The organism is Nostoc sp. EspVER01 (assembly GCF_034530635.1).
In the GTDB taxonomy this organism is placed as follows: Bacteria; Cyanobacteriota; Cyanobacteriia; order Cyanobacteriales; family Nostocaceae; genus Nostoc.
In genome coordinates this window covers 57672-173014 of the sequence record NZ_JAVRCS010000006.1, presented here as the reverse complement: position 1 = coordinate 173014, position 115343 = coordinate 57672, and the positions used below count along the sequence as shown (strand labels likewise).

Genomic DNA, 115343 nt, shown 5'->3' with positions numbered 1-115343 from the left:
TTAAAGAAGCTTTTAAGTCCCTTGGTGTACCTTTAGTAACGACTTCACCTTGCTGCATAATCGCTACTCGGTTACATAAGCTATCCGCTTCTTCTAAAAAGTGGGTTGTTAAAAATATAGTTGTGCCGTAATCAGCACAGAGTTGTAGTACAAGCTGCCATACTTGAGTTCGAGCGATGGGATCTAGTCCGACAGTCGGCTCATCAAGAAACAAAATTTGGGGTTGATGTAGAACTGATATGCCAATTTCCAGCTTGCGGATCATCCCACCAGAGTAATTTCGTACCAAGCGTTTCGCCGCATCTTGCAAACCCATGTATTCTAGAATTTCATAGATACGGCGATCGCGTCCTTTGGCAGGTATTCCATACAGCTTGGCGAAGATTAAGAGATTTTCGTAACCCGTGAGACTACCATCAGCAGAGAGCGCTTGGGGTACATAGCCGATAGCCCGTCTCACAGGATTAGATTGACGAGCCACATCATAGCCAGCTAAGGTTGCTTTCCCTGCACTGATAGGCAGCAAGGTTGTCAACATTTTAATAACTGTACTTTTCCCTGCTCCATTGGGGCCAAGCAGTCCAAATACTTCGCCCTGTTCCACAGATATGCTCAGGTTATTAACTGCGGTTAACTTGCCAAAACGGCGTGTGAGTCCCTGAGTTTCCAAAATCAACGGTTTTGGTTCGGTAGGAGGTTGCGATCGATTTATTTTGCCCGTCAGTATTGTCACAAGTTTGATGCACTTATATTAATTAGTAAATCTAACTATTAGCTTCTCAATAGATTTACTAGAAGTCAATAGACTTCTGGCATAAAGTTGAATCAGAGTAAAAATAAATTCAGTAGAGTGGCGGCGAGATTCTTGATGGGCAAAGCATCACTGACAAATTAACCGCAAACACTTGCTAGGGATGGTTAATAGGTAAAAATTTTCAGAATGCCTATTCCTGCTCAGTTAGAAAGTCTATGCCGCATTTAATTTTCATCAACAAACTGCAAAACCCTCTTGTATAAAGGTTCCGCCACCCAAAATCCTGCTTGGTTAATCAGAGCATCTAACAAAGGTTTCACAGCAGAAATTAGCCTTTGGCTTTTAGCTTCAACCAAGATCCCTAAAATTCCTGTGTAACCAAGATTTAGCCTAGCTGCAATCATGCGACCACGACGTTCATCAATCAAAACTTGATCTGCTTTCATTTCTAATGCTAAAGCGATCGCTTCAGCTTCACCAATATCCAGTTCATTGCTGAGTGCTTCAACCAATGTTCGATCTTGAACTGGACGAGTTTGAATCCAGATAAAAGTTTGGACTTCAATTGCACCTGCAACTGGAAAGTTGGGATCAGTTAGTTCTCGGTAGACAGCTTCAGGAATTAGAACTGTTCCGTAAAGCTGTTGTAGTAAATGAAGATGGTTAATGGCGGCGAGGTTGTTAATGGGTGAAGTATCACTGACAATGATCACAGTCTACCCATCGCCCGCAAGTTTTCTATATCTTGGTCAAAATCCTCGACACCATAATGCACTGAAATTTGACGACTTGCAAGTAGATGCTGAAATGCTATACGATTCATACCTGCAAACCGACTGGCTTGAGCTAAGGTTAACTTTTCTTTTTGAAAGAGCATCACTGCAATTTCCTGCTTCATTTCGCCTTCAGTCATTCGAGTTGCGGTTAATATTTCATTAGGAATGACGACGCTCATAATTATAATCCTCTCTATCACTACTATTCTAAGCAGCTTGGGCATTGCCAAGTGATAATCAGGTAAATAAACCGAACCGTATCCTTTTTATAAATATTGTTCATGTCATAATGTAACGCTTTGTTCTGGTTTGGGAACCCTAAGAATAATACTTGAGTACTGAATACGGTCTATATGGCAATAAAGGATGTTCTTGCAGATTTCGAGGGAGATGATTTCGTCACTCCCAGAATTATTCGTGCTGTTCGTAGTTTTAATGGTCAAGGTACTTCACTTTATTACTATAGTGTAGCTGAAGCTGAAGCAGACAGCGCATTTTTGCAGTTATCTCAAGTTACTTCTTCTGAAAGGGCAAGTCAGTGGTATGCAGGATTACTACAAGTCATTGAGTCTTTATCGCAAATGCCAAGCCGATGTTCTCTAGCTAGAGAAAATGATTATTTTAGCCAAGAAATTCGCCAGATACTTTAAGGTCGAGGGCGCAACTCATACCGAATAATTTTCACAATTTTGGTAGGACAACAAATATCGACAGTGCGTGTTCTTCATATCCGTCACGCTGCACAGCAGACCCTTGGTGAAGCACCGGATGACTCTGAGACGACCTAAAGACTAGCAACCGCACGGGGCTACGCTGGAGCATATTAAACATATACCAGCAAAGCGATCGCATCTGGTAATTTTGAGAGCGATCGCATTAAAAATTATTGAAAAACTGAGCGCGATGAATACGAATTATATAACATCTCTGGTTATCTTCAACATTTTATTTCCACCAGGCTGTAGTTCGTATTCAACCTTTTCAATATCTATTTTGTAACCCTTTGAAGTGTAATATTTGACAATTTCATCTAAATGTTGTGAATGTTTCCACATTAAAGTTATGAGGGGGAATATTCTGACTTCTTTAGCAATACGCAACATCTCACCTACAGAATCTAGGTGAAAATCGTAATCGAGATGGTCTGAATATAAAAACAGTAAATGTGAACAAAGCGCTATGTCAAATTCTTGATTATTAAATGCCAGTTTTGGCAATTCACCGATTGTGTATCTGTTGCTTTTTTTGCCAGCTTCATAATCAGACATAAATTCTTGAATAACTTTCACCCTATTATGTCGCAAATCATCCGGGGATTTATGATAGCTCCATACCCAATCATTCGTTTTAGCCTTGACTTGATTAATAATATCATCTACTACTTCATTAAATCTTTGCAATATTTCATCACTGGAGAATTGGTACAGTGGATCAACAGAAACTACACTTTTACGCTGACGTGTCATTTCTGCATTGAAGCTTGCTGGCCCATCCCCAATCCCAATGATTCTTTTATTTAAATCAGCATTTGTTAAATTGAATATTTTTATATATTCATCCATTGACCTCCCAAAAGGAACTACTTTATCTAGAACCATTGCCATAGAATTTTCCTCGCAAAGGACTGATTAAACAAGATAATAGTAAACTCAAAATGTTTTATTCACTGCAAGACGGCAATCATTCAGAAGCACGTCAAGTTCTTTTACAACTGCTAAGGAATTTCTACCTCTAAACACAGCAGCGATCGCAGCTTCATAAGGATTTCTACCTGTTTTTTTGACAGCATTAATTGCAGCTTGATTTGATAATCCTCGCACACTAACTAGCCATGCCACTAACACATGTCCAGTACGCCCAATTCCACCAGAACAGTGTACAACAACTTTCTCATTTTGTTTATCAGCTTCTATTAAGAAAGGAAGTATTTTCTGTGTGAGGGTTTCTAAATCAGATAAATGGAAATCTGCAATTGGTGTCCAACACACTAGTTGATTCCCAAATTCCTGTTTGTATATGTTTAGAAGATTAGAGTAAGAAGCTAGCTGTTGTTCATCAAGAAGACAGCAAACACGCTTGATATTTTGGCGCTTCATGAACTCTATCCAATCCTGAACATTCTTGTCGGTGTATCCAGGTCGCGCAGCACCAAAAACTATTTGCTCCTTCTCCCAAGCTGGGGCAAATTTGTACATATTTAACTGTCTAGAGTCGAGGTTGATAAATCTCACCGATGGCAGAAAATAGCGATGGCTGCGCCAACGCTTTCAGCGAACGCAGTTTAAAAATATCTCTACAGCAGATGCCAGCTACAGTAACTATATCAAAGACCTAATACAATACCTACGTATACCCCATTATCTTGCTTTAGAGTGATACTGCACTGCATCCAACCTACCTGGAAAAGAATAAGGTAGGTTGAATGGTAAGAATAAAGTTTTTCAATAAATTTTATATTTTTGTGAATTGTCTTGCTGGTTATACTACCTCTAATGCTTATTCTTAGGACTTTTGCAGCTTACTTTGCTAGCTCCAGTAGTTACCTTGACTAATCAATGAGGTTAAGAGAAACTAACTAAATACTGATGCGTGTGCTTATAATACTAATAAGCTTTGTAAAGATTCTGAGATATATATGTTGAAACATGGAACATTAGTTAACAAATGGCGAGTTTGTATCTAAAAATGTTCCTAGGGCTATATTTGTAGCCTTCTGCTAAGGCAGTACAATTTAAGCGTACTTATCCTGGTTGACCAAAAGAATGGAGACATTAGAGTTCATAATCTATCCAGACGGTCGGGTACAAGAGAAAGTCACTGGCATTGTGGGTAATTCTTGCGCTGAAGTTACAGCAGCAATAGAGGCACAGCTGGGGCAAGTACTTAATCATGAGCCAACCTCAGAATATTTCGCCGCCAAGGTGCAGCAATCTAATGTGGCGAATACACACACCACTTACAGCGATTGGTAAGTTTTCACAGTAGTTTAGTGTTATTAATTCACAACCACCATGTCACACTTTAGCCAAATTAAGACTCAAATCCGTAACCTTGATTCTTTGAAAGATGCTTTGACTGAATTGGGCGTAGACTGGAAACCAGGCCCACGCGAAGTCCGTGGCTATCGCGGTCAAACCCATCCTGCAGAAGTTAGTATTGAGCAGGAAAATGGCTATGACATCGGTTTTAGATGGAATGGCAAAGAATATGAATTGGTGGCTGACTTGCAATATTGGCAGCAAGATTTGTCTGTAGATGGATTTTTGCGCCAAGTAACACAGCGCTATGCTTATCAAACAGTTGTGAAAGAAACTGCTCGTGTTGGTTTTCAAGTTTCTGAACAACAAAAAAATGAAGATGGTTCAATTCGCTTGGTAGTACAGCGCTGGAGTGCGTAATGGCTGATTTTCTGCCGTCGCCGGAAGAACAAGAAGATAACCGTTCCGGTTTGGAACCAGAACTAGGGGGTTTTTTACGAGATGCCTCAGAACGTTCTGGTTTAGAACCGGAATTGGGTGGTATATTGCGCCAAAATGGTGTTTATGTTGACGAAATCACCTGTATTGGTTGCAAGCATTGCGCTCATGTTGCGCGTAACACCTTTTATATTGAACCAGATTACGGGCGATCGCGCGTGGTTCGGCAAGATGGGGACGCAGAGGAAATTATCCAAGAAGCAATTGACACTTGTCCAGTTGATTGCATTCATTGGGTTGATTACACTGAACTGAGAAAGTTAGAAGACGAGCGCAAATATCAGGTAATTCCTATAGTGGGTTATCCTGTAGAACATGCAGTTGCTGCTAGCGAACGTCGGCGTAAAAAGCAAAAGTTAAAAACCAAAAAATCCCGTTATTAAGATAAAAACGTTAAATCAATATAATAAAGGACTGGTATATCCAGTCCTTTTGTTTTTAGTATGTAGTTAATTTCCGCTGCACGGATAATTTTGAATCCCCTGTAAGGGCTAACTTCCTTCATTTGAAATTTAGAGGATCGTGTTGTGAAAGTAATTTTTCTACTTTTGCCTCATCTAACCTAGCAGTTAATCTTCTGGTTTCGTGCAAGTCTCTAGTAGTTTTTGCCAAAGTAAAAGTTGAGCCAACAGAGAAAGCCATACCCATACCCATAAAGCCTTTTACCCAGCCATTTACAGGTAAATTGACAATACCGAAGCTGGTCATAGAAATAGAAATCACAAAAGCTGCCCAAGTTTGAATAACCCAAGCTGCACTATCTTTTTGGGTACCAATTGTTTGCATATTTTCTACCTTTGATATGAGTTATTAATACCAATTCTTAATTCGTAATTAAGAAGCGTAAGATTTAATCTGGGTTTCCAGACTTGTATCTATAGTTTAGTTTTGGAGAATTGGTGTTAACAGTAATTATATTTCTTAGTAGGTTTACTGGTAATTAATAGTAAGACCAGTTTCGTAACTGGACTTCAACAGATAAGCTCAAGAGCAATTGTAATAAGTAGAAACTGGCACAAGATTTGTACCAGTTTTACAAGTGGCATTAAAAGGATGAGTTTAGTTATTCATCTGGAAAAGTCTGTACCTTGCCATCAGGACTGAGAACAACTCGAATTCTGACATTTTGTCCATTTTTATTAGCGGAAACAAAAGGTTTGCCAACTTCAGGCATCCCAGCGTTATCAACGAATTCTCTTGCTGCCCTATTAAGGGGGAAAATTCGTTCAATTGTGCCGTCAACACCAACTATCAAACTATACTCTAATGTTTGTCCCAGTCCAGTAGGTGGTTGCCAACGCTTTGTTAGGTATTGTCTAGCTTCTGCTACTTGAGGTGTGTCAAATAATGTGCCAGTAGCTACTTCTCTGGATGTGGGGTTTTTACCTGTGTCCCCTAATTGATCGATGAATGGATTATTAGCAGCAGTTCTAGAGGAGGGAATTTGTGAAGTAGGTTTCTCTCCAGCAGAAGATTGCTGTAAGGAACTGATTCTTTCGTCTAGCTGTTGTGAAGTTAGTGAGGAGGGTTGGGTTGGGGTATTGACACGATTCTTATTGGGTATGGTGTCAAGAGATGGAGGTAAGACTGGTGAAATATTAGTTGGTAAGCTATTGGCGTTAGAAGATAGTCTGGGTGGCAAATTCCGCAGTTGAGGGATAGCACCAGCACCAGCTTGGGGACTTGACCCGGTTGGATTCTGTCCCAGATTTGGTAGTATGGCAATTTCCTGTCCTGGGATTTTGCTGGATGGTGCGTTCGTTCGATTACTAGGAAGGGTTGCAGTCGTCCCTTGAGGTATTGTCAATGCATTTGGTAGTGGTGGAGAGAAACTAGAAGTAGGAGCTGTTAAAGGTGCTTGAGGTAAAGTGGATGTGGAAAGTGGAGGGGTGGAACCTAGCAAATTATTTGATGGAGGGGTTAGCCCAGGTTCAGGCGTGGGAAAGTTTAGTGAGGATGAAGGTTCTAGAGCAGTCTTTACTGCTTCTGAATTTGATGTTTTGGCTGTCTGCTGTTGCTTTTCTCTAATATTGTTGGCATATTGCCAAGTAACTGGTAAAAAACCTATACCTAATACTAATACTGCGGCAATAGGCGCCCAAGCAGGGAACCTCAGAGTCGAACCTGTGCTGTTGAGAGTTGGGAGTGCCATGACATCAGTTGAATATTCATCTAAAGCACTTGCCAAATCGAATAGTTGTAGCAAACTGAGTTGAATTACAGGGCCAGATGAATAGTTGGCAAGAGAACCAAGAAAGAGGTTGTGAGTTAAATAGCTGCTTGGTTCTAAGTGGATATTTGCCCCTGGAATCTGGGTGCTAAAGGCATTTAATGTTTTTGTTGAAGACTTTAATTCTGGCTCATCGAGTGCTGTACTTGACTCTTGGGTACTGGAGAAACTGACCCAAAAGCTTTCTGGAGACTGTTGGAGAAATTGCTGTACATAGTTGGTGACAGCATCACATAAAGCTTCCAGTTGCTCCCGATCGCCCCGAATTGGAACTCTTTGTTCTTCTGGTAGTCGGGGATCGTCAAAACGTAGCTCAAAGCTCAGATGTTTAAGGACAGTTTTTCCCATCCAACGGGACAGAGGTGAGCTTTGCGCGAATACTTCTAGCGTGCAAGTCGGTGGTGTGTAGCAACGAATAACTGAATTTGATAGAGGCATGACAGGAACTACAAAGAAGACTATATTGGGATTTTGCAAAAATTGAGCCAGTTGCTTGCAAAGAAAAGTTGGAACGATGGATTCTTCCACTTAGCAATTTGTCAGGTTCCTTCTGTTATGCAAACTGGCGTGCAAGGAGGAAGCATTGCTGATAGTGCATTGCCCAAGAGCTAATGACCATCAAAAAGGAATCCTTACCTAGCAAACTTTCATGAGCAAATTTTGGTTGAAGAATTTCAAATCTAAAATTTAAAATTTTGTTGAACGGTCTATAAGTGCTAGCCAGAGACGGCGATGCCCACCAGGAGCGCTGTAAAAAAGTAAATCTACAAGCAGTTTTAGGGCCAGGTTAGTTAGTAAATCCGTTGAGATTTTCTCGTCCTCTTCCATTCGCTCTTGGTAGGTGTTGCAAAAAGCATCAATATAGTCTCCAAGTAAAGCAGCCTGGTGAGGTTCCCGGTTATTTTCTGCCATTTGTTCTAACAGACCGACAGCACGGCGAATCAATTCCTGGTGCTGTTTGGCTAGATAGCAGATGATCAAAACAAGCGATCGCGCTTCTTCGACATCTAGCTTTTTTCGCCCTCCTTGACCTTTGCGTAGAGGATTTGATTGGCGCAATCGCCATAAAGCTACGCGGTCTGGCACTCTTGACTCTAAATTCAGATCGGTTGCCGCCGAAAGCATTGCCTCTGAACCAATCCCAGTTAAGGTTTCTAGCGCCAACAGCACCAAGTCTAATTGGGTTTTGATATTGTCCCATTGAACTGTATTTGGCGCTGGAAGCTTGATTAAATCCTCCCACTGGGAATTTGGAGTGGCTGAGTTGGCGGCCGAGTGCATAACTTTTAGCATAGGTGATCAAGCTGATAGGGGATGTTGCTGTTACCCATTTTGAAACCAGACTCTTAAGAATTAAGCTTGGTTTCCCATAGCTATGAGCCAGAGGCTTCAGCTAGCTTTTTTATCTGGTAAACAGTAGGTATCTTTGTCCTACTCTAGATGAAAATTTATTTTCAACAAAGTAAAAAATTATCAATTCTAATTAAGGTTGACCCGATTTTCGCTGCTAGCTCCGTACAAGAGTATAAATAAACTATTGTTAAAAATGCTAACCGCTAATGATCGCTAAGTAATTATGTAGAATACCTCCTAATTTGTTCACAGTTTTAAATTTTGAAATTTCTTGATATTTATTACTTGGTTTTAATGTATACATAATTACCATTCAAATCTTTTGCCTGTTTGCTAAAGGCACTTTTTGCTTCTGGACATTATCTCAACATAGTTTCACTTGTGTGCAGCCTGTTATTTCAGTATAGTTTGGGCAACATCAGGACGATTGACGCCTTCATGAATAAAACTGATGACAAACTTAAAAATTTGATAAAGTCAGCGTTTGAAGATGTTGGGTGATTGATTTATTCCAACTTAGTTGGTAGTACAACTCTAACCGCAAACCACGTACATATCAAAACTCATCTATAAAGTTGATGGGCAGAGGTAATAGTTTAGATATTTACCAAAACTCATGCTTCAGTATGGGTTAGAAATAATTTACTGAGTAGGAATAGCAACGCAATAATATAACAACGATTAAAAAGCATTTTTTTGCCTTTTCACTGATAGCTTGTGCTGTCGGTGTGACTCTGCCAACTCAGGCATTTGCAGTTAAACTATACGGTGCTGGTAGTTTGCGCGATAGCCTCATGGAAGTAACTGAATCTTTTAATGATAAATACGGGATTCCAGTAGAAACGCGATTTGGCCCGTCTGGTTTAACACGATAATTTCTAGAACAAGAATTCTCCGAAACCGGAAAATCCGCAGATGTTTTTGCCAGTGCAGATATTGATAACCCTCAGACATTGCTTGAAGAAGGATCCTGATGGTGAAAAATTAGCTAAATATATCTTGTCACCAAAAGGGCAAGAAATTTTGGCTAAGTATGGATTTAGCGAACCTTCTACTTCTGTTCCTGAACACCAAGCTGCTGGTGGAATTTTGCTGGCAGTAGGTGTAGTTTTTATCCTGAATAAAAAACAAGTATTGGTCAAAAAATAAATAGATAACAGGTGATAGGGAATAAGTAAATACTTTAATAAAGAGACTTGCAAATAGTAAATCTTGGTTGGTCTTTTCTCTCAAGATTCTCAGGATTACCATTTGCAAGTGAACTTTATTTTATATGAACAACGGTAACACCACTGCCGCCATCTGCTTGTTCTGCTGGTTGGTAGTTGTTCACTCTGGAATGCTGTTGCAAAAAGGCGTGAACTCCTTGTCGTAGCTTACCAGTGCCATAGCCATGAATAATCCAGACTGGCCCTGTAGCTTCCGAGATGGCTTTATCTAAAATGTATTCGGCATCAGCCACCCGTTTACCACGCAAATCGATGGTATTTTGAGAAGTCCGAATTTCTGGGACATTTTGCGGTGGCGGGGTTACTGCTGCTGGGGCTGGTTTGGGTTTAACGACTGGTTCAGCTTTTTGACCATCTAAAGATTCTATATCTTCTAACTTCACAGCCATTTTCATTAGGCCAAAGCGAACGCTTAACTGGCCATCTTCATCAGGGGCGGTGATCACATCTGCTATCTGTCCCAATTTTGGAATGCGGACGCGATCGCCTACTTTGGGCATAAACCCAACTTTTGGTTTGGCTGGTGTTGCTGGCTGATATTGTTGGCCAATTTGATTCAAAGCATTGGTGGCTTGCTGCGCTTCTTGGGCTGTGGGCGTACCTTTCTGCAAACGGCGGATTACTTGGGCAATTTCACCTTTTGCCTGAGCGATCGCTTGCTGCACTGCTACTTCCTGTGAAGCCCGCAAACTGCTTTCCCTTTCCTCCAGACTTGCGGCTTTTGCGGATACTTCTTTATATAAACGTTCCGCTTGCTGCAACAAAACTTGGGCTTCGGCTGCTTTGGTTTCTTGGCGGCGGCGTTGCGCTTCTAAGCCAGCAATCACCTGGTTAACTTCATCTGTGGCTTCTCCAACTTGGGTTTTTGCCTGTTGCACCACTTCTGGTTTTAATCCCAAGCGCAGGGCAATTGTCAGGGCATTAGAACGTCCGGGGATGCCCCACAGCAGACGATAAGTAGGCGACAAAGTACTTTCGTCAAATTCTACAGAGGCATTTTCAAAGCGATCGTCTTCGTATTTCAGGGCTTTTAGTTCGCCGAAGTGAGTGGTCGCGATCGTTAGCTGGGAATGGTTGGCGAGATATTGCAACAAGGCGATCGCTAAAGCACTACCTTCCACTGGATCGGTTCCTGCGCCGACTTCATCAAGTAAAACGAGTGCTGAGTTAGAAGCAGGAAGTTTCTCCTCTGCTTCTCTGCTCCCCTGCTCCCCTGCTCCCTTGCTCCCCTGCTCCCCTGCTTCCCCATTCCCCAATGCTTCCAAAATCCGACTAATGCGGCGGATGTGTCCAGAGAATGTGGATAAACTCTGCTGTAAGGATTGTTCATCGCCTATATCTGCCAACACCTTATCAAACCAAGGTATTTCTACTGGTTCGCGGGCGGGGACAAATAAACCCACTTTGGCCATTAATGCTGCTAACCCCAAAGTTTTTAAGGTTACAGTTTTACCGCCAGTATTTGGCCCGGTAATGGTTACAACCCTAATTAGCGGGTTAATCAGCAAATCTACAGGAACTACTGGTTGCCCTTGTTCATGCTGTTGTTGCCACACTAACAAAGGATGTCGTAAGTTCCGTAAGGTAATGATTTCCTTGTCTTCACGCCGGATAAATCGCGGGGGATTCGCTCCTAGCCAGAAACTATATCTCGATCTAGCGGTTGCCAAATCCAAAGTGGTGGCGATCGCTAACAATCTCTCTAAATCTGGCTTAACTGCGGCTACTTGTTCCGTCAAAACACGGCGAATCGTTTCTTCTTCGGCTTGCTCTCTTCTGATGATCTGCCGCAGTTGGTTGCCTAGAGGTACTACTGAATTCGGTTCCACATACAGGGTGGCACCGCTGGTAGAGGTATCGTGGACTATACCAGGAATAGCATCTTTTTGGGGTGCTTTTACGGGGATAACAAAGCGATCACTCCGTTGCGTAATCAGCTGTTCTTGAACTGCGCCAGATTTTGCCTGTAAGATATTTTGCAGCTTTTGAGTAATTTGGCTACGTAATCGCCGTAAGTCTGTGCGAATTTCTCCCAGTTTTTGACTCGCGCGGTCAGTTACCTGGGCCCGTTCATCAATACAGCGGTGAATTTCCTGTTCTAGTTCGGGATAAGTCCGCAAATCGGCAACCAAATCAGTCAATATCGGCAAATCTTCTTGATTGTCGATGACACGGCGCAAATTTCTGGCACCAGAGAGGGTAGTAGCGATCGCTAACAGTTCTTCCCCTGCCAAAACTCCACTGCGTTCTGCTCGTTCTAAGGAATCGCCAATATCTTGAATTCCCTCAAATGACAGTCCCGTGGTCAGGCGACTTTCCAGTTGGTAGATTTCTTTGGTTTGCTCTAACAACAGTTCGCTTTGGGTCTGAGAATCAGGTATTTTCAGATGACGCGCAGCTGTCGCCCCCAGCTTAGTTGCGGCAAAGGTAGCAAGGTGCTGGCAAAGGCGATGCCATTCTAATAATTCTAAGGTTTCAGATTGGATCAAGGTTTCAACATCTAATCTGAAATTATGGTAACAATTCTAGCTCCTAGATGGATAAATCTTAAAGGAGAAAATTTTGCTTTAATTCAATCAGCCAGCTAGTCCGTGGCAATAGCCAAGTAATAACTGGCACATTAAACTATCTTTTTTGAGAAAATACCCCAACCAACTGCCATAAAAAAAAACACAGAAACGAATTAGGCAGCAACTATTTCTTGGGCTAGAACGTAAGGTTGAACGATGAGAGTATTAAATCTTTTACTGCGATCGCCATTCCATTCACCCACCTGTACCGTTGTGGGTTTGGTAATCAATTGTTTATCAATCCACTGTTCCACTGATGGAATGTTATCACTGGCGATCGCTACTCCAACATCCACCAAATCTAGCTCAAGTGCCACCAAAATTACTGCATCTCGTTGTACATGAGGAATTAACCATTCCCACTCTGCCTCATCCAAAATTTCTGTTAATTCCGCTCTTAAATCCGACATTACTTCCCAACTATTGATTGATAGATATCTATTTTTACATTATTCACTACTTCCTAGTTCCTGACAAATGACCACTAACAAATGACTAAACCTCTGACTTCATCTCATCAATTTCAAATAAAGATACAATTACTCCAGCAATGGGAATAGATATAAAAACTCCTAGTAAACCTGCTACTTTAGCGCCTACTAGCAAAGCAAAAAACACCACTACAGGATTAAGATTCAGCGCACCTTGCATAATTCGGGGCGCAATCAAGTTGTCTTGTATCTGCTGGAGGATAATACAAGCTATCAATACTTTCAATGCTAACCAAACACCTTGAGACAACACAAATAGAGTAATTGTGCTTACTCCTAATGTTGCTCCTATGCCAGGAATGATATCAAGAACTCCAACTATTATTGACAATATTAAAGCAAAAGGTACTTGTAATATTAAGAAAACGACGAAAGTCGTACTTGTGAGAAATGCACTTAATAATAACTGACCTCTAAAAAATCCTAAAAATGACTTTCTGATTATAATTGTAAATCTATTGCGGCGATGTTTAGGTACAATTTTTAAAATAAAGTTCCACAGCTTGTCTCCATCTAATAACATGAAGAAAGCCACAACTGCAATTAATACAAAAGTCACAAAGTTAGTCATAAACCCTTGTAGAATAGCTAAACTAGTCACAAGACTTGAGACAGCTTGGTTCCGCAGTTGTTCTTCAATAAAACTTAAATCTATCTGTAAATTCCGGCTTCGCAAAATTCCTTCTATTCGCTCTAACAAAGGTACTAAAGAATTCAAAAATGCAGTGATACTATCAATTAATTGTTGTCCTTGAGATAAAACCGTTAAGCCCACGGTAATTATCAGACCGCCTATAATCACAATACTGAGCAAGAAAACAAGACTAACAGCTACACCGTGGGGTAAAAAACGCCGCAGCCCTTGTACGGGATAGCTGAGTAAAAAGGCCAAAATTGCAGCGAATGTGAAAATAACAATGACTGCTTCAAAATAAGCTAAAAGCTGTACAATTGCCCAGCCAGAAGCAACTAAAAGCAAAAATCTAACTAATGCTAGATTATTTAATCGCTCCCAAAAATTCTTGGCTTCAAAGCCGCTCATAATAATTCATAATTCGTAATTTTTAATGACGCTCACGGACTCGCTACCGCTGCGCTAACGTAATTCGTCGTAATTAAGCCGCAAAAACGCTAGTTGTTTAGTGTGATAAAGTTAGCTGCCCTGTAAGATTGAGAGTTATTTGTTGGAAGTCCTTTACTTTATTGCTAGAGGAATAGAGCTTAAGATTAAAGTAATCTAATAGCGATCGCTACCTCCCTAAAGCATATATCTGTTGTATCTCTAGATTCATCGTCCTAAATCATGCATTTCGTTAATTACTGTGGCACACTTTTGTGTCAACGCTTCCAACTCTTCTTTATTACTGGAACTGGGAGCATCAATCAAGTTACCAATTCTGACAGTGATGGGAACTGCACGGGGTAGGGACGAGCCTTTTTGTAAAATCTTCTCAGTACCCCAGACACTTACTGGTAATATTGGGGCTTTTGCTTTCGCCGCTAGCAGCAGTGCGCCTCTTTTGGGGTCTGTAATTCGACCATCTGGGGTGCGAGTACCTTGCAAGAAAACACCAACAGCCCAACCTTTATTGAGATATTCTAGGGCGGAACGGATGGCATTGCGATCGGCATTTCCGCGACTGACTGGGTAAGCGCCATACAATTTAATCGCTTGCGCCAAAACGGGGATATTAAATAACTCTTCCTTAGCCATATACGCCACTGGACGACGTACACAATTAGAGACAATCGGCGGGTCAAAGTAACTAGCGTGATTACTCACTACTAATAACGGCCCTGATTTGGGGACATTTTCCGCACCATGAATCTGGCCCCGAAAGTAAGCGTGAAGCATGGGGCTGACGACTGACCATTTAAAGGCGTGGTAAAGTGCCAGACTGATCAACGGTTCGCGGTTTTTGTCCACAGAAGATAATGCAAATCAAACTGAATTTAGCATACGCGATCGCAACGCCCAAATCAAACGCAAAAAGCTGTGGAGATAAATTGCTTCACCCATCAGGGAATACTAAATCTGGAAGTATTAAAGATTTAGCAATATGCTTAACACTATTGTCAGTATTCCTGGATATCGCATCAGTGAAAAACTCTACAACGGTTCTCGAACCGTGGTTTATCGCGGTTATCGAGAAACTGACTCATTACCTGTAGTGATTAAATTGCTCAAAAATCCTTATCCGAGTTTCAGCGAACTCTTATCGTTTCGTAATCAGTACACCATAGCCAAAAATATCAACTCATCTCTAATCATTCAAACCTACAACTTGGAACCGTATCAAAATGGCTATGCGTTGGTGATGGAAGATTTTGGCGGGATTTCTCTTAAAGATTATTTTACCTCTCACCAGACGCGACATATCACTTTTCTACAAGAGTTTTTACAGATAGCGATCGCACTGTGCAATACCTTAGATATACTCTACCGCGCACGGATTATTCATAAAGATATCAAACCCGCCAATATTTTAATTAACCCTGAAACCAAACAAGTTAAATTAATTGACTTTAGTATTGCATCTCTGCTACCACGAGAAACCCAAACGCTGATCAGTCCAAATGTATTAGAAGGGACACTCAGTTATTTATCACCAGAACAAACAGGCAGAATGAATCGCGGGATTGACTATCGAACTGATTTTTATGCTCTAGGTGTAACTTTTTACGAATTACTAACTGGAAGATTACCATTTAAATCAAACGATCCAATGGAGTTGCTACATTGTCATATTGCAAAAGATCCAGAGAAAATCAAAAGTGAAGAAATTCCACAAGTGATTTCAGATATTGTCATAAAATTGATGATGAAAAATGCTGAAGATCGCTATCAGAGTGCATTAGGATTAAAATTTGATTTAGAAAAATGTTTACATCAGCTAAAATCAACTGGCAGAATTGACAACTTTACAATTGCCCAAAGTGATGTGTGCGATCGCTTTATTATTCCCGATAAACTCTATGGACGAGAAGCCGAAATAGCCGCCCTCCTTGAAGCCTTTGAAAGAGCTAGCAAAGGTGCAACTGAAATGATTCTGGTAGCTGGTACTTCAGGTATTGGTAAAACTGCCGTTGTTAACGAAATTCATAAACCGATTGTGCGCCAACGCGGTTATTTTATCAAAGGTAAATATGACCAATTTCAACGAAATGTTCCCTTTATCGCTTTTGTACAAGCATTCCGAAATTTAATGGGTCAATTATTAACAGAAAGCACTTCTCAAATTCAGCAATGGAAAATTAAAATTTTAGAAGCTGTAGGTGAAAATGGACAAGTAATTATTGAAGTTATTCCCGAATTAGAAAAAATTATTGGTAAACAAACACCAGCCATAGAATTATCAGGAAGCGCATCACAAAATAGATTTAATTTATTATTTCAAAAATTTTCTCAAGTTTTCACTAGCGTTGAACATCCATTAGTAATATTTTTAGATGATTTGCAGTGGGCTGATTTGGCATCACTGAAATTAATGCAGTTATTAATGGCTGATACCAAGTATCTTTTATTAATTGGTGCTTATCGAGATCATGAAGTCAATCCAGTGCATCCGTTGATGTTGACTGTTAATGAGATGCAAAAAACAGCAGCAACTATTAACACAATTACTTTAGCATTATTAAGTCAAGGAGATGTGAATCAATTAATTGCTGCAACGCTTAAATGTTCAGATAATTTAGCGTTACCAATTTCACAAATAGTCTATCAAAAAAGTTCTGGAAATCCATTTTTTTGTACTCAATTTCTTAAATCATTATATCAGGATGGGCTAATTACATTTAACTTGACAGAGGGCTACTGGCAATGTGATATTAGCCAAATTAATCAACAAGCAGTCACAAATGATGTAGTTGAATTCATGGTATTGCAATTGAGAAAGCTATCACAAGCCACTCAAGATGTTTTGAAACTAGCTGCTTGTATTGGAAATCAGTTTGATTTGAAAACATTGGCAGTTGTTTTAGAACAATCGCAAGCAGAAACGGCAACTAATTTGTGGAATGCATTGCATGAGGGTTTAATTTTACCTACTAGCGAGGTCTATAAATTTTATCTTAGTGAGGGAAGTCAAGCTATTGCTGACGAAAATTCGGAAATTGTTACCTATAAATTTTTACACGATCGCGTCCAAGAAGCTGCATACTCTCTTATCCCTGAAGAACAGAAAAAAGCTACCCATTTACAAATAGGTAAGCTATTACTTCAAAACACATCTGAAATCCAAAAAGAAGAAAAACTTTTTGAAATTGTTAATCAGCTAAATATTGCATTCATACTGATTATTGATCCAATTGAACGAGAACAACTCCTCAAATTGAATTTAAAAGCAGGTAGAAAAGCACAATTGGCAACTGCTTATACATTAGCAGTTGAATATTTAACAATAGGTTTAGAACTTTTACCTGATGAGAGTTGGTACAGCCAGTATGAACTAACACTATTACTATATCAATCCATTACAGAAGTACTTTGTCTGAGTGGTGACTTTGAACGCATGGAAAGCTATGCAACTGTAGTTATACAACAAGCAAAAACTCTCCTCGAACAAATTCCTATCTACAATGTCAAAATTCAAGCTTACATGGCACAGGCACAGCACAAGAATGCTTTGCAAACTGCACTAACTGTTCTTCAATCAATAGGGGTGGAACTGCCTCAACAAGTCAATCAAACTGATATTGAGTCTGAACTGGAACAAACAAAATGTCTTGTGGCAGATAAACCAGCGATGGATTTACTAGAACTGCCAAAAATGACGGATGTGAATATTCTGGCAGCAATGCAAATTTTGTCAAGTATTATGTCAGCAGCTTACCAAGCAAATCCCCCATTGTTTCGAGTAATTATCTTTAAACAAGTTCAACTATCAATCCTCTATGGTAATGCTCCAGAATCTACCTATGCTTATGCTAGCTATGGACTTATACTCTGCGGTGTTCTCGGAGAAATTGATACAGGATATCAATTTGGGGAAATGGCATTACTGTTACTTGAACGTTTAAATGCTTTCAAAGTTAAATCAAAAACTCTATTTGCAGTAAATTGTTTTATTCGACATTGGAAATCGCCTGTTAAAGAAACTTTAAATCCTCTTTTGCAAGCCTATACAAGTGGTTTAGAAACTGGAGATATTGAATATGCTGTAATGTCTGCCTATGTTTTTGGCAGATATGCCTATTTGAGTGGTCATGGTTTAGAGGAATTATCCCAAGCTATGGGAAACTATGGCACAATTATGCACCAGTTTAAGCAAACTACCTATTTTAATTTTAATAGTATCTATTATCAATCAGTTTTGAATTTGTTGGGAATGTCAGATAATCCTTGTTTTTTAGTTGGCGAGATTTATGATGAAGTCGCAATGTTGCCTCTGCATCAAGCTGCCAATCAAACTAGTATTATTTGTCAGCTTCATTTTTGTAAACTGCTTTTATGTTATCTCTTTGGTAAGTATCAAGAAGCACTAAAAAATGCTGATATTGTCGAGAAATATTTAATCAGCGTGACTGGATTAGTGCTAATCCCAATATTTTATTTTTATGAATCTTTGACTAATTTAGCTTTATATAAAGACTGCTCAATAACTGAGCAAAAATTAATTATTGAGCGAGTAGCAGAAGCTCATAAAAAACTCAAAAAATGGGCAGAGGGTGCGCCGCAGAATTATGCTCACAAATGCAACTTGCTAGAAGCTGAAAGCTTTCGGATATTAGGACAAAAAATTGAAGCAATAGAATTGTACGATCGCGCCATATCTCTTGCCAAAGAAAACGGCTACATTCAAGAAGAAGCACTTAGCAACGAACTAGCAGCCAAATTCTACCTCGACTGGGGTAAAGAAAAAATCGCCCAAGTCTATATACAAGAAGCATACTACTGCTACGCCCGTTGGGGAGCAAAAGCCAAAGTTAATCACCTAGAAAAAACTTATCCCCAATTACTGCAACCCATCTTGCAACACCAACGAATCAATCTCAATCCCTTAGAAACCATTGCTTTTCGTAGTACCGCCTCATCTTCTAGTACTGGCAGCACTAGTATTGCTGATGTTCTGGATTTTACCTCTGTTTTCAAAGCTGCTCAAGCTATTTCCAGTTCTCTAAAATCAGATCAACTCATTGCCAGCCTCACTCGCATTATCCTAGAAAACTCTGGCGCGAAAAAAGCTGTACTCATTCTTCCCCAAGAGGACGACACTTGGGAAGTTAGAGCAATTACCTTTATTGAGCATGAGGAAATACAAACTATCCTCAATCCACAACCGCTAGATAATTGTCAAGATATTCCTGTAAAAATTATCAATTATGTCAAAAATACTCAACAAACAATTGTTATAGACAATTGTAAAACAGATATTCCTGGGATAATTGGGAAATATATGTTGGAACATCAACCCCAGAGTGTGTTGTGTGTCCCGATTATTAATCAAGGATATTTGCTAGGTATTCTATATTTAGAAAATAGCTTGACTCAAGGAGTTTTTACTAACGATCGCCTCAGCGTCATTAACCTTCTTTCATCTCAAGCTGCAATATCTCTAGAGAATGCTCGACTTTACCAACAAGCAGGAATTGCATTACAAGACTTACAACAAGCACAATTACAAGTTGTTCAAAGCGAAAAAATGTCTGCATTAGGTAATTTGGTTGCTGGGGTAGCCCATGAAATGAATAATCCTTTGGGCTTTATTGCTGCCAGTCTCCAACAAGCTAAACCCACTATTGCAGATATTGTTGAACACTTAAAACTTTATCAAGGAAGTGTACCCAATCCCAGCGATAAAATCAAAGACCATGCCGAAGATATTGACTTGGATTATAGTTTATCAGACTTACCCAAGATAATTGATTCTATGACAATGGCGTGCGATCGCCTCCGCAACATCAGCACCAGTCTTCGCACTTTCTCTCGTGGTGATAAAGATTACAAAGTGCCTTTTAATATTCACGAAGGTATCGACAGCACGATTTTAATTCTCAAACATCGTCTGAAAGCTAATGAAGAACGTCCAGAAATTGATGTGATCACTGATTACGGTAATTTGCCCCAGGTTAAATGTTTTCCTGGGCAATTAAATCAGGTATTTATGAATATTCTGGCAAATGCCATTGATGCGCTAGATGAATCAAATAGCGGACAGACTTTTGAGGAGATTAAGAAAAATCCCAACCGAATTACAATTAAAACCTTAGTAGAAAATAAAGGGGTGAAAATTGCGATCGCAGATAATGGTCAGGGAATAGATGAAAAAGTGCAAGAAAAGATATTTGACCACTTATTTACTACAAAAGGCGTGGGTAAAGGTACGGGGTTAGGATTAGCGATCGCTCGTCAAATCGTTGTAGAAAAACATGGCGGAGTAATTAAGGTAGATTCTACACCAGGCAAAGGTACTGAATTTGTGATCCAGCTACCGATGTAGCAGATACATCCATCTGCATATCCATACCGATAGAAGCTAAAAAAATTAAACAGGTAAATCAGTAGCACTCTGGATATTTTGTAAAATCAAATCAGGGCTATTACGTTTAATCAAGCCAGTTAACACTTTACCAGGACCAATTTCTATTACTCGCTCGATACCGTTAGCTGGTAATTGCAGACAAATTTCTCGCCATCTTACAGAACCAGTCATTTGTTTGTTCAGGCGTTGCTTTAAAATCTCAGCATCAATGGACGGAATTGGTTCGACATTAGACACTACTGGTACAATCGCGGGTTGAAATTCCACAGATTCTAAAATGTCTTGAAATTCCGCAGCTGCTGGTGCTATTAAATGTGAATGAAATGCTCCAGAAACTTTTAGGGGAACTGCACGCTTTGCTTTAACTTGAGTCATCACCGCTTGTACAGCCTCAGTCGTGCCTGAAATTACCACCTGAGCCGAACTATTATCATTTGCTATTACCACATCAGGCGTTTGGGAAATGACTTTTTCTAACTGTTCGCGGTCAAAGTTCATCAAAGCTGCCATCATCCCACCGATGGCACTATCCATGAGTTCTGCACGACGCTTCACCAGATATAAACCAGCCGACCACTCAAAGACACCCGCTACATAAAGAGCAGTATATTCTCCCAAACTGTGACCAGCAACTAAATCGGGCTGATGTCCTCGTTCTCGAAGCAGGTCGGCAAGAATGCTTTCAACTACATAAAGACTTGGCTGAGTATACAGCGTCTGTGATAACTTCTCTTCTTGAGTTTGACAAATTTCAGTTACAGACCAACCCAAAATATCCTCAGCTTTGGCAAGCTTGTCTTTAGCGGACGGTATATCTAGTAAATCCATTCCCATTCCCAGCGTTTGGGAACCTTGTCCGGGAAACACCCATGCAGTTTTTGTCATTTGTCAATAGTCAGAAAAGTGAAAAGTTAGGAGTGAAAAGTTAGGAGTGAGGGGTTAGGAGTGAGGAGTTAGGAGTGAGGAGTTAAAACTCATAACTCTTAACTCATAATTCTTAACTCATAACTCTTAACTCCTAATTATTCACCTTCCCCATTGAAAGATTGCCGCGCCCCAAGTAAGACCGGCACCAAAGCCGGATGTCGCAACGATGTCATTGGGTTTAATTTTACCTTGTCGTACCGCTTCATCTAAAGCTAAGGGGATGGAAGCAGCTGAGGTATTGCCGTACTGGGCGAGATTACTGATAACTTTATGTTCTGGGATATTCAGGCGTTGGGCAACAGCATCGATAATCCGCTGATTGGCTTGATGCAATATCAGCCAATCTATTTTATCGACGCTGATGTTAGCTTGAAACAACGCTTTATCAATTATTTCTGGCACTTTTTGCACAGCAAAGCGGTAAACTTCTTTGCCGTTCATCGTAATTGGTTGGTAAGTGCCTTTGGTGATATTTACATCAGTCACCAGTTCTTGGGAGGTTCCTGCATAAGCAAGGTTGAGGTAATGGTTTTGAGTACCATCACTTTTAAGTGCAAATCCTAATAAGCGATCGCTTTTGGCAGCTTGTAACACCACTGCTCCAGCACCGTCACCAAACAATACACAAGTCCGGCGATCTTCCCAATCTACCCAGCGAGAGAGTATATCTGCCCCAATCAATAGTACATTTCTATAGACACCAGTTCTAATGTATTGGGCTGCTGTAACCAAACCAAACACAAAGCCAGAGCAGGCAGCGGTCAAGTCAAAAGCTACTGCGTTGGTGGCTCCCAATTTAGCCTGTACTTGACAAGCACTACCAAATAAATCATCAGGGGTGGAAGTCGCTAGCAGAATCAGGTCTAGGTCTTCTGGTTTAATTCCCGCAGCTGCGATCGCCTGAGTACTGGCGGCAGTAGCGAGTAAACTCAAGGACTCAGAAGGCAATGCTAATCGTCGTTGACGAATTCCCGTTCTTGTGGCAATCCACTCATCTGATGTTTCAACTAGTTCACTCAATGTATCGTTGTGTAGGGAAGTTGCTGGTACTGCCGAGCCGCTTCCGGTGATTGCTACGCCTAAGTTTTGCACTCTTAATCTCCCAAGCTATCAGCTTTTTGTCTTTTGTCCTTTGTCCTTTGTCCTTTGTCCTTTGTCAGTTGTCCTTTATCACTTGTCAGTTGTCCTTTACAAATGACGAATGACCAATACTTCGACTACGCTCAGTACAAGTGACCAATAACCAATGACGAATGACCAATGACCAATGACTAACCGCTCTCGCGCTCTAGGATATATTGGGACTGAATTCGTTGTATCACCTGGTTGTCAACAGCTTCTTTTGCCATGCGAATTGCATTAAAAATTGAAGGTGCTTGGGAGCTACCGTGACCAATAAAACAGACTCCTGCCACGCCTAGCAGTAAAGCACCACCATGTTCTGCGTGATCCATTCGCTGCTTAATCCGCTTCAGGTTTGGTTTTAAGAGTGCGGAACCTATTTGACCGTGCAATCCTTGGGGTAATTCTTCCCGCAAAATTTGCAGAATCACTTCTCCAACGGCTTCGGCAAATTTTAACAATACATTACCTACAAAGCCATCGCAGACAATCACATCAAAGCGACCAGAAAGCACATCACGCCCTTCAGCATTGCCAATAAAATTAATTTGGGAATTTTCGCGTAGCAGTTGATGGGCGCGGACTGCTGCATCATTGCCTTTCGAGTCTTCTTCACCGATATTCAGCAAACCCACCTTCGGTTCAGCTGTACCCAAGACATACTTACTGTAAGCCGATCCCATAACGCCAAACTGCTCTAAAAACTTGGGACGGCAATCTACATTTGCGCCGACATCAAGTACTAGCACTGGCTTACCAGCAATAATCGTGGGGAAAACTGTCCCGATCGCTGGGCGATCGATTCCTGGTAATCGTCCTAAGCGGAGCAAAGCTGATGCCATAGCTGCCCCAGAGTGGCCGGCAGAAAATACGGCATCTGCCTTTTCCTGCTTGACTAAATCCATCGCCACATTGATAGAAGCCTTGCGTTTGCGTCTAACTGCATTTAAAGGCTCCTCATCCATAGCGATCGCCTCCTCCGCAGTTACGATCTCCACCTGCCCTAAACTTGTTTTTGATGGCAAGGCAGCTTCTATTTGTTGGGGATCGCCAACCAATAATATATCTACACCCAATTCTTCTCTTGCCCGCAATGCGCCAGCAACGATTTCACCGGGTGCATGATCCCCTCCCATTGCGTCAATTGCGATCCGTACGCGAGTCGATCCCATTGCTCACAGCTTCTAGAAACCTTACAAATTTTACCAGATGGCAATGCCCGAAAAAGCTTAACTTTCTGACAGCCAAATTAATTCTGTTACTATTGCAACAATTTTTGCTGGCAAGCTCAAGATAGCACGAATTATTCTGGAGTAGGGAGTAGGGCATTGGGCAGAAGTGCAAAGAGGGGAAACTGACTGCAACTTCTTTCTTGCTCCTCTGCTCCCCTGCTCCTCTGCTCCCTTACTCTTTATTCCCCACTTCCCAACACCCAATCAACTAGCGTCCGAACGCCGTAGCCAGTTGCCCCTGCGCTGTTGTAGCCATTTTCTTTATCTGTCCATACTGGGCCGGCAATATCTATGTGCGCCCAAGGGGTTTGTTTGACGAATTGCTTGAGGAAAAGGGCAGCGGTGATTGCACCACCTGGACGCGGCCCTGTATTTTTCATGTCCGCTATACCAGACTTTAACCCTTCAAAATATTTTTCTTCCATTGGCATCCGCCAAATCTTTTCCCCTGAAGTTTCCGCAGCTTTTTCGATTTGGGAGGCGACAGCTTCATCGGGAGTATACAAACCAGCAATATCTTCACCTAATGCAATGACGTTGGCACCAGTTAGGGTGGCTAAATCAACGATCGCATCTAATCCCAATTTGTCGGTATACACCAAGGCATCTGCTAAGGTCAAACGTCCTTCAGCGTCGGTGTTGTTCACTTCGATTGTTTTGCCGTTTGATGCTGTGAGAATGTCTCCTGGACGCATGGCACGACCGCTAATCATGTTTTCGGTTACAGCGGAGATGAAGTGAACTTCCGAATCTGGCTTAATTTGAGCAATTGCTTTGGCTGCGCCCAAGGTAGCAGCTGCACCGCCCATGTCAATTTTCATGGTTTCGATGCCACTACCAGCACCTTTAATATTTAGTCCGCCGGAGTCGAAGGTTAAACCTTTACCAATAATTGCTAATTTCTTTTTGGGTGTACCTTCTGGCTTGTAAGTTAGGTGAATGAATTTCGGTGGCAAATCGGAAGCTTGGGCTACTCCCAAAAATGCACCCATGCCTAACTTTTCACAGTCTTCTCGTTCTAGAATTTCTAGTTGCAAACCATAATCCTTGGCGATCGCTTGAGCAGTTTCAGCTAAAGTAATTGGTGTTACCGCGTTGGCTGGTGCTGCCACTAATTGCCGTGCCAAATTTACCCCGGAAACAATTTGATTGGCGCGGGTAATGGCGGCTTCTTGTCCATCAAAACCCAGTAAATCTATACTTTCTATTTGTGAACCTTTATCTTCTGGTTCGGATTTAAAGCGAATATCTTGGTAAAGTGCTAATTCCACACCTTCTGCGATCGCTTGGGCACTGGCTGCTGGATCGTTGTTCCACAATGGAAAACTAAAACCCAAAATTTTGCTTTTCTGCTTTTTTCCTACCCTAGCTACAGCTGCCGCCGCGCGACGCAGAGTATCTAGTTTTAGTGCATCTGGTTTACCTAAACCTACCAAAATCAATTTCCGCACTGGGCTACCAGCATTTACACGGGTGAAAATAGTGCTATTGGCTTTACCTTTAAATTCTTCTTCAGTAATAAGTTCTTTTAAGACTCCAGAAAACTTTTGATCTAAAGTAGCTAGTTCTCCGGTTAACTCTACTGCATCTTCAAATAATCCAATTGCCAAACTATCGCCTGCCCACTCTAGTAAAGGCTTATCACTAGGTTGAATTGTCATTTTGGGATTTTGTGTAAATATTCCTTCTTGTACCAGTATTGCTCAAAATTCTTGTTTCATGGTGAGGGGAGCGGGTATTGGGCATGGGGAAGCAGTGGTTAGTAGCTATAATTTAGCCAATTGGTATAAATAGCACTCATTAACGAGTCTTGGATACTCGTTAATGAAGTTATGATCTCCATTTTTTTACCTGACTTTTCGCGTTATGTGGAAAAGTCCACCAAAAACCTAACCCCCTAACCCCCTTCCTGGCGCGGGAAGTGGGAAAATTCAAAGTCTCTCTCCTTTTAGGAGAGAGATTTAGAGAGAGGTTTTCCAGATGCCGTGAAAAGTCAGATTTTTTTACGTCCTGCTTCTTGCCCCATGCCTATCCCACAATTTTGTTTGTATCAATGTCAAATTTGCTGGCGATCGCTTGTATGATTTTTCGCTCAACTGCTGTAATCTGATTATCAAGCTGGGCAATTTTGTAACATTGAGCCAATAAGGGTATAGCAAAATCCCGATTCAGTTGATTGAGCAATAAATCTAAAGGCTTGGGCGATTTGATATTTTGGGCAATGGCATCCAACGAAGTGGGACTGAGGTTTAAAGCTTTTAATTCTGGTAAAATTTCTTGCCAAGTCTTTTCTGGATGACTAGCTAGGATCATGTGAACTAAGATTTGATCCATCAGGGCTTGTTGAGCGATCGCACTTTCTAGATATTTTTCACTTTCGGCTTTTAATGTTGCCAACGTCTGTGGTGATGCTAGGGAAGTAGATTCATCCAGCTTGGTTTCGTAAAATCTACAAGCAGCATACCCCAATGAATAGATCATTGTTGCATTTGAACTAGCTCCAATAACTGCACCCGCCAAGGGCACATTTCGCAGCAAGCCTAACCCGGCAGCTTTCAACAAACGCCCTCCACCCAAAGCCAACCCAAAAATTGCTAAAATTTCACCTTTACGAGCAGGATCTTTTAAATCTAGCCCGTAGACAGATGCAATTTGATAAAGCATTTCTGACTGCAATTTTGTTGTGGCTGTTAAATCAATTGCCAACAATGCCACTGCTATTCCTGGCAAAAAACTAGTGGCTAGTCCAACTGTGGCTGCTTGAGTTGCTTTTTCCACCATGATTCGATGAGCAAGCTGGCTGGGTGATTCATTTGGATACTGTTTCTTAAGCTTGTTTACCGCTGCTTCTGCTTGTTCTAAATCAACAAGGTTAGTATCGTTAATGAGCCAATTGAGATTTAAGACTCCAGATAGTTTTCTAATCAGCCAATTTTCGCTAAGGCGATTCACAACCTGACCGCTGGTTTGAGTTGTTTGCTCAATAAACTTGTGTGTTTCTTTCGCCGTCACTTCTCCCACCCCTATTGCTGTGTCTAAAACTGCTTGGCCAGTCTCAGCCACAGTTTTAATCAAAGACTCTACTATAGACGGTTCATTTTCTATTGATGATTGAGCCTGAATTCCTGCTTCTGGAATTTCTCTGGGTGAATTAACTAATTTATTCACCTCTATTTCTTGGGGTTTGTCTGCCATTGCTTGACACCATCTTGTAAAGCCTCTCTCTTTTGGTTTTAGCGAAGTTTGAGTGGCTTTGACATCTCTCCATAAGTACAATTCGTTAGAGCCAATAGGAATTATTATGAGCTTTAACTATAGACATAAGATGGATGACAGAGATTTTGATTTAAGCACTGATAACCTAATTCAAGAACACTTTACCTTCTAAAATAATGAGGAGGTCTGGAATAAGAACGCCACTTTTATTTGCAATCTTGTTTTATCAATTACCAGCAATTAAATCTTATTATGTAAGTAATTCTGTATATTCATCTAATCCTACCTCAGCTATTAGCTTTACTTTCTAAAAAGTCGTTATCCTTAAGAATTTCATAGAGATTAGTATCTTGCTCTAGTAAGCAAGCGTGTCCACAATTGGGCAACACTACAATCTTGTTATTTGGTAAGATGTTAGCTATCCGGTTGACTTCACTTACAGAAGGCAAAAGGCGATCGCTAGCACCAGCAATCAACAAAACTGGTTGAGTTAAACGCCTTAACTTTTCCTCATCAATATCAAACTCTCGCAGTAAAGACAACCGCCAAAGAACGGTTTCTGCCGGGACAGAACGCATAGTTTTCAGCAAATCGTGGCGATCACTCCGAGAAATGCGTGACAAAGATGCTAAAAATGGCAACAAGCCTAGTGCGCCAATATCATACAATCCTGTTGGCACTAAGTAAGTTAGCTGGGATGCCCAACTTAACCAAGGGCGAAGTTGAAAGGACGAAGCTGGATTAATTAGGATAATTCGCTTAAATAAATGGGGTGCTTGGATTGCCACTTTCATTGCCAAGCAACCACCAAAGGACTCACCACACAAGTAAACTGGTCTCTGAGAACTTTTTTCTAATTCGGCGTCGATCAAGTCCAATACACTCTTAGTTAGGGTATCCCAAGTATTAAGGTCTTTCCGGGGAAGCGCCAACGAGCGCACATCAAAGCCAGTTTCTAATCCTGCGGTTTGCGATCGCAATAGTTGACCAGTTCCATCCATTCCCGGCAAATATACCAATAGCGGATACTCTGGCTGTACTCGTTTAGGAGTCAGAAAACAAGGGTTTAGCTCAACTTCTGTGATAGTCATTAGTCATTAGTCATTGGTCACTTGTACTGAGCGTAGTCGAAGTATTAGTCAATGGTATAAAACTTTTGGACTGCGAATTGTTGCTTGTATTAACTTCGGTACTTTTGAGCAAAAACAAAAAAGTATCAGAACAAGCTAGTCAAAGTTTTGCAGACAATCCAAAATTGTTCGACTGAGCGGCTTGCCTTGACTTGTGCCGAGCGAAGCCGAGGTAGCGAAGTCGAAAGGAGCCGAAGTCCAAAATCGAATAACTTTAATAGCAACCTTGAAGCAGTAAATTGCTAATTTCACCCTGACAGTGTTCTGTCAGTTCAGCCACAACAGTTCTGGCTTGTTTGCCGTGATATTTTTTATGATGTTGGGGCGTAATCCAATAAGGACGACCGATTAACACGGCAACTCGACGATAAATTACCAAGGGATGCCAACCATTTTGATTAAATAAAGGTTCTGAAGGGTCGAATACACTCAAAAGTCTTAATGGGAAGCCATTGGTGTTTACTTCTTCTAAGGAGGCGATCGCGATCGGCAAAATAGCTAAATCCTGCACATTCGCTCGTAATGCCAAATGGGCAAATCCCCGCTGAAACTCACCCACCTGGCTTGGCTGAGTAAATTTCACCATTGGTGCAGTTCCTTCTGGAAATACTCCCACCATCTGCTTGGACTGCAATAGCACCTGTGACTGCGAAAAAAAGCTTTGCTGACGGTTTTGAGTATCTTCCAAGGGGAAACACCCCAATTGACCGGTGACAATCTCTCGCATGACTGGAACTTGTCCCATGTAGTGATGGCAAGCAAAGCGAATCGGACTCGATAACGCCGCCATTAAAATCAGTGCATCCATAAAGCTGCGGTGATTGCTGACTACCAAGACGCTCGCATCCTGGGGAATGCGGTCTTCGTAATAGCGGAACATTTGCGTTGAGAATGCCGCCACTAAAGCGCGAGAAATCTCTAGGGGGCTATTTCCACTCATACCTAATCAATATATTTTCCGGTAAATATGGCAATTTGTCTTAATTTAATTTTTACATTTCTTTACTAATGCCATGACCGTCTTAAGATAGAAATATCTAATCTACAAAAGCAACTAGATTTTCTGTAATCTTGATTATGTATTCTCGATCACAATAATATCTAATACAAACTATTCAAAAAAATTATGATTAGTGAATTTCCATTTTTTAGGTAAAAATGAGTTTAATTGATGCATATTACAAAACAATTCTGGACTTGATAAATTTGCTAGTATGAAGATGTTATTGGAAAAAATGGTAATAATATTGTATAATTGCCTGGTTTTGCCGATAAAAGCTAAGATATAAAACGTTTTAATAAGTTAATTTTTATTTTGTATGAATCTAGTGAATAAAAAAGAATTGACATTTGCGCTGACCACACCCCTATATTATGTAAACGATGTCCCTCATATAGGTAGTGCTTATACGACGATCGCAGCCGATGTAGTGGCGCGGTTTCAGAGATTACTGGGATATCAAGTATTACTAATTACAGGTACAGATGAACATGGGCAAAAAATTCAGCGATCGGCAGAAAGTTTAGGGAAAGCGCCACAAGAATTTTGTGATGAAATTGTCCCTAGTTTCGTAAGTTTATGGCAATTATTAGACATCCAATACGATCGCTTTAGTCGGACTACTGCGCCTCGTCATCAAGCGATCGTGAAAGAATTCTTTGAGCGAGTCTGGGAATCTGGTGATATTTACCAAGGACAACAACAAGGCTGGTACTGCGTATCTTGCGAAGAATTCAAAGAAGAACGGGATCTGCTAGAAGGACACCGTTGCCCAATTCATACTAACAAAGAAGTGGAGTGGCGAGACGAACAAAACTATTTTTTCCGCTTATCCAAATATCAAACTAAGCTGACAGAATTTTATCAATCTAAACCGGATTTTATTCAACCAGAAAGTCGGCGCAACGAAGTCCTCAGCTTTGTCAATCAAGGACTGCAAGACTTTTCCATTTCACGAGTGAATTTAGATTGGGGTTTTCCCGTACCAGTTGATCCCAAACACACTCTCTATGTTTGGTTTGATGCGCTGCTAGGTTATGTCACAGCATTACTAGAACCAGATGCAGAACCGACTTTAGCAAATGCGTTAGAAACATGGTGGCCAATCAACTTGCACCTAATTGGTAAAGATATTCTGCGCTTTCATGCAGTTTACTGGCCAGCAATGCTGTTGTCAGCAGGCTTACCCTTGCCAGAGAAAGTCTTTGGGCATGGCTTTTTGACTAAAGACGGGCAGAAGATGGGCAAAAGTCTGGGTAACACCCTTGATCCTGTGGCATTAGTTAAGAGCTATGGTAGTGATGCCGTTCGTTATTACTTCCTTAAGGAAATCGAATTTGGCAAAGATGGAGATTTTAATGAAGTTAGGTTCATTAATGTTCTGAATGCAGATTTGGCAAATGATTTAGGTAATTTGCTCAATCGCACTTTGAGCATGGTGAAAAAGTACTGTGCTGAGAATAATGTCCCATCAATAGGCAATGAAGGGATTCCTGACGAAAATCCTTTGAAAGCAATTGGTTTACGTTTAGGGGAACAGGTAAAACAAGCATACCAAGAGCTAGCTTTCAGTCAAGCCTGCGTGGTCATACTTTCATTGGCGCAAGCCAGTAATAAGTTTATTGATGAACAGGCTCCTTGGTCATTATATAAACAGGGACAGCAGGAGTCGGTGGAAAAGGTTCTCTACGCAGTTCTAGAATCGGTTAGACTAGCAGCTTATCTGCTATCCCCAATTATTCCGAACATCAGCAGCGATATTTATCAGCAGTTGGGCTTTGGAATAAACTTTAATGATCGAATAGAAAGTTCAGTTAATGCTCCTTTTGCCACCCATGCTACATGGGGACTACTATCGAGCAAGCAACAGTTGGGTAAACACCAACCTGTTTTTCAGCGATTAGAACCCCCGAAAAACGATTAGTCCTTATCAAACTCTGATTTTGTTCAATTTTTTATTTTCTCACAAAATTTATCGTGGCTCAATTTAAATTAGCCGCAGAACATTATCATAAGCCGCTGTGACTAGCATCTAAAAGTTGGTAATTTGTATCAAAAATAACAGGGATAAAAACTGAGGTATCACAATGATGTTGAATAATTTGGAAAACGATTCAATATTTACGCCAGAACAAGTTTTGGAGAATCGAGGTAGGGTTGCCATATTTATTGATGGCTCAAATTTATTTTACGCTGCACTGCAACTAGGTATTGAAATAGATTACACGAAGCTATTATGTCGATTAACAGGAGGTTCTAGATTACTGCGTTCTTTTTTCTACACTGGCGTAGATCGGACAAACGAGAAGCAACAAGGGTTTCTGCTGTGGATGCGTCGCAATGGCTATCGAGTCATTGCTAAAGATTTAGTCCAGCTACCAGATGGCTCTAAAAAAGCTAACCTGGATGTAGAAATAGCAGTAGACATGATGGCGTTAGTAGATTCTTATGATACCGCAGTTTTAGTCAGCGGTGATGGGGATTTAGCTTATGCGGTTAATTCAGTCAGCTATCGTGGCGTGCGGGTAGAAGTTGTGAGCTTGCGTTCCATGACTAGCGACAGCTTAATCAATGTAAGCGATCGCTACATTGATTTAGAAGCCATCAAAGAAGATATTCAAAAAACTCCTCGCCAAAGCTATCCATACCGGCCATTATCTGGGATCGGTTTTTTGGAAGACCCCAGAAGTAGTGATGGACACCTAGAAATCCAAGAATAATGACGTATCAATTTCATAAAAGAGGGAGATGGGGAAAGAGAAAAATTCAAATTTTCTCCTCCACTCCCTCCTTTCTTATTTTACCTTTGACCTTTTTCTTGGTATTTGGTTTAGTTGGCTGCGGGGGCAAATCCCCTCCAGCTTCCCAACAAAATACTGCGGATTCATCTAACAAAGATAGCAATTTGACTTTCTTTGATGTCACCTTAGAACAAGCAGATGAAGTGGGAAGACCAATTTGGAAAGTCAGGGCTAAAACCGCAAAATACACCAAAGAAAAACAAATTGGTCAGGCTGAAAGCCCTTATGGTGAACTATATCAAGATGGCAAAATTGTTTACCAAATCAAGGCAGATGTAGCAGACATTGAACAAGATGGGAAGCAGTTGTTTCTAAAAGGTAAGATATTTGCCACAGATCCTAGTAATGGGATTGTGTTGCAAGGTAATGAATTAGAATGGCGTCCTAAAGAAGATTTGTTGATTGTTCGTAATAAGATTAACGGCACTCATAAAAAACTACAAGCAGTAGCGCAGGAAGTGCGAGTAAAAACCCGCGAACAGCGGATGGAATTTTCTGGAGGAGTGGTAGCAAATTCTATCGATCCCCAGATGCAAGTGAGAACTGAACATTTAATCTGGAATATTAAAGAAGAAAAACTGATTGGCGATCGCCCTCTAGAAATTGACCGCTACAAAGATAATAAAATTAGCGATCGCGGTAAGGGAAATTCTGCCGAAGTCAACTTAAAAACAAAAATTGCCACTGTCCAAAAGAATGCTCAACTAGAATTACTAGACCCACCAATGCAAATAGCTAGTAACTCTATGACCTGGAACATGAATACAGAAACTGTCACTACAAACTCACCTACGCGAATGTTCCATCGTGCCGAAAATGTCACAGTGACAGCCAATCAAGGTGAAATGAAAATACCACAAAAAACCGTTTATTTAAAAGGTAACGTCAATGCTATTGGTCAGCGTCGCCAGTCTCTAAGATCCAATACACTAACTTGGTATTTAGATAATAAGTTAGTTGAAGCTCAGGGAAATGTTGTTTACCGACAAATTGACCCACCATTAAATTTTGTGGGTGAAACAGCAGTTGGTAATCTGCAAACAGAAAATATTGTTGTCAAAGGTGGTAGTTCTAGCGGTAGGGTAGTAACGGAGATTATTCCTCAAGAAAAAGCCAATCGTCAGCAGTAAAGTTAGGGTGAATGGGTTCCACCTTCACCCATAAATTTTGGGTTGGTCGAGTACTAGACTAGGATCTTAGTAATACAAGCCTTTTCATAGCCCATGAATGGATCAAACCGATTAAGTAAGGAATCCTTGCCAACATCCCAGCAAGTCGAACATTCCCACTATCACGATACAGACCACGAGCAAACAGATCGGACTCATGGAACTGGAGAGTCGGCTCATCCTCACGTCCATAGCGAAGAGTCTTTACGGCGAATTGTCAATCGATTATCGCGTATAGAGGGACATGTTCGTGGTATCAAAGCAATGGTGCAGCAAAGTACCCCTTGTCCTGATGTTCTACTGCAAATTGCCGCAGTGCGGGGCGCATTGGATCGAGTCGCGCGAATTGTTTTGGATGAACATTTAACTGAGTGTATTGGTAGAGCTGCACAAGAGGGTAATATTGACGTTGAAATAAAACAGTTAAAAGCTGCTTTAGATCGATTTTTACCTTAAAAATTAGAAAAATAATCTAAAATGCGTCCGCAAAATTAGTGATGCACTAGCAGCGATGCATCAAAATTCAATAGTGCATCCTGACATTAACTCCAGGGGCATCATATTGGCAACTGGTAGAAAACCTATTTTTATAGACTTTCCTTTGTTCGCTTTTTCTAAGAGGCAACTATGGAAAAACTTATTCCATCACATAAGTAGGTAGACATAATTAAATATAAAATAAACTCCTAGTTTGTAGTGAGCGATTTATCGCTCAGAGCAAGGATTATCAGGACTAAAGTCCTTACTACAAACTTGAAATTTATTTATGACTAGATACTTAATATGCTGTGCAATGGTGATTTTTACCTAGACTATGATCCTAAAAAACTATCAATTTCATTATTCTTTAATTGGCACTCTAAATAAACCACTAATTCTTTTTTTGCATGGCTTCATGGGTAACATTAATGAATTTGATGAAGCCTTAAAATTACTGTTTAACGAATTTTCCTATTTAACACTTGACCTTCCCGGACATGGCAAAACCCAAGTTTTGGGTGAGGACAAATACTATACAATGGCAAACACTGCTCATGCTTTAATCAACTTACTAGATGAGTTAAAAATTGCCAAGTGCTTTTTAGTTGGTTATTCAATGGGTGGAAGATTGGCTTTATACCTAGCGCTGCATTTTCCAGAACGCTTTCATAAAGTTGTTCTAGAGTCAGCTTCCCCAGGTTTGCCAACAGAAGCAGAACGATTAGAACGGATTAAAATTGATACACAAATAGGCAGAAAATTAACAAGAAGTCTTGAAAAAAGCGATTTTGCCACTTTTATATCAAATTGGTATAATCAACCGATTTTTGGTTATATAAAAAATCATCCAGAATACGATCGCATGGTTGAAAGTCGGTTGCAGAACAATCCACAGGAATTAGATAAATCACTGCGCTTTATGGGTACTGGATGTCAACCTTCTTTATGGGAAAAGCTAAAATTAAATACAATTCCCATGCTTTTGCTAGTGGGTGAATACGATCAAAAATTTATATCTATTAATACAGAAATGGCTAAAATATGTGAATTTGCTCAGATAAAAATAATTAGCAATGCTGCACACAATATCCACTTTGAAAATACTTTGGCATTTGTGGAAAATATCAAAAGTTTTTATCCACAGCAAGTTAAAAATTAGGATAAACTTACTACTTTTTTACTGCCTTGCTAGAAGGAGTTGGGGATGGTGGCATCGGGGCTGTCGGTTGTTTAGCTGCGGTTAATTCTTCTTGCAACATTTTCTGATAAATCTTAGGTAAAGAGCTACTAACAGAATTAGTTTCTATACCATACCCCAGACTTGTCCAAGTGGGAGAGAGTCGCCGCAAAACATCATTTATCTTTCCCTGACGCAACAGTTGAGAAATATCAACTCCCCAAACTTTAGAATCATTTAACCAACGGTAAACTACTACATCTTGATATTCTGCTTCAAAACTATAACCAGTCCAAAACATCATCTGCATTGGATTTGGATGATAACGAGGGGCTAAACGATACCAAGTAATGTTGATGATTTGATATCTGCCAGCAGCGGTAGAACAATTTCCTGTATTGGGGCCTGTGACAATTGTGACGCATATCTCAGGATGTCGGCTAAGGTCGTTAACTTGCTGTCCACCGTATAACAGCGAATAAGGACGATTTCCACTAGCCTCACTTGCCGAGATAGTTCGCATTAAAGCGCGGATATAAGGGTCGCCCTCTTTCATCACCAAAGGCGGCTGTTTATTTTCAAAGATGGGATCGGAAGGCGATCGCAAGTCTCCAATATACCATTGCAACAAATACACAAAGCCGAGAAGCGCGGCTATTGGGCCAATAAGTTTTTCAACACCTTTGAATTCAAAGCCTTTCAGAGTCTAACTCCTTCAAATTCACTCTTTTTGCTAACAAAAATCATCGACGAACTGATTCTAGTAAAGTTCATACCTGATTATTAGTTATTATTTCTGATTTGCCCATTTTTTTAGGAATTAGCAAAAAAGAGTATAAATACAGGAGTTTGCAAGTAACTGAGGTAAAAAATGCAGGACTCACGCATCAGATATAAAGAGTTTCTACCTCCTGCCTCAAAACCCGTAGCTTTCTACTTTATGCAAAAGAAAACTACTGTAAGTATAGCAAGCGAGATACTCCCAAAAATCCCAACTCAATATAGTCTCAATCACTTTTAGTAGCATCTGTTGTCAGTAACGATTGCTTCCTTGCTCAAATTGAGCGATAAGTCGATACAACCTTATTGCAAAGGTTTCGATTTAATTTGACACCAATGGACATCTGTGATCCCCTAAAAAAGGTCTGTATTACGACCGATTGAGAACTGCAATCAGGCAGATTGGGTAATTAATCAGTCTCTTCCTCTAGTCCCGCGTAAACTTCGTATCTTAAAATACCAGGAATTTCCTGAAGACACTGTAGATAACAAATGTTACTGTGGCATAGTTGAAAACCAAGAGGCAGATAGCCTTTAGCAATATTGAGTCTGCTTTGTGTTTTTACACAATAGTCATAGTCATGGGCACAATATTCAAGTAGCTTGAAATATGAAAATCACTCGTATTCTCCACCAGTTTGAAAAACTATGGTTAACCGTTTTACTTCCGTGAGTACTGCTCTCACACTTAAGGTAGTTGGAATAATCTGCATTTTGTCCTTTTTTGTTGACTTTTTGATTCTGTTGTTACCTTTTCAACCCACCGATCGGGTATGGCAAATCAATTTGGGAACAGCGCTTGTCGATCGAGGAATTGTTCCTCTAGTCGGTTTGGGGCTTCTGTTTGCTGCCTATTGGATTGAGAATGCCGATCCAGCAAGCGATCGCCCCCAAGGTATTGATTTAAGATTTCCCGCTGCGATTATCTCCAGTCTTTTAGGGTTGATGTTCTTGCTGATTTTTCCCCTGCACCTAAATAACGTCAATCAAGCCAAGACTCAAACACTCAACCGAATCACCCAAGAAGCAGATCAGGCAGAAACTCAACTGAACACTCGGTTATCGCAATTGCAAGCACAACTAAATACTGAGCAAGGAAAAGCGCAACTAGACCAGCTGCGAAACCAAACCAAAGCTCAGTTTAGTGAAATCCTCAAAGATGACCAAAGATATAAGCAAGCAATTGAAAGCCCTCAAATTCCCGCAAATATAAAAGAGTTACTGAAGAAGGCTAAAACAAATCCCCAATTACTTGACAAAGCTATCGAACAACAAACAGATGTTCAAACGCTGCAAACTCAACAACTGAGCCAAGTTCGCCAGCGCCGAGACGAAGCGCTGCAACAAGCTAAAGATACTGCTTGGAAGTCTGGACTGCGGATTGGTATTAGCAGTTTGCTATTGTCCATTGGTTACATTATCATCGGCTGGACAAGCTTAAGAGGTAGGGGTGCTGTACAAGGTGGTAAACCTAGAACTGCCGCACGCTAATCCACTATTGGCATGGCAGTAAGAAGTATCCAAAAATTATTCACGGCTGATACTGCCATGCGTCTAATAGCTAATAACAATAACAAAGCAATTATCACTGAGTAAAATCGCTATAAAACTTGAGTAATGTTCTCAATTTACATACTGACATATAACGAAGAACTAGATATTGCTGCTTGTATCGAATCGGCAATGTTATCAGATGACATCATTGTTGTGGATTCATGCAGTAGCGATCGCACTGTGGAAATCGCCAGTCGCTATCCCATTCGCGTTGTCCAACACGCTTTTGAAAGCCACGGACGCCAACGCACCTGGATGTTAGAGTCTATCCCACCGAAGCATCAATGGGTTTACATTCTCGAAGCTGACGAGCGTATGACACCAGAACTATTTGCGGAATGCGAAAAGGCAAGTCAGAATCCAGACTACATCGGTTACTACGTGGCTGAACGCGTCATGTTCATGAATCGTTGGATTCGCTACAGCACACAGTATCCCCGTTACCAAATGCGACTCTTCCGCCACGGTAAAGTGTGGTTTACAGACTACGGACATACTGAGCGAGAAGTTTGTGAGGGTGCAACTAGCTTTTTAAAAGAAACATACCCACACTACACTTGTAGCAAAGGTTTGAGCCGCTGGATTGACAAACACAACCGTTATTCTACGGATGAAGCTCAAGAAACCTTGTATCAGCTAGAACAGGGGAAGGTGAACTGGCAAGATTTATTCTTTGGCAAATCGGAAGTCGAAAGACGGCGTGCCCTGAAGGATTTATCTTTACGTTTGCCTGCCAGACCGTTGCTACGGTTTATATATATGTATTTTATCTTAGGCGGATGTTTAGATGGACGCGCCGGAGTCGCTTGGTGTACATTGCAGGCATTCTACGAATACCTGATTTTGCTCAAAGTCTGGGAAATGAAATATCTACCAAAAGCTAATTTAGATACAACAGCAATGTTGGTACAAGAGAGTACGCAACAATTGCAGGGCGCAGATTCTGAAACTACACAGGTTGATGCGGCGTGAAGAGGGCTGGAGATTAGAAGGATTTCTTGTATCGCGATCGCAAAATCATAGAGCGCACAAATGTGCTACACAGATCCCTGACTTCGTAAAAGTTGTCGGGGATATTGTTTTTCATAATTCAAGACTAGATAAAACAGACTTCCAACGTAAGAACTTGCAACAATCATTTACAAGTCTTATAAAGAAAAGTAACATCCTCTAAGAATAATCAGTCGCCATGGGATTGGTTAATGTCTATGTGTATGCTTATAGGAAAATAGCTGATTTCCAGCAGCAGGCAACTTGCTAGCGTTATAGACAGTTACTTGCGGCAGAATCTGCCAAAGTTAAAGCCTTCGGAATTTGACGAATCTGCTGGTATGGATACGGATAACAAAAGTTCCTCTAGCTTAAAACAGGAGAATCGGGGCTTGGTAATCGATCGCCTAAAACAGGACTTAAAAAACGACCTGATTGCTGGTTTGTTGGTAATAATTCCCCTAGCAACCACTATCTGGCTGACAATTACCATTGCAAGTTGGGTAATCAACTTTCTCACCCAAATTCCCAAACAATTGAATCCCTTCGATGGGTTAAACCCATTCTTAGTAAATATACTTAATTTGTTGGTAGGCTTGGCTGTACCACTACTAAGTATATTGCTAATGGGCTTGATGGCTCGAAATATAGCTGGGCGGTGGTTATTAGATTTTGGCGAGCGATTATTACAGGCAATTCCTTTAGCAGGGCAGGTATACAAAACTCTCAAACAACTTTTAGAAACCATCCTGAAAGATTCTAATGGCAAGTTTCGCCGGGTAATTTTGGTGGAGTATCCTCGCCGAGGAATTTGGGCGATCGCTTTTGTTACTGGTGCAATCAGCAGTGATATCCAAGCCCAGATGTCTCGCCCCGTGCTAAGTGTCTTTATCCCCACCACTCCAAATCCGACTACCGGATGGTACGCAGTCGTTCCTGAAGACGAGGTGGTGAACCTTTCTATGTCGATTGAAGACGCCTTTAAAATAGTTGTATCAGGTGGCATTGTCGCTCCCAATACGCCTTTGGTTTTCTCCAAAGATTCCACATTGGAAGTGAAACACGAAGAGATCGAGCAGCAGATTATTCCTGTTGAAGAAATGTGAAGAAGGCAGAAGGCAGGAGGCAGGATGTTCAATAAAGAATAGCGGCTCACACTCCATCTAATTCCAAGCCACTAACTCGGAGATTTTGGCGATCTTGACTTAAACCCCAAGAAAAGTTCTGGTTGCGGCAAGAGATATAGGAGTGTATTTCTCCTGTCTTCTCCCAAGGGGAGACGCTAAAAGCGATCTGCCCTCTGCCTCTCTGAAATCAATCTGGCATAGTCACAAGCAAATGCGTAATGTTGTTGTTTAACTGTGCCAAAATTGATAGGCTTGTAAGTTTGTCTTGCCTAGTTAATTCAGTTCTCGCACAATCACCCCTCAGTTTTATGCAACCTCGTAAACCCCAGCAAATTGCTCGTGAATTGGCGCTTTTAAGCCTTAGCCAATTGCCAGTCAACCCAAAGAAATTAGATAAATTGGAAGACGACCAATTAGTATCCAAGTTGGTACTAGGTGCAGTACGCACTCTGACCTCAGAAGTACAAGATACCCTCGATAATGCCGCAGGTGAGCTGCAACGCAGTAACGATCGCCTCTTAAGTAGCCAAACTCGGGCCTCCGACCTCAATACTGCCAGAACAATGCTTCAAGAAGCGATCGCCTGCACCCAGACAGCAATCAATCAGTTGGGTACAGCAGTTGATTTCCCAGTCTTGATTCAGTTAGCCAATCAAGACAAGGGAGTTCGGAATTACGCTAAAGAGCTTGTGATTACCGTCAACGAAAATCGACACATTATAGATGAACTCATTTCTGCTGCCTTAGTAGATTGGCAAGTAACTCGTCTTGCCCAAATTGACCGTGATATCTTGCAAATCGCCGTGGCAGAAATGAAGTTCTTAGGAGTACCAGACAGTATTGCCATCAATGAAGCCGTGGAGCTAGCCAAACGCTACAGTGGAGACGATGGTCATCGGTTTATTAACGGTGTTTTACGCCGAGTCACTGAGCAGAAAAAAACTGCGTAGTACTGCTGCGGAATTAATAATTTTTATACTGCCGTGGAGAAAAGTCTGTAGCCGCTTCTGCGGCTTCCTCCAAGCGGAACTTCACTCAAAGTGAGACGCTGCGCGATCGCAAAAAACTTTCTGTTGTCACGATTCTGCTCAAACTGGCGTTGAAAGGTGAGGATAACTCGGAAGTTTTCACCCTAAGAAAAAGTGCAAAGTTAAATTAAACTCATAATTCATAACTCATAACTCATATAAACAATACTGCTGCAATGGTTTTTAATTGGTTCCGTCGTCAACATAACGATTCCTCTAACACTCCCTCTGATAAAAAACAGGAAGAAACACCTCCTGTACAAGAACCCCAACCAGAGCCAGCCGACACCTCAACACCAACTGCTGAAACTGCACCAGACACAACGGCAGACTTATTGGCATTTGCTAAAGCTGCCTACAAAAATATTCAGCAAAAACAGCAAGTTGAGGTAGTAGAAACCCCACCGGATTCAGCAGATAGCTTAGTATCATCAATACAACCTGAAACCGCAGAAACGGTAATTGCAGAAATCGCTGAACCAGAAGCAACTGAGGAACCTGCTAGTACAACCGTAGAAACGGCACAGCCAGAAGTTATCCAAGTTGCTAGTGAGGAAGAAATTACAGAAGATTCCTCAGTGGCAGCAATTGTTGAACAGCCAGATGTTTCCAGCCCAGAACTCACGGCAAGTGAAGTTGAACTAACACCCACTGAACCACTAGCTACGCCAGAGGCAACACAGCCAACAGCACCAGCTAACTTATCCTTTTTAGAACGGGCGGCGGCAGAACGGCAAGCCAAGCTGGAGCAACTCATAGCTACTGCTATTGAAGTTCCAGAACCGGAGGTAGTACAGCCAGTAGCGACAACCTCAGCAGAAACAGGAGAGGAAATTCCCGGACTGCTATTTGATGATGGGTTTGTCTGGTCAGCGAAAGTTCTAGCAGCTCAAGGTAGAAGTGCAGAAGACGTTTCTATTGAAGAAATTACCTGGCTGAAAAAGCTCCGGCAAGGATTAGACAAAACTCGCCGTAGTATTCTCAATCAACTGAAGGCGATTGTTGGTCAAGGGCCGCTTAACCAAGCTGCTGTGACGGAAATTGAGGCATTGCTTTTACAAGCTGATGTTGGTGTAGAGGCGACAGACTTTATTATCAATGCCCTACAGACAAAACTGCGAGAAGAAGTTACCGCACCTGAAGAAGCGATCGCTTTCCTGAAAAAAATCCTCCGGGATATGCTGGATGCACCGAGCAAAACATCTCACAAAACTACCTTTACTCCAGAAAAAGAAACCTTAAATATTTGGTTAATTACTGGGGTAAATGGTGCCGGTAAAACCACCACCATCGGCAAAATTGCCCACTTGGGACAAAAATCTGGCTATAAATGCTTGATTGGCGCAGCAGACACCTTCCGTGCCGCCGCCGTGGAACAGGTGAAGGTTTGGGGTAGTAGAAGTGGCGTGGATGTAATTGCCAATCCGGGAAAAAATACAGATCCGGCAGCAGTTGTATTTGATGCGATCGCAGCTGCCCAAGCACGTCAAACTGAATTACTTTTGGTAGATACAGCTGGGCGACTGCAAAACAAGAAAAATTTAATGGACGAACTCGGTAAAATCCGGCGAATTATCGACAAAAAAGCCCCAGATGCCAAAGTAGAATCACTATTGGTTCTAGATGCCACTTTAGGCCAAAATGGACTACGACAAGCCGAAGTTTTTTCCCAAGCTGCCCAACTCAGTGGTGTTGTCTTAACCAAGCTAGATGGCACCGCCAAAGGCGGCGTTGCCCTTGCCGTTGTACAGCAGCTAGGTTTACCAATTCGCTTTATTGGTGCTGGCGAAGGAATTGAAGACCTACGCCCCTTTTCAAGCTATGAGTTTGTCGAAGCTCTCTTGAGTGGTTAGTTGAAAAATTTCGAGTTAAAAATTTCTCTCAACAGACTTAGGACTTACGCAATACTGTATTATTCTTCTCTGGGAGACACTGCGCTTTGGCGTCAGCCTCTGACAGAGAAGGAGGTTCGATAAATTAAGCTTTTTAGCTATTTTTGTGTAAGTCCTAAAACTAATAAATTTAGGCATGACTGATCTGGTATTATCACTTGAACTAACTAGAAACAGCTCAAGTCCTAAAATTATGAATTTGTCACAATAAATAGGTGACTTTTGCTAAAATTTCTAGCTAATGCCCTTTTTGAAGTCTTAAATGGGCTTTTTAAATGTAGCAGCACGGTATTTAGTTGCTACATACAAAATCCCCTAGACTTTCATATTGCAGCAATTGAAAAGGGAATCGAGACACTCACCCCCACAAATACAACTCTATTGTGGGATAGACAGCAGTCCCAATGGTGAGCAGTGCGTTGGGAAACCAGCGCGGGTGATTTCAGCGCTGCGGGAGGTTTAATTCCTCCATAGGTGTTTGGTGTTGACTATGGCGACTTACTCGTGCAACGTCTATCGAGAGGTTGGAATTCTGATGGTTAAATAAAAACACTCTTTCTGACTTTTGACTTAAAGTTCTTAGAAGATATTTCTTCTATTTTTAGTGTCATCTTTTTTATTCATATCTTACACTTGCCAAATGACTCACCCCTAAAATAAATTACAGGCGAATGGTTTAACTCTGTTACCTCTGACTAAGAAGATAGAGTTACTTCACTTTTATCCAGTTTTGATGGGTTTAAATTTTGCGTATTCAGCAATTCAAAATTCGCAAAACGAGAAATTAAAAATGTAAAAGCTCAATCTTGGCGATTATCCCAGCGATTATGGTATACAAATTAAGTATTTGAAAACTTATTTACATATTCTCAGGTTTGGAAAGGAGTGTAATTCTGTTTTTGAGCAAATCAAGCTCGATTTGAGCGCTTATAGAGGTTTTTACTTAAAAGACTTCTAGTCTCCTAGTTGCTTATGCCTAAACAGTTCCTCAGAGAGCGTTATAAATTATTCTTTGAATAAAGTATTTTTATGACTTTAGAGATATGCTTTGGTAATTAAGTTATGAAAAAATGAAAAGATTTCTGAGCTATCAGCAAAACTAGTAATTTTTACGGGTAAAATTTGGACTAAAAATACATGATTTGAAATTACTAATATTCCATCATAAATACAATAAGCAAATAAAATCCTGATAAAATTTGCCTATTACGTCTTTATACTCTTGCTAAAATGGCAAGTCTTGTCTAAATATGGTTTAGCAATGCCAAAGCCAAAAGATTTATAAGTAATCTAAAATCTGCCAATATAAAGTGCAATAATACCTGTGCCTGTGTCTCAACTGCCCTCTCAACCCACTGATAATAATAGTAGTGCCGCGACGGATGTCACACCAGTCGTGGCACTCAAAGAACTTGTGGCAAGGTTGCACCGGGAACAGAACAAAATTCAAGATTTGCTAAGTTCTTTAGGATTTGCCCTGAGAAGTTTCAATAATTTGAATCAGTTTTTGGAACTGATTCCGCTGATGGCAACAAGAGTGACAGATGCAGACGGTAGCGCCCTGTTTCTCTACAAACCTAATGGTCAAGTCAGGTTAGAACAGTTACATTGGCAAGATAGTGGCCAGCGCAAGAATATCCGCAAAGCGCTAGAAATAGCCAGTAGTCAAATCACGCTGTTGCCTAATACTGCCCCCCTAGCGAATGCCACAGGGATTTTGGATGACCAGATGCATCGCTATTTAGGACCAGATGTGCAAATCTTTGGTACGGCGATTCTGGTAAAGCATACAGAACGGGGATGGCTCTATGTCTTGAGCCGCGATCCAGAATATAGTTGGACAGAAACCAGGCAAAAGTTAGTTAGGTTAGTGGCAGACCAAACAGCAGTAGCGATCGAAAACGATGAACTAGCTGTAGAACTAAGAAAAAAAGAACGTCTAGACCAAGAACTAGAAATTGGCGCAGAAATCCAACGGCGACTTCTACCACGTCAATGCCCCACAATTCCCGGTGCAGTCCTGGCGGCACGCTGTAAACCTGCCAATCGCGTCGGCGGAGACTACTACGACTTTATTGCTACCAATCACAATAAGATTCAGCCCAAGATTAAAGGTGGCACGGAAACTAGTCGCTGGGGTTTGGTTATTGGAGATGTCATGGGCAAAGGTGTCCCCGCTGGGCTGATTATGACGATGATGCGGGGAATGCTACGGGGAGAAGTGCTACATGGTAATTCCCCAGCCGGAATTCTACAAAACTTAAATAGAGTGATGTATGCGGATTTGGAAAATTCCCATCGCTTTGTAACGCTATTTTACTCAGAATATAACCCTCACAGCCGAATTCTGTCTTATAGCAATGCAGCACACAATCCTCCCTTGTGGTGGCACGCAGCGACAAAAACTGTCACCCGTTTAGATACTTTGGGAATGTTAATCGGTTTGGATGCTAACAGCCAATATGAAGATGCCCAGGCACAGTTAGAGCCTGGGGATACAATTATCTACTATACAGATGGCTTGACTGATGCCGCTGCTGCTGGTGGCGATCGCTTCGATGAAGACAATTTTGTTACTGGCTTCAATACGGCTTGTAAATACTGCAATGGGCCAGAGGAGATTGTGGATTACCTCTTTGACCAAGTTCAGCAATTCATCGGTGCTGATAAACAAAACACTGATGATATGACACTAGTTGTTCTGCAAATCTTATAATCATTGGGCATTTATGCTCGGTCAAGTCATGAGTCAATGCTTGAGTTTATGGTGACAGAGGATTCACCACAGTGATTCCACTAAATTTAATTTTTTATTTATTTTTCTTTTAATTACCGTAGCGATCTCTCAAACGGTTGTACATCAACCTTTTTTGGGAACTTATTTGTATCTAACCTTTAGGATAATACATAAAAAATGATCGTTAGAATACTTTTCTGTTCAATTAAAAACTATATATTTTGCACATCTAGCACAGTAGGAAACGCCAAGGGGGAGAGCAGGTAAAAGGTAAAATGTACAAGGTAAAAAGTAAAAGGTAAATTTACTTCTTCATTTTTGCTTTCTTTCTATCCTTGTGACGCAAGCATTTGGTCTGCTCCCTTTTGGCGTTTTAATTTTTCTTTCTCCGCCGTAGCAAGTTCACAACAGCTACGACGGAGTTTTGCTTTCTTTGTTTCTTCGTCCTAGATTTGCTTTTTTAAACTTCCTTGATATTTAAGCTGAAAATCTTCAATTAATGATTTGTCAAAATATTTCTGAAAATATTTTAGATGAAGAATTTAGATTGCTATTCTTGCGCCCCAGCTTTTTGCAGACTCCGCACCACGTTCTTATAACCATTAAATTCTGCAATCATTAAAGCAGTATAACCGCCACGGTTTTTCAAATTCACATCTGCCCCAGCTTGGAGTAATAACTGCACAATTTCGCCATAACCTGCTGAAGCAGCCCATATTAATGATGTGGCCCTCGCTGAGTCTTGAAAATTCACATCTGCCCCCTTTGCTAGCAGCAAATGTACGATCTCTTTGTGTTTACGTTCAGTTGCCTTAATTAAAGCAGTTTTGCCATCATCCCCTGGAATGTTGACATCAGCACCATAGTCTAACAACACTTGCACTGTTTGGGTGTGTCCTTGCGATGCAGCCAAAGTCAAAGGAACTTCACCAAGATTTTTCCCATTTATATCTCCGCCAGAACGTAGTAGTGCCTCGACAATTTGGCTATGTCCCTGCAATGCTGCTACAAGCAGTGGTGTATCGCCTAGACGGTTCCTTATTTGGACATCTGCACCCCTGTTAAGCAATATTTGTGCGACATCAATGTAGCCTTCCACAACGGCGAGGTGTAAGGCAGTTTCACCATCTCGATCTTGAAGATTTATCTGGGCACCTCGATCTAGTAAAGCTGCTGCGATCGCACTGTGTCCAACCGCTGCTGCTGCCGATAGGGCAGTTCCACCATCAGCGTTTTTCACATTCACATCAGCCCCTGCTGCTAGCAGTGCTTCCACAATCTCCAGATGTCCCAAGTCTGCCGCGAACATTAAAAGAGTCTCACCCTCTTGATCGTGGATATTGACATCCGCACCAGTTTGGAGAATAGCTTGTAAAACTTCTATTTTTCCCTGCTTAATAGCAAGTTTCAACGCCGTATCATCATCTTTATCAGCAATATTAACTTGGGCATCAGCAGCCAATAAAACTCGCACTACATCAATGTGACCTTTGAGTACTGCTGCCATTAAAGCTGTACTGCCATCTTCATTAGTGGCATTGACATCCGCACCTTTAGATAGTAAAAGTTGCACAATGTCAAGCTGTTTGGCACTAGCTGCCAACATCAAAGCCGTCAAACCATAAATTTTTCTGGGCAAGTTGATATTTGCCCCAGCATCCAGCAGCGATCGCACAATTTCGGTGTAGCCTAAATTAGCAGCAAACATTAAGGCCGTGGTACCTTGGTGATCGCACGCATCCACCCTTGCACCAGCAGCTAGTAGCGCACATAGCCCATTGATATCACCGCTTTTAGCAGCTTTGAGCAGCAAAGTATCGTTGTTTTCAGTCATGAATGAGATCCCACACAGGGTGTTTTGTTCGTCTACCCTCAAAATTTAGTCTGAGATTGTTTATCCACTTTGGCAAGAGGGCGAAGCAAAATAGTCGGGGGAGATGGGGGAGTCTCTTTTAATTTGTGCAACTTTAAGCACAGAAAATAGAGTTATGCTAATTTTTATGAAGATTTAATTATTAGGCGAGAACACGATGAGTCTGGAACTTTCTACGTCGGTGAAATATTGGCTGAACTTCTTCCATCCGGTGCTCATGTGGGCGCTATTAGTACTCTCAATTTATGCTGCCTATTTAGGACTGCAATTGCAGCGTACCAGAAATGCTCAGGGGGAAGAAAAAAAAGAATTGATTAAAGGTAGATATAACGTCAGACACTACCAAATCGGGTCTATACTCCTAGCTTTGATGGTGGCAGGTACGATCGGTGGGATGGCCGTCACTTATATCAATAATGGTAAGTTATTTGTGCAGCCTCACCTGTTAGCAGGATTGGGTATGACAAGTCTAATAGCATTTTCTGCTGCTTTATCCCCTTATATGCAGAAAGGGGCAAATTGGGCGCGTGCAACCCACATTTTAATAAATTTCACGCTTTTGGGACTTTTTGCTTGGCAGGCTGTTACTGGGGTGCAAATTGTCCAAAGAATTCTCACTAAAGCATAGTCTGTAAGTTATTGTCAGTTAACAGGCTGATAACTGTTAACTGACTATTGACTCAACGCTTTTGCTTAAAATTAGCAGGAAATGGTATTTCTAAAGATTTATGAAAATCTTCCTGAACTTTGCGAGTTAAGCGGCGGGAGACTTGGCGGACAATTTGATTAAGTAAGCGATCGCCTGTAGATTGAATTATAGACTTGGGTAATCGCTGAATAAATCGGGGAAAGTGAAGATAAACTATCAAATCCAATTCCCATTCAACTTTTGTAACTTCGCCAATAGTACTGCAAGCATCGTTACCAATTAACTGTAGAGATGCCCGATAATCTACGTCATAACCGGGCGGCTGGTAGTCAGGAATGGGGATTGTACGGATGCGGTAAATACCCTCCTCTGGAGGCAACAATTCCAAACCTATTTTTGGTTCTACTTCATAACCGAAAGAACCAAAACGACCAATTGTTAAAGCATAGCCATTTTCCCCAAGTGATTGTACCTTCATGGGTTCAGCACAGCGCGAAAACCATGAGGAGTGAGAATTGAGATACTCAGCAACCTTCTCTACTGGGGCACCCATTTCCATACAATCTTGATAACGACCGTAAAATTTTGTGAGCGTCGCTACATTTGGTTCTGTTAATGTGTCCTCGGCTTCTTGGCTGGACGCTACAGGTAAAACTGCTTCTGTTATTTCCCAGGATTTATATTCGCCTTTTCTTGAAAGCATAAATGCATTACTGTATATTTTGGCGTTGGTCTATATTAATGATTCCCCATATACCTGGGTCATTTCGCATTCAGATCCCATTTTGACCGAAACCTCATTAATCTGCGAGCGACTCCATAGAATTACTAAAATAAAGAACTAAACAGGCACACAATAGTTTCCCAGGATAGCATTTATTATGAAAGCATTTGTAGCAGGGGCAACAGGTGAAACAGGTCGCCGAATTGTACAAGAATTGATAGCGCGGAATATTCCCGTCCGAGCTTTGGTGCGGGATATAGAGAAAGCTAGAGCTATTCTGTCTCCTGAAGCTGAATTAGTAGTAGGTGACGTATTGCAACCAGAAAGTTTAACTACTGCGTTGGGAGATAGCACAATTCTGTTGGTTGCGACTGGGGCAAAACCTAGCTTTGACCCCACTGGCCCCTATAAAGTGGATTTTGAAGGGACTAAAAATTTAGTAGATGCTGCTAAGGCAAAGGGAATTGAACATCTGATCTTAGTTTCTTCTTTGTGTACTTCCCAACTTTTCCATCCGCTAAACTTGTTTTGGCTAATTTTGTTGTGGAAAAAACAAGCTGAAGAGTATATTCAGAAAAGCGGTCTTACTTATACAATTGTCCGGCCTGGTGGGTTGAAGAATGAAGACAACTCCGACGGCATAGTGATGCAGAGTGCAGATACACTGTTTGATGGTAGTATCCCCAGGCAGAAAGTCGCCCAAGTTGCTGTTGAAGCGCTTTTTGAAGCAGATGCACGCAATAAAATTGTCGAAATTATTGCCAAACCTGAAGCAGCCTCAAAAAGCTTTAAGGAGCTATTTCAGCAGTGCTGATATTCCACAGGATTTTATTGCTTCTGCCTCTTAGTCTCATCCCCAAGATCATCGGCTCACATCTTTGATGGAAAAGTAATGCCTACGCACTTTTTCAATTAGCTTGCATTATCTAAATTGACCGACCTTTGATGCCACTCCCTAAAGCGATCGCTCTATTTTCCCTGCAAGGGCTTGTTCCCAAATTGGTAGATCCTCCGGTCGGTCAACATCAGCTAAGGGCAACAAGTCCACGTATGACAAACTAAGTTTCTGGGCAATATCCACGGTTTTCTGGAATACGTGAGCAGTTCCCCACTCGATGTTAACGAATAGCTCCGGGATGGGTTGGCGCAAACCAATTAAGTAATATCCACCATCGATCGCAGGTCCAAGTACGAGGTCAAAGGCGTGTAACTTCTCAAAGGCTGTTGCTAAAATCTGGGCATTGACTCCAGGACAATCTGTACCAATGATAATTACTTTTTCTGCACCAGATTGAAAAGCATCAAAAAGCGATCGCGCCATCCGCAAACCTAGATCCCCTTCACCTTGACACTGGTAAACCAAATCCAACCCCAGCCAGTCTTGCATAAGTTGCGAATCGCCACCTGCAAAACGCACTTCCACAGATATGTCAATGGCTTTTTGCAATTCTTGAACCTGAAATATTGTATGCTCAGTCATTTCCCGTTGAAGATTGGCAGCACCAACATTTCCTAAAGCAGGTATCAATCGGGTTTTTGTCCTACCTGATTCTGGATAACGGGTGAAAATAATCAGGTGCTGTTTTAGGCTTGCTGGTAAGTTCAGCACAAAATACCTTGTTTAACAACTAAAAATATCTTAATAGCAATACTTGTCGTTTTCGTTAGCTCTAGCGCGATCTTTTCCCGTTCGCATAGCCCCCAAAATTGTAGAAACATAGACACAACGTCTAGCTTTACCACCATTCAAGCTGTAGAAGGTTATCTGTCCTAATCCGCCTACAGTACACTGATTTCCAATTTCAGAGATAGGACAACCGTGATAGTTAAATAAAACTCGCCACATTTGCTGTGAAGTATGTTTTTGTAAAGTTGTCTCCTTTTTTCCTTTATTGTTTTCTTCTTCATCTATGCGAATGTTCGGCTCAAGGTTATGCCATAGGTTGCCATTGTTTTTAACAGCATCAGGAATGAATTGTCCTGCTTCTGGCTGATGAACTGCCCATTGCACGACACCATTTTGTATGCGAAAACTGGCTTGCCTAGTCAATTTATCTTTGGTGGCTTGGCTTTGTGCTTGGCGCATAGCATAATAAACCTCATTTTGGCTTTTGTTGAGACGGCGAGTCTCCACAAAAGCCAGCCAATTGGATATTCCGATCGTAGCTAATATACCAATTAATACAATAACTAGTAACATCTCTGGTAAGGTAAAACCACTGTTAGAATGATTATTCCTCAAGAGATTTTTTGCATAAACTAAAGACGGTAGATGCACCAGACTATACATTTTTTATTCTGATAGTTTTTCAGCTACGTCGCTGTTAAACAATGTTTCATTTTTTTAGCTTTTAACTTCGCGTTGGTTAATAATATTGTCGAATAGCGTAGGCATTAAAAGGATTATGAAAATTTTTAATAATAATTTTAAAGTGAAATTTATACGCTGAAGCCTTGAAGAATTATTCAGAACATAATTCCATAAAAATTTAGCCGCAGTTAAAGCTTTTTGTCGATTAAACGGCTTTTGTAGCGCTTTGCATGTCAGATATTTATATAAATTTGTCAGACTTAGATTCCAAGTATTCTTAAGTGCTAAAGGTCTTTCCTTATATGCTCTTTCAAGCACCTGCAAACAAGCTTTTTCTTGCCTTACAAGATTAGAAGAAACTGAATTAGCACTTATTCTGTACAATATTTGTACAGATGGTACGCATACAAAATCAAACTGGCAAGCTAATCGCAACCACATATCCCAATCTTGAGCAGCACTTAGAGATTCATCAAATCCACCCAATTTGATTAAAGCTTCTCTACGAATCAAAGGATTGGAGCCATTCTCTAAAAAGTTTGCCAACAATAACTTTTCATAAACGTCTCCATTGGCTGTAACGTGTGTACCAGAGAGTACTATTTCACCATTTTCATTAATATAATCAGTCCAACTGTAAGCAACTGTCGCAGTAGCATTTTCTTGCAGAGCCTTTAATTGAGACTGAAGCTTATCAGGTGTCCAAAGATCATCCGCATCTAAGAAACTCACAAATTCTCCAACTGCAAGCTGTAGACCTCGGTTACGACTAACATTTCCGCCAGCATTGGTATAGGAAAATATTTTTATTCGGGGATCTTTAATTTGTTTAACAACATCTAAAGTTGAGTCTTCTGAACCATCATTAATTACAATTAATTCTAGGTCACTCAAAGTTTGATTTAGAACAGATTGAATTGTATGATGAATAGTATTTTCACTATTATAAGCGGGGATAATTACAGAAGTTTTCGGCAAATCTTGACTGTAGTTAATCATTTTATAGGGCTAATTTATTTTTTAATCCTTTGCGCAAATTAGATTTTAAGTAGTAAAAAGGACTTATCATACTAGCCAAGTAAAATTCCATTTCAAAAAGTGCAATTAAATTACTTTTCAATTTCCCTCTATAATGAATACGATGATGTAATACTCGGCGTAAATTACCTAAAATAGTTTTCATAAACACTATTGGTTTTTGCCAATTTTTAGTATTTATCAAGCTTAACTGGAAAATACACAAGCCACAACCGCGTGCCAGAGTTAAGAGATAATCTCTTTCAAGTCGCCAATGTGGTATCTGATGATAAGTGTGCATGGTAGGGTTATACCAAATTTGCCAGCCTGCATAATGTATGTAAAGCAATGGTTCATAGTCATCACCCTGTACCAAAATACCAGGCAGCTTCCCACTTAAATTAGGCCGCTGTGGTACATTTTCACACCATACCTGTTTCCGAACAACAAGCGCTGCACCAGGAGGAAGTCTTAAATTATCTGCGTCAAATAAATATGGATTTGAACCATGTTCTCTGATAGCTAAAAAAGCTTGAATTCTTTCAAAATTTTCTGGTGGGTTTACTTCAAAATCACCATGAATCTGTCCACTCCAAGCACCTGCTTGAGGATGCTCTAATCCAAAAGTATATGCTTCTGATAACCAATCAGGAGCAGGTAAATTATCATCATCTAAAAATGCAATTAGCTGCCCCTTAGCTTCACGTACTGCTCGCAATCTAGCAAAAGCTGCTCCTTGTTCGGGTTCTAAAAAATATCTTAAATGACAGTTTCCATTATACATTTTTTGGTAATTCTGGATAATTTCAAATGTATTATCAGAACTATTATTATCCACAACAATAATTTCCCAGCTAAGGTGTTCTACTGCTGTCTGGGTTAATAGCTTATCCAAAATTTTAGGTAAACGGATTGCTCCATTGTATGCAGGAATGGCTACGCTAATATCTAAATTTTCAGATGTTAATTCAGTCATACATAATGCCTAATATTTTAATAATTTATTTTTTGAAGTATCCATTTTTCCAAAGATAAAATGGACTAATAAAACTACTTAAAAAAAGTTCCATCTCGCAAGCAGCGACTAAATCATCTTTTACATTAGTTCGATATTTTAGTAAGTGTAATGTGATTTTACGTAAGTCATTTATCATATAAGATAAAAGAGCAAATGGTCTATATATTTGTTTTATATTTACCATTCTAGTTACACAACGGCTAAGTCCAATTCCTCTAAAAAATGGAATCAAATAATCTTTTTGCAAACGCGATTTTGGTATTTTGTGTGATATCTCCATTTCTGGGTTATACCAGATTTCCCATCCTGATTTTTGAATATAAGACAACATTTCTAAATCTTCACTAGTGAGCATATTGCCTTTAACTCTACCAGTTAAAATAGACTTATCGGGTACACTTTCTAACCATGCTTGTTTACGAACAACAAGTCCGGCAGAAGGGGGTAGTAGTTTTTTAGATGCTTCATATAATAGTGGTAGATTCCCCCGCTCTGTAATTGCTAAAAATGGAGCAATTCGCTTAAAGTTTTCCGGTGGTGCTACTTCCCAGTCTGGGTGAATTTGGCTGCCATAAGCTCCTGCTTTGGGATATTTTTCACCAAAAGCATAAGCTGCTGCCACCCAATTTGATACTGGGTAGTTGTCATCATCTAGAAAACCTATGAGTCTACCTTTAGCTTCTGCAACTGCCCTTTTTCGAGCATAAGCTGCGCCTTGTTTTGGTTCAAAACAATACTTTAAAGGGTTAGGACATTGCCAATCTTTTTGATAGGCTTGAACAACTTTAGCTGTATTATCAGTGCTGTTATTATCTACAACTATAATTTCCCAAGATAAATTTTCGGTGTGAAGTTGGTTGTGTAGTCGTTCTAGTAGTTCAGGCAAACGACTTTCACCGTTATAAGTTGGGATAGCTACAGTAAAGTCAAGGTTATCAGTCATTATTCCGAAAAGTATATTTTGATGATGACGCTTTTTATTATGTTCAGGCAATGGCTAATTTATCAATGGCTCTTAAATAAACTATCAAACATTAAAACTGCACATGATGTTTCAATTTTGCTATCAACGTGCAGTTTTATGTTCAGCAATATTACGTATTTTTAAACAAATATTGGTATTTAAATTACTTAACTGCATTTATCATCTTTTGCTGCCAGCATTGAGCCTAAGAGAGTTTTTACAATGACACATCGCTTTACACTACTAGGCAATGTAGGATTTGCAGAACTTGGTACAGCTACCACTATTTTTAACCCAGGTGGCTCTGTACCTGCTGGCACTGTTCCAAAGTTATTTGGCAGAGTTAGAACTCCCATATAGTCAAAAGTAATTTTTGCTGATGTACTTAAAGGATAGGATACAGGAGAATTAATAGTAGTATTAGCAATGTTTTCCCCACTAAGATTTCCGCCCAACAAAAATTTATCAGAATTGGCTCCCACATCGGCCGCTAAGGGTTTCCATGTCCATGTGCCGATTGCAGCATCGGCACGATAAATAGCAACCTCTATATTTTGGGTTGTGCTATTTCTCTGAAAACTGACACTGTAGTTAAGTTTTTTGGTTTTAGCTTCGCGTTGTGCTTCTTGCAGTGCGGCGAAAACGGCGTCGTTAACCTTATTTATCCGTTGCCGATTTACAAAGGCAGCCCAACCAGGAGCTGCGATCGCTGCTAAAATTCCTACTAGCAGCAGTACTACTATTAACTCTATAAGACTAAATCCAGCATCTTGTTGATTGTAGCCATTAGTAGAGGGTCTATTTGCTAAATATTGCTGCTTTAGCTTTGTTTTTCGGCTGTGCAACTGGAAAGAATCTAAGAGTTTTAAACTAAGAATATTCGGCATACTATCCTGCTTTTATTAATATTTATCAAAGATAGAAGCTATTTTGTAAAAATGAAGCTGCTTCCTTGAACCTTAATGTTTGCACTTGGAAAATAACTAGATTTACTCTGGGCGTAACGTACTTTAGTTTCATCATTTTGTATTAGGCGAGCTTGTGCATTACCTCTCAAATAAACTTCCGCAGCACTTCTATTATCTGTGCTAACTGAATTTATACAAGCATAGAATCCTGTTCTAACACTAGTTACTGCTACTGGAACTTGACTAAAGTTAGTAGAGCATGTTACTGCTGGTGCTCCCTGTGCTATTGTTGTTTGATCTATAAAATCAACCAACACCACGGGAACTTGATCGTAAGCCCCCCCTCCTGCCCAACTATTCATTTTTGCTTGTAACGTTATGCCCTTTTGTGACAAGTCAAATGGTTTAAAACCTTTATCTGGACATGGGAGATATTTGTCGGTTGCAGTAAATCCAGAGCAAGTCACTGTAGCAGCAGTATTTGGAACGCCATCTTTAATTTCCCATCTAGCGATGCGTGCAGCGTTAGACCAAGTAGTGCTAGTGTCTTTAATTAAATAGTAGGCAACTAATGAGTAAACAAAAGTATCATCTTTTTGAGTGCCTGTAATTGTAATTGCTTGATTAACTAATTCTCGTTTCCAAAAAACAAGCACAGGAACTTTATCTGTTCCGTTAGGTAGTTGATTCCCAGTTGTACTTGCATTTGGGCAAGTGTTATTGGTACTAGCATCAACAGTACCGCTTAGACAAGCAATTCCAGTAGCATCATATATATATATTGCTTGTTGGAGATCGCGAGTAATATAATCTAGTGCAGCTTTAATTTCTTGTTCAGAGTTCGCTTTGGCTTGTTCCTGACCATCAGTGTTTAAAATACTGATCATAAAACTTAGTAACGGCGTAATTACTAAAAATGCAATGAGCATAGCCACCAATAATTCAATCAGGGTAAAACCACTATTTTTATTTTGCTTATCAGAGGGTTTTAGCTGAGTACTTAACAGCCACCTCAATATATTCATTTTGCTACAGGTTCTCCTTAATGACCGATACTGAGTCATGAAATTATTTATGTTTAACGGGTTAATTATGGTTGACAACCACCAAGGCGATCGCACAAAGCGCTATACGAACTTTGACCCCTGACAATTTCAGTTGTCATTTCTACTAATGGTGCTTTGCGATCGCCTAGTCCCCCAGTGAATGTTGCTGCTGTTTTTCCACTGCTACCCGCAGTTAAGGTACCAAATTCAGCATCTGAACGATATACCCGAACTCCCAAACGATAGCCTTGACCTTTATCAGCGTCGCTATCTGTGACAGCAACGCGAATAGCCTGAATGTAAAATAGATCGCTAGTACAGTTGGGATTAGCAAGGCTACCATTTTTGTTAAAGCAATACAAACCAGTGCTAGCAGTAGGAGCTGACGTACTACTCAATAAATAGTCACTGCTTGAACTGGATACATTTCTACTTGTGCTAGCAGTCAGTGTAACGGTGATTGTCGGATCTGAGATTGTTTTGGACTTGATAGCATCAATAAAGGCTTTAGCTGCTCCTGTTGCCAATTCCACCCGTTTAGCTTGTACACGGGTTGCAGTTGACATGACTAGGACAGGTGCGATCGCTACTAGCAAAATGGCAACCACAAGGATCGCCACAAGCGACTCAATGATCGTAAAACCAGACTCGTTAGACTGGGCAGATAATTCTTTTAGTTGGCGTGGGTTCATACTCAATTTTTTAATAAGCCTATGTTTTAAAGTAATTTGCGATCGGGTGTAATACACTCGTAACCTCTCTTTAAACCTCTTCCCTACAAAGAGAAGAGGCTTTGAATTTTACCCCTTCCTGTCAGTGAAGGAGGTTAGAGGATTAGGTCTGTTAACGCGATCTATTCACCTAAAAAGTGCTATAAAAACTCTCATTCAGACTACTTTAGGATGGTTGGAGTTGGCAGTTAGTAGGACGTTCAGTTGCAGGTAGCGCAAATTTGAAACCGCTGCCAAAGTAACTAGTGTCCGCAGTATCAAACCCATCCGCTGCTTGAGTTTGGACAGAACACAACAAAGTTTTCACCCAAAGGTCATCCCGGCCTACTTCTCTGAAGTATTCATTCGGAGGATCTGTTGCTGGAGTTACAAAGCGCTGGGCAAACAAGTCGGGGTTTTGTGCCAATAACGCCACATCAAAACCCCAGTTACGGTTAGGAGGCATATAATAAGGCGCTTCCCCAGCACCATTAGTAGTGAAAGTACTATCTGATGTGTAACCAGGTCTTGTAGAAAAGAGAGTTCTGAAAAATATACTGTCAATATTGGCAGTAGAGGAAAGAGCGCTAGGGGTAGAAGAGGTTGCAGCAACAGTTGTTGATCCTGGTCTGACGAGAACTTGGAATGGTGCGCTAGCATAGATACTGCGTTTGAATTGGATGAATGAACCGTTGATATTGGCATTAATCCCATTCCAGTTTTCTAAGAAGCGCACAAAGTTATGCAAACCCCCGTTAATTTCGTAGGTAGTTGGAGTTGAACCCCCGCTAATTGAATTCACACGAGCAGGAGTGTCACCAGAAGCAATTACTAGATTAAAAGTTGTTTCACTTGCCTGAGACAACCATCTAGTATTTTTAACAAAACTAGACGATGATGCTATAGCGGTGTAAGTCTTTTCAGTATCGTCAGGATCTGTGGTTGTTACCTGTAATTGCAATACAGGCTCTAATAGTGGTTGAAAAGATCCATCTCTTGTGAATGTTGTCGTGCTTCCAGGAAAATCCCTAAACGTAGAAAGCAAAGAAGCTGGTACTTGGGGATACCTGTAAAATAGACGAATGTTATTTTTGTAGATTATATCGCTGCCGCTGAATCCTGGTGGCTTAGTAGTATTAATATCTTTCGTGGTTGCAAACCAGAGAGCATTATTTGCTGGTTCGGGTAGGCTGCCATCATTAAATTGAGCTACTACTTTAACTCCTCCTACTGTTGTTATGCCTAATGCAACGGGAGTATAGCCAGTTTGACTGATATTTGCACTAGTTATGACAGCACCACCGCTAGTAAGCAACTTACCATTAATATCTCGTTTGAACGCAACCCGGCGGGCAAATCTTCTAAAATCAACGTTTGCTGATTGGGCAGTTGTACCAGCTAAGAGTTTGGTAAGCTGTGCATTTGCTGGAAGATTATGAGATTTTATTGATCTATCGCCATCGTAACCAATATACCAATCAGTTTCTGTACATTCTGAAACTGGTATTTTGAAGCACATTTCCATTACATACTCTGGGAAACTCCCTCGTCGTTGAATGGGCGTGACGAAATTGTTCAAATAAGAACTGTTAAAGTTTACTGAGTCAGTAGCAGTGGGAGTCCCTTTGTAGTACGTATCATCATTAGATGAAGTGAAGAAGTTAGATGAAGTAACAAAGTTGTTATTCCAAAAGCCTGCCTTCAATCGATTCAATACGGTGTCAGCATCACTCACTTGGTGGTTATTTCGCAAGTCGTAATCACCCTCATTGCGGAAACCTTCGCGGAAGTTACTAGACAGCAAGGTGACAGCATCGGCAATTACTGATGCTGGTCGCCAAGTTTCGCCTGTTGTGCAATTAGGTAGTCTAGAGTCATTAGGCCGACAAGCAAAGTTAGGATCGCGATTTGTCGCAGTACGAGTATAAAATTTAGTATCGTAGTTACTAGCACTAGGATCTAAAAGATCCCCACCTAGAAATTCTTGTTTAGCGTGCAGATTAAAATTGCCTTTAACATACGCTGGTAGCTCAGTTGCTAAAATCAAGCCTTTTTCTTCCGGTCTGTAATCAGTCAGACGACTCAAGTTACTGCCATTAATCAACATAATGGCGTTGGGTCGGCGTTCAGGATCGAGCTTGTAGTCACTGGCGCTGACATTATCACTTGTTGAGTCACTGCGATCTTTTTGAGCATCATCACGAGATGCATAAATAATGCCGCTATTGGGCAATAGATATTCCTTGTCCGCTGCAACGCCGATTGCTTGTGTGCGAAGCAGACTTAAATCTATGGTAGTGGCACGAATTTCTAATGGCTGACGCTGTTCAACTTCCAGATTGTATTTTCCAGTTAATGCAGCACCTTTATCTATAGCCTTAATTTGTCGGGCATCAAGAAATGCAGTTTCTTTGATTGCGCCATCAGGAACGTAGGTAGTACTCCTAGTCAAAGTGCCATCAGCAATTTTGATTGCACAGATGGTAGAATCAATTGCTGATTGCTCAGAGAGAGTAAGTTTGCTAGTTGTTGCTTTGGCCAGTGCTTGCCGCAGTAATGGATTGACAAGACGACCATTGGGAAATACCAAGTTAGCTTGATGTTTCAAGCGATCTAGCAAAGTTACGCTAGTGTTAGTAACATCATCATCGTTAGTCACAGCTGCAAAAAAACCATTGCCATCTACTGCCTGTCCTCTAGTTATACCAGCGGCTGTAGTCGCGGGAGCAGCGTAAACAATCCCATTGTTAGATGCAGCTACTGTTGTCAAATCACTTGCATTGTAAGTGTTTGTAGTTGCTGTTGCCTGATTGGTAGGGTTATAGTAACTACTTACACAAGCCATAGGTGTCTGATAATCGTCTGGTGTAGCCGCCAGAGGATTGTAGGAATCAAAATTGTAGTGATACACTACCGTGGCACGCATTACCAAATCACCACGTTTTTGTTTACTCGCATCAAGAGGATCGGTTGGATCGGGTACAAGCATAGGCATACTATCAGGCCAGACTACTGTGCCAGCACTTTCGTTGACTACCGACACTGGTGTGCTTGGATCATCAGGTGGTGTAGGACGAGTAGGTAGCCCAGAACCTGTCGGTCTATATACTCCAGCGCCTGTAATCACCCTCAGCCCACCGACCACATCAAGGATATTAGTTCGGGGTGAAGCGGCTGAAATCTCCCAAAAACCATCACGTCCTGTTACCCCTAAATCTGATAACTGTCTAACGCGAGTGCTACGAGTACGATCTTTGGTAGTGCTACCTGTCCACTTCACCGCAGGGGAGATGGCTTGAGGATCATTCTCTCCTACAAAGTCTCCTTTTGTGCTATCCCATATAAGTTCAGGCAGGTTGTTGCCTAATACGATGCGATCGCCTAACTGTGTTTCTATTACGGGAGTATTATCTACAACGTCTGGATCTCTAGTAGGTAGTTGCGCTGTATTGAGTGTTAGTGTTGTATTAGCATCTGTTGGATAAATCCAAGCGTCCATTGGACGTAGCGTATTAACAGAACCTTTCATAAAAGTTGCTGCATCTGCTGTGGTGTAATCGACACCAGCAGATTTTTCAATAGCAGAAGTACCATAAGGAACTTCTCTAAATGGTACACGCCTAGTACGCTTACGAAACCAGTTTTCTAATTCTTCCTTACGTACTTTAGTCGCATCTAAACTTGGATCGTTTAGAGTCCGGTTGGTTATATTAGTTTTGATTTCTTGGGGATCAGTAGTAGCAGCATTGTTAAGTTGTGCCTTCACTAATAAGTCTATGCGTTGAGCATAGGCCTGAGTGTTATAGGCAATGTCATTTGAGTTATTTGAGGTGGTTTTATTAGTATCTGCTAAAGATTTAGTTGTATCAGGTGCGTTATTTTCTCGAAATAAATCTATGCGTGTTCCACCTAGATTAGTTGTACTGATTGGACCACTAGTTGCAATATTACCGCCAACAACTATCTTGCCATTTTCTCGTTCGTAATAACATGAATACCTACTACTGACCTGATAGAAGGTTATATCTTCACTAGTTTCACCAGTAAATAAGTTACTGTTAGTAAAAATACGTCCATTGAGACGGAATCTAGGTCCTGGTGTAATATCTAAGTCATCCTCATAGACAACAGCATTATTAGTAATAGAAACTTGACTACGATCTTGTTGCATTTCTAATGCAGAAAAGCCCTTATTACCTCGATACTTCTCATATTTAGTTGTATCAAGAGAAGTAGCTTGAGCAATATCACTAATGGGAACCGTTACTGCATAAACGAAAAAGCTTTTTTTCAATTCGCCAGTTGGTAGCTTATACCAACCCGAACTACCTACTAAGCTAGCACTAGTATCACCAGCTACGTCACAAGCTCCACCTGCCTTAGCTGGTAGCATAGGAGGGGTTCTAGCATCTAGTGGGCTTCTATTTCTGGTTTGGGTTGTACCAGTTTGGGGGGGAGTACGGAAGTAGATACCATAGAGAATAAAGCTATCAAATTTACCGTTATTATCTGTATCGGCAGGAAATTTCCAGGCTGTTTGTATGTTTTCTTGATTTTCTAAAGCCATACTACTAGCTGCTTCAATCATCGGAGTTGAAGTACTTCCATTAAGGTTATAAGCCAGGGTTATAGGAGTTTCATCACCAAATGTATAGACAGAAAGTTTATTAACTAAGGTATTGTATAGGGTTAGATTTGATGGTACAGAACGTGGTAAAGTCGGGTCGGCAAACAGTGCACTTATTTTGGCTTTAGCCCTGTCTAGCGCAGGGGTAGCGGCTTGCATTGTCGCTTCATTTACGCGGACGTTACTAGCATTTTTAGAACGCTCAAAAGACCTAAATAAAATTGCAGTTGTTAACAGTACGACTACCAAAACTACCATCGCTACTGTTGGCAACACAAAGCCAGAGTTAACCGAACCGCGTCTTCTTTGAGTACCAGAGATAGTTCGCAAAAGCCAAATAATTTGCCTATTAATTGCAGATAAAAGCTGCTTGCTAATTTGTCTGAAGGTTTTTTGAATTACCTTGAATAGCTGACGTTTTCGAGACATATCTGCTTCCTGATCAAGTGGATTATAGCGAATTCTCTATTTTTTCAAAGTTTTCACTCATGCCTATCAAGTATTTTTACAGGCATTAGATGAGACGATATTTATATAACTACTCTATTTGGCTTGAGTAACTTCCAAATAAAGTAGTTATAAAAAAAGATAATTTATTAAAGTTATATCATTTATGAATTGTTCATTTTATCCGGTAAATACTGATTTTTTCAGAATTATTTAGTTCGAGTCTGATAAATAATAAGAGCATTACCTCACAGTAGATTTGCGTAAATGTGTTTTATTTGAAGACAAATTTATGAAGATGTTATTAGCAGAGTAGACTTATAATACCCATCTGTTAAAGGAAAAATATCAGTTAGGTGCAAAATAATCAGATGTGCAGCTTAGATTCCCGACTTCTTTAATTAAGAAGTCGGGAATCTTGTTGTTCACATTGCTTTGATGAATTACTAATTACTCATACCAATTCTGTATGAAGATGCGCCAAACTATATGAGGAACGAACCGCAAAGGGCGCATACTCCTACGGAGAAGCAAGCTACGCGCAGCGTCTCGTAAGAGTTGGACACAAAGAAGAAAGAAAATTTGGCGCAGCCTCACAAAGAAATGGTATCACTAGTAAGCTAATCAGCATTCAAGTTGCATAATCAGGGCGGGCAAGATGCCATTGGTGTCAAGTTAAGAAAAATAGAAACTTGTCAAGTGGGTAAAGCTCAGTAGTTAAACTCAACGTAAGGGTGTTGAGAATAGCCATGAGTAAGCCACGGAAAAAACAAGGAAATCCAGACTTTCGACATCAGGTAACTTGCCCAGCCCCAACAAGTCAAGAGATAGAATCACGGTTGGTAGAACTGCTAACTCCAGGGACATTTGCCAATCTCAAAGGGGTAAAAGACTTTGAGCGTAGTTTGCGCTCACGCATACTAACTCTACCAGTGATGGCAGCGATAGTACTGAGTTTAGTGTACCGACAAATACATTCTTTAACAGATGTGCTGCGCTGCCTAGAAGTGGAAGGATTATTGTGGGCAGAAGCAATGTCAGTGAGTCGGCAAGCGTTATCTCAACGCCTAGAGAGCTTACCTGCTTGTTTATCAAGCTGTTTGAACAAGTTGTAGAGCGTCTAGCAGCCAAGAAAAATCCAACCGAAATTTCACCAATGTGGGCATCTGTGGCATCATCGTTCGGTGCAGTCTGGATTGCAGATGCATCGACATTAGAAGCAGTCAAAAAACATTTGGGGCAACTTCAAGAAAAAACAGGTGCAGTATTGGGAGGGAAGATGTTGATGGTAGTGGAAGCATTTAGCCATCGCCCAGTTGCAGCATTTTTCGATGCCGATGCCAAACACAATGAAACCAAGTGGTGGCAAGAACTACAAATGCGCTTACCAGTGGGTGGTTTACTGATAACAGATATGGGCTTCTACGGGTTTGAGTGGTTTGATACCCTGACTGAGCAAGGGAAATATGTCTTAACTAGACAGAAAGCCAAGGTACGCTATCAAGTAGTGCGTGTACTTTCGAGTAGTTCTCACTATAAATATCAAACCGGACAATATAATTAGGCGGCAACAAGACGATAAGCTTGTGCTGATTGACTTTGGTGCTGTTAAACAAGTCCAAACTCAACTGCTCACAATTGCAGGGCACACGGGGGCTACTATTATTATTGGTACTCCTGGATATATGTCTACAGAGCAGGGACAAGGTAAGCCCCGCCCCAATAGTGATATTTATTCTTTAGGCATTATTGGTATACAATCGCTGACAGGGTTACATCCGATAAACTTTGAGGAAGACCCAAATACAGGAGAAATTTCTTGGCAGCATCAAGCTAACGTCAGTTCTGAGTTGGCATCTGTGCTATCTAAGATGGTGCTACATCACTTTAAACAGCGCTATCAGTCTGCGGCTGAAGTTTTACAGGTGCTTAAGAATCTCGATACTAGAGGAGAAGCGCAATGACTTCAGTTACCATCTTTGACACCCAAAGAGCAAGAATATTATCGTCAAGATTACCAGGTAGAAGCGCAATCACTTCAACTACCAGATTTTACACAACCGCCTCAAGCTTCGCTTTCTCAACAAAACTCAATTGGGTATCCAACTGCTTCTATTCTGTCTGGGGAAAATTACAACCGCTTAGAAACAATTCTTTTAGAATTTGTCGGCCCCATCGCCTCAAGATTGCTACGACAAGTTGCCGCATCAGTGTCCAATTTGGAAGAATTAATTAGTCAATTAGCCTTTCATCTTCGAGAAAATCAACAAATTGATTTCAAGAATAAAACAACATTTCTACTAGAGAAAACTACTCTATTACAAGAACTTACTGTAAAATCCAACCAATCTGATATTAACTCAAATAATTTAGCAAACCAAGAATCTAAAGTCATCAGTGAAAAATTTATGGAAGAGTGCGAACGTGAGTTGGCTGATTTAATTGGCCCAATAGCTAAGTTTCTAGTTCAAAAAGCTAGAAAATCTTCTGGACAAATCTCTCGTGCAGAATTTGTGAAAATTTTCAAAGACCTCTTTAGAGGAAAAAGTTGGTATTACTTCAGGCGTGAATGTTGGGTTAGTATCTAATCTAGGTTCTAATAGAGGAGCAATACGATTTTGTGTATAATATCTAACTGCATTCACCATTTGGATGAGAGTCTCCGCTTGAGAACTTACTTCATTTTGCGCCCTCCCTTGAAGTACACTGGATAAGGCAACGCCACTTCCCAAAATACTGATGATGAAAACTAATATTAAAAGCAAGTTAAATTTAGCACCTATTTTTAAGTTTTTTAACGTAATGTTGTTTAACATAACCTAAGCAAGGAAGGTGATCTGTGAGTTCGTCTAATATTTATTTATACCTGTTATAAAGCATCTCAGCAGGTTCTAAATAAATATTAATTTTTGACTGCAATATAACCCCTTTAGGCAGTAGTCAAGTTTATCTAAATTAGTCCTGAAAGCCAAATTATTTTCTTAACTATAATTAGTGATGTTTGTGCGATTTCCCCGTCGTTTATTTCTGTTTCATCTACTAGGTTTTACATTTGCTGCTTGCAAACCACAAAGTGGGGTTGAGGGCACATTAACTATTGGTGTGATTAACTATGGTGGAGGTGAACAGATAATTAATCAATATGCTAAATTTAATAGTTACTTAGGTGAAAAAACAAACTCATATATTCAGCTAGAGCCTGTTTTTAATGAAAATAGAGCGGTTGAGCGCCTTGACGCTCGTGCTTGGTCATTGGTATTTGCTCCACCGGGTTTAGCAGCTATTGCGATCGCACGTCACCAATATGCTCCTCTATTTCCTTTAATAGGTATTAGTAATTTACGTTCAATCTTCGTTGTTCGCAAAGATAATCCGATAACTGAATTGAAACAATTGCAAGGCAAAACAGTGGCTTTAGGACAGTTAGGTTCAGCAACAGGATATTATTTTCCTCTTTACAATCTTTATGGTACAACACTAGCTGAAATACTGTTTGCACCCACACCCAAAGCAGCACTGGAATTGGTCGCTCAAGGAAAAGCGATCGCCTGTGCTGTCTCGGAGGCGGAATTAAGTCTCTACAGTTCACAGTTGGCGCCAACCGAATTCCGCATACTATTTAAAGACCCTCACTATGTACCATTGGGCGTGGTCTTGATTGGGCCGAATGTAGAACGTAACCGTCAAGAGTTTATCCGCAAAGTGATGAGTGAATCGTCTTCAGATTTAGCTCAAGAAGTGGGGTATGTACCCAATGGACAAGTACCAGATTACAAATACATGATTTCTGTGGTCGATCGGGTAAGTTCAATTAGTTCCAAGCTGCAAAATAAACCTGTTCGTTTATTCTAATTAAAGTAATAAAAATACCATTGTTATTGCTAATTTTTATCAAATTTAAACTGAGAAGAAAAAACAGCCAGCAAGTCTGACAGGGAAATTCGGTCAAAAAAACAATTTGAATCGTGCTAGCTGGTTTTTAATCGTCTCTGTCAGGATTTTGTCCAGTTCTGTAGTGTCTTGAAATTGTAAAATTTGCTGTGTCGGTAAGTCGAAGGGAAATTCACCTTCAAAATCTGGGCGTTGCATTTGCGCTAGTAGAATCTGTTCAGATCGCTTACTTTGGAGGGCATAGCCAATCTCAATACAGACATTCGGACTGGGAATTAATTGGGAGGCTTCTTTCCCATCAATACTAGCGATGGGCGTGGTGTCAGCGATAAATAACAAACTCTTACGGATTTTCCGCATGATTGTGCGGTTAATTCGGAAAGTAGCACCGCTAGGACGAGAGGATTCTATTAATGTTAGGGGAAGACGCGATCGCAAGTTTAAATTGTCTAAACTTTTTCGCAGTTCTTCTTTGAGAATATTCGTCGCTGCGGCATACTCAGTTTGATAGGATAAAAAAATCGTTGGTTCTAACTGAGCCAACACCGCCTGCTTGGTGAAATAAATTTCATGACTAATTAAGTCAATGTTAGAGACGCAATAGCCGCCACTACCTTCAATATAAAATTCAATATTTTCCCCTTCTAAATAGCGCCCAAACCAAGTTGATTTCTTAACTTCGTCACTGTCTTCCAAAAAGTCTGCTCGCAATGCTGATTTCAGCAGACTTTTTTTGCTTAAGCGAATGTCTGGCGGACGTTTTTCCAGTTCTGGAATCGGCTCATAATCCTGTAGATACCACGCTCTGAGCGCAATTATTGACATAAGGCGCTATTTTAACTATTTCTCGCTATTCAACTTCGTATAATCTTACACCCAGAGGAGTCCTTATTTCAGACTTCTCTTTAAACACAACAACACCCAAACCTCTACTCGCTGAACTATCTCCTCTCTTTGTCGATCGTAGTTAGGGATGTACTAACTTCCATTGCTTTTGTAAACAAGTAATGAAGATCAGTTACAGTGCCCCCTAATCTTCTAGATTTGAGGAAACAGCAGTTTTCGCGTTGGGTGTTGCTGTATTTTGACGAGACAGATGTAAGTTAAACAGCGTCTTATACCTCTTACTAACATTTCAAATGCAGCTGTTATATCTGCCACGGGAAGCTTGTTTCTTTGCTTCTACCTATGAGATTATCACTTATAGCTGGGAGGGATTTATTTTGCAATTAAACTTTACTTTTAAATGATTTTTAATCAAATTAAATATATTGCACACCCTGGATCGCTGATAGCTATTTTTTTAGTTTATATGTTAAGAAAATTATCATCTATCTTGTGGATGAATTTAAAAATTGCTCAGTCAATTTTAAGTTTTGAAACTAACAATTGAGCATTAGTCAATGACCAATAGTGATTCTTCGCCTGCGTCCTCATTTCCCACTCCCGATCGCTAGTTAACTATTTTGGCTGGAGGCTTGACGGGAATCTCAATCCAGAACTCTGTACCTTTGCCAGGTTCTGAAATGCACTCCATTATTCCCCCATGTTTTTCGACAATAATCTGATAGCTAATTGCTAGTCCCAATCCTGTACCCTTACCTACAGGCTTGGTAGTGTAAAACGGGTCAAAAATTCTCTTTTTTACGTCTTCATTCATTCCGGGACCGTTGTCAGTAATCCGAATTAACAGACGAGAGTTGTCTGCTGAGACTTTAGTGGAAATCTGGATCGTTGGAATTGGGCATGAATTATTCTCCTTGTCACCCCGATCCCGCCACTTTCCACGCCCTACTTCCAGAGCATCTATGGCATTGCTGAAAATATTCATGAATACCTGATTCATTTGACCGGCATAGCATTCCACCCGTGGGATATTGCCATAATCTTTAATTATCTCAATGCGTGGAAATTCAGCATTTCCTTTCAGCCGATGTTGCAAAATTAATAAGGTGCTGTCAATGCCTTCATGCAGGTCAACGCGCTTGTTTTCAGACTCATCCAAGCGAGAAAAATTGCGTAACGACAGCACTATTGAGCGGATGCGATCGGTTCCTACTTGCATTGAGGTCATGATTTTTGGGAGGTCTTCTACCAAAAATTCAAAATCGATCGCTTCGATCGCGGCTTTAATTTCATTATGGGGATGGGGATAGTGTAGCTGGTAGAGACGTAAAATTTCTAGCAGTTGTTCAGTGTAATCACTGGCGTGGCACAGATTACCGTAAATAAAGTTAACGGGGTTGTTGATTTCGTGGGCGACACCCGCCACCAACTGTCCTAAGCCGGACATTTTTTCGGTCTGAATCAACTTTGTCTGTGTTTCTTGGAGTTCATGTAGGGTCTGCTCTAACTGAATAGCTTGATTTCTGGCTTCAGTTTCGGCCTCAGAGGTTTGTTCGTAGAGTTGTGCTTGTTGAATAGCGATCGCAGCCTGATCTGCCACCTGCTGCAATAAATCAATTTCTGTATCCTGCCAATTTCTGGGAGCCTCACATTCATGGGCAATTAGTAGGCCCCATAGTTCTATACCCATATTAATCGGAACTATTAAGTTTGCTTGCACTTGCAGACTCTGCAAAAATTCTCGATGACAATCACTTAAAGAAGCCGTTGAAACGTTGTTAATTGCCCGTACCCTACCCTGACAATATAGACGAGTATAATCATCAGGAAAGCATTCTGGTGGTGCATTCACTCCCAAAACTGACTGCCAATTGCCATTAATTTCTTCTACAATTACCGATTGAGTCTTTAGGTAGAAAATCAGCACTCGGTCGGAATTTAGTAGGGGACGAACTTCTCGAACTATGGATTGCAGAGTTGCTTGCAAGTCCAATGTGCGGCGAATATGCTCTGTGACTTGCTTGATGACTTTGGTAAACAGTAATGATTTTTCGAGTTCAGCGGTTTGCTCTTGCACCCGCAGTTCTAGGTTGGCATTCAGAGATTGCACCTGTTTATACATTTGCTGCTGCTGAATTGCCATTGAGAAATGATCGTATAAGGCTTGTGCCAAAAAGATATCTTCCAACTTCCACTCAGGTGCTTGCCCTTTTTTCTGCTCTCGCCAAACCTCAAAGGAAAGCTGGGGTAAAAGTTGTCGCCGATTTTGTTCGCATCGTCCCGCCCACAAGATTTCTGTTTCAAATTCAGAGCGAAAAATACTTAATACACCGATAAATTTTTTGCGGTAATGTAGAGGAATCACCATGAGTCCACGAATTTGAGTAGAACGGAATGCTAAAGCCAAAACTCGCAAACGTGGTTCTTTATAAAGGTCAGTAGTTGCCCAAATATTACCTGGTTGAAACTCAGCCATCCAGTTTTGCCAGGTGGGATGCTGTTCGATAATAATGTTATCTAACTCGTAGGAGAGTGTCGGTTGCTCGCCCCAGGTGTATAGTTCTTGACTCTCTGCAATGTAAAGCCTGCCACCAGCTCCATTAAAAGCAGTAATAACTTCTTCTAGTGCTCCTTGTAATTGGATTGTCGGCAGTTTATGCAATAGTGTGGTGACTCGATTAATAGTAGCTTCCCGTTTTTGCTTGGCGTGGGCTTCAGTGAGTAGATTACTTTGAGCGATCGCGATCGCTACCTGGTCAGCAACTTGCTGCAATACTTTTAGTTGCCGCTTCAAAATCTTTTGCGGTTCACTGTGGTGAGCTACCAACAATCCCCACAATTTAGGCTTTGCCAATTGTTCTTGGGGATCGCAATCTAAAATGGGTACTACCAACGAAGACTGCACGCCCATTGCTTTGAGGTATTGAATATGGCACTCGTCTACCTGCCGATAGTAGATATTAGTTTCTAGACGTTTGCCAGTTTCTTTTGACTGTAGAGGCAATAGCCCGATCTTCCCATTTGCCACATCGACAATCGAACGTTGCCCCATTAACAAAAACATCTCTCTAGCAGCTTCTGGAATATCATTAGCTGGGAAGCGTTGACCTAATAAGGATGGCAGACGTTGTTCATGAATAGATTCTGCAATGACTTCACCACTACCATCAGCATCAAAGCGATACATTTTCACCCGATCTGAACTCAAAAATAAACGCACTTCACTAACAGTAGTCGTTAATATCTCTTGAAGGTCGAGCGATCGCCTAATCTGTTTTGTCATCCGGTGCAGTAAATTTCCTTGGTCAAAGCTTTGCTGCAACTCGTTTGGTTTATCCCTACGTGTCATTGCTTATATACACCATGACTGAAGTATAATTTTTTTATATATTTGTCCCTGATCGAAATTTTCAACTTAAAATGCTTTGATGATCATCCTATTTCAATAAATTCTTGCGACTAATGCGTTTCTCAGGGCATACATGTATTACAAATATTTTTGGAAATGGATTAGAGGATGTTTGAAAAGTAACAGATATTTTGCTTGTTCCCTGTAGCCCTTGTAAAGTGGATTTAGGGAGATATAAAAACGCTGTATCATTCAATACTTTTCAACTATCATTTCAAGTCTAAAGTTAATAAATTTTTCATCATTGACATTTACTAATTTTATATTCTCAATCATTAAACTATTCCAGTAATTTTACTTAATTTAGAACTGGAATAATTTCTTGAAATTAAAAATATTTTTTTAACATTTTTGCCCATTAATTCAATTAATTAAAATTTTTTCCAAGCAATAACTCAATTATTAGTAATTTTTTAAAATATTTTTTCCTGGGGAATTTGAATATTCCCCGTTTAATTGCTGACTTTATGTTGAATGTAACTATTTTGATTAAATTATTCGTAAATTACCGTTAAAGAGAGTAAATTACGAATTTCTTCACGCACACTCATGAGAGTTTTACCGAGATGGTTTTGACCGCTTTTATTAGCACCACAGCCCCAAAAAGAATCGGTTGGGGAATTTTCAACTAAAATCTCATCACCTGTCTTTAAGAGAACTTCTCTGATATCAGTATGAGTGAGAAACTTTTTGAGTACAGCTTCTCGCATAATTTGAGTTTTGACCAAATCCCAGTCTCGACGCAGTTGGCGAGTGCTACATCTTCCCAAAGTAGCAGCTTCTTCTGGGGTAGCGGCAGCATGGATGAGAGGTATAATTGCCGCATCTGTGCTGCCTACAAACTTTTGCGCTTGATAATAATGCTCAACCGTTGGCCAGTAAGAACCCTCGATGTGGATTCCGTGGAGAGAAAAGTTAGAAAAACAGCCATAAGGCTGCCAAACCTTATAAAAGTAAATGGTCATTTGAAAATTGCTCTTTTATATATCAATTTCAGGGTAACTGAAACTTTAGGGTTCAAAACCCTTCATTTGGATGAAGGGCTTTAACATCAGGTCACGGAAATCACTTTACACAATTCCTGGAACAGTAAGTTTACTACTTTACTCATCAGTTTTCCCTGAATGTGTTTACCACCGAGCAGCTTCTCACCTTGTTCAGTGACGTTAGCTTTGAGTGAGTCGCGGTAGTTAATCAATTCCCTAGTCAGTTCGTTTTCTGGCAGCCTTCCAGTTTCCACACCAGTTAGCACATACTGCCACAAGCTAATTCGACACAGTGAGGAACCACTGGGTTTTTCCACTAAACCATCTCCCGACTGTTCCAGAACTGTACCCATCCCTAACCTCATTTTGAAAGTGTCGCGGCTGCGGTTGCGTTTAATTCGTTTGGTATCGCCAGCCAAACGCCTCACGGTGGTTTCTCCGTTTTTGCGATCGCCTCCGGCGCGCGGGACGCGATCGCGCTCAGTTTTCTTCACCTCCCTAACTTCGTACTCAATCACGGGTTTACCGTTGATACCCAGGAACGACTCAAAAGGATAAATCCTGGTGAGTAAACGCGATCGCACTCGCAACCCAAAACCGAACTTATCAAACACGCTCATGTAAGGCTTAAATTCTGTCAGAGAAAGGATTTGAGTGATTCTTGCCTCTAAGTTCTGCTCAAAAAGTGAGATATCGCACATCCAACCAGCATGGAGTTCTAGAATTGGGTCAAACTCAATTTCATAATCTTGGGCAATGGAGATTTTATAGCGATTTTCAATTCGGGTTTTGGCGGCGGGCGAAATTTCCAGCCTTTTCGCTAGCCATCCCCAAAGTGGCGGTAGCAATCCTGGCTTACTAGATGCACTCTTGGTATGCGCCACTTCTGGGAATTGCCAAGCTAGAAGCTGACGGGCGTAATTTACAATTGGCGATTGCACCCGGTTGAGATGTTCTAGCTGTTGGCACAGATCCCGTAGTTCATCAATGGGTTCAGGGCGGTGCATGAGAAAGTATCTCATGTTTAATTCCCCAGTCTCCAGTCGGTGATCTGGATCGTGCACGTAAGCGGCCATTGCTAAAGCATCAGCTGGATCGCTTTTATTCGGGAGATTTTTACCTCCGCGATAACGACGTAATTCTACATGACCAACCCAGAGAATCTTGATTTCTAACTTCTTAAGAATTGATGCCCACAGTCTTGAATAGTGGTTTCCTGTCGGTTCGAGTATTGCATAATCTGCCTTGATTTCTGCTAGATAATCGGCAAAATCAAAAGCTGATTTTTGCCTCTTCTTAGCATCAGGATTGGAGTAAAAAGCCGGATATAAAGTAGATGCTTTATTTCTTGTTTTATTCCAATATGCTTGCAATCCGCCCTTGGGGTACTGTGTTAAAATGTGAGTGGTTATACTCGATTTACTAACATCAATTCCCAGAATTATTAATTCTGTTGTCATGGTTCTGCGAACAATAAGAGGTGGTTTTCAAGGACTGGCATCCTTTGAGTAGCCCGAACTTAATAGCGCACGAATCACCCTAACGCCCCACACGAGAGGGGCGCGATTCAGGAGTAAACGCATTCGGGAAGTTAACAGGAGAATTGCCGCGCATGAAATTGAGAACACCACAATTCAGTAGTGCAGTTCACTCTGAACGCTGCATTTTCTCTTGCTAAGTTGCTGATTGCTTTGGACACAACCCGCGACGGTGGGTAAATTCCACCGTTTCGGCTACTGTGTCAGGTAGCCATCATCAGGCAGTTATATGCTTTCGAGAGTGCTGATAACTTTTGCTGTGTCTTGTACGAGTATTTCTTGAGTTTCTTCTGTAAAATTTTCAACCGTTGAAATAAACTCAACTACTTTCTCTAACTGAGCTTTAGCCCTAATTAATTTGTGCCATTCAATGTAATAATCCCATGCTGGATCTGGATGTGGGATATTTAAATCTTCTTCATTATTCATAGATTTCATCATCATCAAATTCGTCGTCATCAAAATCGTCATCACCAACTAATGAATACGAGTTTTCTGGGTCAATAATGTTAAGAACGTCAGTCATTGCGCGACCACTTAAAACATCCATTACTGAGTAGTTACCCTGCGCGATCGCAAACTCAATTTGCCTCATCTTGAAAGCGCGTTCGAGTTCCGGTGTTCTCAAGCGTGGATCAACGTCCTCAATGGAGTTAATCGCTGGGGGCACTTCCTCCCCTTCAATCCAGCGCTCGTGCTGGCTGTTGTAAAAATTCGCCCAAGCATTTTGCGCTTCTTTTGATGGTGCTTGGGGCGCAGTTTCAAAAAAGTCAGCCAGTTCTTTTGACCGCTGAATTCCTTCGGCATCACATAGCACAGATTCAATCCACCCTTCACCCATTCCAAAGCCCCCTTTGGCAATAGCTTCTTGCATTACTGCCTCAGATGCAGCCCCACTGAGTAAGGCAATCAGTTGCGCTAAGGCGTTCGCCTGTATATCGTTGAGGCGTTTTAGATCGACAATCCAAAGTGGTATAACTTTTCCCTCGTGCATAGCTTTCTCCAGGGGGAATGGATCGCGCATCGGCAGTCCGTCTGGGAACAGGTCTAAAATTGGCTCGTAGGGAGTATCGGGTTTGAGTTTCACCCAAGTGTCATGTTTAGTCATGATTAAAAGCTCTCGCTAGGATCGTGTTTTTGGGCTTGAGGCGTTTGGTCAAAAGGGATATCATCCGGGTCAGCCTCCTGTTTTGGTGGCTCATCCTTAATTTTTCCAAGCTGTTTAAGTTCATGCTTGAGTTCGGCAATCTCATCAAGCAACTTTTCTTTCTGCGCTTCGGACTGTAACATTTGCCTGTTGTATTCCTTGGTTACTGATTCTCGGATTGTGCGCTCGACAGTATCGGCAAGCTGCAAGATAGCTTCTTCTGGATTTTCCCCCTCGTCAACTTCAGCAAACAGTTCTAGGTGCTTGTTTTCATAATTTCCGAGATTGAGTACCCGCTTGTAAGAAATAGTTTTAATTTTCATGCTTGTGTGCTATTTTTTACTTGTTTGAATCGATTTTTGGTTGCGATCGCACTCCTCCCGGTACTGCGATCGCAATTGATTTTGAGTTATCCTTTAACTTCCTGGTGCTGAGGTAAATCGAAAACTACCTCAAAAATTCCCCCTCCCTGACGCAGAATGCTCGTGTAAGCGTCTGCGTCGGACTGGGTGCGAAATCGATAAACACAATTACTTCTGCCATTGGGCAAACGTTGGAAAATTGCCCACGGTCTAAGCCCGTCGCTGTAAGTCATAATCTAAAATCCAAATCTAATTGTGTAAAAAAAAGACCAACGCAAGCTCTCCAGCCTACGCTGGCGCAACCATATATATTCAGGGTGTTGTAGAAGCGTGGGTTTATTCCATAGGCAATACCTCCGTATCTGAAAGACTGCGCCCCCAACGCACTTGATTAATCAGCGCTTCGACTAATCCCTCTCGATCCGCTTGGGGTAATGAACTGTTGATTTGATGTCCAACTGTGTATATTTCTTCGCGGCAGCTTCCTGGTGATTGGTCACAAAGCTGAATCGCGATCGCACTAATTAAAAACAGCTTCTCGCGTCTGGTCATCAGTTCAAAGGTACTACCGTACCGCTCCTGGAGCGATTCTAGTAAGGAGCCGTCATTCATGCTGTAACTGGTAAAATATCCGATTGGCTTTGACAATTGGTAAAATCTCCTCAATTGCTTTTAAATCGTAGACTTGGCGATCGCTATCCAAAATCAGGGATGGTAGGCGATCGCCTTTTCAATAATTTTCAGTAATTAGATTTCCTCCTCCTCATCTGGCTCAGACTCTACTATTGAGCCAATGACTATAGTCACGCCGTCGTCTCCTTTGGAGAAATCAACGATGGCAAATTCCTCATCATCAACATCCTTGATGTTTACCACCGTTGCACCGGGGTAATGCTTCAGGTTTTCAATCAGTTCTAAAACCGTGGTTGTCATGTTGCTTTAAAGGTTGTAGGTGTGCAGACATCAAACATCACCGCTCGGTAAACTCGTTACCGCGCTCAGTTCTCTGGTGATAAAGGGTGTTTCCGCGCAAGGTGGCGCGGGTGCTTGCTCCATATAGTCCTCACGGGCACGGTGGCAAATGTGGGGAGGGAGTATTGCCTTGCATATGCAAAGCAATGCTATATTATTTGCATATGCAAACTACGCTTGTCAAGATGCATATGCAAATCAAGATGCATATGCATAAAATTAAGGAGTAGCGAAAAAATGATATTAGATGAAAACAAGGACTATTCGGTTGACGGACGAAGAGTGGGACGATCTGATGCAACTAGCGAAAGCTATGGGATTGAGGGGCAGAGGCGAATTAATCCGAGCAATATCGAAGAAACAGATACCTCTGGGACAGATGTCGAGCCAGGAGACGCTTCTCCTGGGAAACTGCTAGGTCGTCTAGAGTTGCTGGAGAAAGCTTTTTATGGTTATGTGCATGGACACCAAGAACGACTAAAGACACGCTTCAAAGAAAGTACAGAATTAGAATCTGCCTTCACTGAAGAACTGCAAGTAATCAAACAAGGGCTTCGTGATTTAGCACACCAAGTCGAAGACGACCCAGATTAAAACCGTCCTGCCCGCTGTGGTATGGGCGGTTTTGTTTTGCGATCGCGGTGCAGCTTCCTTGATGTGTGTTTTGCGATCGCAGTTGACTAATGACTTATGACTAATAACCAATGTATGAATTTCTCAGAATTAGCAATTGGACAAGACTTTCATTTTCTTGAGTGCAGCACAGAAAGCTACTGCAAGATTAGCTCGAATCAAGCGTTACTCAATAGTCCTTACAGCTGGCACATTGCGGACATTAAGCCAAAAAGCCAAGTTTGCCCTGCTAAATACAATCGACCAACATCTTGTCCTATATGGGAAAAGAAATTTATGACCCATATTGAGCAACTTGAAGTTGAATACGGTTTCTTTGAGTATTGAGCGATGCCTACGGCGGCAAGCTACGCAATTGACCAATGACTTATGACTAACGACCAATGACTAAGGGACTTCCAACTAAAAAAATATCCTATCGCTGGGTAGGCAGGGGAGCAGGGAGCAGGGAGCAGGGGGAAGACAACAAAATATTATCTGAGTAAATTGGATAATTTATTTTCTGGAAGTCCCTAAACAAAAAATCTCATCAAAAGTAGTTCGAGCCAGAAGCCTTGCAATATACGAGCTAGAGAAATTCATTGGATACATCGGCACTATCGACTCAGAACTGAGTCCCGATAAAACGATAGTACTAGCAGCATCATTACTGGCAGGAATGCCAGCGCTATTTGAAGAAAATCCCGCGATGCTGAATCACGTAAAAGAGATGGCAGCTAGTATCAAGCTTGGACATCGCAATTAACCTAAAAAACCAAAAAGCCACCCAGATTTACAAGGTCGGTGGTGGCTCCTTGAATATTAGCTAATAGTATTATGCCAGAAAATAGAGAAAAAAATTCACTTCCTTGGACGGAAGAACACGAAGCATTCTGCTACAAACATCATATTTGCCCTGCTGCTAAATCGCTTTGGCAATGGCTAATGAGGCAAGGTGTAATAGCTGAAGAAGTAGAACCAGACTTATCAGAATTTAATGCCACCGTAGCAAAATCCAGAGGTAAAGGATATTCACATAATTACCTCAAAAAGATATTCGATACTCTTGTAGAACACAGAGTTATCCAAGTCGTTAAACAGTACAGTTGGAAGATATTCAAGTTACTTGTAAGACCCCTCGAATGGTTGAAGCCACCGAGAAAGAAGCGAGAAAAAAACTTACAAAACCATAATTTAAGTTACACTTCACACCCTTCAAACCATCAATCTTCCGAGACGGGTAATATACAGCAGCAGCATAACAATTCTTCTATTAATCAAGAGCTATTGTCGGAGTCTGGTATAGATTTTGACGACAATATAACCGAAGTATTAGAACGCCCAACGTGGGAAGTAAAAGTCGCTCTAATCTTGTTTAAAATTCGCGGAGGTTTTGACAAGGTAGAGAACCCTGAAGGATTTATTAGACATTGCTTGCGTGGTCGTTGGTGGGAGACAACCCGCAATCACTGGGCAATATGTAAGCAGCTTTCACATGCAACCAAGCCAGACGACCCAGTTTATGCGCTTGATTTGGAAACTTTCTTTGATAACGAAAAAAACTGCCTCCAGTGGAAGCAGCGATCGTAATAACCAGTCTGATTATGAATCAACCTACACTTTTTGATTTAGAAGCTTTTACTAATTCCCCATTCTCCATTTCCGTTTCCGATCCTGCCTGGGATGAGGAAACTGCGCCCCAACATCAAGAACCAGAAACCAGATGGAATCCCGCTGACTTTGGTGAGGTTGAGCGCATTGTTGAAGACGGCGGACAAGTTTCTATTTTTTACGATGAATCACTTGAGCCACCAGACCCAGACGACTATTTAAACCTGGATGATTACCATCAAGCCTGGGAGCAGTGGGAATTACGTGTTGGGGCGCAAGTGACATCTGACACAACCGTAGAATCATGTGTTGGGGCGCAGGTATCACACGTTACCCAAAAAACTGCGCCCCAACACGATACCCACTGGGTAGAGAAGTATTGGGTAGAGCGCTCTGGTAATAAATATTGGTATTTTCGGTACTGTTGGATGCAGGGACGCAAGAAAAACCGTCGTTACCTGGGTAGCGTCGATAGTGCGATCGCAAGATCCAAAAAAGCAGATGTGGAAATTGCGATCAGTGATGGGCAGTCACCCCAGGAGATTGAAGAGTTGATTCGCTCCTGGCGTGGCCCGAAGCGATCGCAGTCCTAAAGCGCCGCAGTTCATCCCAGCGCCGGGTAGTAGTCGAGCCAGTATGGCTGTACTGATTGGGGTGAAATTCTGCAATTCTAGATTCTACAAAAGAGTCAATAGCCCGTAAAATCAAATGTTTATCCATGACGTGACCAGAGTCAACAGCATAGGCGTATTCTAAAATTTGCTCTGCTAGTGCGACTGGTACGCGGATCGATTGAGTTTTACCGTGATTCCAAGCTGGTTGCCAGCTGGTGCGATTCAACCCATGCTTTAGCATTACCATTACCTTGAAAGGCCTGTTTCAAGGCAGGATACAGCGTTTTTGGTGCAATTGCTAGTCCCCAATCCCCAGTGCCCAATAAAAAGCGATCGCCTACCTTACAAAGTGCGATCGCGTTTGTTGCATCTGTGAGTAACATCTACTGGTTTGAGCTTATCCGCCCCGGCTGCGGTTTGTCATAAGTTCGGGTACACCCGGTCAACTTCATCCCATGCCTGGTTGGTGAGATTTTCTAGCGCCATCGCCAAATACACAGGATGATCGTAATGTCCGTGCTGCAAGCGCTCGAAGAAGATTTCGATTTGGAGGAATAGCAGATTGGGGTTCATAGAGTTGCGATCGCACCGCGGCGTTCGTCCATTTCAATTTCAAAATAAGGGTCTAAGCCTTTGTTGTCGCGGTGTCCAGTGAAAGTGCGAATAATTTCTTTGGCAATTCCACTTTTTCGCAATTTGTTAACCATGCTCCTCCTGGTGCTGTGGGTAGAGATGCCCTTACTTTCAAATCCCGCGTCATCTGATGCCCGTGCCAAGATGTCATAAGCATTTTTCCAAGTAATTGGCTTGGTTCCACATCTTGAAGGAAATAGCCACTCGCTTTGTGTCTTTGGTTCGTATCGCCCTAAAGACTCCTTCAATATTGGATGTACTGGAATCTCTGTGGTGTCGGCTGTTCCGTCTGGCCTGTGTTTTCTGATAATGGCGGGAAAAACGATGTCTTGCTTCGGTTGACCATTGCCATCGTAAACATCGCTCACCTTAAGTTGCACCAAGGCCCCCCATCGTTCCCCGGTGTACCATGCAAGATCCAAAAGCAATCTGTATTTTTCAGTTCTAATCTGTCGGCGAATTTTTGAGTATTCGCCATCAGTCAATACCGCAGCTTTTCCTTTTCTGTTAACCTTTGCCATAGATGATTTTTTAGAATCTTTCATATTCCGCTTTTACCTGGTTCAGAGGTGAAAGTGGAATTACTTAAATATTCACTATTAGTAAATATTCGCTCAATCCTATTCCCAGCAAAGGATACACGGCATCAGTGAATATTCCACTTCTACATAAAAGTGGAATATTTACACTTTTTTTGTTAAGCCATACAACGGATTTATTCACTTCACTTTCATCCGTTTCATTTCTCATGGCAGAACCAACTTTAGTGCAGATTTTCGGAACCGGAGCAACAAGACTCGCTAGCGGTGCAACGGCACCAAGCGCAGGTTTATTTATTCCCGATAGCGCTTTACAAACAGCAGGACTAGCTACACCGAATACTGCAAGTGCAGAAGGGCATTTTGCAGCAATAAATTTGAACGCACAAAGTTATTTAACGCAAACAAACTTTGATGCAAATACTGACCAAAGTATTTACATTGCCAATGGATTTTCTAGCTTTACTACCAGGGGTAGTAATAATGATTCTTACAGGGTCGATCAGTTGACAATCAACCTTGCAAAACTTGATACAAGTTCAACAATTGACCCAGACAGTTATTAATATGTCTTGCACTACCACCGTTCACGGCGCAGGACTGAACACAAACGGGTGCGGGAAGCTGCCCAATGAAGGAGATTACACGTTCCCAGGACTAGCGACTTTTCAAGATGCTACTTATTTAGGATGCCCTTGTAAAAGGCTCCTTTTGGATGGCATAGACCAGGGTGATGGATATGTTTTTCATCCCTCGGCCTATGTGGTTTCTACAACTTGCCCACAGCCATCGACACAATACGATTGCATTAATGGGGCTTGCATACCTTCAAGCACTCACGGCACTTTAGGACTGTATGCTTCTTTGTCAGATTGTGAGGTGAATTGCGGGTTTAAGGGGTGCAGCGGTCAGTGTGTTAGTAACAGTGATTGGGCGCAAATTGAAGGACTATCAAAACAATTAAAAAATCGGAATTGCGGCTAAATATATGAGTACCTCCAGCGTGATTGGGAGTATGCAATCAGCGCTAGATTGCGCTGGGAAATGTGATTGCTGCGAGAAACTACAGCAACAGATTGATGCACTTAAACGTGATATTTTGTCTCTCAAGGGTGGTGGTAGCAATAGCATTCAATCACTCGTTGCTGTCGCTGTTGGAGCGGCACTAACCACGCAATTAAAGCCAGCGGTTAATGCTGCCGTGGAATCTAGGAATTTTGGATTTCAGCAAACACTCAAGCAGATGAATGAGGCGATCGCTGGCACTGAAAGAAACTCAAAAGCTGCTGTAGATACAGCTACCAATACCGCCAAGACGGTAAAAAATTCCGTTGCTGATAACGCAGCCAATATAAAAGCAGCTTTAGATACTGCAAATAAGGCAAATGAGGCTAAATTTGCACAGATTGCAGCCAATCAAGCTAAATATACCCCTCTGCTTGAATCTATCGGTGGTGGAGGCGGTACTAGGGTTGTAACCAAGAGTGCATTTGACGAAAGATTGGCACTTGAGGTAGCACGTAGAGACGCTTTGCTAAAGGCTCAGGCGGAACGCTTTGCCGAAGCAAATCGACTGGCACGGCTTGACGCTGACTTAGTTGCTGCCACTGCTAATCAAGCTAATCTCAAAGCGGGGAGGGCACTAAACGAAACTACAACTGTTGCTGCAAGTGTTGCTAAATCTGCCTTTGACACATCGACCGAGATATCCGGCTTACGTAATGTAGTTAATGGTTTCGGCGCTCAAGTGAATGCACTGGGCAAGACAATTGGGAAACTAGAAACTGCTGTAGGTAATGCCGTTACCGCTGCTGCTAAAGCTGTGGGCATAAGCTCAGAAGCACTTGCAGCCACAGGGCGACTTGCCGGCAGATTGCTGGAGGCTTTCAACGCGATCGCTACGATATTCACGCTTATCGAACAGCTGGCAACCCTCAATGTATTAGGTGGGCGTATTGATGCCGTAGAAAGTGGGTTAGTACAGCTTGGCAATGATGTATCGCGTATTCTGGGCAAGTTGCTAGGGTTGCAAAACCGCATCGGTGCTAACGAGTCGCTAACCGCACAAGTGAAGAATATCGCGCTTGATGCTAAGGGTATTGGTGAAGCGGCAAAACTTCAAGCTGGTGCAGCACAAGTAACGGCAACACGTGCTGAGAACTTTGCTATTACCGCAAACGCCAACGCCAAGACAGCTCAAACGACTGCTGACGGTGCAGTAAGAAATTCCGTGATCGCAAACGAGAACGCGACAACAGCCTACAAACAAGGCATCAAAGCAGAAGGTATTGGGGAGCAAGCCAAGCGCATTGCAGGAGATGCCCTAGGCAAGGCAGGCATGGCGCTGACCACGGCATTAACTGCGATCGCACTTTATCAGGGTGTAAGGTCGCTGCGCGGACTGCAAGGTATACCTGGCATTTCTGGAAGGCAGGGCGAAAGAGGATTACAGGGAATACAAGGTGTACCTGGTAGAGACGGTGTAACAACCGTAGTAACTTTACCCGGCACACCTGGGCCAAGAGGACAGACCGGAAGGCAAGGTGTACCCGGCATACCGGGAAGGAATGGAAGGGACGTGAATCCAGTAGATGTTGCAGGCTTAAGGACATTAATTATTCAGCAGCATACGCAAACAAGGCTTAATAGTACAAGCCAACATAGTGCTACACGAACAACAATATTAACGCCAATCATGGCTGCATTAGCACCAATAATTGCAATTTGTAAAAAGATTTTCGATATTGTTAGTAAATTCAGTGATGCAGCGCAGTTAGCACTTTTAAATCTTATTAATAATAAGCTTGGTGGACAATTACCCGGTGGGATTGGGGGCAAACTAACAAGATTTGCTGATTGGATGCATCTGGATAGAGTATTAAATATTATGATTTTAGCCTCTACAATTCATAACGCCGTGATGTTGTCAAACGACATTGGGCAGACACTCGTGGGAGCAATTAATAATATTTTACAGTTAATAGGATTAAAAAAAGAAGATGGTACGCCTTTTAGCATTGGATCTGTGATTAGCAACTCCATTGAAAGCCTAATTAAAAACGCAATTGGAGTAGAGAATTATGTTAATTTAAAAGAATCTTGGGCAAAAGCTAATCGCATTTATCAAGCAACTACTAACGTCATTAATAGTTTTCTGAACTTGTCCCAAGCTATTCTACAAGCTTCTGAATTAATAGCAGCCTACACAGGGAAGATAGGAAATGCTTTAAGAAAGGGCGGAGTAATTTTAGAAAGTGCTTATGGTTGGATGAATCCCCAGCCTAAATTTAATCGCGTCACTCAAACTTTGGAAGGCTTGCAAAATGGGGCAAGCACTATACAAATGGTGACGCAAGCACCATTGGATGTGGTGAATGCCGTAACGGAATCAACAACAGCAGCAACCGAATTCGTAAAAGCTGTAAAAGAAGACGATAAGCCTGTAAACAAAGCTACACCAATTCCAGAACCCGATGAATTAAAAGCTCAGGAAATTCAGTCTAAGACTGATTCTCAACCATTGAATTTTGATTTTTCAGATTTATTCGACGGGGAGGATTAATCAATGTCACTGCCAGAAGGCTTCGACAATATTGAACATCTCCAGAGAACTTGGAATCAAGAACATAATCGCCGGGTTGATAGATACTTTAAAGATGTCCAAGGTAACGGTGATTTATCTGGTGTTAGGCCATCTTTAAAATTAGCTTGTTGGGCGTTGGACAACGACAATATGTATGCCTCTTGGATGAGGTCAGACCTGTTTTATAACGTTATTGGTTATGGTAAAAAAAACCTAGCAGTTTTCTACGGTAATAGACTTGATGTTGCCCCCCCAGTTGCAGGGCATCCACAATTATTTTTTGTTTTCTCTCAAGATGGATCTGCCTCGCCTTCAGAAGAGTCTCCCATACAGCACGAAAAATCTGTCAGGTTAATGAAATTTTCTTGTGCTTCTGGAAACGCTAAACCAGCTATTACTAAGGCGAACATGACAGAAATTGCTAATGAAATTAAAAGTAGTTTTTTATCAAGTAGCAGGGGAATAACTTACACAACAGGGAATAAATCAGCTAGTTATACCGACCCTGATAACGGATTTCCAAAAGGCAATTATTTGCTTGTCAATTCTCGGACTGACGGAGTAGAAATTTATCAAAAAATCTGTAACGTAATTGATGTACCCTTTCAGGCGGAGAGGGTGATTGTTAATGATCCGGATAAACCCAGCACAACAACGGCAACAGCCGGGAAAGTCACGATCTTAGGCAAACAGGTACAAAATCGGCGGTATAGACCTGTAGCGATTCTCAGATTTAGAAGTGCCTACATATCTCTAGGGAATCTTGTCCCACCAGTCTTTCTAATAGATACAACGCTTCAGAACCAGGGATTAGTCAAATATCCTTGATGTGCAATAGATGTCACGGACTGACTGTGGCTGAAAATAAAGATAAAAACCTATTAGGTTTCCGTAGAAAATTCTAAGGATTTTAAAGGGCTAAAGTTGGTGAAAACTGTAATAATTATCACCAGTAAAAAATATGGGTTTTAGAGATCTGCAACGCTACGAATCACAGAAATCGCGCTATGACAAATACAAGGCTTGGCTTGCAATGACTCCAGACCAAAGACAAGCTGCTTATGCTGCAATCACCGATGAAACTAAACGGGCGCGTGCAGAAAAAGAAGATGGCTATATTTCTCCATTTGGCACGGCTGGAACTACTAAGATTTACCTCTCAGCTCAGTTAATCAAGAGTGGACAAACAGGACAGGGTTCTGGAGTAGCTAATGTGCTTCTTGGGCTGCTTGCTAGCCGCACTACCACAGCTACCGAATTTGGCGCATTAACCACGCCAATTAAGATTGACGCGAAAAGATTCAAGTTTGCCAAATTGACGCTTACTTCTGTTGTACCTGGCACTACTAAGAAAAATAGTCGAATTACTGGTGCAGCATACAAAAAGCCTGACGTTGATTCCGTTACTTCGCCTTTTGGACAGGGGACTGGTGGTGAAGCCTATGACGCGGCTGTTGCGGCCATCGAACAGACAACAGAATATGTGACTTTCATTGAAGGAAACGGCGGTAAAAATCGGGCTAGATTCACTCCTGAAGGCTAATGAGCAAGATAGCAGAACGAACTGGAATTATTTGGACTCCAGACGATTCGTTAGACCTGCTAGGAGTTGATGTTGATGGCAACTGTTCTAAATCTGAATTTCAGGGAATGCTTGCCATCAATCAAGCTGGTAGAGATTGGCTAACGGGGAAAATTGATATAGTTGAATACCTCGATAAGCTGGAGCATTATGGTATTCCTAATCCGTTTGAAATTGTTGATGAATTTGCTGATCACGTTGATTTTGTGATTTCTCACGCAAAATAATGGCACGCAATTTACAGCTAGGGATAGAGAGTAATTGGGCTTTGCAATATAGTGAGTCTTTCCCTGCTGTAAGTTACTTAAACGATGCAGCAGGTCAGCCAATTTATCAAAGGATAACCGAGATAAATATTCCTGTAGTCTTTGACAAGTCCATTGTCGCTGTATCTGTTAATACTACTGTTCCTGTAGGAAAAATTTGGAAGTATGCAGGATATTTGCGCCGCAGTTTGACAACTGGTTTAGGTTCAACTTTCGTGGGTGAGCCTGAAAGCTTGTTTTTAGGGAAGTTTAATTTAATACTTTTTGACGATCTAAATATTAATTATTTTCTATCCCTTCAAGTTCCTAAATGGTTTATCAACGCGAATGTTGCTATCTATCAATACGAAGGAATAGACACGACAACGCTAGAAAATGATGTGGCGGCGATTAAAACAGCGCTAGGTATTTAATGAAAATTGATATTAATAACGCCCTAACTATCATTCTTGGGCTGCTTACTTTGATAGGAGCTATTTACCGATTGGCACAGGTAGAAGCAAATATCAACGCCAAAATTAATAGAGTTGAAAATACTGTATTAGCAGCTGTTGATCACCTTAAAGATAACTTTGTTGATAGGTTATACACTGTTGAACGGAAAGTAGATGTACACCTAACTGAGTACAACGAGAAGAAACTTTTTGTTGAATATCGTCTCAATGGCATTGAGAGCATGGTTAAACACAAGTTTGATAGGCTGGCGAACTGGGTTAAACAGATCGCCGGTTTTCTCAATAAGCAATCTAACTTCCAGATCCGCGATGACAAGTTCTAGTCACTGGGGATTCACTCTAGCTGAGTAGGTAAAGCCTTAACAAACTCTCTAGATGTAAACTGAAACATCAACTGTAAGACTTTAAATATTTGGTGAAATTAAATATGCGTTATCCAGAACCCTTGTAGAGACGTAGTAGTGCTACGTCTCTACATTTTTTTACCAAATGTCTCTTGAGTAGAGTAAGTGGCAGGGGTAAGCTTTTTTAGAATCGTATGAGATGGGTTACTTTCATGTTCGTCGATTAACTAGGGTAGCGCTAGCTTGGTCAACAGGCATTAGCACAACTTCATTAATATTGACATGGGGCGATCGCGTCACACAGAAAAATATCACATCAGCCACATCATCTGCTGTTAGGGGTGTAACTCCTTGGTAGACTTTGTTGGCACGTTCAGTATTTCCGTGAAAGCGTACCTCGCTAAATTCCGTTTCTACCATACCAGGGTCAACGGAAGTTACACGTACCTGTGTTTCTAATAGGTCTTGTTTTAAACCTTCAGAAATTGCTCTGACAGCAGCTTTGGTAGCACAGTAGACATTACCACCAGGATAGGTTTGATGTCCGGCGATGGAACCTAAATTTACCACATGACCGCGATCGCGGCTTACCATTCCCGGAACGACATAGCGGGAGACGTAAAGTAAACCCTTAACGTTAGTATCAATCATGTCTTCCCAGTCTTGAAAGCTGCCTTCGTGCAACTTGTCTAAACCACGACTTAGACCAGCATTATTAATGAGAATATCGATGTCAGACCAGGCAGAGGGTAGAGTCGCAATGGCAGATTCAACAGCATGGCGATCGCGCACATCTAATTGTAGTAAATGAATTTCAGTACTAAAATCTTTACTCAGAGTATCTGCTAGCTGCTGCAAACGTTCTAACCGTCGTGCTGCTAAAATCAGTTTTGCACCCGCACCAGCAAAGATTCTTGCACAAGCAGTACCAATACCACTACTTGCACCAGTGATCAAAATAATTTGATTTTGTAGGGAAATCATTAGGATAGTTAAGAGTAAGGAGTTAACAGTTATGAATTATGAATTAGCACAAGTTTCATCGTTCATAATTTATCATCAGTCGGTCTCTAACTCCTAACTCCTAACTCCTAACTCCTAACTACTTCTTCACCACTTGCAAGCGCTGAGTTACCATTGTCATTCCATTACCCCGCAGGATGACGGCAGAAACCCATTGGCTACCTGGGATAGATGGTGCTTGTCCAACTTTAAACAGTCCGCCAGATGTTAATAATTGCAAATCCACGGGTGTAGGGTTAAGAAATTTCTCTGGTTTGATGGGTTCTTCTAGCGCCGTTCCTAGTAGAAAATCATCACCAAGTGGCTCTTGGACGATCGCATCAAAATTATACTTCTGACCAACTTGCACCTGCTGTGGTAATTTAAAATCAATTTGGGGCGGTTTGCTACCAGAGGTAAGCAAGGTTCGTTCTGACAAAATGTCTTGGCGGACTATTTTTCCGCCTTCAATACGCTGACGCGATTTAATCGTCGCATTAAGAGCCAACTTATTAGTGTTACCAGAGGGTAAGCCAGTTATCTTTGTTTCTGTTTCAGCAATAATCCCATTAGCTTCAGGTTTTGAAGATAGCAGTTTCGTGCTGTATTGCAATTTCGGATATCGTTGCCAAAGTGAAGTCAAAGACTTTTCCAGGGTTTGGAGGTTTAATCCATCGCCATGAGTGAAATTGGGGCTGTAAAATTGCAACACTCCTCTGACATCGCCTCGGTTAGCAGCGCTATCAACTTGTGTCAACAGGTTTTTCAGATCGGCTGGTGCATTTTGGGGTGTTGTGGCTTGGGATAATTGCTGTGGTGTTGCAGCTTGAGTACGTTGCCAACCAGTTGTTAAACCAATAGTCAGCAGAAACGAAACCAGCCAGATATTTGCTGGAAATTTGGGTTGTCGTCTCACTAAGGCGGTAATAATGTTAGTCATTGGTAAGAATTTACTGATTTGATTAGAGAAAGTAAGCAAATTGTTTTATCTTAGTTAAGCTAGACGCTAAACGGTAGAGGTTTGATGGCAAACGCACCGATACGATTATTAATAGCTGCCAGTGGGACTGGTGGACATTTGTTTCCAGCGATCGCCTTGGCGCAAAAACTTCCAGACTATCAAATAGAATGGCTGGGAGTACCCGATCGGCTAGAAACTCAACTTGTCCCCAAACAGTATCCCTTGAATACTATTGCAGTTGAAGGGTTTCAGCAAGGGTTTGGACTTGACTCGATTCGCATTTTGGGTAAACTCGCCCTTTCCATTCTAGAAGTCAGACGAATTCTCAAACAGGGGAATTTTCAAGGGGTATTTACCACAGGCGGTTACATTGCCGGGCCAGCCGTCATTGCGGCGCGTTCTCTCGGTTTACCAGTGATTTTCCACGAATCTAACGCCTTACCAGGTAAAGTAACTCGCTTTTTTGGCCCTTGGTGTAGTGCGGTAGCCTTGGGATTTGAAGTCGCTGCTAAGTATTTACCTCGTGCCAAAAATGTCTATGTTGGTACTCCGGTAAGAGATCAATTTCTTGATAGGGCAATTAATGCGCCACTGGATTTAGCTATTCCTGATGGTGTGCCTTTAATTGTTGTTTTTGGTGGTAGCCAGGGTGCAGTTGCAGTAAATAAGTTGGTGCGCGAATCTGCAAAAGCTTGGTTTGATGCTGGTATTTATGTAGTACATTTAACTGGCGATCGCGATCCCGAAGCAGATAGTCTCAAACATCCACAGTACATAGCCTTACCTTTTTACAACAATATGGCAGCGTTGTTGCAACGAGCAACTCTTGCTATTAGTCGTTCTGGCGCAGGTAGCTTAACAGAATTGGCAGTGTGTGGAACGCCAGCGATTTTGATTCCTTACCCCTTTGCCGCAGAAGACCATCAATCTTACAATGCAGACGTATTTACTTCATCGGGTGCGGCGTTAACACTGAAGCAATCTGAGTTGACGCCTGAAACATTGCAAAATCATGTGTTGAATTTATTGCAGTCACCGCAAGAGTTAGCAAAGATGGGGGAAAAAGCAAAGGCGATCGCAGTTCCTGATAGTGCCGACAAGTTGGCGCAGTTAATGCGTGAGGCGATAGAAAAATAACTTTGATTATTTAGTATTAAAGAATATGTTATTTAGCAAAAAATTCCGCTTTACAGTAAGTTGTGCTGCCTTATTAGTTGTCAGTTTGGCAAGTAGTTATCTATATACCCACTCAAAAAATAAACAGCTAGCTCAAGAAAATCACTCATTTACTCAACAAGAAAATTCTGCCCTACTTCAATCACAGATTTCTCTGACATCAAATCAAGCTGCCGATCAACTTACCTCAAGGTTTCAAAATGCTTTTTCATCTCGACAGAATTTGTTAGCAGCATCTGTACCCTATCCAGTTATTGATGAGTTCAAAAAATATAAATTTAACATTAATGGTAGCCAGATTGCTACCGCAGGAAAATTACCAAATAGTAAAGTTAAATTCAATCAAGGAGATTTATTAACTGTTCTCGTTAATACTAAAAAATATTTTCAAGATTATGCTTCAAAAGACCCAGATATTATGCGTCCAGGAGTACTTACTACTCAAGGAGTTACTGTAGCAGATGTCCTCAAAACTTTGGATTTCATGATTGCTGTTTTGAAGGATGATATTGCTAATAATCGGGCTACTCGTTTACAAGACTCTAAATTTATTAATACCAATTTTCGAGTCATTAAATGGTCTGCCTACAACCCCAAAAGTAAACAGCAAAAACAATTACGAATCACCAAATATGCTGTATTTACTCACCCTGGTTCCCGCAAGAAAACCTCTACTTTTAATATACCAATTTATAGCTTAAAAGATAACTCTAATAACGATAAATTTTACACTCGGTACACAAAGCAAGATGTTTTGTCTGGTATTTATGAACCAGGTGGTAGAGAATTTGGAAAAGTTACAACTCTTGCTTATCTAACTAGAAATGGCTTAGAAGAAGCAATTATGCAAGGAACAATCCTGATTAATTTTACAGATGGTGATCAGGCATTTTTTAATGTAGATAGAAATAATGGAATGGCTTATATCCGCGGATTAAAGGCAACAGCACAAAAGCGTTATTGGTATTTTAGAGAAGTTGATGATATTAAAGGCTATGGATACAAAATAGATGCAAAAATTTCTATCAAACCCGGAGTTACTTTTGCTGGAGATGTTTTGAATATCGGTTTAGGTAAGGTGATTGTGATTGAGCATACTCAGGGTGGGCGCAAACATTTGCAAATGGGAGTCATCGCCGATACAGGCGGAGCATTTTTACCCAATCTTTATCAGCTAGATTTTTTGGCAGGTATTTTTAAGAATAAAAAAGAATTTGGGCAGAATATCAGCCAATTACCGGAATATGCCACAGCATATTTTTTAGTCAAGAAGTAATGCATTGACCTGATATCAAAAATCTATGCACGGGTTAACAATTCTAAGTTGTGGCCATCGGAATCATAGAAATAGAAGCCACGACCTTCCTTTCTGTGGTTAATTTGTCCTTTATTCTGATGCATGGGGTCGCTACTGTATTCAATATCTGCCTCTTTGATGCGTGCAAAAATTGCATCAAATTCTTCATCACTGACATGGAATGCATAATGATGTGGCTCGAACGCTTCAGCGTCGGCGAAGTCGAGCGTTAATGCATCATTTATATGCACAGCAGCGAAGTGACCAACGGAAAGCTCGACCTCTAAACCGAAAATTTTTGCAAAGAACCTTGCTGATGCTTCTTTGTCATGTGCGGGCACTATGGTGTGATTTAAAGTAATTGTCATGTCACACCTTCCCTCCTAATTTTGGTAGTAATCTATATCAACTCTCGATTTCAGAGTCGATAACAACAATGTTCTTTTCTATTTTATCTTTTGGGCGCTAACACCGGAGTAAATATATCTAAATCCTGTGTTCAATGTATTTGGAACGACCGCAAACACTAAATATCAAGCTTAAATAAGCAAACCTGATAACTAGTATCAGGTTTACTGTAGTAATAGAACTTGATTAAAAAATGTAAAGCAGTGTAAAGTAGTTTCACAGGCAAAGACCTTACCGCCTGATTCATAAATAACTAACCGCAATCATAAAACAATGACAACAACCTTACAACAGCGCTCAAGCGCTAACGTATGGGATCGATTCTGTGAATGGATCACCAGCACCAACAACCGGATCTACATCGGTTGGTTCGGCGTAGTAATGATTCCAACCTTGCTAGCCGCAACAGCTTGCTTCGTAATCGCCTTCATCGCCGCTCCTCCCGTTGACATCGATGGAATCCGCGAACCAGTAGCAGGTTCCTTGATATACGGAAACAACATAATTTCCGGTGCAGTAGTACCTTCCTCCAACGCTATCGGTTTACACTTCTACCCAATTTGGGAAGCAGCATCCTTAGATGAGTGGTTATACAACGGTGGTCCTTACCAATTGGTAATCTTCCACTTCCTGATAGGCGTATTCTGCTACATGGGACGTGAATGGGAACTATCCTACCGGTTAGGAATGCGTCCTTGGATTGCGATCGCTTATTCTGCTCCAGTAGCAGCAGCAAGTGCAGTATTCTTGGTATACCCCATCGGACAAGGTTCATTCTCTGATGGTATGCCTTTAGGTATCTCAGGAACCTTCAACTTCATGATCGTGTTCCAAGCAGAACACAACATCTTGATGCACCCCTTCCACCAACTAGGTGTAGCAGGTGTATTCGGCGGAAGTTTGTTCTCAGCAATGCACGGTTCACTCGTAACTTCCTCCTTAGTTCGTGAAACCACCGAAACCGAGTCACAAAACTACGGTTACAAATTCGGTCAAGAAGAAGAAACCTACAACATCGTTGCAGCCCACGGCTACTTCGGTCGGTTAATCTTCCAATACGCTTCCTTCAACAACAGCCGTTCACTGCACTTCTTCCTCGCAGCATGGCCTGTAATCGGCATCTGGTTCACCGCCTTGGGTGTCAGCACAATGGCGTTCAACTTGAACGGTTTCAACTTCAACCAATCAATCATTGACTCTGAAGGTCGTGTGATTGCAACTTGGGCGGATGTAATCAACCGCGCTAACCTGGGTATGGAAGTAATGCACGAGCGCAATGCTCACAACTTCCCTCTCGATTTGGCTGCTGGCGATTCTGCTCCTGTTGCTCTTACTGCTCCTGCTATCAACGGTTAATTCTGAAGTTTCGCTAAATTGAGAAAGCGCCCTCTCTAAACGGAGGGCGCTTTCTTATTTGTACTCATACAGTCCAAGTACCAAAACAAGTACAAGAATTAACTTTTGCACAAACTCTAGGTAAAATACATAAGCCTCATCCTTTTTCTTTAAGATCATGGGCAACACTTTTGGTCATCTATTTCGCATCACTACTTTTGGTGAATCTCACGGCGGCGGTGTGGGGGTTGTGATTGATGGTTGTCCTCCACAACTAGAAATTTCGGCAGAAGAAATTCAAGTAGAATTAGATAGAAGGCGTCCGGGACAAAGTAAAATCACCACCCCTCGCAAAGAAGCGGATACCTGCGAGATTTTATCAGGTGTATTTGAAGGTAAAACTTTGGGAACGCCTATATCAATTTTGGTACGGAACAAAGATACTCGTCCCCAAGATTATGACGAGATGGCCGAGAAGTATCGCCCTTCTCATGCGGATGCAACTTATGATGCAAAATATGGCATTCGCAATTGGCAAGGTGGGGGTAGGTCGTCAGCGCGTGAGACAATTGGCAGAGTAGCAGCTAGTGCGATCGCTAAAAAAATTCTCCGTCAAGTTGCCAATGTTGAAGTTATCGGTTATGTCAAGCGCATCAAGGACTTGGAAGGTGTAGTTGATCCAAATACCGTCACCTTAGAACAAGTGGAAAGCAACATCGTCCGCTGTCCTGATGCTGAATGTTGCGATCGCATGATTGAATTAATTGAGCAAGTTGGTAGACAAGGAGATTCTATCGGCGGTGTCGTAGAATGTGTAGCGCGTAATGTGCCGAAAGGGTTGGGCGAACCAGTATTTGATAAATTGGAAGCTGATATCGCTAAGGGTGTGATGTCTCTTCCTGCTAGCAAAGGCTTTGAAATCGGTTCCGGTTTTGGCGGAACGCTGTTAACCGGAATTGAGCATAACGATGAATATTATATTGATGAAAATGGGGAAATTCGCACTGTAACTAACCGTTCTGGTGGTATTCAGGGGGGAATTTCTAACGGGGAAAATATCATTTTACGAGTTGCATTTAAGCCGACGGCGACAATTAGAAAAGAGCAAAAAACAGTAACTCGTGAAGGTGAAGAAACCCTATTAGCAGCAAAAGGAAGACACGATCCTTGTGTGTTACCGCGTGCAGTTCCAATGGTTGAGGCGATGGTGGCGCTGGTGTTGTGTGATCATTTGTTACGACATCATGGACAGTGTAAGGTGTTATAGGAATTCTACTTTGACTTTCAGAAAATATTTATGCTTCGGGGGTGAGTGTCTGACTCGCCCTTTTTTACTGGGATTGCTATAGTAGCGGATAACACATTTAACTACGTGCGATCGCATCTACTATCAATATGGATAAAGAGTCTCAAAATCGCTTAGAACACTTTGCTGCTTTAAAGTCCAAATACCAAGCGACTCAATATCAAGATTCATCACCCGCTAATTTGCTGTATCTCATACTACGAAAACTTGACTTAGGAATTGAACTCCTTGACTTAGAATCTAATTGGTTGGGAGAATCTAAGCTTGAGGAGACTTTAGAAGCTATCAAGCAAGAGCAGAAACATAAAGTACAAGAATTCAAAAATCTAGAATCTGAATTCTCTAAATTAAAGTCTAAGTACAAAGCCACAAATTATAACGTTTCCTGGCAATCTACTCATCTGTATTTTATACTTTTGAAACTTGAATCAGGAAATTTACTCACTGATTTAGAAGTTCAATGGCTGAGAAGAACTGGTTTATATGAAACAAATCAAATTGCTCAAGAAGTAAAGCGATTTACTCAACTTAAATCTCAGTACAAAGCTAGTCAATATCAAGACTCATATCCTGATAGTTTTCTGTATCAAATACTAAAAAAGTTAGAGGTTACAGAACGTTTAAGTGATTCTGAATATAATTGGCTGCTCAATAACCAACTTTTGGAAACAGCAGAAATTTTTAAGCAACAGGAATTAGAAAAAGAAGCTCAATTTGCTAAGTTAAGAGATAAATATCAAGCGAATCTACACTTTGATTTATCATTATCAAGTCCATTATATCCAATACTACAAAATATTGATGCCAAAAATGATTTGAGTGATTCCGAGATTAACTGGTTGGAACAGCAAAAACTTAGCGAAACAATTGCCATTGCTCAAGAGTTGGAACAAACACGAGAATTTGCCGCCTTGAGACTGAAGTATAAAGCAACCGAGTATCAGGATTCATCGCCCAAGAGTCACCTGTATAAAATTCTTAAAAGACTTGAGTTGTCGAATCAGTTAGGCGAACAGGATATTAACTTCCTCAAAAAACGCAAGCTGACTAAGATTATAGAAGTTGCAAATGAAAAATATGTCTCCATCCTAAAATCTAAAATAGATTCAGGAGAACTACTTAATGAGTCAGAAATTGAGTGGTTGAAAAATAATAGACATGAAGATATCATTATCTTTGCTAAACAAAAGCACTTCGCAGTTTTGAAATCAAAATATGATGCTTTACTCTATCAAGATAAATCACACACCAGTTTTTTATACACAATTTTGCAAAAGCTGGAGTTAAAAGAGCGACTTGAAGCAACAGATGTTGCTTGGCTTCAAGAGACTAAAATCAAAGTGCCTCAAGCAACATATAGTTATGATAGGTGGCAACAAGAACCTCAGCATCAAGGGACTAAATTATTCTCTGGTAAGATTTGGATTGCTCATCACACAATTGAAGCAAATTTTTATGAGCAGGAGTTTCAGCGCACTGATAACAAATGGAACTTAGCAAATGCCAGCAGTCATTGGCGCAAAGCAGATGAACCAGAACAGGCATTGCAACTGACGAATAATTTACAATTCGACAAAATTAAAGAAAATAAACTCAAATCAGCTTTGCTAACTACCAGAGGTGGAGCTTTTCGAGATATTGGAAAATTAGATGAAGCAGAAAATTGCGCTCGTAAAGCTATTGATTATCAACCAAAAAGCCATCACCCTTACACCTTAATGGGAGCTATTTGTTTTGAACGACATCAATATTCAGATGGTGAATATTGGTTTCAAGAAGCAATTAAACGTGGTGCTAATCCTAGAGATATGGATTCTGAAATCAAGCGAGTAGTGAAAAATGCTAAGGATGAAAATAAGCGTCGGCAAGTGATAAACTACCTACTAAATAAAGATCCACAACGGTATGCTTGGGCAAAGTCTTATATCAAAAAGCTAAAGAATAAAATCTGAATCAAGAATGAAAATTACATAAAAAAGTTGAAAGACAAGCAAAAAAATAATGTCATGCAAGTGTTATTTTAGCGTTACACTACAAATGAATTGATATGATTGTATCGCATGGATTTTCTGACGATTCTGGGATTGACGGCTGCCACAATAACCACAATTTCTTTTTTGCCACAGATGTTTAAAACTTGGCAAACCAAATCAGCAAAAGATGTTTCTTTAGTGACGCTGATTACATTCATAACTGGTATTTTTTTGTGGTTAATTTATGGAATCTATTTGCAGTCCTTGCCAATTATTCTTGCTAACGCCGTAACATTGGTTTTTAACTTAATTATTCTATGGCTTAAAATTAAATATAGATAAACTTGCCTCTAACAAACACCTGTGACATCATCTGTATTTAACTCTGAACGCCTCCTTTTTACACCCACCACCCCAGACACGAACGCTATCCCCATAATATTCGCCTTTCCCAACGAGTACAGCGTAGGTATCACTAGCCTTGGTTATCAGGTGGTGTGGGCAACTTTTGCAATGCGTGATGATGTACAGGTGAGTCGCCTGTTTACCGATACTCACGAACAACTCCCTAGAACGCCGGAAATTGTAGGATTTTCGATTTCGTGGGAATTGGATTATGTGAATATTTTAAATTTGCTGGAATCTTTAGAAATTCCTATTCGGGCAACCTCTCGTGATGATTATCATCCGATAATTTTTGGTGGTGGCCCAGTTCTCACTGCTAACCCCGAACCTTTTGCAGATTTTTTTGATGTCGTTTTACTGGGAGATGGCGAAACTCTGTTAGGGAATTTTGTTGAGGCTTACAAAGAAGTAAGAAATGCCTCAAGACAAACTCAACTCAAAAGACTTGCACAAATACCAGGAATTTATGTACCCAGTTTGTATGAGGTGGAATATCACACAAAAGATGGTGAAGTAAAGTCTATTAAACCAATTTCTTCTGAAATTCCCGCAGTGGTGCAAAAGCAAACTTACCGGGGAAATACTCTATCGGCATCTACTGTAGTCACCGAAAAAGCCGCATGGGAAAATATTTACATGGTGGAAGTGGTGAGAAGTTGTCCAGAAATGTGCCGCTTTTGTTTGGCGAGTTATCTCACACTGCCTTTTAGAACAGCCAGTCTGGAAGATTCATTAATTCCAGCGATCGCAAAAGGTTTAGAAGTCACAAATCGGCTAGGATTATTAGGGGCTTCAGTTACTCAGCATCCAGAATTTGAGACTTTGCTAGATTATATTAGTCAGCCAAAGTATGATGATGTCCGTCTCAGTATTGCTTCAGTTAGAACTAATACTGTAACAGTCCAGTTAGCAGAAACTTTGACTAAACGAGACACGCGATCGCTTACCATTGCTGTAGAGAGTGGTTCCGAAAAAATCCGGCAAATCGTCAACAAAAAGCTGCATAACGACGAAATTATCCAAGCAGCCATAAATGCCAAAGCTGGCGGATTAAAAAGCTTGAAACTCTATGGAATGGCCGGAATTCCTGGTGAGGAAACAGAAGATTTAGAACAAACTGTGGCGATGATGCGTAATATCAAAAAAGCTGCGCCGGGATTGCGCTTAACATACGGTTGCAGCACCTTTGTACCCAAAGCACATACGCCGTTTCAATGGTTTGGGGTAAATCGCCAAGCCGAAAAGCGGTTGCAGTTTTTGCAAAAACAGCTAAAACCACAGGGAATAGAGTTTCGCCCAGAAAGCTATAATTGGTCGATTATACAGGCTTTATTGTCGAGAGGCGATCGCAGACTCTCTCAACTTCTCGAACTTACTCGTGACTTTGGCGATTCCTTGGGTAGCTATAAACGTGCTTTCAAGCAACTCAAAGGACAAATCCCCGACTTAGATTTCTACGTCCACGCCGAATGGTCAACAGAACAAGTATTACCCTGGAGCCACTTGCAAGGACCTCTGCCACAGTCTACACTACTAAAGCATTTGGCTGATGCTAAGAGTTATATCAATCCATCCCCAAAAGAATTACAGCCAGTTCTGGGGACTAGGAACTAGGGACTGGGGACTAGGAATTAAAAGTTAATACTCAACACCCAGTACCCAGTACCCAATACCCAGTCCCCAATACCATTGAATTCATAGCTGAAAACTTGATGCAAAACACAGCTGAGTATTATTGCGCCTATTGCGGCGAACCGAACTTAACTTTTATTGATTTGAGTGCTGGAGGACAGCAATCTTACGTTGAAGATTGTCAAGTTTGTTGTAACCCAAATATTTTGTATGTGCGGGTTGATGAAGACACCCTAGATATCGAGATTGATACTGAATCCGAAAGTTGAATTTTAGGTTTTTCTTTCCATGCTGCACTTTAAACATTCCTCAGTAATTAACGCGCCACTAGAAGTAGTTTGGAAATTTCACGAAAGGCCAGATATTTTGCAACTGTTGAATCCCCCTTGGCAGCCAGTCCAAACACTCCGCCGTGAGGGAGGGCTGAACGTAGGGGCAATCACAGAATTTCGCCTATTTCTGGGGCCATTACCTTTAACTTGGTTAGCGCGTCATACTGAATGTGAAAAATATCGCCTGTTTACTGATGAACAGATATCTGGCCCCTTTGAATCTTGGGTACATCGACATGAATTTAAACCGGAAAACGGCAAAACCAGATTAACTGACGCTATTTCCTTCTCTATGCCTGGTGGAGGAGCAGTTGAATTTGTCAGTGGTTGGCTAGTGCAAGCGCAATTAGAAGCGATGTTTCGCTACCGCCACTATGTAACTAAACAAGAATGCGAGTAATTATTAGCTAATCGTTATTCATTTTTCCAAGATGATTCTTTTGTAGTAAAAATACTAGTACCGCACGGCGGAAATAAACATACCCTTCGGGTTCAGCAGTTCCTCATGTGGGAAACCCCCAAGACCGGACTGCCTCACCATTTCAAATGACGCAAGAGCTTGGAATACAATTATGCGTGACTTTTGACTTCCGCCTTGCGCTACTAGTTATTAAAACTACCTAGCTAGCAGTATTATAACTTACACAAATCAACCTCTAAACCAAAAACAGTTGTTGGTATGGAGGTTGTATGTGTAATAATAGTTAAAGTATCTTAATATTTCTAAATATTCTAAAGTGTTGGCACTATTCGATGCAAAACACTTACCACTAATAGAGTTTTCTAGCTGGTGGTTAGTGATTTTTGTGGTGACTATATTTTAGGAATTTTCACCTGAATACTAGGCGGAGTAAAAGCGTGATTCCATTAGAACAACCACCCAGTTATCAAACAAAACTGACTCCAGCAGTGAAAAGTAAATCTCAGTTTCAAGGAATTTTCATTGCTATTGTCATTGTTAGTACATGGATCATGAGCTTGAGTTTATTACTTGCCATTGACATCTCAAAATTACAATTTTGGATGCTATTGCCTAGCATAGCTTGGCAAACATTTTTATATACGGGATTATTTATTACATCTCATGATGCTATGCATGGGGTAGTGTTTCCCCAAAACAGTAAAATTAATCATCTTGTTGGGACATTAACCCTATCTCTGTATGGTCTTTTACCATATAAAAAATTATTGAAAAAGCATTGGTTACACCACCAAAATCCAACAACTAAAATAGACCCAGATTTTCATAATGGTGAACATAAAAACTTCTTTGCTTGGTATTTCCATTTTATGAAAGGTTACTGGAGTTGGGGACAAATTATTGCTCTAACTCTTATATATCAATTTGCTAATCGTATCCTTCATATACCCCATGCTAATCTAATAACTTTTTGGGTGCTTCCTTCGCTTCTAAGTTCATTCCAATTATTTTATTTTGGTACTTTCCTTCCACATAGCGAACCAATAACAGGTTATATTCAGCCTCACTATGCCCAAACGATTAGCCGTCCAATTTGGTGGTCATTTATCACGTGCTATCATTTTGGCTATCATGAAGAACATCACGAATATCCTCATGTTCCTTGGTGGCAGTTACCAGAAATTTACAAAGCAAAATAATTATTGTTTATTTAATAAATAAGTAGGCATGAGTAATTAAAAGTTTCTAATCAGCGTTTCTAACCCTTAAAATAAGCCTGGATCTGCTTACTAAAAGCAAATTTATTCTGCTTATGCCAATTAATAATCCTCGTCTTGTCACTTATAGCCCTGCTTATACAATCGTTCCCACTTACGAGTGCTTTAATCGGTGTAGTTACTGCAACTTTCGCAGCGAACCAGGTAAAAGTCCCTGGATGAGTCTTTCAGATGCAGACAGTATTTTAAAATCACTTCAAAGCGAAAAAGTCTGTGAAATTCTCATACTTAGCGGTGAAGTACATCCTCATTCACCAAAGCGTCAGGAATGGTTTAGGCGGATTTATGATTTGTGTGAATTAGCGCTTTCAATGGGGTTTTTACCTCATACAAACGCGGGTCCACTGAGTTTTGAAGAAATGCAAAAGCTCAAGCGTGTGAATGTTTCGATGGGGCTGATGTTGGAACAATTAACACCAACATTGTTAAATAGTGTACATCGGCACGCACCGAGTAAATTACCAGAAGTTCGTTTACAGCAATTGCAATGGGCGGGAGAGTTGCAGATTCCCTTTACAACTGGGTTACTGTTGGGAATTGGGGAAACTGTAGATGATTGGTGGGAAACATTGACAGCTATATCTGAACTGCATCAACGTTATCACCACATTCAAGAAGTTATCCTGCAACCTCATAGTCCAGGACATCAGCAAACCTTTGATGCGTCACCTTTTAATCCTCATCAGTTACCAGAAGTAATTGCTAAAGCACGTCAGATTTTACCGCCAGATATTACTATTCAAATTCCGCCAAATTTAGTTAAAGATGACCGATGGTTACTCGCTTGTATCGAAGCTGGTGCGCGAGATTTGGGTGGAATAGGGCCAAAAGATGAGGTGAATCCCGATTATCCTCATATACAAGAACAGGCATTAAGAGAAATTTTACAGCCTGCGGGGTGGGAATTAGTGCCCCGTTTGCCAGTTTATCCGCAGTTTGACAGCTGGTTGTCAGGGGAATTACAAATAGCAGTGAAGCGATCGCGGAATGCTACGTTATTGGTTTAACAGATTTAGTGCGATCGCTAACCAAGAGCGATTACCTTAGTACTGATTAACCAGAACGTATACATCTCCCTTGACTTTGCCCAGATTTGACAATGATCAATGATCAGGAATTCCTTCATGGCGCTGCATTTTTGCGGCTAATTGATCATGGAGAGCGCCTCACAATAACTCATGCATCTTCGACACATTCATCCATTTATCTAGTTGAAACTGAGATTAGTAAATCGGCCATTCTGTTTAAGGTTTCTAAAAAACCCAAATCTGCATGGTCTTTTACCTTCAGTAGTCAAGAAGAATTAGCCTTAGATACTCTGCATAGTAAATACCAGGGTATTTCAGTCTTTTTGGCATTTATCTGCCATAAAGACGGTATCTGTTGCATCTCTCAAGAAAGGCTTTGGAGTATATTGGACAAAAATGCTGATATTGCTGGCCAACACATATCTGTGTCTCGAAAGATACATGGTAGCTATCATATAAGTGGCCCAGGTAGACAACAGATGGATCAGACAGTACCTCAAAATGACTAGCCTCGTGTACTTTTTTCCAATTAGGGCAACACCGATGACTAAGATAGATATTGCAACGGATGGATATTGTATTAATAAAGTTATTGACAAAGTTAAAAGCAAAATTGGGGATAAAGCAGCAGAGCAATTAAAACAAACAGCTGTTGAGGTAGTCCAGAATTGCGTTCATTTTTACTCCACAACTTTTGGTTTTGGTGATGTTGGTGCTACTGGTACAGGTATTGTTAGTCAACCTCACAAGGGAAAAATAGCTAATGCTACTACCGGACTAATTTATGGCAAAGTCCAAAGCGGTAAAACTAATACTACCATTGCTACACTGGCACTTGCTCAGGCTAACCATTTCCGTTGTTTCATTGTCTTGACTTCTGATAATACTTGTCTAGGCGAACAAACTGCCGATCGTTTTGCCGAGCAGCTTAAAGGTGGGCCTCGTATTTGTAATTGGAAAGAATGGAGAAATGATCCAGAAGACTTTGCAACTAATCAATTACTTGATTATATGAAAGATACTGGTGTTGTCCTAGTATCTACAAAAAATAAAAGTCATCTAGACAATTTGTTGAAAGTTCTTAAGTACGCTAAAGCCAGTAGTGTACCTACTCTAATATTTGATGATGAAGCCGATAATGCTAGCCCAAATACTAACGAAGCAAAACAGGCTAAAAAAGGTAAAGAAATAGTTCCAGATAGTGCAATTTTTGAAAAAATTGGCAATATTCGTAAAGAGGTAGCTAATCATATATATTTGCAGATTACCGCAACTCCTCAAAGTCTTCTATTACAAAATATTAATCATCCCTGTAAACCAGTTTTTTGTGCTGCTCTTCCTCAACCTGGTGATAGTTATATTGGAGGAAATTTATTTTTTTCAGACAACAGTAAATATTGCTGTACACAAGTCGAACTAGAAGAGCTAGACCAGTTAAAAAAACAGGGAGGAAAGATAAACCCTGGGAATAATTGGGATATACCTCCTGGATTGAGGCTATCTCTATGCTGTTTTTTCTTAGGTTCAATATATAAAATAGAATCTGCAAAAAATTCAGAAGCTAAATACTCTTTTCTGGCTCATCTTGACCACAAACGCATCACTCATAGCACCTTAGAAAAGGTTATTCGCGGCTTTGTTGTGGAGCTTGATAAGGCTCTTCGAGGAAAACTATCGGCTACAAAGCGTGAAGAAGCAATGAAATGGCTAAATCAAGCCTATACAGAGTTAAGTGAAACCGCAAAAAATCTACCACCACTAGATGATTTAGTTATAGAGTTAGAGCATGAGCTACGGAATGCTATCCCAAAAGTCATTGATGCGAGTAATCCAGATAAAGAACTAAAGTATAGCTCAGGAATGAACATTCTTATAGGGGGTAACAGACTTGGGCGAGGTGTCACTATTGAAGGATTAATGATTACTTATTACGGACGTGATGCCAAGCAAAAAACTATGGATACAGTACATCAGCACGCACGAATGTTTGGTTATCGTCAAGAACTACTTGATGTAACTCGCCTTTTTTTACCTCAGCATATTTTAGAAGATTTTCGAGCGATTCATGACGCTGATGAGGGTATGCGTCAAGCTATAGGTGATGATCCTAACAATATTAACATTCAGCCGGTTTGGGTAGGGTCAAAACTGAAACCAACTCGTTCTAATGTATTAAATCCGGCAGAAATTAATGCTTTTACACCAGGGAAAGCTATTTTCCCACCTGATCCACTATGGAAAGCTTCGGAAATTAAGGAGCATACAGAGGATTTAACCAAGCTTTTAGAGCCGTATAGCGATGAAGATATGCTATATGAAGTAGATATTGACTTTTTACTACAGATTCTATCGTATATGCCAAGTCGCCCTGCTGGTAATTATCCCTGGGAGGATAAACGAGTTCAAGAGGTACTCAAGGCAATGAAGAATATGGCAGGTATTCAGCAGGGACGACTCAATGTTCGTCGGGGAAAAGAAACAAAAGGAAAGGGATTTAGATTAACAAATAGACCGGCAAAAGATGGGTCACGAACATGGACAGGAACTTCTGGTTTTACTAGTCCTGAATGGGTAAATAAGGCAAAACAAGAATATCCTAATGTTCCTACACTTATTGTAATTTTAGAACAAGGTAGAAAAGAAGATTACTGGGATAACCAACCGCTTTATCTTCCAACGTTGATTCTACCTAAAAACAAATTTGTCTTCATGTTCAATTATTCAGAGGCTGCTGAAGAATTAGAAGATGATATAGACTTGTAGGATTAAAAAATAAGTGCATGATGTAGCGATCGCACAATTAAGATAATTTTCTCATAAGCGATCGCTTTCACAATCTCACTTCCAATAGCAACTTAAGCCAATACCACCAAAATAGTCTCAAATCAATATCCCCGTGAACTAATTACTAACGCATCCCTCAAAGGAGAGAGATAGGAGCCTAAACCCTGTTGTAAAATAGACATATAAGGATTCGGGGGGCCATTTAACTGGTCATAAACGCCTATAGAAACTATTTTTGGAAATCTCCAAGGTCTGAAGTCCAGCCAGCTGAAGCAACTACAGCGGCTGTATCACCAGCGCATACCAGGCGATCGCATCACCACGCCTGAGTTTTCCCAGCGTCTGGCAGCAATTAGCACAGAAGTCAATCAGCCTGTGTGCGCCTACGTCAATCGTCGCGGACAAGTGATTCGCGTCGGTGTAGGCACACCGCGTCAAACGCAAATACCACCGATGGAATTGCCCCGTTACGGTGCAGAACGACTCAGTGGTATTCGTTGTATTGCTACCCATCTCAAGCCAGAACCGCCCAATGAAGCGGCACTCACGGCAATGGCACTGCAACGCCTAGATGCCCTAGTTGTCCTAAATATTACCGGAACGGGATTTACACGGCGGGGAGGCGGTGCAACTGGGTATGTCAAAGAAGCTTATCTAGCTCATCTGACACCCCAAGACTCTCGCACCCTGATTCCTAGTCCTGCTGCTGTCAAAGTAGAGGAAAGCCAATTCGGCTTCGCTCACTCTAAACAAATCCAATCCCCAAGTTGGAATATATCGCCACCTTTGGATCTGGACGATCTGGCAGACCAGGATTTAGTAGACTTGGTGGAAAATCTGGAAGCAGAATTCCAGCGGGAATTTATCGCCCAGGAAGTAGATGCTGACCACGATCGCGTGCTGATTGTAGGGCTGATGACCAGTGAGATGACTCCCCTACAATTCCAAGATACCCTAATGGAATTGGCACGGTTAGTTGACACTGCTGGGGGAGATGTATTACAGACAATACAACAAAAGCGATCGCGTGTTCATCCCCAGACCGTAGTTGGCGAAGGTAAGGTGCAAGAAATTGCCCTAACTGCCCAAACACTAGGAGTCAACCTTGTTGTCTTCGACCGCGACCTCTCACCCTCTCAAGTCCGCAACTTAGAAATGCAAATTGGTATCCGGGTGGTTGACCGCACCGAAGTAATTTTAGATATCTTTGCCCAACGCGCTCAATCTCGTGCCGGTAAATTGCAAGTAGAACTAGCACAGTTAGAATACATGCAACCGCGACTGGCTGGTAGAGGTCGCACCATGTCCCGATTGGGTGGTGGTATTGGGACTCGTGGCCCTGGTGAAACTAAACTGGAAACTGAACGCCGTGCCATTGGGCAACGAATTTCTCGACTACAAAAAGAAGTAACTCAGTTGCAAGCCCATCGTTCGCGGTTACGGCAGCGACGGCAGCATCGGGAAGTTCCTTCAGTGGCTTTGGTTGGATATACCAACGCTGGCAAGTCCACTTTGCTGAATGCTCTTACTAATGCAGAAGTTTATACAGCCGACCAGTTATTTGCCACTCTCGATCCTACCACCCGCCGCCTGGTAATTCCTTATGGCGAAACCAATGAACATCAGGAAATTCTGATTACAGATACAGTAGGGTTTATACACGAACTGCCTGCATCGTTAATGGATGCCTTCCGCGCCACCCTGGAGGAAGTCACAGAAGCCGATGCCCTACTACATTTGGTAGATTTGTCTCACCCAGCTTGGTTGCGTCATATTCGCTCAGTCAGAGAAATTTTGGCACAAATGCCAATAACTCCTGGCCCGGCGCTAGTGATTTTTAACAAGATCGATCAAGCCAATAGTGAGACACTAGCCCTAGCTAGAGAAGAATTTCCCCTCGCGGTATTTATTTCTGCGAGTCAGCGCTTGGGATTGGAAACCCTACGTCAGCGCCTTGCCAAGCTGATTGAATACGCTGTTGATTCTCAGTAAATACTGAAATAAATTTTTAATTTCTAGTTGAAAATGCCGTAGTTAATAGTAACTATGGCATTTTTTATTGAAAATAATAGATATTCCTACTTTACTAAAGCTTTATCGGGTTATGTGGAATTTGCTGAATGACAATATTATAAAAGACGTGCTAGAACAATTGATTAATGGTATTTTTCTGTTTATAACTGATACAGTAATTGAATTTATTCACAAAATAAATTCAATTACGTATAAAGATTTAAGCATTGAACTTGTTCTTAATTAATTTTCTACAGCAGAATTCAGAATGGGCTGCGCCCCGCTGCGTTAACAGGAGTAAAACACACTTTATATCTGGGTAACAGACTTAGCTTGTGTACCTTATAACTTTAAGTCTGCTGTAAGAACTGTATTAAACTTTCAGAATGACTTTTAGAGTTATCTCATTTATCAACATTATATAAATAAAGGTATATGCAATTAGCTTCACAGCCATTTGAGTCGAAAGATGTCAAAGTACAGCTTCTTTTAACTGGAGGATATCAATATACTGTTTATTTAAAATCGGATGCACCTTTACTGCATAGCCTTTTAACAACAGTTGTGGCTCGTGCTTACAAACAAGAATCTGAGTTACAGAATTTATTCCAAATTCCCATCAATGAAGGTCGCTCAGTTTTGTGTTTTCCTGCCGAACATCTTATAGGCGTGGTTACAGAACCCCCAATCTTTGTACAGCAATCAGAGAAAATACAATTGCAAAATGATTATATTCTGGATTCTGATTATATACAAATAGATAATTTTTTTAAACCAGAAGAGCACAAGCACTTACTCCAATATGTCCTGGAGAAAGAGTCGGACTTCTTGCCAAGCAATACTTCTACAAGGGATATTAATTATCGCCAATCAATGGTTATCTACTCATTTCCTGAATTTTCTGAACTGATTTTAAAGAGAATTCAAGCAATGATTCCTGATATCATCAGCAAATTAAACTTACCATCATTTTCAGTATCACAGATTGAAAGCCAACTAACTGCACATAATGATGGTAACTATTACAAACTTCATAATGACAATGGCAGTCCAGATACTGCTACTAGAGAATTAACATACGTTTATTATTTTTATCAAGAACCAAAATCATTTTCTGGTGGTGAGTTGTTGATATACGACAGCAAAATTGAAAATAACATATATGTCAATGCTGAGACATTCAAAACAGTCGAACCTCGCAACAACAGCATTGTATTTTTCCTTAGCCGTTATATGCACGAAGTACTGCCTGTGAATTGTCCCTCTCAAGCTTTTGGAGATAGTCGATTTACTATCAATGGCTGGGTGCGTCGATAAGCAAATTCAGTATAATTACTGTATACTACCACCATGAATATTTAACTTTAGGTAAGGCGATCGCCTTACCTAAATTATTGCAAACTCATAGCCAATAGACTTTATGAGTAATATCTTTTATTGCATTAAAAATATTCTATCAATCTTACTTAATCAATTTATTTATGATTTTGAAATAAAGATTTAGTTCGCCAATTAAAACTAGAAATATTACGTAATTAAATAAAAATTATTTTCATAGTATAAACACTTAACACTCGTAATTTTATCGCGTATATGTCATTTATTTATGTTCTATTAAATTTTTGATAAAGCTTAAAAAAAACAGTACTATATTTCTTTTTTTTGTATAGATTTAGATTAGCAAATGATGTCAATAATGCTCATATAAACATCATTATTAGGAAGCTTTTCCATATCTTGTTTAAGACAAAGAGGTTTGATTTACATGTCTCAAGCATATTCAAAAAAAGTAATAGGTTATATAAGTTGTGGTCTATTATCATTCAGCTTAGCTTTAGGGTCACAAATACCTCAAGCACAGGCCGGTAACGGTAACGGTAACGGCAACGGCAACAAAAATACACCAGCACCTGCTCCAGCACCTGCGCCTGCGCCTGCGCCTGTACCAGCACCTGCGCCTGCGCCTGTACCAGTAACAGCACCTGCGCCTGTACCAGCACCTGCTCCAGCACCTGCGCCAGCACCCAAGAGTTTAGGGTCTATAAGTTTTTCAGCTACAGGAACAAATACTTACGACAAATCTAATGATCCTCTGGCAGCGTCAGTCCTCTTTAGTTACCTAGACAATGGTTTATTGTCACTGACCCTGACTAACAATTCTTCTGTAGGAATCTCAAATCCTTCTGATGTTCTGACATCAGTCTTCTGGGACTATGCTGGTTCTCCCCTAAATAACTTATCGCTGGTTTCGGCTTTAGCTCCGACAGTGACCTCAAGCGCAGGCTCTACCACTACAAAGAATGTCGATCTTCTAGCTCTAAATGAATGGAAATTGCCAAACACTAGTAATACTGGAGGACTTCCTGGCATTGACCAACACTACGGTCTGGGTACCGCTGGCTTAGGCATTTTCCAAGGTGGTGGTGGACAGCAATTTAATTACGGCATCATTAGTGGTTACGCTAATGATGCAAATCCAGCTGTGAGTTCGGGGACTTTTGTTCAAAGTTCAGCTACTTTCCTGCTATCAGGGCTAACTTCCGACTTTGACATCACTAAGATTGGCAACATCCGTTTTCAGTACGGTACATCACTAAGCGAAACTAGTATAAAACCTGCCACAACACCAGCGCCAGCACCTGCGCCAGTACCTGCACCTGCGCCTGCGCCTGCACCTGTACCTGCGCCTGCACCTGCGCCAGTACCTGCACCTGCGCCTGCACCTGCACCTGCGCCAGTACCCGCACCTGCGCCTGCACCCGCACCTGCACCTGCACCAGTACCCGCACCTGCACCCGCACCTGCACCCTCAATACCGCCTTACTATCAACCCCCTGCACCTCAACCGAAAAAAGTACCTGAACCTAGTACAACCGCAGCATTAGGATTATTAGGCTTGGGTGTTTTCGGACTCCAGAAGAAAAACAAAAAAAATCTTTCCTAAACTTAAACCGCACAGCTAAGTTTTAGTAGGAAGGGCCTTAAATACATGGGTTTAGAAGAGCATAAGCACTTCTAAACCCATATTTGTTAGAGGTAAGAAATGCGAAATTAAAACTCGCCTAGAAAATTCCTGCTTTTTAACTAGCGCTTAGTACTCAAAAAAAGTTGAATGATAGAAACAATCTCAATACAATTACTGGTATTCCCAGCATTTAAACTGAAATATTATTAGTTTTTTAAGTCAGATAAAAAATAACAACTCTCTACATATTTGGCTAGCATTAAGTTTGCAGTCCATATTCACTGCTTCTGTAGATTAGGTTATGAAGGAATAAAGCAGCCACAGTCAGTGGCAAAGCTCTAAAATTAAAAAGTATTAAATCAAGTTGAGGACATCATGGCTGCAAAAGTAGAAATTTACACCTGGAGGACTTGCCCGTTTTGTATCCGTGCCAAAAGTTTGCTGAAAAACAAGGGTGTTGAATTTATCGAATACAGTATTGATGGAGATGAAGCAGCCAGAAATAAAATGGCTCAAAGGGCAAATGGACGGCGCTCTTTACCGCAAATTTTCATCAATGACCATCATGTAGGTGGTTGTGATGATATCCACGCTTTAGACAGTCAAGGCAAGCTGGATGAGTTACTAACTTCTAGCAATAGCGTATAGATTCAGAAGGTATTGCACTAGCGACAAGCCGCTGCAAATTAGACGGCAGTCGCTACAACTATAGAAAAACAACGTGCTGCCTTGTCTACGGGTTTTTTCCCGACAAATCGATATCTGTCCACAAGACTTTACCCTCCAGTTCTACTCAGCAGTACAGATGTACGTCAATTGCTAAGATCATCAAGGGATAATAATTGCATAACCATTTAATTTCTTGGTGATTGAGGTATAAAGGGTGAAACTGGCTTTTATCATTGATTCCATCCATCTACTTGACCCGTGTCATGATACCAGTGTTGCCCTAATTGAAGCAGCGCAAATTCTGGGACATGAAGTTTGGGTGACTCAAGCAAATCTGCTGAGTGTGGTGGAGGGCAAAGCTTGGGCTGTCTTACAGCGAGTCGAACTTGTACCAGTGCAGTTGGCGGAGGGACGTTGGGTAGCAGCGAATCCTTGGTATAAGTTGAGCGATTCCTTCTTAACTTCTTTAGAGACAATGGACGCCGTATTTATGCGGACAGATCCACCTGTCAATGATTCCTATTTATATGCCACCTACATTCTGGATTACATTGACCAAAATAAAACCCTGGTGATTAACAGTCCCAGTGGCATCCGAGGGGCAAATGAAAAAATGTATGCCCTCCAGTTTACCAAAGCGATTCCAGAAACGATTGTCAGTGCTGACAAGCAATTTATCCGGCAATTTGTGGAAGCAAAGGGGGCAGGGGTTCTCAAACCACTGGGTAATAAAGCTGGCGAAGGAATTTTGTTTTTGCAATCAGGCGATCGCAATTTTAACTCCATTGTCGAACTCAGTACCCTTCAAGGTAAAGTGCCAGTAATGGTACAAACCTATTTACCGGAAGCAAAAGAAGGAGATAAGCGAATTATCTTGCTCAATGGCGAACCAATTGGCGCACTCAATCGCCTCTCTAGTGGAACTGATTTTCGCAACAATATGGCAACTGGTGGTACAGTCGCTCAAACCCAAATTACGCCAAGAGAATATGAAATCTGTACCCTAGTAGCCGAACGCTTACGCCAAGACGGCTTAATTTTTGTGGGTATTGACGTTATCGGTGGCTACCTAACTGAAGTTAACGTCACTAGTCCTACCGGCATTCGTGAGATTGACCGCTTAGATGGTACTCGCCTTGGTCATCAGGTTATTCAATGGATTGAACAAACACTAAAAATCAAAAAATAATTTACATTTTTTTGTTTGATGTTCTATTCCTCAGCAAACAGACTTCTTTCGGATACTTGAGTGGGCTAGTTCCCTATGCTAGTGGTTTTAAGTAAATATATTTACTTGTACGGAATAGGAGTTTAGTGGATCGCGAGGGGGTAGATGTATTATTCCTGCGATCGGCTGTGATGCTCGTTTGCCCTTGGTGTCTCCTTCTGGGAGAAGACTCGTTAACACTGCGCTATCGGTGATGCATCCATAGTTGGGCAGGTATTCCTATTGTTTTGTTTGAAAGTATAGCTGGACATGCAAGCTAGTAGACTCCTGCCCAAATTCATTCTATAAAGTAGCGTTGACAAGTTTTTTTACCAATTGGCAAAATTGGGTACAGCAAAATATTGCTTATCCCTACCCTTGGTAAAACCCTGGTGGAAGTAGCAGATTTTATACAGCGTTCAGCCTGACCTGAGACTGCTAAGTTAATCTAAAATCTAAAATCTTTTAATTTCTTGGTGTACGTCGGTTTCTCAGAAAATCAGGTATATCTAATCCAGGTTTTTCCTTTGGTTCTGGAATTGGAGTTGGAGTTGGAGTTGAACTTGGAGTCGAGGTTGAGGGATTAACTGCGGGTTGCTGTGTTGTTGGACGCTTCGAGGTATTAGGTGCTACTCGAACGTTAGCCACGCTTTGTTGTACCGCAGCTTGCACTTCACCTGTAAAACCGGTGGCAATTACAGTAATTCTTACCTCTCCTTGGAGCCTGTCATCAATTACAGCCCCAAAAATAATATTGGCGTTGGGATCAACTACCTCATAGATTGCTTCTGCGGCTGCATTCACCTCATGCAAAGTCAGGTCAGTACCACCTGTTATATTAAATACAACTCCTCTAGCACCTTCAATAGAACACTCTAGTAATGGTGAAGAAATAGCTGCGATCGCGGCTTCTCTAGCTCTAGACTTTCCAGAACTAACGCCAATTCCCATCAATGCCGATCCCGCATCTGCCATAACTGCTCGGACATCAGCAAAGTCAACGTTTACTAAACCGGGGATCGTGATGATATCAGAAATACCTTGCACCCCTTGACGCAGCACATCATCTGCATAACGAAAAGCTTCTTGCACAGGCGTTTGTTCGGGGATCACTTCCAGCAGTTTGTTGTTGGGGATAATGATCAGTGTATCTACTCTACTTTTTAGTCCTTCAATACCTTGTTCCGCTTGACTGGTGCGGCGGCGTCCCTCAAAAACAAATGGACGTGTGACTACACCAACAGTGAGAGCGCCCATTTCTTTGGCCACTTCTGCCACGATTGGTGCTGCACCCGTCCCAGTACCACCCCCCATACCAGCAGTGATAAATACTAAATCTGCACCCTCTAAAGCCGTAGCAATTTCGTCCCGTGATTCCTCAGCTGCCTTTTGACCGATTGCCGGATTACCACCTGCTCCTAAACCCCGTGTTAGCTTCTGCCCAATTTGCAATCGACTTGGAGCGCCAGCTAAGGTAAGAGCTTGGGCATCGGTGTTAATGGACCAAAACTCTACCCCGGAGACATCAGACTCGATCATGCGGTTAACAGCATTGCCACCACCACCACCAACACCAATCACTTTGATGTTGGCGACCCGACCAGGAACAATCTCGCCAATTCGGCTATTTTCCGGAGAAATTTTCTTATTATCGTGATTTTGCCCGAAGTTCAGCCCAGAGTTATTAAAGGGATTGGTCGAGTTAACTGCCAGAGAGAACCCAGGCTGTCCCGTAGATTGGGAATTTTTATAGTTAAGTCCTTGGTTATTATCAAGTGTCATTGGATTTGTGAAAGGGTAGATAAACGACTTTTTCAGGTGTTATTCACCTAAGAGTCAACTTTAGTTTGACAATGCCACAATATTATGGCGTTGTTCTTTATTGTTTTCACTACTGCCAAGCCTAACAGAATTGGCAGTGCGAAAATTTGCTATGGGATAAGCTTTTAACACAGCCGATCGCACAGCCAATTCTAGAGAAGTATACCTATATTTATCTAAAACAGACCTGTATAACTTCAACCAGACATTAATCTCTTCATTATTCTCAGCAGCGGGCATAACTTGTAAAGACACACTACAGCGTATCTTCTCTGCCTCAATAATAATATTGTTAATAGGTTTCACCATTGGGGATGATTGCAAGTTTAGACACAAAATTTACCTTCTACTTACTTATGCTTAAGTTAAACTAAGCAAGAATTTACTTGTCAGACTATACCTGATTAATTTGTTGTTTGGGTGATCTCAATGGACACTTTGTTGGAGCAATAGTCTATCCTACAAGAACCCTTACTAGTGCGGCCAACAAATCAAGATTTCCTAAGAGATTTCGTTACCTAATAGGAATTACAGCACAGAACAGTCCAAACTTATTACCCAGAAGCAATGCTTACACAACTTTGGCTGGCATTTTTCGTTACAGATTGAAACTTCGGTACACTGTCTTTGGAAGTGTCCTCGACAGACCAAAGCCAGAGCCTTTTTGCGTCTGTACTGGGATGGCGGCATAAACCGTTTTCATCAGTGACCTCTGTTCACGAGTCTGAATCTGAATAAAAAGCTCAAGCAACTTTCTCTTTTTTGCACTGGGTTTAGTCAAAGAATGTATGGGCAGAAGGCGTTTTGTACGCTATGAACCCTCTTAGACTGTTTGACATCTTGCACCCTACTATTAGATGTTAGGGTAACAACTGAGAGTCTGTTACTCGCAATAGAGATTTTATGATTGATCTTCTCATTTTAATTAGAAGTTAATGCCGATTTTCGGGCCATTTGCTGGAAAACTGAAAATAATAAATATATTTATCAGCATAAAGCTTCTTAATTTACTAAGAGCTATCAAAATAATAAACATACTAAATGTTTTTAGGTATTTTGGGAGTTAATTTTTGGTCTTTTTGGTTCATCTGTACTAATGGAAATTCGGGATTTTTCAGATCAATATACCCTATTTGACCAGGATTAAATTTTGTTGCTAAATGACGCATTTGGGCGAGTACCTTAATTTGTTCAGATAACTGGGGTCCTGGAACACCAAGATGCACATTTCCTAATTCTGTTTTCAAAATTAAATTTGTTGGATTTTGGCAATCAATTTCCATCACTTTCACGGGACTTTGGCTCACGGCTTTATGGAGTTGAGTCCAGTAGAGGCAGTATTGATTTGGTGAACCAATTACTCTGAGATTGGGTAATTTTCTAGTGGGATTCAGTGATGTGTATTTTTCTAAAGGCATCCAGGCCCCAGTTGCATCTAGTAAGCCGATTGTTACTTTTTTGGTGCCACGTGTTTGAGTTACCGCTACAGGTACTCGTTCTTGGATTTCAATGATTAATCCAGGAGGAAATAGGCGGCGTCTGACGATCGCTTGGGCAATAGTTGGTTGTTTCTTCAAAGAGTTAGCGATCGCTGACGGTTCAATCCGCCACAAAGATTGAGGGTAAGACAACACCAACAATGACTGAGTTGTTTGATTCGACAGCAACTTATTGCCTGATTTCATCACTATTTGTTTGGGAGCTTTTAGCATCCACATCGGTTGGACTGCCATCCAGAACAATCCACCCGCCAAACCAGTAATGGCAAAGGTTCGCCAAATAGCTTGAATAATTCTCATCTGCCGCTGCCGACGCAATTTCTGACGACGCTGGGCTAGATGCGTGCGGGAAACTGATATTATGCCAGCCATTCACACCCCTTTTTGATTGCAATCTAAATTCCTTGACAAGCTCGTATCATTATTAATTTCAGTAAACACTGTTGGCATCTTTGAGCCGCTCTCCTCAAGACTTTTTTATTTTTAGTAACACTTTACAGTAACTACACAATCATTATGGCGCTAGTCATTATTCCTATTAAAGTTTCCGGTGTCCATTTTTAACTGACTGTAGTCTTTTTGACAAGTTATTTTTGAAGATTTTTCCTTAAAGATTACAAAATATTAATTGAGATGTGTGGGATTTTGCTTTCTTGACAAATAGAATGTGAAATGATATACAAGTATTCCTACATCTCTGTATAGCTTGCTATAATTCATACCAGCGAGACTCATCAGATATTTAAACTGAGAACAATGAAAAAATGTAGCTTTTTTTACTTACTCCCTCAGCCATATCATTTTGTGGCAGGTCAAACAGAAGGGAGAGATTGTCAAAACCTCAATAGCAGGTGTAAAAAGGACAGATATGCTTAAGACCTAACCGGTCGAATGGCACGAATAAAAGATGAAACCCTTGCCAGCTATGGATATAGAGGATAGGGTGTAGGTTCGGAAAAAATCAAGAAAAGTAAAAATAAGTGCGAACATAAATAAAGTTATTCGTCACTATACCCCACACCCTACACCCCACACCCAAAAGCTTTGTAGATAATGGGTTTGCATTATCTTAGTGCCATTCGCTATTAGGATCAATTAAATCTCTACCATACTACTGACAGTAATCTGGAAATAAGTGCTGTCTTTTGCAAGACACTACCACCTTGTGAGTCAATCCTGTATCTACATCCTAGATAGGGATTAATTGTATAAAAAATTCAAACTAAACTGCATCTACATAAACCTCTACATACATGAAAACGACATTAAATTTGTCACGTTTTTATAAAGCATGTAACCCTAGCTACACGCTAAATATAAGTAACGTACTAGATCGGCAGTATTACATAGATTTTGCTGATGTACGTGGTTGCAAGATTGTCGAAGAATTGCAACGGACTATCGTTCGGATTTCTCCTGATGAGCCAACCTGTCAGTTATTTACGGGTCATATTGGCTGCGGTAAGTCAACGGAATTGCAGCGCCTCAAGACAGAATTAGAATTGGCGGGATTTCATGTGGTTTATTTTGAGTCCAGCCAAGACTTAGACATGGCGGATATTGATATCAGCGATATTTTGCTGAGTGTAGCCCGTCAAGTCAGTGCCAGTTTAGAAAGTATTAGCATCAAACTCAAACCTGGTTACTTTACTAATTTGTTTAAAGAAGTAGGCGATTTTTTGCAAAGCCCCATAGAGCTTTCTGGACAAGCAGAGTTGTCCTTGGGTATTGCCAAAATTACCGCCAAAACCAAAGATAGCACCCAGATGCGGAATCAACTAAGACAATATCTGGAACCACGTACCAATAGTATTTTGCAAGCGATTAACGAAGAGATTTTAGAAAAGGCTGTTGAACAGCTAAAGCTAAGGGGTCAAAAAGGACTGGTAGTGATTGTAGATAATTTGGATCGAGTGGATATGCGTCCCTTAGCATCCGGGCGATCGCAACCAGAATATCTCTTCATCGACCGAGGCGAACAGTTACGCCGACTCAAATGCCATCTAGTTTACACAATTCCTCTAACATTAATTTTCTCCAATGAATATGAGACACTGAAAAATCGTCTGGGGGGAGGGATTGCACCAAAAGTACTGCCGATGGTATTAGTGCGGCAAAGAGATGGCAGTGACTACGAACCAGGAATGTCACTAGTACGCCAGTTAGTTCTAGCTAGGGCTTTTCCAGAAGTTCCTTTGAATAGCAGACTTTTATTAATTACAGAATTATTCGATCACTCCCAAACCTTGGATCGTCTATGTCGCGTTAGTGGTGGTCACATTCGTAACTTATTAGGCTTACTTTATAGCTGCCTGCAACGACAAGATCCGCCTTTTTCTAGGGACTGCTTAGAAGCCGTGATTAAGGACTACCGTGACGATCTGCTATTAGCTATTGATGAATCCCAATGGGAATTATTGTTTGAAGTAGTACAGCAGCAGAGAGTTAAAGGTGAGTCTGACTATCAGAGCTTACTAAGAAGCATGTATCTGTTTGAATATCGCGATCCTGTGGGGCGCTGGTTTGGCATCAGTCCAGCCCTGGCAGAAACAGAAAAAGTTTTGGCTTGGCAACAAAACAAGTAACAGTCAATTGTAATTTGTCATTGGTCATTTGTTAGTCAACTAATGACCAATGCCCCATATCCAATGCCTAATACCCCATATCCAATGAGTAATGATAAACAGCTACGTGTCTACACCAAAGAAAATCAGCATACTTTGCAAAGACTGATTAGAGCGATCGCACTTTCCGAAGGTCAATTTGCTCTGATTTTAGTTCGATGCAACTATGGGCGATTACGCGAGCAAATGTTGGAGAATATTCGCTCGACCACCAAAGAAATTAATATCAGAGAAATCGTTCTCAATCCATCAACTACTTCTTTACACAGCACAATCATCTCAGAACTATCTTTAGATAATCCTGCCGTCCTTACAGACACTTTGCCATCTGCTGTGATGGTTTTCGGTATTGAGTCAATTAACGACCTAGAAAACTTACTTACAGGCATCAATCAAGCACGAGATATCTATGCTGCAACTTTTCCATTTCCAGTGGTGTTGTGGCTACAGGATGAAGTGGCATCATTGCTTTCAAAATTAGCACCTGATTTCAAAAGCTGGGCTGCAACCACTATTAAATTTGAAATGGCCAAAGCAGATTTAATTGCTTTGATCTCTCAAGAAGAAGAATCTCTATTTGACAAAGTTTTAGAAGCAGGTGCTGAAACATTTTTATCTAACGCCTTTCTAGATTTAGATCCTAAGTCACAACACCGTCACGAAATAGAATCAGCACGTAATGATTTACTACGCCTGTATGGGGTTAAATTAACACCAGGATTAGAAGCTAGTTTAGAGTTTGTATTGGGGCGAGATAAATACGCCAACGATCAAATTAATGGTGCTTTAGCCAATTATCAAA

At 41.0% G+C, this 115343-nt stretch carries 107 protein-coding genes (2 of these 107 cut by a window edge); 55 read left to right on the top strand and 52 right to left on the bottom strand.

Translation table 11 applies throughout. The features are described from left to right. The 3 genes from RMX69_RS07745 to RMX69_RS07735 form a co-directional block, all read right to left on the bottom strand. Nucleotides 1–733: the 5' portion of an ABC transporter ATP-binding protein gene (locus RMX69_RS07745; protein WP_322637083.1), read on the bottom strand. Its footprint begins 119 nt before the window's first position; the window shows 733 of its 852 coding nt (coding positions 1–733); it begins with the start codon at nt 731–733; its stop codon lies beyond the left edge, outside the window. Between the two features lie 245 nt (nt 734–978). Then, nucleotides 979–1467, bottom strand: coding sequence for a DUF3368 domain-containing protein (locus RMX69_RS07740; protein WP_322637082.1), 489 nt, complete (start codon nt 1465–1467; stop codon nt 979–981). Continuing rightward, a complete protein-coding gene (locus RMX69_RS07735; RefSeq protein ID WP_100903255.1) occupies nt 1464–1709 on the bottom strand; it encodes a UPF0175 family protein in 246 nt (81 codons plus the stop codon). The genes RMX69_RS07740 and RMX69_RS07735 overlap by 4 nt, the downstream gene beginning before the upstream one ends. A 174-nt stretch (nt 1710–1883) precedes the next feature. On the opposite strand from RMX69_RS07735, the gene RMX69_RS07730 reads away from it, so the two are divergent. Continuing rightward, entirely contained in the window at nt 1884–2180 is a 297-nt protein-coding gene (locus tag RMX69_RS07730) for a hypothetical protein (protein WP_322637081.1), read from the top strand. 264 nt (nt 2181–2444) lie between these two features. Here RMX69_RS07730 and RMX69_RS07725 read toward each other — a convergent pair whose 3' ends face one another. Further along, on the bottom strand, nt 2445–3134 hold the full coding sequence (locus tag RMX69_RS07725; protein WP_322637080.1) for an SAM-dependent methyltransferase: 690 nt from the start codon (nt 3132–3134) through the stop codon (nt 2445–2447). A gap of 45 nt (nt 3135–3179) precedes the next feature. After that, on the bottom strand, nt 3180–3725 hold the full coding sequence (locus tag RMX69_RS07720; RefSeq protein ID WP_322637079.1) for a protein-tyrosine phosphatase family protein: 546 nt from the start codon (nt 3723–3725) through the stop codon (nt 3180–3182). Nucleotides 3726–4292: 567 nt separating this feature from the next. On the opposite strand from RMX69_RS07720, the gene RMX69_RS07715 reads away from it, so the two are divergent. Genes RMX69_RS07715 through RMX69_RS07705 form a run of 3 tightly spaced genes read left to right on the top strand, consistent with a single transcriptional unit; the run spans nt 4293 to nt 5389 of the window. Then, nucleotides 4293–4502: a DUF2997 domain-containing protein gene (locus tag RMX69_RS07715; protein ID WP_094328129.1), complete on the top strand. Its 210-nt coding sequence runs from the start codon at nt 4293–4295 to the stop codon at nt 4500–4502. 39 nt (nt 4503–4541) lie between these two features. Next, a complete protein-coding gene (locus RMX69_RS07710) occupies nt 4542–4928 on the top strand; it encodes a DUF1257 domain-containing protein (RefSeq protein WP_012406942.1) in 387 nt (128 codons plus the stop codon). Next, nucleotides 4928–5389 (top strand): ferredoxin, encoded by a 462-nt coding sequence (locus tag RMX69_RS07705; protein WP_322637078.1) that lies wholly within the window; start codon nt 4928–4930, stop codon nt 5387–5389. The genes RMX69_RS07710 and RMX69_RS07705 overlap by 1 nt, the downstream gene beginning before the upstream one ends. Nucleotides 5390–5507: 118 nt before the next feature. Here RMX69_RS07705 and RMX69_RS07700 read toward each other — a convergent pair whose 3' ends face one another. The 3 genes from RMX69_RS07700 to RMX69_RS07690 form a co-directional block, all read right to left on the bottom strand. Then, nucleotides 5508–5792 (bottom strand): YiaA/YiaB family inner membrane protein, encoded by a 285-nt coding sequence (locus RMX69_RS07700; protein ID WP_289796743.1) that lies wholly within the window; start codon nt 5790–5792, stop codon nt 5508–5510. A 277-nt stretch (nt 5793–6069) separates the two neighbouring features. Next, nucleotides 6070–7674 carry a DUF4335 domain-containing protein gene (locus RMX69_RS07695; protein WP_322637077.1) on the bottom strand — a complete coding sequence of 535 codons (1605 nt, stop codon included), beginning with the start codon at nt 7672–7674 and terminating at the stop codon, nt 6070–6072. A 249-nt stretch (nt 7675–7923) separates the two neighbouring features. After that, nucleotides 7924–8529: a DUF3038 domain-containing protein gene (locus RMX69_RS07690; protein WP_012406938.1), complete on the bottom strand. Its 606-nt coding sequence runs from the start codon at nt 8527–8529 to the stop codon at nt 7924–7926. Nucleotides 8530–9317: 788 nt separating this feature from the next. Between RMX69_RS07690 and RMX69_RS07685 the strand changes: the two genes are divergently transcribed. Both RMX69_RS07685 and RMX69_RS07680 read left to right on the top strand, forming a co-directional pair. After that, the gene (locus RMX69_RS07685) at nt 9318–9464 is read left to right on the top strand and encodes a hypothetical protein (protein WP_322637076.1); all 147 of its coding nucleotides are present in this window, start codon (nt 9318–9320) and stop codon (nt 9462–9464) included. Nucleotides 9465–9546: 82 nt separating this feature from the next. Then, a complete protein-coding gene (locus tag RMX69_RS07680) occupies nt 9547–9738 on the top strand; it encodes a hypothetical protein (protein ID WP_322637075.1) in 192 nt (63 codons plus the stop codon). A gap of 115 nt (nt 9739–9853) precedes the next feature. Here RMX69_RS07680 and RMX69_RS07675 read toward each other — a convergent pair whose 3' ends face one another. From RMX69_RS07675 to RMX69_RS07660, 4 genes are all read right to left on the bottom strand, one after another. Then, nucleotides 9854–12307, bottom strand: a complete 2454-nt coding sequence (locus RMX69_RS07675; RefSeq protein ID WP_322637074.1) for an endonuclease MutS2 — start codon at nt 12305–12307, stop codon at nt 9854–9856. A 194-nt stretch (nt 12308–12501) separates the two neighbouring features. Next, nucleotides 12502–12798: a DUF2288 domain-containing protein gene (locus tag RMX69_RS07670; RefSeq protein ID WP_289796739.1), complete on the bottom strand. Its 297-nt coding sequence runs from the start codon at nt 12796–12798 to the stop codon at nt 12502–12504. A gap of 85 nt (nt 12799–12883) precedes the next feature. Further along, complete coding sequence (locus RMX69_RS07665) at nt 12884–13921, bottom strand: AI-2E family transporter (protein ID WP_289796738.1); 1038 nt, start codon at nt 13919–13921, stop codon at nt 12884–12886. A gap of 246 nt (nt 13922–14167) precedes the next feature. Beyond that, nucleotides 14168–14806, bottom strand: a complete 639-nt coding sequence (locus RMX69_RS07660) for a lysophospholipid acyltransferase family protein (RefSeq protein ID WP_289796737.1) — start codon at nt 14804–14806, stop codon at nt 14168–14170. 133 nt (nt 14807–14939) lie between these two features. On the opposite strand from RMX69_RS07660, the gene RMX69_RS07655 reads away from it, so the two are divergent. Further along, nucleotides 14940–20318, top strand: a complete 5379-nt coding sequence (locus RMX69_RS07655; RefSeq protein WP_322637073.1) for an ATP-binding sensor histidine kinase — start codon at nt 14940–14942, stop codon at nt 20316–20318. A 45-nt stretch (nt 20319–20363) separates the two neighbouring features. Here RMX69_RS07655 and fabD read toward each other — a convergent pair whose 3' ends face one another. From fabD to RMX69_RS07620, 7 genes are all read right to left on the bottom strand, one after another. Then, entirely contained in the window at nt 20364–21245 is an 882-nt protein-coding gene (gene fabD, locus RMX69_RS07650; RefSeq protein ID WP_289796735.1) for an ACP S-malonyltransferase, read from the bottom strand. Nucleotides 21246–21386: 141 nt separating this feature from the next. Further along, a complete protein-coding gene (locus RMX69_RS07645; RefSeq protein WP_322637072.1) occupies nt 21387–22379 on the bottom strand; it encodes a beta-ketoacyl-ACP synthase 3 in 993 nt (330 codons plus the stop codon). Nucleotides 22380–22558: 179 nt separating this feature from the next. Further along, the gene (plsX, locus tag RMX69_RS07640; RefSeq protein ID WP_289796733.1) at nt 22559–23581 is read right to left on the bottom strand and encodes a phosphate acyltransferase PlsX; all 1023 of its coding nucleotides are present in this window, start codon (nt 23579–23581) and stop codon (nt 22559–22561) included. A gap of 239 nt (nt 23582–23820) precedes the next feature. Continuing rightward, a complete protein-coding gene (locus tag RMX69_RS07635; RefSeq protein ID WP_322637071.1) occupies nt 23821–25302 on the bottom strand; it encodes a leucyl aminopeptidase in 1482 nt (493 codons plus the stop codon). 367 nt (nt 25303–25669) lie between these two features. Further along, nucleotides 25670–26836 (bottom strand): EcsC family protein, encoded by a 1167-nt coding sequence (locus tag RMX69_RS07630; RefSeq protein WP_322637070.1) that lies wholly within the window; start codon nt 26834–26836, stop codon nt 25670–25672. Between the two features lie 308 nt (nt 26837–27144). Continuing rightward, on the bottom strand, nt 27145–27948 hold the full coding sequence (locus RMX69_RS07625; RefSeq protein WP_289796730.1) for an alpha/beta fold hydrolase: 804 nt from the start codon (nt 27946–27948) through the stop codon (nt 27145–27147). A 253-nt stretch (nt 27949–28201) separates the two neighbouring features. Then, a complete protein-coding gene (locus RMX69_RS07620; RefSeq protein ID WP_289796729.1) occupies nt 28202–28927 on the bottom strand; it encodes a lysophospholipid acyltransferase family protein in 726 nt (241 codons plus the stop codon). Nucleotides 28928–29306: 379 nt separating this feature from the next. On the opposite strand from RMX69_RS07620, the gene metG reads away from it, so the two are divergent. The 5 genes from metG (at nt 29307) to menH (ending at nt 34596) form a co-directional block, all read left to right on the top strand. Next, complete coding sequence (gene metG / locus RMX69_RS07615; RefSeq protein ID WP_289796728.1) at nt 29307–30911, top strand: methionine--tRNA ligase; 1605 nt, start codon at nt 29307–29309, stop codon at nt 30909–30911. Nucleotides 30912–31077: 166 nt separating this feature from the next. Then, the gene (locus tag RMX69_RS07610; protein ID WP_069072029.1) at nt 31078–31707 is read left to right on the top strand and encodes an NYN domain-containing protein; all 630 of its coding nucleotides are present in this window, start codon (nt 31078–31080) and stop codon (nt 31705–31707) included. Beyond that, nucleotides 31707–32918, top strand: a complete 1212-nt coding sequence (gene lptC, locus RMX69_RS07605) for an LPS export ABC transporter periplasmic protein LptC (RefSeq protein ID WP_289796727.1) — start codon at nt 31707–31709, stop codon at nt 32916–32918. The genes RMX69_RS07610 and lptC overlap by 1 nt, the downstream gene beginning before the upstream one ends. Before the next feature lie 93 nt (nt 32919–33011). Further along, on the top strand, nt 33012–33413 hold the full coding sequence (locus tag RMX69_RS07600; protein ID WP_289796726.1) for a metal-sensitive transcriptional regulator: 402 nt from the start codon (nt 33012–33014) through the stop codon (nt 33411–33413). 358 nt (nt 33414–33771) lie between these two features. Continuing rightward, entirely contained in the window at nt 33772–34596 is an 825-nt protein-coding gene (menH, locus tag RMX69_RS07595) for a 2-succinyl-6-hydroxy-2,4-cyclohexadiene-1-carboxylate synthase (protein WP_322637069.1), read from the top strand. Between the two features lie 10 nt (nt 34597–34606). On the opposite strand, the gene RMX69_RS07590 is transcribed toward menH, so the two are convergent. Continuing rightward, nucleotides 34607–35251, bottom strand: coding sequence for a glycoside hydrolase family protein (locus RMX69_RS07590; protein ID WP_289796724.1), 645 nt, complete (start codon nt 35249–35251; stop codon nt 34607–34609). Nucleotides 35252–36042: 791 nt separating this feature from the next. Here RMX69_RS07590 and RMX69_RS07585 point away from each other — a divergent pair. The 6 genes from RMX69_RS07585 (at nt 36043) to RMX69_RS07560 (ending at nt 44701) form a co-directional block, all read left to right on the top strand. Beyond that, entirely contained in the window at nt 36043–36885 is an 843-nt protein-coding gene (locus RMX69_RS07585; protein ID WP_289796723.1) for an HpsJ family protein, read from the top strand. Between the two features lie 126 nt (nt 36886–37011). Further along, nucleotides 37012–37920, top strand: a complete 909-nt coding sequence (locus tag RMX69_RS07580) for a glycosyltransferase family 2 protein (RefSeq protein WP_289796722.1) — start codon at nt 37012–37014, stop codon at nt 37918–37920. Between the two features lie 359 nt (nt 37921–38279). Continuing rightward, nucleotides 38280–39044 carry a DUF502 domain-containing protein gene (locus tag RMX69_RS07575; protein ID WP_322637122.1) on the top strand — a complete coding sequence of 255 codons (765 nt, stop codon included), beginning with the start codon at nt 38280–38282 and terminating at the stop codon, nt 39042–39044. A gap of 329 nt (nt 39045–39373) precedes the next feature. Continuing rightward, entirely contained in the window at nt 39374–40015 is a 642-nt protein-coding gene (gene nusB, locus RMX69_RS07570) for a transcription antitermination factor NusB (RefSeq protein WP_292787087.1), read from the top strand. A gap of 254 nt (nt 40016–40269) precedes the next feature. Continuing rightward, nucleotides 40270–41946 (top strand): signal recognition particle-docking protein FtsY, encoded by a 1677-nt coding sequence (gene ftsY / locus RMX69_RS07565; RefSeq protein ID WP_289796720.1) that lies wholly within the window; start codon nt 40270–40272, stop codon nt 41944–41946. 1363 nt (nt 41947–43309) lie between these two features. Next, on the top strand, nt 43310–44701 hold the full coding sequence (locus RMX69_RS07560; protein WP_322637068.1) for a PP2C family protein-serine/threonine phosphatase: 1392 nt from the start codon (nt 43310–43312) through the stop codon (nt 44699–44701). A gap of 571 nt (nt 44702–45272) precedes the next feature. Here the strand turns inward: RMX69_RS07560 and RMX69_RS07555 are convergent. Further along, nucleotides 45273–46556, bottom strand: a complete 1284-nt coding sequence (locus RMX69_RS07555) for an ankyrin repeat domain-containing protein (protein ID WP_322637067.1) — start codon at nt 46554–46556, stop codon at nt 45273–45275. A 196-nt stretch (nt 46557–46752) separates the two neighbouring features. On the opposite strand from RMX69_RS07555, the gene RMX69_RS07550 reads away from it, so the two are divergent. Further along, nucleotides 46753–47223: a DUF4079 domain-containing protein gene (locus tag RMX69_RS07550; RefSeq protein WP_322637066.1), complete on the top strand. Its 471-nt coding sequence runs from the start codon at nt 46753–46755 to the stop codon at nt 47221–47223. A gap of 52 nt (nt 47224–47275) precedes the next feature. Here RMX69_RS07550 and RMX69_RS07545 read toward each other — a convergent pair whose 3' ends face one another. Next, nucleotides 47276–47947: a DUF1997 domain-containing protein gene (locus tag RMX69_RS07545; RefSeq protein WP_289796716.1), complete on the bottom strand. Its 672-nt coding sequence runs from the start codon at nt 47945–47947 to the stop codon at nt 47276–47278. Nucleotides 47948–48125: 178 nt separating this feature from the next. Between RMX69_RS07545 and RMX69_RS07540 the strand changes: the two genes are divergently transcribed. Then, nucleotides 48126–48782, top strand: coding sequence for an NAD(P)H-binding protein (locus RMX69_RS07540; protein WP_322637065.1), 657 nt, complete (start codon nt 48126–48128; stop codon nt 48780–48782). 141 nt (nt 48783–48923) lie between these two features. Here RMX69_RS07540 and RMX69_RS07535 read toward each other — a convergent pair whose 3' ends face one another. From RMX69_RS07535 to hpsA, 9 genes are all read right to left on the bottom strand, one after another. Then, nucleotides 48924–49577, bottom strand: a complete 654-nt coding sequence (locus tag RMX69_RS07535; RefSeq protein ID WP_289796714.1) for a TIGR04282 family arsenosugar biosynthesis glycosyltransferase — start codon at nt 49575–49577, stop codon at nt 48924–48926. Between the two features lie 30 nt (nt 49578–49607). After that, entirely contained in the window at nt 49608–50258 is a 651-nt protein-coding gene (locus tag RMX69_RS07530; protein ID WP_322637064.1) for a type II secretion system protein, read from the bottom strand. A 54-nt stretch (nt 50259–50312) separates the two neighbouring features. Beyond that, the gene (locus tag RMX69_RS07525; protein WP_289796712.1) at nt 50313–51278 is read right to left on the bottom strand and encodes a glycosyltransferase; all 966 of its coding nucleotides are present in this window, start codon (nt 51276–51278) and stop codon (nt 50313–50315) included. 1 nt (nt 51279) lies between these two features. Then, nucleotides 51280–52272 (bottom strand): hormogonium polysaccharide biosynthesis glycosyltransferase HpsE, encoded by a 993-nt coding sequence (gene hpsE, locus RMX69_RS07520; protein WP_322637063.1) that lies wholly within the window; start codon nt 52270–52272, stop codon nt 51280–51282. A 25-nt stretch (nt 52273–52297) separates the two neighbouring features. Beyond that, nucleotides 52298–53257, bottom strand: a complete 960-nt coding sequence (hpsE, locus tag RMX69_RS07515) for a hormogonium polysaccharide biosynthesis glycosyltransferase HpsE (protein ID WP_322637121.1) — start codon at nt 53255–53257, stop codon at nt 52298–52300. Between the two features lie 188 nt (nt 53258–53445). Then, nucleotides 53446–54165: a prepilin-type N-terminal cleavage/methylation domain-containing protein gene (locus RMX69_RS07510; RefSeq protein WP_322637062.1), complete on the bottom strand. Its 720-nt coding sequence runs from the start codon at nt 54163–54165 to the stop codon at nt 53446–53448. Nucleotides 54166–54203: 38 nt separating this feature from the next. Further along, a complete protein-coding gene (hpsC, locus tag RMX69_RS07505) occupies nt 54204–55289 on the bottom strand; it encodes a hormogonium polysaccharide secretion pseudopilin HpsC (RefSeq protein ID WP_322637061.1) in 1086 nt (361 codons plus the stop codon). Next, complete coding sequence (gene hpsB / locus RMX69_RS07500) at nt 55277–55924, bottom strand: hormogonium polysaccharide secretion pseudopilin HpsB (protein ID WP_322637060.1); 648 nt, start codon at nt 55922–55924, stop codon at nt 55277–55279. The genes hpsC and hpsB overlap by 13 nt, the downstream gene beginning before the upstream one ends. A 205-nt stretch (nt 55925–56129) precedes the next feature. After that, nucleotides 56130–60998, bottom strand: coding sequence for a hormogonium polysaccharide biosynthesis protein HpsA (gene hpsA / locus RMX69_RS07495; RefSeq protein WP_322637059.1), 4869 nt, complete (start codon nt 60996–60998; stop codon nt 56130–56132). Nucleotides 60999–61765: 767 nt separating this feature from the next. On the opposite strand from hpsA, the gene RMX69_RS07490 reads away from it, so the two are divergent. From RMX69_RS07490 to RMX69_RS07470, 5 genes are all read left to right on the top strand, one after another. After that, complete coding sequence (locus RMX69_RS07490) at nt 61766–62131, top strand: hypothetical protein (RefSeq protein ID WP_322637058.1); 366 nt, start codon at nt 61766–61768, stop codon at nt 62129–62131. Further along, on the top strand, nt 62101–62580 hold the full coding sequence (locus RMX69_RS07485; protein ID WP_322637057.1) for a transposase: 480 nt from the start codon (nt 62101–62103) through the stop codon (nt 62578–62580). Before RMX69_RS07490 ends, RMX69_RS07485 begins: the two co-directional genes overlap by 31 nt. 22 nt (nt 62581–62602) lie before the next feature. Continuing rightward, nucleotides 62603–62980 (top strand): protein kinase domain-containing protein, encoded by a 378-nt coding sequence (locus RMX69_RS07480; protein WP_289796704.1) that lies wholly within the window; start codon nt 62603–62605, stop codon nt 62978–62980. 15 nt (nt 62981–62995) lie between these two features. Then, entirely contained in the window at nt 62996–63604 is a 609-nt protein-coding gene (locus RMX69_RS07475) for a hypothetical protein (RefSeq protein WP_289796702.1), read from the top strand. A 409-nt stretch (nt 63605–64013) separates the two neighbouring features. Beyond that, nucleotides 64014–64868: a phosphate/phosphite/phosphonate ABC transporter substrate-binding protein gene (locus tag RMX69_RS07470; protein WP_289796701.1), complete on the top strand. Its 855-nt coding sequence runs from the start codon at nt 64014–64016 to the stop codon at nt 64866–64868. Between the two features lie 93 nt (nt 64869–64961). On the opposite strand, the gene RMX69_RS07465 is transcribed toward RMX69_RS07470, so the two are convergent. The 10 genes from RMX69_RS07465 to RMX69_RS07420 all read right to left on the bottom strand — a co-directional run bounded on the left by RMX69_RS07465 (nt 64962) and on the right by RMX69_RS07420 (nt 74128). Beyond that, nucleotides 64962–65732, bottom strand: coding sequence for a hypothetical protein (locus RMX69_RS07465; protein ID WP_322637056.1), 771 nt, complete (start codon nt 65730–65732; stop codon nt 64962–64964). A gap of 628 nt (nt 65733–66360) precedes the next feature. Further along, nucleotides 66361–69102 (bottom strand): GAF domain-containing protein, encoded by a 2742-nt coding sequence (locus RMX69_RS07460; RefSeq protein WP_322637055.1) that lies wholly within the window; start codon nt 69100–69102, stop codon nt 66361–66363. Nucleotides 69103–69656: 554 nt separating this feature from the next. Beyond that, entirely contained in the window at nt 69657–70127 is a 471-nt protein-coding gene (locus RMX69_RS07455; RefSeq protein ID WP_289796697.1) for an N-glycosidase, read from the bottom strand. A gap of 86 nt (nt 70128–70213) precedes the next feature. Continuing rightward, on the bottom strand, nt 70214–71608 hold the full coding sequence (locus RMX69_RS07450; RefSeq protein ID WP_322637054.1) for a transposase: 1395 nt from the start codon (nt 71606–71608) through the stop codon (nt 70214–70216). A 303-nt stretch (nt 71609–71911) separates the two neighbouring features. Further along, complete coding sequence (locus RMX69_RS07445) at nt 71912–72115, bottom strand: hypothetical protein (protein WP_322637053.1); 204 nt, start codon at nt 72113–72115, stop codon at nt 71912–71914. Then, nucleotides 72108–72794, bottom strand: a complete 687-nt coding sequence (locus tag RMX69_RS07440; RefSeq protein ID WP_322637052.1) for a hypothetical protein — start codon at nt 72792–72794, stop codon at nt 72108–72110. The genes RMX69_RS07445 and RMX69_RS07440 overlap by 8 nt, the downstream gene beginning before the upstream one ends. A 2-nt stretch (nt 72795–72796) precedes the next feature. Then, a complete protein-coding gene (locus RMX69_RS07435) occupies nt 72797–73156 on the bottom strand; it encodes a hypothetical protein (RefSeq protein WP_322637051.1) in 360 nt (119 codons plus the stop codon). A gap of 86 nt (nt 73157–73242) precedes the next feature. Then, entirely contained in the window at nt 73243–73428 is a 186-nt protein-coding gene (locus tag RMX69_RS07430; protein ID WP_322637050.1) for a hypothetical protein, read from the bottom strand. A 103-nt stretch (nt 73429–73531) separates the two neighbouring features. Next, nucleotides 73532–73843, bottom strand: a complete 312-nt coding sequence (locus RMX69_RS07425) for a hypothetical protein (protein ID WP_322637049.1) — start codon at nt 73841–73843, stop codon at nt 73532–73534. A 99-nt stretch (nt 73844–73942) separates the two neighbouring features. After that, on the bottom strand, nt 73943–74128 hold the full coding sequence (locus RMX69_RS07420; RefSeq protein ID WP_322637048.1) for a hypothetical protein: 186 nt from the start codon (nt 74126–74128) through the stop codon (nt 73943–73945). 276 nt (nt 74129–74404) lie between these two features. On the opposite strand from RMX69_RS07420, the gene RMX69_RS07415 reads away from it, so the two are divergent. The 3 genes from RMX69_RS07415 to RMX69_RS07405 all read left to right on the top strand — a co-directional run bounded on the left by RMX69_RS07415 (nt 74405) and on the right by RMX69_RS07405 (nt 76983). After that, nucleotides 74405–74761, top strand: a complete 357-nt coding sequence (locus tag RMX69_RS07415; protein ID WP_322637047.1) for a hypothetical protein — start codon at nt 74405–74407, stop codon at nt 74759–74761. 855 nt (nt 74762–75616) lie between these two features. Further along, the gene (locus tag RMX69_RS07410; RefSeq protein ID WP_322637046.1) at nt 75617–76369 is read left to right on the top strand and encodes a hypothetical protein; all 753 of its coding nucleotides are present in this window, start codon (nt 75617–75619) and stop codon (nt 76367–76369) included. A gap of 14 nt (nt 76370–76383) precedes the next feature. Beyond that, nucleotides 76384–76983, top strand: coding sequence for a DUF4102 domain-containing protein (locus RMX69_RS07405; protein ID WP_322637045.1), 600 nt, complete (start codon nt 76384–76386; stop codon nt 76981–76983). On the opposite strand, the gene RMX69_RS07400 is transcribed toward RMX69_RS07405, so the two are convergent. From RMX69_RS07400 to RMX69_RS07385, 4 genes are read right to left on the bottom strand one after another with little or no spacing between them, the layout of a single operon-like run. Then, nucleotides 76907–77230 carry a hypothetical protein gene (locus RMX69_RS07400; protein ID WP_322637044.1) on the bottom strand — a complete coding sequence of 108 codons (324 nt, stop codon included), beginning with the start codon at nt 77228–77230 and terminating at the stop codon, nt 76907–76909. The two genes, RMX69_RS07405 and RMX69_RS07400, sit on opposite strands and share 77 nt — an antisense overlap. Beyond that, a complete protein-coding gene (locus RMX69_RS07395) occupies nt 77190–77387 on the bottom strand; it encodes a hypothetical protein (protein WP_322637043.1) in 198 nt (65 codons plus the stop codon). The genes RMX69_RS07400 and RMX69_RS07395 overlap by 41 nt, the downstream gene beginning before the upstream one ends. Before the next feature lie 37 nt (nt 77388–77424). Beyond that, complete coding sequence (locus tag RMX69_RS07390; RefSeq protein WP_322637042.1) at nt 77425–77577, bottom strand: hypothetical protein; 153 nt, start codon at nt 77575–77577, stop codon at nt 77425–77427. Continuing rightward, nucleotides 77574–78182, bottom strand: a complete 609-nt coding sequence (locus tag RMX69_RS07385; protein WP_322637041.1) for a site-specific integrase — start codon at nt 78180–78182, stop codon at nt 77574–77576. Before RMX69_RS07385 ends, RMX69_RS07390 begins: the two co-directional genes overlap by 4 nt. Before the next feature lie 203 nt (nt 78183–78385). Here RMX69_RS07385 and RMX69_RS07380 point away from each other — a divergent pair, with 203 nt between their 5' ends. The 7 genes from RMX69_RS07380 (at nt 78386) to RMX69_RS07350 (ending at nt 84385) form a co-directional block, all read left to right on the top strand. Next, the gene (locus RMX69_RS07380) at nt 78386–78742 is read left to right on the top strand and encodes a hypothetical protein (protein WP_322637040.1); all 357 of its coding nucleotides are present in this window, start codon (nt 78386–78388) and stop codon (nt 78740–78742) included. 422 nt (nt 78743–79164) lie between these two features. Then, the gene (locus tag RMX69_RS07375) at nt 79165–81738 is read left to right on the top strand and encodes a hypothetical protein (protein WP_322637039.1); all 2574 of its coding nucleotides are present in this window, start codon (nt 79165–79167) and stop codon (nt 81736–81738) included. Nucleotides 81739–81741: 3 nt separating this feature from the next. After that, nucleotides 81742–82587: a hypothetical protein gene (locus RMX69_RS07370; RefSeq protein WP_322637038.1), complete on the top strand. Its 846-nt coding sequence runs from the start codon at nt 81742–81744 to the stop codon at nt 82585–82587. Between the two features lie 133 nt (nt 82588–82720). Then, nucleotides 82721–83302 (top strand): hypothetical protein, encoded by a 582-nt coding sequence (locus tag RMX69_RS07365; protein ID WP_322637037.1) that lies wholly within the window; start codon nt 82721–82723, stop codon nt 83300–83302. Then, nucleotides 83302–83568: a hypothetical protein gene (locus tag RMX69_RS07360; RefSeq protein ID WP_322637036.1), complete on the top strand. Its 267-nt coding sequence runs from the start codon at nt 83302–83304 to the stop codon at nt 83566–83568. Before RMX69_RS07365 ends, RMX69_RS07360 begins: the two co-directional genes overlap by 1 nt. After that, nucleotides 83568–84020 (top strand): hypothetical protein, encoded by a 453-nt coding sequence (locus RMX69_RS07355; RefSeq protein WP_322637035.1) that lies wholly within the window; start codon nt 83568–83570, stop codon nt 84018–84020. The genes RMX69_RS07360 and RMX69_RS07355 overlap by 1 nt, the downstream gene beginning before the upstream one ends. Further along, complete coding sequence (locus RMX69_RS07350; RefSeq protein WP_322637034.1) at nt 84020–84385, top strand: hypothetical protein; 366 nt, start codon at nt 84020–84022, stop codon at nt 84383–84385. Before RMX69_RS07355 ends, RMX69_RS07350 begins: the two co-directional genes overlap by 1 nt. A gap of 231 nt (nt 84386–84616) precedes the next feature. Here RMX69_RS07350 and RMX69_RS07345 read toward each other — a convergent pair whose 3' ends face one another. After that, a complete protein-coding gene (locus RMX69_RS07345) occupies nt 84617–85390 on the bottom strand; it encodes an SDR family oxidoreductase (protein WP_322637033.1) in 774 nt (257 codons plus the stop codon). A 118-nt stretch (nt 85391–85508) separates the two neighbouring features. Next, nucleotides 85509–86348: a nuclear transport factor 2 family protein gene (locus RMX69_RS07340; RefSeq protein WP_322637032.1), complete on the bottom strand. Its 840-nt coding sequence runs from the start codon at nt 86346–86348 to the stop codon at nt 85509–85511. 84 nt (nt 86349–86432) lie between these two features. On the opposite strand from RMX69_RS07340, the gene murG reads away from it, so the two are divergent. After that, nucleotides 86433–87506 (top strand): undecaprenyldiphospho-muramoylpentapeptide beta-N-acetylglucosaminyltransferase, encoded by a 1074-nt coding sequence (gene murG, locus RMX69_RS07335; RefSeq protein ID WP_322637031.1) that lies wholly within the window; start codon nt 86433–86435, stop codon nt 87504–87506. Between the two features lie 25 nt (nt 87507–87531). Continuing rightward, on the top strand, nt 87532–88821 hold the full coding sequence (locus tag RMX69_RS07330) for a hypothetical protein (RefSeq protein ID WP_322637030.1): 1290 nt from the start codon (nt 87532–87534) through the stop codon (nt 88819–88821). A gap of 23 nt (nt 88822–88844) precedes the next feature. On the opposite strand, the gene RMX69_RS07325 is transcribed toward RMX69_RS07330, so the two are convergent. Then, nucleotides 88845–89210 carry a VOC family protein gene (locus RMX69_RS07325; RefSeq protein ID WP_322637029.1) on the bottom strand — a complete coding sequence of 122 codons (366 nt, stop codon included), beginning with the start codon at nt 89208–89210 and terminating at the stop codon, nt 88845–88847. 313 nt (nt 89211–89523) lie between these two features. Here RMX69_RS07325 and psbA point away from each other — a divergent pair, with 313 nt between their 5' ends. From psbA to RMX69_RS07310, 3 genes are all read left to right on the top strand, one after another. Next, a complete protein-coding gene (gene psbA / locus RMX69_RS07320) occupies nt 89524–90606 on the top strand; it encodes a photosystem II q(b) protein (protein ID WP_289796474.1) in 1083 nt (360 codons plus the stop codon). Nucleotides 90607–90763: 157 nt separating this feature from the next. Continuing rightward, entirely contained in the window at nt 90764–91852 is a 1089-nt protein-coding gene (aroC, locus tag RMX69_RS07315) for a chorismate synthase (protein ID WP_289796691.1), read from the top strand. Between the two features lie 128 nt (nt 91853–91980). After that, the gene (locus tag RMX69_RS07310; protein ID WP_322637028.1) at nt 91981–93843 is read left to right on the top strand and encodes a hypothetical protein; all 1863 of its coding nucleotides are present in this window, start codon (nt 91981–91983) and stop codon (nt 93841–93843) included. A gap of 74 nt (nt 93844–93917) precedes the next feature. Here the strand turns inward: RMX69_RS07310 and RMX69_RS07305 are convergent, their stop codons facing one another. Further along, nucleotides 93918–94082 carry a hypothetical protein gene (locus RMX69_RS07305; RefSeq protein WP_322637124.1) on the bottom strand — a complete coding sequence of 55 codons (165 nt, stop codon included), beginning with the start codon at nt 94080–94082 and terminating at the stop codon, nt 93918–93920. On the opposite strand from RMX69_RS07305, the gene RMX69_RS07300 reads away from it, so the two are divergent. From RMX69_RS07300 to gshB, 13 genes are all read left to right on the top strand, one after another. Beyond that, the gene (locus RMX69_RS07300) at nt 94009–94206 is read left to right on the top strand and encodes a SemiSWEET transporter (protein ID WP_322637120.1); all 198 of its coding nucleotides are present in this window, start codon (nt 94009–94011) and stop codon (nt 94204–94206) included. The two genes, RMX69_RS07305 and RMX69_RS07300, sit on opposite strands and share 74 nt — an antisense overlap. A 21-nt stretch (nt 94207–94227) precedes the next feature. Then, nucleotides 94228–95883 (top strand): B12-binding domain-containing radical SAM protein, encoded by a 1656-nt coding sequence (locus RMX69_RS07295; protein WP_289796688.1) that lies wholly within the window; start codon nt 94228–94230, stop codon nt 95881–95883. 98 nt (nt 95884–95981) lie between these two features. Further along, nucleotides 95982–96170: a CPXCG motif-containing cysteine-rich protein gene (locus RMX69_RS07290; protein WP_012411100.1), complete on the top strand. Its 189-nt coding sequence runs from the start codon at nt 95982–95984 to the stop codon at nt 96168–96170. A gap of 19 nt (nt 96171–96189) precedes the next feature. Further along, nucleotides 96190–96633, top strand: coding sequence for an SRPBCC family protein (locus RMX69_RS07285; protein WP_322637027.1), 444 nt, complete (start codon nt 96190–96192; stop codon nt 96631–96633). A 458-nt stretch (nt 96634–97091) separates the two neighbouring features. Next, nucleotides 97092–97853 (top strand): beta-carotene ketolase CrtW, encoded by a 762-nt coding sequence (gene crtW / locus RMX69_RS07280; RefSeq protein WP_322637026.1) that lies wholly within the window; start codon nt 97092–97094, stop codon nt 97851–97853. Nucleotides 97854–97966: 113 nt separating this feature from the next. After that, nucleotides 97967–98938, top strand: coding sequence for a 7,8-didemethyl-8-hydroxy-5-deazariboflavin synthase subunit CofG (gene cofG, locus RMX69_RS07275; protein WP_322637025.1), 972 nt, complete (start codon nt 97967–97969; stop codon nt 98936–98938). Nucleotides 98939–99030: 92 nt separating this feature from the next. Continuing rightward, complete coding sequence (locus RMX69_RS07270) at nt 99031–99468, top strand: hypothetical protein (RefSeq protein WP_322637024.1); 438 nt, start codon at nt 99031–99033, stop codon at nt 99466–99468. Between the two features lie 34 nt (nt 99469–99502). Then, nucleotides 99503–101722 (top strand): Z1 domain-containing protein, encoded by a 2220-nt coding sequence (locus tag RMX69_RS07265; RefSeq protein WP_322637023.1) that lies wholly within the window; start codon nt 99503–99505, stop codon nt 101720–101722. A 243-nt stretch (nt 101723–101965) separates the two neighbouring features. Beyond that, nucleotides 101966–103735 (top strand): GTPase HflX, encoded by a 1770-nt coding sequence (hflX, locus tag RMX69_RS07260; protein WP_322637119.1) that lies wholly within the window; start codon nt 101966–101968, stop codon nt 103733–103735. 456 nt (nt 103736–104191) lie between these two features. Beyond that, entirely contained in the window at nt 104192–105073 is an 882-nt protein-coding gene (locus RMX69_RS07255; RefSeq protein WP_289796682.1) for a 2OG-Fe(II) oxygenase, read from the top strand. A 448-nt stretch (nt 105074–105521) separates the two neighbouring features. Continuing rightward, nucleotides 105522–106700, top strand: coding sequence for an XDD4 family exosortase-dependent surface protein (locus RMX69_RS29400; RefSeq protein ID WP_409878187.1), 1179 nt, complete (start codon nt 105522–105524; stop codon nt 106698–106700). 396 nt (nt 106701–107096) lie between these two features. After that, nucleotides 107097–107369 carry a glutaredoxin 3 gene (gene grxC, locus RMX69_RS07240; RefSeq protein WP_289796680.1) on the top strand — a complete coding sequence of 91 codons (273 nt, stop codon included), beginning with the start codon at nt 107097–107099 and terminating at the stop codon, nt 107367–107369. 235 nt (nt 107370–107604) lie between these two features. Next, nucleotides 107605–108579: a glutathione synthase gene (gene gshB, locus RMX69_RS07235; RefSeq protein ID WP_289796679.1), complete on the top strand. Its 975-nt coding sequence runs from the start codon at nt 107605–107607 to the stop codon at nt 108577–108579. Between the two features lie 483 nt (nt 108580–109062). Here the strand turns inward: gshB and ftsZ are convergent, their stop codons facing one another. The 3 genes from ftsZ to RMX69_RS07220 all read right to left on the bottom strand — a co-directional run bounded on the left by ftsZ (nt 109063) and on the right by RMX69_RS07220 (nt 112289). Further along, nucleotides 109063–110379 (bottom strand): cell division protein FtsZ, encoded by a 1317-nt coding sequence (gene ftsZ / locus RMX69_RS07230; protein ID WP_289796678.1) that lies wholly within the window; start codon nt 110377–110379, stop codon nt 109063–109065. 60 nt (nt 110380–110439) lie between these two features. Next, on the bottom strand, nt 110440–110727 hold the full coding sequence (locus tag RMX69_RS07225; RefSeq protein WP_289796677.1) for a hypothetical protein: 288 nt from the start codon (nt 110725–110727) through the stop codon (nt 110440–110442). A gap of 728 nt (nt 110728–111455) precedes the next feature. Continuing rightward, the gene (locus RMX69_RS07220) at nt 111456–112289 is read right to left on the bottom strand and encodes a cell division protein FtsQ/DivIB (RefSeq protein WP_289796676.1); all 834 of its coding nucleotides are present in this window, start codon (nt 112287–112289) and stop codon (nt 111456–111458) included. Nucleotides 112290–113170: 881 nt separating this feature from the next. Between RMX69_RS07220 and RMX69_RS07215 the strand changes: the two genes are divergently transcribed. Both RMX69_RS07215 and RMX69_RS07210 read left to right on the top strand, forming a co-directional pair. Further along, entirely contained in the window at nt 113171–114502 is a 1332-nt protein-coding gene (locus RMX69_RS07215; RefSeq protein ID WP_289796675.1) for a P-loop NTPase fold protein, read from the top strand. Nucleotides 114503–114586: 84 nt separating this feature from the next. Then, on the top strand, nt 114587–115343 hold the 5' end (the start) of the coding sequence (locus RMX69_RS07210; protein WP_322637117.1) for a hypothetical protein. It continues 4292 nt past the right edge of the window; only the first 757 of its 5049 coding nucleotides appear in the window; the start codon lies at nt 114587–114589; its stop codon lies beyond the right edge, outside the window.

Excerpts from the sequence above, each read along its gene's own strand:
- RMX69_RS07415 (WP_322637047.1), top strand. The coding sequence starts at position 74,405 with ATGATATTAGATGAAAACAAGGACTATTCGGTTGACGGACGAAGAGTG.
- RMX69_RS07405 (WP_322637045.1), top strand. The coding sequence starts at position 76,384 with ATGAATCAACCTACACTTTTTGATTTAGAAGCTTTTACTAATTCCCCA.
- hpsE (WP_322637121.1), bottom strand. The coding sequence starts at position 53,257 with ATGACTGATAACCTTGACTTTACTGTAGCTATCCCAACTTATAACGGT.
- ftsZ (WP_289796678.1), bottom strand. The coding sequence starts at position 110,379 with ATGACACTTGATAATAACCAAGGACTTAACTATAAAAATTCCCAATCT.
- grxC (WP_289796680.1), top strand. The coding sequence starts at position 107,097 with ATGGCTGCAAAAGTAGAAATTTACACCTGGAGGACTTGCCCGTTTTGT.
- RMX69_RS07455 (WP_289796697.1), bottom strand. The coding sequence starts at position 70,127 with ATGACCATTTACTTTTATAAGGTTTGGCAGCCTTATGGCTGTTTTTCT.
- menH (WP_322637069.1), top strand. The coding sequence starts at position 33,772 with ATGATCCTAAAAAACTATCAATTTCATTATTCTTTAATTGGCACTCTA.
- RMX69_RS07700 (WP_289796743.1), bottom strand. The coding sequence starts at position 5,792 with ATGCAAACAATTGGTACCCAAAAAGATAGTGCAGCTTGGGTTATTCAA.
- hpsB (WP_322637060.1), bottom strand. The coding sequence starts at position 55,924 with ATGAACCCACGCCAACTAAAAGAATTATCTGCCCAGTCTAACGAGTCT.
- RMX69_RS07490 (WP_322637058.1), top strand. The coding sequence starts at position 61,766 with ATGAGTAAGCCACGGAAAAAACAAGGAAATCCAGACTTTCGACATCAG.
- plsX (WP_289796733.1), bottom strand. The coding sequence starts at position 23,581 with ATGGGATCGACTCGCGTACGGATCGCAATTGACGCAATGGGAGGGGAT.
- RMX69_RS07575 (WP_322637122.1), top strand. The coding sequence starts at position 38,280 with ATGGATACGGATAACAAAAGTTCCTCTAGCTTAAAACAGGAGAATCGG.
- RMX69_RS07510 (WP_322637062.1), bottom strand. The coding sequence starts at position 54,165 with ATGCCGAATATTCTTAGTTTAAAACTCTTAGATTCTTTCCAGTTGCAC.
- RMX69_RS07465 (WP_322637056.1), bottom strand. The coding sequence starts at position 65,732 with ATGTCAATAATTGCGCTCAGAGCGTGGTATCTACAGGATTATGAGCCG.
- metG (WP_289796728.1), top strand. The coding sequence starts at position 29,307 with ATGAATCTAGTGAATAAAAAAGAATTGACATTTGCGCTGACCACACCC.
- RMX69_RS07285 (WP_322637027.1), top strand. The coding sequence starts at position 96,190 with ATGCTGCACTTTAAACATTCCTCAGTAATTAACGCGCCACTAGAAGTA.
- RMX69_RS07690 (WP_012406938.1), bottom strand. The coding sequence starts at position 8,529 with ATGCTAAAAGTTATGCACTCGGCCGCCAACTCAGCCACTCCAAATTCC.
- RMX69_RS07460 (WP_322637055.1), bottom strand. The coding sequence starts at position 69,102 with ATGACACGTAGGGATAAACCAAACGAGTTGCAGCAAAGCTTTGACCAA.
- RMX69_RS07440 (WP_322637052.1), bottom strand. The coding sequence starts at position 72,794 with ATGACTAAACATGACACTTGGGTGAAACTCAAACCCGATACTCCCTAC.
- RMX69_RS07720 (WP_322637079.1), bottom strand. The coding sequence starts at position 3,725 with ATGTACAAATTTGCCCCAGCTTGGGAGAAGGAGCAAATAGTTTTTGGT.
- RMX69_RS07375 (WP_322637039.1), top strand. The coding sequence starts at position 79,165 with ATGAGTACCTCCAGCGTGATTGGGAGTATGCAATCAGCGCTAGATTGC.
- RMX69_RS07600 (WP_289796726.1), top strand. The coding sequence starts at position 33,012 with ATGAATGGATCAAACCGATTAAGTAAGGAATCCTTGCCAACATCCCAG.
- RMX69_RS07340 (WP_322637032.1), bottom strand. The coding sequence starts at position 86,348 with ATGACTAACATTATTACCGCCTTAGTGAGACGACAACCCAAATTTCCA.
- RMX69_RS07630 (WP_322637070.1), bottom strand. The coding sequence starts at position 26,836 with ATGGCAGACAAACCCCAAGAAATAGAGGTGAATAAATTAGTTAATTCA.
- hpsE (WP_322637063.1), bottom strand. The coding sequence starts at position 52,272 with ATGACTGAATTAACATCTGAAAATTTAGATATTAGCGTAGCCATTCCT.
- RMX69_RS07735 (WP_100903255.1), bottom strand. The coding sequence starts at position 1,709 with ATGAGCGTCGTCATTCCTAATGAAATATTAACCGCAACTCGAATGACT.
- RMX69_RS07705 (WP_322637078.1), top strand. The coding sequence starts at position 4,928 with ATGGCTGATTTTCTGCCGTCGCCGGAAGAACAAGAAGATAACCGTTCC.
- RMX69_RS07725 (WP_322637080.1), bottom strand. The coding sequence starts at position 3,134 with ATGGCAATGGTTCTAGATAAAGTAGTTCCTTTTGGGAGGTCAATGGAT.
- RMX69_RS07620 (WP_289796729.1), bottom strand. The coding sequence starts at position 28,927 with ATGAGTGGAAATAGCCCCCTAGAGATTTCTCGCGCTTTAGTGGCGGCA.
- hpsA (WP_322637059.1), bottom strand. The coding sequence starts at position 60,998 with ATGTCTCGAAAACGTCAGCTATTCAAGGTAATTCAAAAAACCTTCAGA.
- RMX69_RS07420 (WP_322637048.1), bottom strand. The coding sequence starts at position 74,128 with ATGACAACCACGGTTTTAGAACTGATTGAAAACCTGAAGCATTACCCC.
- RMX69_RS07265 (WP_322637023.1), top strand. The coding sequence starts at position 99,503 with ATGACTAAGATAGATATTGCAACGGATGGATATTGTATTAATAAAGTT.
- RMX69_RS07540 (WP_322637065.1), top strand. The coding sequence starts at position 48,126 with ATGAAAGCATTTGTAGCAGGGGCAACAGGTGAAACAGGTCGCCGAATT.
- RMX69_RS07695 (WP_322637077.1), bottom strand. The coding sequence starts at position 7,674 with ATGCCTCTATCAAATTCAGTTATTCGTTGCTACACACCACCGACTTGC.
- RMX69_RS07385 (WP_322637041.1), bottom strand. The coding sequence starts at position 78,182 with ATGAAAGATTCTAAAAAATCATCTATGGCAAAGGTTAACAGAAAAGGA.
- RMX69_RS07435 (WP_322637051.1), bottom strand. The coding sequence starts at position 73,156 with ATGAAAATTAAAACTATTTCTTACAAGCGGGTACTCAATCTCGGAAAT.
- RMX69_RS07370 (WP_322637038.1), top strand. The coding sequence starts at position 81,742 with ATGTCACTGCCAGAAGGCTTCGACAATATTGAACATCTCCAGAGAACT.
- RMX69_RS07635 (WP_322637071.1), bottom strand. The coding sequence starts at position 25,302 with ATGACAATTCAACCTAGTGATAAGCCTTTACTAGAGTGGGCAGGCGAT.
- RMX69_RS07330 (WP_322637030.1), top strand. The coding sequence starts at position 87,532 with ATGTTATTTAGCAAAAAATTCCGCTTTACAGTAAGTTGTGCTGCCTTA.
- RMX69_RS07410 (WP_322637046.1), top strand. The coding sequence starts at position 75,617 with ATGCCAGAAAATAGAGAAAAAAATTCACTTCCTTGGACGGAAGAACAC.
- ftsY (WP_289796720.1), top strand. The coding sequence starts at position 40,270 with ATGGTTTTTAATTGGTTCCGTCGTCAACATAACGATTCCTCTAACACT.
- RMX69_RS07545 (WP_289796716.1), bottom strand. The coding sequence starts at position 47,947 with ATGCTTTCAAGAAAAGGCGAATATAAATCCTGGGAAATAACAGAAGCA.
- RMX69_RS07345 (WP_322637033.1), bottom strand. The coding sequence starts at position 85,390 with ATGATTTCCCTACAAAATCAAATTATTTTGATCACTGGTGCAAGTAGT.
- RMX69_RS07550 (WP_322637066.1), top strand. The coding sequence starts at position 46,753 with ATGAGTCTGGAACTTTCTACGTCGGTGAAATATTGGCTGAACTTCTTC.
- RMX69_RS07655 (WP_322637073.1), top strand. The coding sequence starts at position 14,940 with ATGCTTAACACTATTGTCAGTATTCCTGGATATCGCATCAGTGAAAAA.
- nusB (WP_292787087.1), top strand. The coding sequence starts at position 39,374 with ATGCAACCTCGTAAACCCCAGCAAATTGCTCGTGAATTGGCGCTTTTA.
- RMX69_RS07380 (WP_322637040.1), top strand. The coding sequence starts at position 78,386 with ATGGCAGAACCAACTTTAGTGCAGATTTTCGGAACCGGAGCAACAAGA.
- RMX69_RS07585 (WP_289796723.1), top strand. The coding sequence starts at position 36,043 with ATGGTTAACCGTTTTACTTCCGTGAGTACTGCTCTCACACTTAAGGTA.
- RMX69_RS07625 (WP_289796730.1), bottom strand. The coding sequence starts at position 27,948 with ATGACTATCACAGAAGTTGAGCTAAACCCTTGTTTTCTGACTCCTAAA.
- RMX69_RS07530 (WP_322637064.1), bottom strand. The coding sequence starts at position 50,258 with ATGTATAGTCTGGTGCATCTACCGTCTTTAGTTTATGCAAAAAATCTC.
- RMX69_RS07255 (WP_289796682.1), top strand. The coding sequence starts at position 104,192 with ATGCAATTAGCTTCACAGCCATTTGAGTCGAAAGATGTCAAAGTACAG.
- RMX69_RS07670 (WP_289796739.1), bottom strand. The coding sequence starts at position 12,798 with ATGTCGGATTTAAGAGCGGAATTAACAGAAATTTTGGATGAGGCAGAG.
- RMX69_RS07220 (WP_289796676.1), bottom strand. The coding sequence starts at position 112,289 with ATGGCTGGCATAATATCAGTTTCCCGCACGCATCTAGCCCAGCGTCGT.
- RMX69_RS07665 (WP_289796738.1), bottom strand. The coding sequence starts at position 13,921 with ATGAGCGGCTTTGAAGCCAAGAATTTTTGGGAGCGATTAAATAATCTA.
- RMX69_RS07715 (WP_094328129.1), top strand. The coding sequence starts at position 4,293 with ATGGAGACATTAGAGTTCATAATCTATCCAGACGGTCGGGTACAAGAG.
- RMX69_RS07350 (WP_322637034.1), top strand. The coding sequence starts at position 84,020 with ATGAAAATTGATATTAATAACGCCCTAACTATCATTCTTGGGCTGCTT.
- RMX69_RS07450 (WP_322637054.1), bottom strand. The coding sequence starts at position 71,608 with ATGACAACAGAATTAATAATTCTGGGAATTGATGTTAGTAAATCGAGT.
- RMX69_RS07225 (WP_289796677.1), bottom strand. The coding sequence starts at position 110,727 with ATGGTGAAACCTATTAACAATATTATTATTGAGGCAGAGAAGATACGC.
- RMX69_RS07580 (WP_289796722.1), top strand. The coding sequence starts at position 37,012 with ATGTTCTCAATTTACATACTGACATATAACGAAGAACTAGATATTGCT.
- RMX69_RS07290 (WP_012411100.1), top strand. The coding sequence starts at position 95,982 with ATGCAAAACACAGCTGAGTATTATTGCGCCTATTGCGGCGAACCGAAC.
- RMX69_RS07365 (WP_322637037.1), top strand. The coding sequence starts at position 82,721 with ATGGGTTTTAGAGATCTGCAACGCTACGAATCACAGAAATCGCGCTAT.
- RMX69_RS07430 (WP_322637050.1), bottom strand. The coding sequence starts at position 73,428 with ATGACTTACAGCGACGGGCTTAGACCGTGGGCAATTTTCCAACGTTTG.
- RMX69_RS07325 (WP_322637029.1), bottom strand. The coding sequence starts at position 89,210 with ATGACAATTACTTTAAATCACACCATAGTGCCCGCACATGACAAAGAA.
- RMX69_RS07610 (WP_069072029.1), top strand. The coding sequence starts at position 31,078 with ATGTTGAATAATTTGGAAAACGATTCAATATTTACGCCAGAACAAGTT.
- RMX69_RS07360 (WP_322637036.1), top strand. The coding sequence starts at position 83,302 with ATGAGCAAGATAGCAGAACGAACTGGAATTATTTGGACTCCAGACGAT.
- RMX69_RS07355 (WP_322637035.1), top strand. The coding sequence starts at position 83,568 with ATGGCACGCAATTTACAGCTAGGGATAGAGAGTAATTGGGCTTTGCAA.
- fabD (WP_289796735.1), bottom strand. The coding sequence starts at position 21,245 with ATGACAAAAACTGCATGGGTGTTTCCCGGACAAGGTTCCCAAACGCTG.
- cofG (WP_322637025.1), top strand. The coding sequence starts at position 97,967 with ATGCCAATTAATAATCCTCGTCTTGTCACTTATAGCCCTGCTTATACA.
- lptC (WP_289796727.1), top strand. The coding sequence starts at position 31,707 with ATGACGTATCAATTTCATAAAAGAGGGAGATGGGGAAAGAGAAAAATT.
- psbA (WP_289796474.1), top strand. The coding sequence starts at position 89,524 with ATGACAACAACCTTACAACAGCGCTCAAGCGCTAACGTATGGGATCGA.
- RMX69_RS29400 (WP_409878187.1), top strand. The coding sequence starts at position 105,522 with ATGTCTCAAGCATATTCAAAAAAAGTAATAGGTTATATAAGTTGTGGT.
- RMX69_RS07215 (WP_289796675.1), top strand. The coding sequence starts at position 113,171 with ATGAAAACGACATTAAATTTGTCACGTTTTTATAAAGCATGTAACCCT.
- RMX69_RS07555 (WP_322637067.1), bottom strand. The coding sequence starts at position 46,556 with ATGACTGAAAACAACGATACTTTGCTGCTCAAAGCTGCTAAAAGCGGT.
- RMX69_RS07270 (WP_322637024.1), top strand. The coding sequence starts at position 99,031 with ATGATCAATGATCAGGAATTCCTTCATGGCGCTGCATTTTTGCGGCTA.
- RMX69_RS07710 (WP_012406942.1), top strand. The coding sequence starts at position 4,542 with ATGTCACACTTTAGCCAAATTAAGACTCAAATCCGTAACCTTGATTCT.
- RMX69_RS07305 (WP_322637124.1), bottom strand. The coding sequence starts at position 94,082 with ATGAATGTAATCAGCGTCACTAAAGAAACATCTTTTGCTGATTTGGTT.
- aroC (WP_289796691.1), top strand. The coding sequence starts at position 90,764 with ATGGGCAACACTTTTGGTCATCTATTTCGCATCACTACTTTTGGTGAA.
- RMX69_RS07525 (WP_289796712.1), bottom strand. The coding sequence starts at position 51,278 with ATGATTAACTACAGTCAAGATTTGCCGAAAACTTCTGTAATTATCCCC.
- murG (WP_322637031.1), top strand. The coding sequence starts at position 86,433 with ATGGCAAACGCACCGATACGATTATTAATAGCTGCCAGTGGGACTGGT.
- RMX69_RS07730 (WP_322637081.1), top strand. The coding sequence starts at position 1,884 with ATGGCAATAAAGGATGTTCTTGCAGATTTCGAGGGAGATGATTTCGTC.
- RMX69_RS07310 (WP_322637028.1), top strand. The coding sequence starts at position 91,981 with ATGGATAAAGAGTCTCAAAATCGCTTAGAACACTTTGCTGCTTTAAAG.
- RMX69_RS07445 (WP_322637053.1), bottom strand. The coding sequence starts at position 72,115 with ATGAATAATGAAGAAGATTTAAATATCCCACATCCAGATCCAGCATGG.
- RMX69_RS07470 (WP_289796701.1), top strand. The coding sequence starts at position 64,014 with ATGTTTGTGCGATTTCCCCGTCGTTTATTTCTGTTTCATCTACTAGGT.
- RMX69_RS07395 (WP_322637043.1), bottom strand. The coding sequence starts at position 77,387 with ATGTTACTCACAGATGCAACAAACGCGATCGCACTTTGTAAGGTAGGC.
- RMX69_RS07390 (WP_322637042.1), bottom strand. The coding sequence starts at position 77,577 with ATGAACCCCAATCTGCTATTCCTCCAAATCGAAATCTTCTTCGAGCGC.